The organism is Sphingomonas sp. GW821-FHT12D09, assembly GCF_058807215.1.
This window is the reverse complement of the sequence record NZ_JBXAQL010000002.1, coordinates 547,215-662,557: the sequence shown is the minus strand read 5'-3', so window position 1 is coordinate 662,557 and position 115,343 is coordinate 547,215. Positions and strand designations below refer to the sequence as shown.

At 65.7% G+C, this 115,343-nt stretch carries 99 protein-coding genes (2 of these 99 cut by a window edge); 50 read left to right on the top strand and 49 right to left on the bottom strand.

The features are described 5' to 3' along the window. The 6 genes from yidC to AC1RPL_RS13125 all read left to right on the top strand — a co-directional run. On the top strand, positions 1–1,135 hold the 3' portion of the coding sequence (gene yidC, locus AC1RPL_RS13150) for a membrane protein insertase YidC (RefSeq protein WP_493069741.1). The gene continues 578 nt to the left of window position 1, outside the view; only the last 1,135 of its 1,713 coding nucleotides appear in the window; its start codon lies beyond the left edge, outside the window; the stop codon is at positions 1,133–1,135. Further along, positions 1,132–1,770, top strand: coding sequence for a ribosome biogenesis GTP-binding protein YihA/YsxC (gene yihA, locus AC1RPL_RS13145; RefSeq protein ID WP_493069740.1), 639 nt, complete (start codon positions 1,132–1,134; stop codon positions 1,768–1,770). Before yidC ends, yihA begins: the two co-directional genes overlap by 4 nt. Then, positions 1,767–2,108 (top strand): gamma-glutamylcyclotransferase family protein, encoded by a 342-nt coding sequence (locus tag AC1RPL_RS13140; RefSeq protein ID WP_493069739.1) that lies wholly within the window; start codon positions 1,767–1,769, stop codon positions 2,106–2,108. The genes yihA and AC1RPL_RS13140 overlap by 4 nt, the downstream gene beginning before the upstream one ends. A gap of 106 nt (positions 2,109–2,214) precedes the next feature. Next, on the top strand, positions 2,215–3,345 hold the full coding sequence (locus tag AC1RPL_RS13135; RefSeq protein WP_493069738.1) for an acyltransferase family protein: 1,131 nt from the start codon (positions 2,215–2,217) through the stop codon (positions 3,343–3,345). A gap of 49 nt (positions 3,346–3,394) precedes the next feature. Beyond that, on the top strand, positions 3,395–4,978 hold the full coding sequence (locus AC1RPL_RS13130) for a methyl-accepting chemotaxis protein (protein WP_493069737.1): 1,584 nt from the start codon (positions 3,395–3,397) through the stop codon (positions 4,976–4,978). 67 nt (positions 4,979–5,045) lie between these two features. Beyond that, positions 5,046–6,638: a methyl-accepting chemotaxis protein gene (locus AC1RPL_RS13125; protein ID WP_493069736.1), complete on the top strand. Its 1,593-nt coding sequence runs from the start codon at positions 5,046–5,048 to the stop codon at positions 6,636–6,638. 157 nt (positions 6,639–6,795) lie between these two features. Here AC1RPL_RS13125 and AC1RPL_RS13120 read toward each other — a convergent pair whose 3' ends face one another. Together AC1RPL_RS13120 and AC1RPL_RS13115 are read right to left on the bottom strand one after the other, a co-directional pair. Beyond that, positions 6,796–8,079 carry an MFS transporter gene (locus AC1RPL_RS13120; protein ID WP_493069735.1) on the bottom strand — a complete coding sequence of 428 codons (1,284 nt, stop codon included), beginning with the start codon at positions 8,077–8,079 and terminating at the stop codon, positions 6,796–6,798. Beyond that, positions 8,076–8,510, bottom strand: coding sequence for a MarR family winged helix-turn-helix transcriptional regulator (locus AC1RPL_RS13115; RefSeq protein ID WP_493069734.1), 435 nt, complete (start codon positions 8,508–8,510; stop codon positions 8,076–8,078). Before AC1RPL_RS13115 ends, AC1RPL_RS13120 begins: the two co-directional genes overlap by 4 nt. Before the next feature lie 267 nt (positions 8,511–8,777). Here AC1RPL_RS13115 and AC1RPL_RS13110 point away from each other — a divergent pair, with 267 nt between their 5' ends. After that, positions 8,778–9,440 carry a glutathione S-transferase family protein gene (locus AC1RPL_RS13110; RefSeq protein WP_493069733.1) on the top strand — a complete coding sequence of 221 codons (663 nt, stop codon included), beginning with the start codon at positions 8,778–8,780 and terminating at the stop codon, positions 9,438–9,440. A gap of 84 nt (positions 9,441–9,524) precedes the next feature. Continuing rightward, positions 9,525–10,139 (top strand): glycoside hydrolase family 19 protein, encoded by a 615-nt coding sequence (locus AC1RPL_RS13105; RefSeq protein ID WP_493069732.1) that lies wholly within the window; start codon positions 9,525–9,527, stop codon positions 10,137–10,139. Positions 10,140–10,300: 161 nt separating this feature from the next. On the opposite strand, the gene AC1RPL_RS13100 is transcribed toward AC1RPL_RS13105, so the two are convergent. Further along, entirely contained in the window at positions 10,301–10,756 is a 456-nt protein-coding gene (locus AC1RPL_RS13100; protein ID WP_493069731.1) for a cupin domain-containing protein, read from the bottom strand. A 108-nt stretch (positions 10,757–10,864) separates the two neighbouring features. On the opposite strand from AC1RPL_RS13100, the gene dapE reads away from it, so the two are divergent. Then, positions 10,865–11,977 carry a succinyl-diaminopimelate desuccinylase gene (dapE, locus tag AC1RPL_RS13095; protein ID WP_493069730.1) on the top strand — a complete coding sequence of 371 codons (1,113 nt, stop codon included), beginning with the start codon at positions 10,865–10,867 and terminating at the stop codon, positions 11,975–11,977. On the opposite strand, the gene AC1RPL_RS13090 is transcribed toward dapE, so the two are convergent. The 4 genes from AC1RPL_RS13090 to AC1RPL_RS13075 form a co-directional block, all read right to left on the bottom strand. Next, positions 11,974–13,653 carry a putative bifunctional diguanylate cyclase/phosphodiesterase gene (locus tag AC1RPL_RS13090; protein WP_493069729.1) on the bottom strand — a complete coding sequence of 560 codons (1,680 nt, stop codon included), beginning with the start codon at positions 13,651–13,653 and terminating at the stop codon, positions 11,974–11,976. The two genes, dapE and AC1RPL_RS13090, sit on opposite strands and share 4 nt — an antisense overlap. A 79-nt stretch (positions 13,654–13,732) precedes the next feature. After that, entirely contained in the window at positions 13,733–14,299 is a 567-nt protein-coding gene (locus AC1RPL_RS13085; RefSeq protein WP_493069728.1) for a Smr/MutS family protein, read from the bottom strand. Beyond that, the gene (mltA, locus tag AC1RPL_RS13080) at positions 14,296–15,627 is read right to left on the bottom strand and encodes a murein transglycosylase A (RefSeq protein ID WP_493069727.1); all 1,332 of its coding nucleotides are present in this window, start codon (positions 15,625–15,627) and stop codon (positions 14,296–14,298) included. The genes AC1RPL_RS13085 and mltA overlap by 4 nt, the downstream gene beginning before the upstream one ends. An 11-nt stretch (positions 15,628–15,638) precedes the next feature. After that, positions 15,639–16,283 carry a Tim44/TimA family putative adaptor protein gene (locus AC1RPL_RS13075; protein WP_493069726.1) on the bottom strand — a complete coding sequence of 215 codons (645 nt, stop codon included), beginning with the start codon at positions 16,281–16,283 and terminating at the stop codon, positions 15,639–15,641. Between the two features lie 160 nt (positions 16,284–16,443). On the opposite strand from AC1RPL_RS13075, the gene secB reads away from it, so the two are divergent. From secB to AC1RPL_RS13055, 4 genes are all read left to right on the top strand, one after another. Continuing rightward, positions 16,444–16,956: a protein-export chaperone SecB gene (gene secB, locus AC1RPL_RS13070; protein WP_493069725.1), complete on the top strand. Its 513-nt coding sequence runs from the start codon at positions 16,444–16,446 to the stop codon at positions 16,954–16,956. A 191-nt stretch (positions 16,957–17,147) separates the two neighbouring features. Next, positions 17,148–18,719 (top strand): murein biosynthesis integral membrane protein MurJ, encoded by a 1,572-nt coding sequence (gene murJ / locus AC1RPL_RS13065; RefSeq protein WP_493069724.1) that lies wholly within the window; start codon positions 17,148–17,150, stop codon positions 18,717–18,719. 234 nt (positions 18,720–18,953) lie between these two features. Further along, positions 18,954–19,943 (top strand): tryptophan--tRNA ligase, encoded by a 990-nt coding sequence (gene trpS / locus AC1RPL_RS13060; protein WP_493069723.1) that lies wholly within the window; start codon positions 18,954–18,956, stop codon positions 19,941–19,943. Between the two features lie 81 nt (positions 19,944–20,024). Further along, positions 20,025–21,080 carry a CAP domain-containing protein gene (locus AC1RPL_RS13055; RefSeq protein WP_493069722.1) on the top strand — a complete coding sequence of 352 codons (1,056 nt, stop codon included), beginning with the start codon at positions 20,025–20,027 and terminating at the stop codon, positions 21,078–21,080. A 186-nt stretch (positions 21,081–21,266) separates the two neighbouring features. Here AC1RPL_RS13055 and dnaA read toward each other — a convergent pair whose 3' ends face one another. From dnaA to mutM, 3 genes are all read right to left on the bottom strand, one after another. Beyond that, positions 21,267–22,625, bottom strand: a complete 1,359-nt coding sequence (gene dnaA, locus AC1RPL_RS13050) for a chromosomal replication initiator protein DnaA (RefSeq protein ID WP_493069852.1) — start codon at positions 22,623–22,625, stop codon at positions 21,267–21,269. A 478-nt stretch (positions 22,626–23,103) separates the two neighbouring features. Continuing rightward, entirely contained in the window at positions 23,104–23,367 is a 264-nt protein-coding gene (gene rpsT, locus AC1RPL_RS13045) for a 30S ribosomal protein S20 (protein WP_493069721.1), read from the bottom strand. A 116-nt stretch (positions 23,368–23,483) separates the two neighbouring features. Further along, a complete protein-coding gene (mutM, locus tag AC1RPL_RS13040; protein ID WP_493069720.1) occupies positions 23,484–24,293 on the bottom strand; it encodes a bifunctional DNA-formamidopyrimidine glycosylase/DNA-(apurinic or apyrimidinic site) lyase in 810 nt (269 codons plus the stop codon). A gap of 60 nt (positions 24,294–24,353) precedes the next feature. Here mutM and AC1RPL_RS13035 point away from each other — a divergent pair, with 60 nt between their 5' ends. The 10 genes from AC1RPL_RS13035 (at position 24,354) to AC1RPL_RS12990 (ending at position 33,860) form a co-directional block, all read left to right on the top strand. After that, the gene (locus AC1RPL_RS13035) at positions 24,354–25,085 is read left to right on the top strand and encodes a class I SAM-dependent methyltransferase (RefSeq protein WP_493069719.1); all 732 of its coding nucleotides are present in this window, start codon (positions 24,354–24,356) and stop codon (positions 25,083–25,085) included. A gap of 160 nt (positions 25,086–25,245) precedes the next feature. Next, the gene (gene ubiB, locus AC1RPL_RS13030) at positions 25,246–26,781 is read left to right on the top strand and encodes a 2-polyprenylphenol 6-hydroxylase (protein WP_493069718.1); all 1,536 of its coding nucleotides are present in this window, start codon (positions 25,246–25,248) and stop codon (positions 26,779–26,781) included. After that, on the top strand, positions 26,778–27,893 hold the full coding sequence (locus AC1RPL_RS13025; RefSeq protein ID WP_493069717.1) for a glycosyltransferase family protein: 1,116 nt from the start codon (positions 26,778–26,780) through the stop codon (positions 27,891–27,893). Before ubiB ends, AC1RPL_RS13025 begins: the two co-directional genes overlap by 4 nt. Beyond that, a complete protein-coding gene (gene coaBC, locus AC1RPL_RS13020) occupies positions 27,890–29,062 on the top strand; it encodes a bifunctional phosphopantothenoylcysteine decarboxylase/phosphopantothenate--cysteine ligase CoaBC (RefSeq protein ID WP_493069716.1) in 1,173 nt (390 codons plus the stop codon). The genes AC1RPL_RS13025 and coaBC overlap by 4 nt, the downstream gene beginning before the upstream one ends. Further along, positions 29,052–29,858 (top strand): alpha/beta hydrolase, encoded by an 807-nt coding sequence (locus AC1RPL_RS13015; RefSeq protein ID WP_493069715.1) that lies wholly within the window; start codon positions 29,052–29,054, stop codon positions 29,856–29,858. The genes coaBC and AC1RPL_RS13015 overlap by 11 nt, the downstream gene beginning before the upstream one ends. Beyond that, positions 29,858–30,304 (top strand): dUTP diphosphatase, encoded by a 447-nt coding sequence (gene dut / locus AC1RPL_RS13010; RefSeq protein ID WP_493069714.1) that lies wholly within the window; start codon positions 29,858–29,860, stop codon positions 30,302–30,304. Before AC1RPL_RS13015 ends, dut begins: the two co-directional genes overlap by 1 nt. Continuing rightward, a complete protein-coding gene (locus tag AC1RPL_RS13005; RefSeq protein WP_493069713.1) occupies positions 30,301–30,666 on the top strand; it encodes a hypothetical protein in 366 nt (121 codons plus the stop codon). Before dut ends, AC1RPL_RS13005 begins: the two co-directional genes overlap by 4 nt. Next, entirely contained in the window at positions 30,663–31,421 is a 759-nt protein-coding gene (locus AC1RPL_RS13000) for a HesA/MoeB/ThiF family protein (RefSeq protein ID WP_493069712.1), read from the top strand. Before AC1RPL_RS13005 ends, AC1RPL_RS13000 begins: the two co-directional genes overlap by 4 nt. A gap of 38 nt (positions 31,422–31,459) precedes the next feature. Next, on the top strand, positions 31,460–32,458 hold the full coding sequence (locus tag AC1RPL_RS12995) for an NAD-dependent epimerase/dehydratase family protein (RefSeq protein ID WP_493069711.1): 999 nt from the start codon (positions 31,460–31,462) through the stop codon (positions 32,456–32,458). 55 nt (positions 32,459–32,513) lie between these two features. Continuing rightward, on the top strand, positions 32,514–33,860 hold the full coding sequence (locus AC1RPL_RS12990) for a nucleotide sugar dehydrogenase (RefSeq protein ID WP_493069710.1): 1,347 nt from the start codon (positions 32,514–32,516) through the stop codon (positions 33,858–33,860). A 60-nt stretch (positions 33,861–33,920) separates the two neighbouring features. Here AC1RPL_RS12990 and AC1RPL_RS12985 read toward each other — a convergent pair whose 3' ends face one another. The 3 genes from AC1RPL_RS12985 to galU form a co-directional block, all read right to left on the bottom strand. Further along, positions 33,921–36,653, bottom strand: a complete 2,733-nt coding sequence (locus AC1RPL_RS12985) for a tetratricopeptide repeat protein (RefSeq protein WP_493069709.1) — start codon at positions 36,651–36,653, stop codon at positions 33,921–33,923. 13 nt (positions 36,654–36,666) lie between these two features. Next, positions 36,667–37,212 carry a hypothetical protein gene (locus AC1RPL_RS12980; RefSeq protein WP_493069708.1) on the bottom strand — a complete coding sequence of 182 codons (546 nt, stop codon included), beginning with the start codon at positions 37,210–37,212 and terminating at the stop codon, positions 36,667–36,669. Between the two features lie 200 nt (positions 37,213–37,412). Further along, positions 37,413–38,285 carry a UTP--glucose-1-phosphate uridylyltransferase GalU gene (gene galU / locus AC1RPL_RS12975; protein ID WP_493069707.1) on the bottom strand — a complete coding sequence of 291 codons (873 nt, stop codon included), beginning with the start codon at positions 38,283–38,285 and terminating at the stop codon, positions 37,413–37,415. Positions 38,286–38,425: 140 nt separating this feature from the next. Between galU and AC1RPL_RS12970 the strand changes: the two genes are divergently transcribed. From AC1RPL_RS12970 to wecC, 3 genes are read left to right on the top strand one after another with little or no spacing between them, the layout of a single operon-like run. After that, positions 38,426–38,776, top strand: coding sequence for a hypothetical protein (locus AC1RPL_RS12970; protein WP_493069706.1), 351 nt, complete (start codon positions 38,426–38,428; stop codon positions 38,774–38,776). Between the two features lie 24 nt (positions 38,777–38,800). Beyond that, positions 38,801–39,940: a non-hydrolyzing UDP-N-acetylglucosamine 2-epimerase gene (wecB, locus tag AC1RPL_RS12965; protein WP_493069705.1), complete on the top strand. Its 1,140-nt coding sequence runs from the start codon at positions 38,801–38,803 to the stop codon at positions 39,938–39,940. Then, on the top strand, positions 39,924–41,219 hold the full coding sequence (gene wecC / locus AC1RPL_RS12960) for a UDP-N-acetyl-D-mannosamine dehydrogenase (protein ID WP_493069704.1): 1,296 nt from the start codon (positions 39,924–39,926) through the stop codon (positions 41,217–41,219). The genes wecB and wecC overlap by 17 nt, the downstream gene beginning before the upstream one ends. On the opposite strand, the gene AC1RPL_RS12955 is transcribed toward wecC, so the two are convergent. Continuing rightward, a complete protein-coding gene (locus AC1RPL_RS12955) occupies positions 41,174–41,902 on the bottom strand; it encodes a sugar transferase (RefSeq protein WP_493069703.1) in 729 nt (242 codons plus the stop codon). The genes wecC and AC1RPL_RS12955 overlap by 46 nt on opposite strands. A gap of 41 nt (positions 41,903–41,943) precedes the next feature. Beyond that, the gene (locus AC1RPL_RS12950; protein ID WP_493069702.1) at positions 41,944–43,005 is read right to left on the bottom strand and encodes a M48 family metallopeptidase; all 1,062 of its coding nucleotides are present in this window, start codon (positions 43,003–43,005) and stop codon (positions 41,944–41,946) included. A gap of 431 nt (positions 43,006–43,436) precedes the next feature. Between AC1RPL_RS12950 and AC1RPL_RS12945 the strand changes: the two genes are divergently transcribed. Next, entirely contained in the window at positions 43,437–43,670 is a 234-nt protein-coding gene (locus tag AC1RPL_RS12945) for a hypothetical protein (RefSeq protein WP_180139337.1), read from the top strand. A gap of 111 nt (positions 43,671–43,781) precedes the next feature. Next, entirely contained in the window at positions 43,782–44,555 is a 774-nt protein-coding gene (locus AC1RPL_RS12940) for a metallophosphoesterase family protein (RefSeq protein ID WP_493069701.1), read from the top strand. Positions 44,556–44,584: 29 nt separating this feature from the next. On the opposite strand, the gene AC1RPL_RS12935 is transcribed toward AC1RPL_RS12940, so the two are convergent. The 3 genes from AC1RPL_RS12935 to AC1RPL_RS12925 form a co-directional block, all read right to left on the bottom strand. After that, positions 44,585–45,214, bottom strand: a complete 630-nt coding sequence (locus AC1RPL_RS12935) for an FKBP-type peptidyl-prolyl cis-trans isomerase (RefSeq protein WP_493069700.1) — start codon at positions 45,212–45,214, stop codon at positions 44,585–44,587. Between the two features lie 92 nt (positions 45,215–45,306). Beyond that, complete coding sequence (gene rpsU, locus AC1RPL_RS12930) at positions 45,307–45,513, bottom strand: 30S ribosomal protein S21 (RefSeq protein WP_019368605.1); 207 nt, start codon at positions 45,511–45,513, stop codon at positions 45,307–45,309. A 166-nt stretch (positions 45,514–45,679) separates the two neighbouring features. After that, a complete protein-coding gene (locus tag AC1RPL_RS12925) occupies positions 45,680–46,252 on the bottom strand; it encodes a DUF3617 domain-containing protein (protein ID WP_493069699.1) in 573 nt (190 codons plus the stop codon). A 98-nt stretch (positions 46,253–46,350) separates the two neighbouring features. Between AC1RPL_RS12925 and AC1RPL_RS12920 the strand changes: the two genes are divergently transcribed. From AC1RPL_RS12920 to AC1RPL_RS12905, 4 genes are all read left to right on the top strand, one after another. Next, a complete protein-coding gene (locus AC1RPL_RS12920) occupies positions 46,351–47,631 on the top strand; it encodes an MFS transporter (protein WP_493069698.1) in 1,281 nt (426 codons plus the stop codon). Between the two features lie 177 nt (positions 47,632–47,808). After that, positions 47,809–48,555 carry a response regulator gene (locus AC1RPL_RS12915; protein ID WP_493069697.1) on the top strand — a complete coding sequence of 249 codons (747 nt, stop codon included), beginning with the start codon at positions 47,809–47,811 and terminating at the stop codon, positions 48,553–48,555. A 31-nt stretch (positions 48,556–48,586) separates the two neighbouring features. Then, positions 48,587–49,861 (top strand): HAMP domain-containing sensor histidine kinase, encoded by a 1,275-nt coding sequence (locus tag AC1RPL_RS12910; protein WP_493069696.1) that lies wholly within the window; start codon positions 48,587–48,589, stop codon positions 49,859–49,861. An 87-nt stretch (positions 49,862–49,948) separates the two neighbouring features. Beyond that, positions 49,949–50,845: a dioxygenase family protein gene (locus tag AC1RPL_RS12905; protein WP_493069695.1), complete on the top strand. Its 897-nt coding sequence runs from the start codon at positions 49,949–49,951 to the stop codon at positions 50,843–50,845. Here AC1RPL_RS12905 and AC1RPL_RS12900 read toward each other — a convergent pair. The 4 genes from AC1RPL_RS12900 to AC1RPL_RS12885 form a co-directional block, all read right to left on the bottom strand. Continuing rightward, a complete protein-coding gene (locus AC1RPL_RS12900) occupies positions 50,842–52,203 on the bottom strand; it encodes a sulfatase-like hydrolase/transferase (RefSeq protein ID WP_493069694.1) in 1,362 nt (453 codons plus the stop codon). The genes AC1RPL_RS12905 and AC1RPL_RS12900 overlap by 4 nt on opposite strands. 277 nt (positions 52,204–52,480) lie before the next feature. Continuing rightward, the gene (locus AC1RPL_RS12895; protein ID WP_493069693.1) at positions 52,481–52,870 is read right to left on the bottom strand and encodes a response regulator; all 390 of its coding nucleotides are present in this window, start codon (positions 52,868–52,870) and stop codon (positions 52,481–52,483) included. A 74-nt stretch (positions 52,871–52,944) separates the two neighbouring features. Further along, a complete protein-coding gene (locus AC1RPL_RS12890; protein WP_493069692.1) occupies positions 52,945–55,416 on the bottom strand; it encodes an ATP-binding response regulator in 2,472 nt (823 codons plus the stop codon). After that, on the bottom strand, positions 55,416–56,639 hold the full coding sequence (locus AC1RPL_RS12885) for an EAL domain-containing protein (protein WP_493069851.1): 1,224 nt from the start codon (positions 56,637–56,639) through the stop codon (positions 55,416–55,418). The genes AC1RPL_RS12890 and AC1RPL_RS12885 overlap by 1 nt, the downstream gene beginning before the upstream one ends. A gap of 755 nt (positions 56,640–57,394) precedes the next feature. Here AC1RPL_RS12885 and AC1RPL_RS12880 point away from each other — a divergent pair. The 7 genes from AC1RPL_RS12880 to nagA all read left to right on the top strand — a co-directional run bounded on the left by AC1RPL_RS12880 (position 57,395) and on the right by nagA (position 65,633). Next, positions 57,395–58,798: an exopolysaccharide biosynthesis polyprenyl glycosylphosphotransferase gene (locus AC1RPL_RS12880; RefSeq protein WP_493069691.1), complete on the top strand. Its 1,404-nt coding sequence runs from the start codon at positions 57,395–57,397 to the stop codon at positions 58,796–58,798. 135 nt (positions 58,799–58,933) lie between these two features. Next, a complete protein-coding gene (locus AC1RPL_RS12875) occupies positions 58,934–60,250 on the top strand; it encodes a UDP-glucose dehydrogenase family protein (protein WP_493069690.1) in 1,317 nt (438 codons plus the stop codon). Positions 60,251–60,275: 25 nt separating this feature from the next. Then, on the top strand, positions 60,276–61,100 hold the full coding sequence (locus AC1RPL_RS12870; RefSeq protein WP_493069689.1) for a carbon-nitrogen hydrolase family protein: 825 nt from the start codon (positions 60,276–60,278) through the stop codon (positions 61,098–61,100). Then, positions 61,097–62,470 carry a glutamate--cysteine ligase gene (locus AC1RPL_RS12865; RefSeq protein WP_493069688.1) on the top strand — a complete coding sequence of 458 codons (1,374 nt, stop codon included), beginning with the start codon at positions 61,097–61,099 and terminating at the stop codon, positions 62,468–62,470. Before AC1RPL_RS12870 ends, AC1RPL_RS12865 begins: the two co-directional genes overlap by 4 nt. A 280-nt stretch (positions 62,471–62,750) precedes the next feature. Next, on the top strand, positions 62,751–63,644 hold the full coding sequence (locus AC1RPL_RS12860; protein WP_493069687.1) for a glucosamine kinase nucleotide-binding domain-containing protein: 894 nt from the start codon (positions 62,751–62,753) through the stop codon (positions 63,642–63,644). Beyond that, entirely contained in the window at positions 63,634–64,515 is an 882-nt protein-coding gene (locus AC1RPL_RS12855; RefSeq protein ID WP_493069686.1) for an N-acetylmuramic acid 6-phosphate etherase, read from the top strand. Before AC1RPL_RS12860 ends, AC1RPL_RS12855 begins: the two co-directional genes overlap by 11 nt. Then, a complete protein-coding gene (nagA, locus tag AC1RPL_RS12850; protein ID WP_493069685.1) occupies positions 64,512–65,633 on the top strand; it encodes an N-acetylglucosamine-6-phosphate deacetylase in 1,122 nt (373 codons plus the stop codon). Before AC1RPL_RS12855 ends, nagA begins: the two co-directional genes overlap by 4 nt. Here nagA and rfbB read toward each other — a convergent pair. The 3 genes from rfbB to AC1RPL_RS12835 form a co-directional block, all read right to left on the bottom strand. Further along, on the bottom strand, positions 65,630–66,715 hold the full coding sequence (rfbB, locus tag AC1RPL_RS12845; RefSeq protein WP_493069684.1) for a dTDP-glucose 4,6-dehydratase: 1,086 nt from the start codon (positions 66,713–66,715) through the stop codon (positions 65,630–65,632). The two genes, nagA and rfbB, sit on opposite strands and share 4 nt — an antisense overlap. Next, entirely contained in the window at positions 66,712–67,596 is an 885-nt protein-coding gene (gene rfbA, locus AC1RPL_RS12840) for a glucose-1-phosphate thymidylyltransferase RfbA (protein ID WP_493069850.1), read from the bottom strand. The genes rfbB and rfbA overlap by 4 nt, the downstream gene beginning before the upstream one ends. Before the next feature lie 130 nt (positions 67,597–67,726). Next, positions 67,727–67,921: a hypothetical protein gene (locus tag AC1RPL_RS12835; protein WP_493069683.1), complete on the bottom strand. Its 195-nt coding sequence runs from the start codon at positions 67,919–67,921 to the stop codon at positions 67,727–67,729. A 109-nt stretch (positions 67,922–68,030) separates the two neighbouring features. Here AC1RPL_RS12835 and cysD point away from each other — a divergent pair, with 109 nt between their 5' ends. The 3 genes from cysD (at position 68,031) to AC1RPL_RS12820 (ending at position 71,765) form a co-directional block, all read left to right on the top strand. Further along, complete coding sequence (cysD, locus tag AC1RPL_RS12830) at positions 68,031–68,972, top strand: sulfate adenylyltransferase subunit CysD (RefSeq protein ID WP_493069849.1); 942 nt, start codon at positions 68,031–68,033, stop codon at positions 68,970–68,972. Between the two features lie 145 nt (positions 68,973–69,117). After that, positions 69,118–71,031: a sulfate adenylyltransferase subunit CysN gene (gene cysN / locus AC1RPL_RS12825; protein WP_493069682.1), complete on the top strand. Its 1,914-nt coding sequence runs from the start codon at positions 69,118–69,120 to the stop codon at positions 71,029–71,031. Continuing rightward, positions 71,028–71,765 carry a 3'(2'),5'-bisphosphate nucleotidase CysQ gene (locus tag AC1RPL_RS12820; RefSeq protein WP_493069681.1) on the top strand — a complete coding sequence of 246 codons (738 nt, stop codon included), beginning with the start codon at positions 71,028–71,030 and terminating at the stop codon, positions 71,763–71,765. Before cysN ends, AC1RPL_RS12820 begins: the two co-directional genes overlap by 4 nt. A gap of 34 nt (positions 71,766–71,799) precedes the next feature. Here the strand turns inward: AC1RPL_RS12820 and AC1RPL_RS12815 are convergent, their stop codons facing one another. The 17 genes from AC1RPL_RS12815 to AC1RPL_RS12735 all read right to left on the bottom strand — a co-directional run bounded on the left by AC1RPL_RS12815 (position 71,800) and on the right by AC1RPL_RS12735 (position 90,884). Further along, a complete protein-coding gene (locus AC1RPL_RS12815) occupies positions 71,800–72,087 on the bottom strand; it encodes a hypothetical protein (RefSeq protein WP_493069680.1) in 288 nt (95 codons plus the stop codon). A gap of 61 nt (positions 72,088–72,148) precedes the next feature. Next, complete coding sequence (locus tag AC1RPL_RS12810) at positions 72,149–74,329, bottom strand: GumC family protein (RefSeq protein WP_493069679.1); 2,181 nt, start codon at positions 74,327–74,329, stop codon at positions 72,149–72,151. 71 nt (positions 74,330–74,400) lie between these two features. After that, positions 74,401–75,018, bottom strand: a complete 618-nt coding sequence (locus tag AC1RPL_RS12805; protein ID WP_493069678.1) for a polysaccharide biosynthesis/export family protein — start codon at positions 75,016–75,018, stop codon at positions 74,401–74,403. Between the two features lie 249 nt (positions 75,019–75,267). Further along, the gene (locus AC1RPL_RS12800) at positions 75,268–76,368 is read right to left on the bottom strand and encodes a glycosyltransferase (protein WP_493069677.1); all 1,101 of its coding nucleotides are present in this window, start codon (positions 76,366–76,368) and stop codon (positions 75,268–75,270) included. Beyond that, positions 76,365–77,405 carry a glycosyltransferase family 4 protein gene (locus AC1RPL_RS12795; protein ID WP_493069676.1) on the bottom strand — a complete coding sequence of 347 codons (1,041 nt, stop codon included), beginning with the start codon at positions 77,403–77,405 and terminating at the stop codon, positions 76,365–76,367. Before AC1RPL_RS12795 ends, AC1RPL_RS12800 begins: the two co-directional genes overlap by 4 nt. Before the next feature lie 84 nt (positions 77,406–77,489). Beyond that, positions 77,490–78,284 carry an FkbM family methyltransferase gene (locus AC1RPL_RS12790; protein ID WP_493069675.1) on the bottom strand — a complete coding sequence of 265 codons (795 nt, stop codon included), beginning with the start codon at positions 78,282–78,284 and terminating at the stop codon, positions 77,490–77,492. Positions 78,285–78,293: 9 nt separating this feature from the next. Further along, positions 78,294–79,454 (bottom strand): glycosyltransferase family 4 protein, encoded by a 1,161-nt coding sequence (locus AC1RPL_RS12785; protein ID WP_493069674.1) that lies wholly within the window; start codon positions 79,452–79,454, stop codon positions 78,294–78,296. Continuing rightward, positions 79,451–80,476, bottom strand: coding sequence for a glycosyltransferase family A protein (locus tag AC1RPL_RS12780; RefSeq protein WP_493069673.1), 1,026 nt, complete (start codon positions 80,474–80,476; stop codon positions 79,451–79,453). The genes AC1RPL_RS12785 and AC1RPL_RS12780 overlap by 4 nt, the downstream gene beginning before the upstream one ends. A gap of 55 nt (positions 80,477–80,531) precedes the next feature. Next, positions 80,532–81,884, bottom strand: coding sequence for a lipopolysaccharide biosynthesis protein (locus tag AC1RPL_RS12775; protein WP_493069672.1), 1,353 nt, complete (start codon positions 81,882–81,884; stop codon positions 80,532–80,534). Beyond that, positions 81,868–82,977, bottom strand: coding sequence for a glycosyltransferase family protein (locus AC1RPL_RS12770; protein ID WP_493069671.1), 1,110 nt, complete (start codon positions 82,975–82,977; stop codon positions 81,868–81,870). The genes AC1RPL_RS12775 and AC1RPL_RS12770 overlap by 17 nt, the downstream gene beginning before the upstream one ends. 182 nt (positions 82,978–83,159) lie before the next feature. Beyond that, positions 83,160–84,326, bottom strand: coding sequence for a DegT/DnrJ/EryC1/StrS family aminotransferase (locus AC1RPL_RS12765; RefSeq protein WP_493069670.1), 1,167 nt, complete (start codon positions 84,324–84,326; stop codon positions 83,160–83,162). Then, on the bottom strand, positions 84,323–85,246 hold the full coding sequence (locus AC1RPL_RS12760; protein WP_493069669.1) for a GDP-L-fucose synthase family protein: 924 nt from the start codon (positions 85,244–85,246) through the stop codon (positions 84,323–84,325). Before AC1RPL_RS12760 ends, AC1RPL_RS12765 begins: the two co-directional genes overlap by 4 nt. Positions 85,247–85,267: 21 nt before the next feature. Further along, positions 85,268–86,347, bottom strand: coding sequence for a GDP-mannose 4,6-dehydratase (gene gmd / locus AC1RPL_RS12755; RefSeq protein ID WP_493069668.1), 1,080 nt, complete (start codon positions 86,345–86,347; stop codon positions 85,268–85,270). 224 nt (positions 86,348–86,571) lie between these two features. Further along, positions 86,572–87,783, bottom strand: coding sequence for a hypothetical protein (locus tag AC1RPL_RS12750; protein ID WP_493069667.1), 1,212 nt, complete (start codon positions 87,781–87,783; stop codon positions 86,572–86,574). Then, on the bottom strand, positions 87,780–87,965 hold the full coding sequence (locus AC1RPL_RS12745; RefSeq protein ID WP_493069666.1) for a hypothetical protein: 186 nt from the start codon (positions 87,963–87,965) through the stop codon (positions 87,780–87,782). The genes AC1RPL_RS12750 and AC1RPL_RS12745 overlap by 4 nt, the downstream gene beginning before the upstream one ends. A 40-nt stretch (positions 87,966–88,005) precedes the next feature. After that, the gene (locus AC1RPL_RS12740; RefSeq protein WP_493069665.1) at positions 88,006–89,523 is read right to left on the bottom strand and encodes a NosD domain-containing protein; all 1,518 of its coding nucleotides are present in this window, start codon (positions 89,521–89,523) and stop codon (positions 88,006–88,008) included. A 32-nt stretch (positions 89,524–89,555) separates the two neighbouring features. Further along, on the bottom strand, positions 89,556–90,884 hold the full coding sequence (locus AC1RPL_RS12735) for an O-antigen ligase family protein (protein WP_493069664.1): 1,329 nt from the start codon (positions 90,882–90,884) through the stop codon (positions 89,556–89,558). A 275-nt stretch (positions 90,885–91,159) separates the two neighbouring features. On the opposite strand from AC1RPL_RS12735, the gene AC1RPL_RS12730 reads away from it, so the two are divergent. From AC1RPL_RS12730 to AC1RPL_RS12720, 3 genes are all read left to right on the top strand, one after another. Continuing rightward, a complete protein-coding gene (locus AC1RPL_RS12730) occupies positions 91,160–92,422 on the top strand; it encodes a tetratricopeptide repeat protein (protein ID WP_493069663.1) in 1,263 nt (420 codons plus the stop codon). 132 nt (positions 92,423–92,554) lie between these two features. Then, positions 92,555–93,706 carry an SET domain-containing protein gene (locus AC1RPL_RS12725; RefSeq protein ID WP_493069662.1) on the top strand — a complete coding sequence of 384 codons (1,152 nt, stop codon included), beginning with the start codon at positions 92,555–92,557 and terminating at the stop codon, positions 93,704–93,706. Between the two features lie 46 nt (positions 93,707–93,752). After that, positions 93,753–94,196 carry an endonuclease domain-containing protein gene (locus tag AC1RPL_RS12720; protein ID WP_493069661.1) on the top strand — a complete coding sequence of 148 codons (444 nt, stop codon included), beginning with the start codon at positions 93,753–93,755 and terminating at the stop codon, positions 94,194–94,196. Here AC1RPL_RS12720 and AC1RPL_RS12715 read toward each other — a convergent pair. Further along, the gene (locus AC1RPL_RS12715) at positions 94,193–96,043 is read right to left on the bottom strand and encodes a CHASE4 domain-containing protein (RefSeq protein ID WP_493069660.1); all 1,851 of its coding nucleotides are present in this window, start codon (positions 96,041–96,043) and stop codon (positions 94,193–94,195) included. The genes AC1RPL_RS12720 and AC1RPL_RS12715 overlap by 4 nt on opposite strands. Then, positions 96,043–97,890 (bottom strand): GGDEF/EAL domain-containing response regulator, encoded by a 1,848-nt coding sequence (locus AC1RPL_RS12710; protein ID WP_493069848.1) that lies wholly within the window; start codon positions 97,888–97,890, stop codon positions 96,043–96,045. The genes AC1RPL_RS12715 and AC1RPL_RS12710 overlap by 1 nt, the downstream gene beginning before the upstream one ends. A gap of 203 nt (positions 97,891–98,093) precedes the next feature. Here AC1RPL_RS12710 and AC1RPL_RS12705 point away from each other — a divergent pair, with 203 nt between their 5' ends. From AC1RPL_RS12705 to AC1RPL_RS12695, 3 genes are all read left to right on the top strand, one after another. Continuing rightward, positions 98,094–98,963 (top strand): HpcH/HpaI aldolase/citrate lyase family protein, encoded by an 870-nt coding sequence (locus tag AC1RPL_RS12705; protein ID WP_493069659.1) that lies wholly within the window; start codon positions 98,094–98,096, stop codon positions 98,961–98,963. A 61-nt stretch (positions 98,964–99,024) separates the two neighbouring features. Then, complete coding sequence (locus AC1RPL_RS12700; RefSeq protein WP_493069658.1) at positions 99,025–101,166, top strand: PAS domain-containing sensor histidine kinase; 2,142 nt, start codon at positions 99,025–99,027, stop codon at positions 101,164–101,166. Beyond that, positions 101,163–101,522 carry a response regulator gene (locus AC1RPL_RS12695; RefSeq protein ID WP_493069657.1) on the top strand — a complete coding sequence of 120 codons (360 nt, stop codon included), beginning with the start codon at positions 101,163–101,165 and terminating at the stop codon, positions 101,520–101,522. Before AC1RPL_RS12700 ends, AC1RPL_RS12695 begins: the two co-directional genes overlap by 4 nt. Positions 101,523–101,768: 246 nt before the next feature. On the opposite strand, the gene AC1RPL_RS12690 is transcribed toward AC1RPL_RS12695, so the two are convergent. Then, a complete protein-coding gene (locus tag AC1RPL_RS12690) occupies positions 101,769–110,687 on the bottom strand; it encodes an IPT/TIG domain-containing protein (protein ID WP_493069656.1) in 8,919 nt (2,972 codons plus the stop codon). Positions 110,688–111,145: 458 nt separating this feature from the next. Between AC1RPL_RS12690 and AC1RPL_RS12685 the strand changes: the two genes are divergently transcribed. After that, on the top strand, positions 111,146–111,724 hold the full coding sequence (locus tag AC1RPL_RS12685; protein WP_493069655.1) for a phage tail protein: 579 nt from the start codon (positions 111,146–111,148) through the stop codon (positions 111,722–111,724). Between the two features lie 74 nt (positions 111,725–111,798). On the opposite strand, the gene AC1RPL_RS12680 is transcribed toward AC1RPL_RS12685, so the two are convergent. Then, complete coding sequence (locus AC1RPL_RS12680; RefSeq protein WP_493069654.1) at positions 111,799–112,101, bottom strand: DUF6916 family protein; 303 nt, start codon at positions 112,099–112,101, stop codon at positions 111,799–111,801. Positions 112,102–112,224: 123 nt separating this feature from the next. On the opposite strand from AC1RPL_RS12680, the gene AC1RPL_RS12675 reads away from it, so the two are divergent. After that, positions 112,225–112,752: a GNAT family N-acetyltransferase gene (locus AC1RPL_RS12675; RefSeq protein ID WP_493069653.1), complete on the top strand. Its 528-nt coding sequence runs from the start codon at positions 112,225–112,227 to the stop codon at positions 112,750–112,752. A 7-nt stretch (positions 112,753–112,759) separates the two neighbouring features. Here the strand turns inward: AC1RPL_RS12675 and glmS are convergent, their stop codons facing one another. The 3 genes in view from glmS to glmU are tightly spaced (at most 30 nt apart) and all read right to left on the bottom strand, a layout consistent with a single transcriptional unit that may run on beyond the window. Next, entirely contained in the window at positions 112,760–114,583 is a 1,824-nt protein-coding gene (glmS, locus tag AC1RPL_RS12670) for a glutamine--fructose-6-phosphate transaminase (isomerizing) (protein ID WP_493069652.1), read from the bottom strand. 30 nt (positions 114,584–114,613) lie between these two features. Further along, positions 114,614–115,012, bottom strand: coding sequence for a hypothetical protein (locus tag AC1RPL_RS12665; RefSeq protein WP_493069651.1), 399 nt, complete (start codon positions 115,010–115,012; stop codon positions 114,614–114,616). Positions 115,013–115,020: 8 nt separating this feature from the next. Further along, positions 115,021–115,343, bottom strand: partial view of a bifunctional UDP-N-acetylglucosamine diphosphorylase/glucosamine-1-phosphate N-acetyltransferase GlmU gene (glmU, locus tag AC1RPL_RS12660; RefSeq protein ID WP_493069650.1) — the final stretch only. It continues 1,033 nt past the right edge of the window; only the last 323 of its 1,356 coding nucleotides appear in the window; the start codon falls outside the window, past its right edge; its stop codon occupies positions 115,021–115,023.

Here is a 115,343-nt window from a genome sequence, read left to right as displayed (position 1 = left end):
GGTGCAGGTCACCCCCTATGGCCTGGTCTCGCGCTCGGAGCGCTCGAAGGACGTCGACCAGTGGGCCGCGCATGTCGGCCCGGTCGCAGTCGCCGACGGCGCCGCCAAGTACATCAACTGGGGCGATATCGAAGCCACCCCCACCCAGCTGGCCAGCACCGGCGGCTGGGTCGGCTATACCGATCATTACTGGCTGACCGCGCTCGTCCCCGATCAGCGCGTCCCCGTCTCGCTCCAGCAGCGCGGCACCGCCAAGCAGACCTACCAGGCCGATTACAGCCTGGCCCAGCCGCTCAGCATCGCGCCGGGCAAGCAGACCAGCTATTCCAGCCATTTCTTCGCCGGCGCGAAGGAAGTGAAGCTGCTCCAGGGCTATCAGGACAAGCTCGGCGTCGTGCAGTTCAGCCGCGCGATCGACTGGGGCTGGTTCGAGATCGTCGAGAAGCCGATCTTCTATTATCTCGACTGGCTGTTCCACCTCGTCGGCAATTTCGGCGTGGCGATCATCCTGCTGACGATCACCATCCGCGGCCTGCTCTTCCCGATCGCGCACAAGCAGTTCGAATCGATGGCTCGCATGCGCGTCGTGCAGCCGAAGATGAAGGCACTGCAGGAGCGTCACAAGGACGACAAGCAGCGCCAGCAGCAGGAGATCATGAAGCTCTACAAGGAAGAGAAGGTGAACCCGCTCGCGGGCTGCCTGCCGATCCTGCTTCAGATCCCGATCATGTTCGCGCTCTACAAGGTGCTGCTGCTCACGATCGAAATGCGCCACCAGCCCTTCGCGCTGTGGATCCACGATCTGTCGGCGCCCGATCCCGCGACGATCATCAACCTGTTCGGCTATCTCCACTTCACCCCGCCGGGCTTCCTGGCGATCGGCGTGGTGCCGGTGCTGCTCGGCGTCTCGATGTTCTTCCAGATGAAGTTCAACCCGGCGCCGATGGACGAGGTCCAGAAGCAGGTCTTCGCGATCATGCCGTGGATGCTGATGTTCATGATGGCGCCGTTCGCCGTCGGCCTGCAGCTCTACTGGATCACCTCGAACTGCATCACCATCCTGCAGCAGCAGTGGCTCTATTCGCGCCACCCGGTGCTAAAGCAGGCGATCAAGAAGGACGCCCCGGCAAAGTGAGCAGTTTCGACGACGATCAGATCGAGGCCGCGCGGAAGATCTTCGCCGGCCCGATCACGTTCCTGAAATCGGCGCCCAAGCTCGAGCACCTTCCCAATCCGGTGGTGCCCGAGGTTGCGTTCGCCGGCCGCTCGAACGTCGGCAAGTCGTCGCTGATCAACGCGCTGACCAACCGCAACGCGCTGGCGCGCACCTCGAACACACCGGGGCGCACGCAGGAGCTCAACTTCTTCGACGTCGGCGAGCCACTCAAGTTCCGCCTCGTCGACATGCCGGGCTATGGCTTCGCCAAGGCGCCGCGCGACATGCTGCGCCAGTGGCGCTACCTGGTGAACGACTTCCTGCGCGGGCGCGACGTGCTCAAGCGCGCGCTGGTGCTGATCGACAGCCGCCACGGCATCAAGGACGTCGACAACGATATCCTCGACATGCTCGACGCCGCGGCGGTGAGCTACCGCGTCGTCCTGACCAAGACCGACAAGATCAAGGCGACCGAGCTCGCCGACATCTATGCCCAGACCGAGGCCGCGGTCCGCAAGCGCCCCGCTGCGCACCCGGACATCATCGCGACTTCGTCCGAAAAGGGCATGGGCCTCCCCGAACTGCGCGCCGCCGTGCTCGAGGCGATCGGTTGAGCGCAGGCGGGGAACTGCTCTTCTCCTACGGCACGCTCCAGCTGGCGAGCGTGCAACTGAGCCAGTTCGGCCGGCTGCTCGAAGGCCAGGACGACGTCCTCCACGGCTACCAGCAGATCGAGATCACGATCCGCGACCCGGACGTGCTCGAAGCCAGCGGCATCGAGACGCACCTCGCACTGGTCCCCGACGCCGACGCCCCGCCCATACCCGGCAAGGTCTTCCGCCTGACAGACGCGGAACTGGCCGCGGCGGATGTCTACGAGAGCGAGAACTACGCGCGGGTGGCGGCGACGCTGGAGAGCGGCACCACCGCCTGGGTATACGTGAAGGGCTAAGCCTTAAATTCCTCCTCCAGCAAGCTGGGGGTGGAATTAAGAGCCACCTTTGACCTCTCCCCCCAACCGCGCCACACTCCCCCGCAATCGGAGGGGACCGCACGACATGACCGACGCGCCAAGCGCACCCGCCCGCCTCGCGGGCCTCGACCTGTTCCGCGGGCTCACCGTCGCCTGCATGGTCATCGTCAACACGCCGGGCAGCTGGGACCATGTCTGGTGGCCGCTCGATCATGCCGAGTGGCATGGCTTCACCCCCACCGACCTCGTCTTCCCCGCGTTCCTCTGCGCGATGGGCGTGGCGCTCGGCCTGTCCTTCCCGCGTGCGGTGGACGGCAAGGTCTGGAGCCGTATCGTCCGGCGCACGCTGCTGCTGGTCGCGATCGGCTGGGCCTGGCAGTTCCTCGCGCGCGGGCCCGTCGACTTCCGCGTCTTCGGCGTCCTCCCCCGCCTGGGCCTTTGCTACGGCCTCGCCGCCACGCTGGCGATCCTCACCGCCCGGCGCGCCGAGGACGGCAAGGCGCATCTCAGCGCCCCCGCGCTCGGCATAGCGTCCGCCGTCCTGCTGATCGGCTATTGGGCGCTGATGACCTTCGTCGCCGCCCCCGGCTACACGGCGGGCGACCTCAGCCCCGAGGGTAATCTCGCCGGCTGGATCGACCGGATCACCGTCACCACGCACCATATGTACCGCTACGGTACCGACGCCGCCGGCAACATCGTCTACGACCCCGAAGGGCTGCTCTCCACCCTGCCCTCGCTCGTCAACGTCCTGCTCGGCATGCTCGCAGCGATACTGTGGAAGCGCGCGCCCGCCCGCGCGACGATGCGCATCCTGCTCGCCGGCATCGCGCTTGCCGTGATCGGCTATGCCTTCTCCTTCGCCTTCCCGCTCAACAAGAAGCTGTGGACCAGCAGTTTCGCGCTATGGACCTCGGGCCTCTCGGGACTCGTCTTCACCGGCTGCATCGTCGCCTCGCGATCCGAAGCCGTACGCAAGGCGCTGTGGCCGCTCGACGTGCTGGGGATGAATGCGATCCTCGGCTACCTGCTCTCGCTGCTGCTCTCGCTCGCCGCGATGCGCAGCGGCTTCCAGGCCTGGGCGTGGCACGGCCTCGAAGCGCTGATGCCCGGCAACCTCCTGCTCGCCTCGTTCCTGTTCGCGCTCGGCGTGCTGGCGGTCGTCCTCACCCTGCTCATCCCGCTCCACCGCCGCGGCATCCACCTGCGGCTATGATAAACGCGCTGGTAACCATCCCCGCTTAAACACCTTCCAAATGGGGAAGGTGAACCGACAAGCCCTCAAAAGGGCGCTCTGGGGCAAATGGGCGGCGCTGCAGCCGCGCCTGATGCGCGCGCACAGCGTGGCGATCCAGCGCGGCTATCCGGTGTCCTTCGTCGCCAGCGTCTTCGTCAGCATCGTGCTGACGCTGATGATCCATTCGAACGGCTATTTCGCCTGGCACATCGCCGTGCTCGCGCTCCACCTCGCGATCAATACCGCGGTGCTGGTCCGCTGGCGCGACGGCAAGGCGCGCGACTGGTGGGTGGACGACAGCGCCGCCACGCTGCGTGCCACGGTGATCGAGGCCGCCGCGGTCTCGCTCGGCTGGTTCCTGCTCCTCACCACGCTGGGCCTGGGCGCCGCCGACAAGGAGCTGATCGTCACCACCACGGCGATCGCCGGTGTCGTCGCGATCGGCGCGCTGCGCTATGCACCCCTGCCCCCCGCCAGCCTGGCATGGCTCGGGGTCGGCGTGGTGATCTGCGCGCTCTATTCGATCTTCGCCAATATCCCCGCCGGCGTCTTCGTCTTCCTCGCCGTCTTCGTCGCCCTGCTCGCGCGCACCGTGATCGGCCAGGCCGAACTGGTCAGCGGCCAGTTCGCCCAAGGCGAGGCGCTTGCCCGCGCCGCCAGCGACCGCGAGCTGCTGCGCGCCACCAAGCAGCAGGAAGCGCTGCAACAGGCCGCCAGCACGGCCGAGGCCCGCCACCGCGCCCAGGTCGAGCATGACCGCGATCGCCGCGCCGAGATCACCCGCATCGCGGACCGGTTCGAACACCAGTTCGTCACGGCGATCAGTGAGCTCGCCGCCGCCGCCGAACAGACCCGCGTCTCGGCCGAAGGGCTGGTCGGCACCACCATCGCCACCCGCGACGAGATCCGCGGCGTCGCCGGCCGCGCCGTCCGCGCCGATACCGGCGCCGCCACCCTGTTCGAGGAATCGGCCAATCTCAGCCGCACGCTCACCATCGTCGAGGCGAGCATCGCCGCGCAGAGCGAGACCACCGCGCACCTCCACGACCTCTCCTTGTCCGCCGATGCCCGCTTCGCGACGCTCGCCCAGCACAGCGCCAGCGTCGGCAGCATCGCCGACATGATCGCCGAGATCGCCGCGCGCACCAATCTCCTCGCCTTGAACGCCAGTATCGAGGCTGCCCGCGCCGGCGATGCCGGCCGCGGCTTCGCCATCGTCGCGCAGGAAGTGAAGAGCCTCGCCAGCCAGACCGCGCTCGCCACCGGCGACATTCGTGCGCAATTGGACCGTATGGCCGGCGCGGTCGATGCCACCACCTCGATCGTCGGCGAGATGCGCGACAGCTTCGATCGGATCGGCGAAGTCGGCGGCGCGGTCGGCCACGCCATCGCCAACCAGGGCGACGTCATCCGCTCGATCCAGAGCTATGCCGGCACCGCCGCCGCGCTCACCGCCGATCTCCAGTCCGGCGCCGCCAGTGCCGAAGCCGCCACCGAGAGCGCCGCGCGCACCACCGCGGAGATGGACGCCGCGACCGACACTTTGGTCGACCAGGCCCGCCGCCTGATGCGCGAGATGCAGGAATTCCTGGGGTCGCTGCGCGCTGCCTGAGATTAGTATCCTGCGTTAAACCGCATTGTTTCCGGTATGTTGCAGCGGCGCCCGCCTATAATGCGCTATGCCTGCGCGTCGTCTCTCGACCTTGCGTCACCTGTTATACGGCAAGTGGGTCACCCTGCCCGCCGAGTTGACGCGCACCCAGATGATGGTCGTCGCCCAGGCCTTTCCCGTCACCTATGCGATGTCGATGATCGTCGGCGTGCTGGTCATGCTGATCATCCCGCACGACCGCAACGAGCTGTTCCACTGGTCGGCCTATGCGCTGCACGTCGGCATCTTCACTGCGATGCTGATCGGCTGGAAGCGCCACCGCGACAATGGCTGGGTGATCGCCAGCTCGCGCGCCGGGGTGCATGCCGCGATGCGCCGCGCCGCGTTCGCCGCCTTTGCCTGGACCAACTTCCTCGGCGCCGCCGGGCTCGGCGTCCATGGCGAGGGGCTTGCGGTCAACGCCGCGGTGATCACCGGCGTGATCGCGCTCGGCGCGCTGCGCTATGCCGCCTCGCCGCCCGCCAGCCTTTCGTTCCTGCTCACGGCGATCGGTACCGCGGCGGTCTATGCCGCGCTCTGGTCGATCCCGCTGACCACCTTGATGTTCCTCGGCGTGTTCGTGCTGATGCTCGGCCGGATCGTGCTCGAGCAGGGCACACTGGTCCATGACCAGTTCGAGTCCGGCCAGGCGCTCGCCCGCACCGCCGCCGAGCGCGACCTGCTCGCCGCCAAGGCTCAGCGCGAGGAGTGGCAGCGCCAGGCCGCCGAGGCCGAGACCCGCCGCGTGCGCATCGAGGAGAGCGAGCGCAACCGCCGCGTCCAGCTCGAGGAGATCGCCCGCGAGTTCGAGCGCGGCTTCGTCAAGGACATCACCGATCTCGCCATCGCCGCCGAGCAGACCCGCCATTCGGCCGCGGCGCTGATGCGCGGCACGCGGGAATCGCAGGACCAGGTCAGCGGCGTGGTCGGCCATGTCGAGCAGGCCGACATCGGCGCCGCCGCCTTGCTCGGCGAATCGGAGAATCTCGGCCGGTCGCGCGCGATGGTCGAGATGCGCATCGCCGATCAGGGCGCCACCACCGCCCGGCTCCACGCCCTGTCGCAGGCGACCGAGGAGCGTTTCGCCCGGCTGGTCGATTATGCCGGCACCGCGGGCTCGATCACCGACCTGATCTCCGAAGTCGCCGAGCGCACCAACTTGCTCGCGCTCAACGCCAGCATCGAGGCGGCGCGCGCCGGCGAGGCGGGGCGCGGCTTCGCGGTCGTCGCGCAGGAAGTGAAGAGCCTCGCCGCCCAGTCGCAGCATGCCGCGCGCGACGTGCGCCGCCGGCTCGAGGAGATCGCCGCCGCGATCAACGGCACCACCACGATCGTCGGCGACATGCGCGAAGGGTTCGACCGGATCGACGAGGTCGCCGCCGCGGTCGAGCAGGCGATGCGCCATCAGGGCAACGTCATCCGCTCGATCCAGGACTATGCCGGCACCGCGGCGACGCTCACCGCGACGCTCCAGGGCAATGCCGCGATCGCCGAGAATACGACCAGCGCCGCCGCCCTGGCGACCGGCGAGCTCGACACGGTCACCGCCGACCTGGTCGAGCGCGCCCAGGACCTGATGCAGGCGATGCGCAGCTTCATGACCAACCTCAAGGCGGCGTAAGGTCTCTTCCTGTCCCCTTGTGGGAGAGGGAGGGAGCAGCCGAAGGCTGCGGAAGGGTGAGGGGGAGTGAGTCTCAGTCCCCCTCATCCTTCCCACTCGCTATGCGAGCGGGCCCCTTCCTCCCCCACAAGGGGAGAAGGAGTTTAGCGCCGCCAGGCTAAGCCACCGCCACCCGCCCCTCGCCCTTCTCCGTCCGCGCCGCCAGGATCGCCACCGCCGCGACCAGCCCGAACGCCCCCGCCAGCAGGAATGCCGGCGTGTACGTCCCCGTCCAGGCCCGTACCGCGCCCGCGCCGAACGCCGCGGTCGCGGCACCCAGTTGGTGCCCCACCATCACCCAGCCGAACACGATCGGCGCATCGCGCTCGCCGAAATGGACATTGGCCAGCTTCACCGTTGGCGGCACCGTCGCGATCCAGTCGAGCCCATAGAAGATCGCGAACAGGAGCAGGCTCGACGCGCTGAAATCGAGGAACGGCAGCGCCAGCAGCGAAAGCCCGCGCAGGCCGTAATAGACGAACAGCAATTTGCGCGGATCATAGCGGTCGGTCATCCAGCCCGAAGCCGTCGTCCCGATCAGGTCGAACAGCCCCATCAGCGAAAGCAGCCCCGCCGCCTGCACCGGCCCGATGCCATGATCGCCGCAGAACGCGATCAGATGCGTGCCGACCAGCCCATTGGTGGTCAGCCCGCAGACGAAGAAGGTGCCGAACAGCAGCCAGAAGGTCATGCTCTTCGACGCGCGGAACAGCGCGGTGAACGCCAGCGCCGGGGTCGAGGCCTGCTTCATCGGCGGCGGCGGCGTGCTCGCCTCGGTCTCGCCGAAGCGCCGCACGCCGACATCGCGCGGATGCTCGGGTATGAACAGGAACACCAGCGGGATCACCGCAAGCGTCGCGATCGACACGGCCAGCGCCACCGGCCGCCACGCCCCGCCCTCCGAAAGCCAGGCGAGCAAGGGCAGGAACACCAGCGCGCCGGTCGCCGTGCTCGCGGTCAGCATCCCCATCACCAGGCCCTGCCGCGTCGCGAACCAGCGATTGACCACCGCCGCGCCCAGCACCGAGGCGACCGCGCCGCTGCCGACGCCCGAGAACACGCCCCAGCTCAGCACATAGTGCCACGGCTCGGACATCCACAGGCTGGCAAAGGTCGCCGCCGACATCAGCGCCAGCCCGGCGAGCATCGTCCGCTTGATCCCGAACGACAGCATCAGCGCCGCCGCGAACGGCCCGACCAGCCCGTAGAGCATGATTCCGATGGCGGCCGCTGCCGAGATCGTCGCGCGGTCCCAGCCGAAATGCTGCTCGAGCGGCAGCATCATCACGCCCGGCGCCGAGCGCAGCCCGGCCGAGACCAGCAGCGCGACAAAGGTGATCGCCGCGACGATCCCGGCATAGCCGCGCACGCCCACCGGCAGGCGAGACAGCACCGCGATCATGCCTGGCCCCCGGCGCTGCTCACCAGCTTGTGAAGCGCAAGGTCGAGCCCGCGCAGCAACTCCATGCCCATTCCCGTCTCCACCCGTGCCTGCACCGCTTCCCATTCGGGCACCGCCGCCGCCATCGCCGCGCGCCCCGCCGGGGTCAGCGCGGCCAGCTTGGTCCGCCCGCCGCCCGGCGCCACGGCCACCCAGCCCCGCGCCTCGAGCGGCGCCAGCGCGCGGTAGAGCGAGCTTCGGTCCATCTCCTGCGTCTCGGCCAGCCGGCTCAGCGCCAGCGGTTGCGCCCGCGAAATGCTGCGCAGAATCGAGAATTGCGCAGTGGTCATGCCATGCGGGGCAAGCGCCTCGTCATAGATTCGCGCCATCGCCCGGGTCGCCTTGCGCAGCATCGTGCAGCTGCAACCGGAGGAAAGTTGATAATCATGCATATGCATCATGTATATGCATGACATTGCCTCGGCAAGCCCGCTTACCGCCATGCCGGCACCGACATGCACGCTGTGGCCCACCTCAGGCTACACGGCTGACTCAAAAGGATATTTGCCGCTTTCCTACAGGCCGCATATCAGCATATGTTCTATTTATGTTCCTATATTTCCCTCTGTCATGCGTTGAAAGAATCCGTATGCGAGTCAACGGATTCAAGATTTCGCAGCGGTTGCCAGCCCCCCTGCCCCGCCGCTATCCCGGCTGGCATGAAGCTCTATATCGGCAACAAGGCCTATTCCTCCTGGTCGCTGCGCGGCTGGCTCGCCTGCAAGCAGGCCGGACTCCCCTTCGAGGAAGTCGTGGTGCCGCTCTACGACCAGGACTGGGAGAAGCGCCGCGAGGGCGACGAGTTCGCGCCATCCTCGGGCAAGGTGCCGATCCTGTGGGACGGCGATGCCGTGGTCTGGGACAGCCTGGCGATCGTCGAGTATCTCAACGACAAGACCGGCAACACCTTGTTCTGGCCAACCGATCCCGCCGCCCGCGCCATGGCGCGCTCGATGGCGGCCGAGATGCATTCCGGCTTCGCCAGTCTGCGCCGCAAGCACGGCATGAACATCCGCCAGGTCTATCCGCCCAAGGCGCCCGATGCCGATGTGATGCAGGAGATCGCCCGGATCATGGAGCTCTGGGCCCAGGCGCGTGCCCGCTATGGCGGCGAGGGCCAGTTCCTGTTCGGCGAGTTCGGCGCGGTGGACATCATGTTCGCCCCCGTGGTGACGCGCTTCGTCACCTATTCGCTGCCCGTGGCGCGCTTCGCTCCGGCCTATATGAACGCCGTGCTCCAGCACCCCTTCCTGCAGGACTGGATCGCCGGCGCGCAGGAAGAGGATTGGGTGATCCAGCAGTTCGAGATGGATCCCGCCTGAACTCTTGCGAAGCCGCGCAAATCTGCGCAGGTTTTGAAAAACATCACTTTCGCCGGTCGCACCCACCAACCCGGGAGTAAGTGTATGCTTGACGTAAAGAAGCTTCAGCAGCGGCTCGGCGTGACGGCTGATGGCGGCTTGGGACGCGACACCCTGGCCGCGCTGTTCGCCAAGGCAGGGGCGTCGGCTGCGATCGCCCCCGAGCTCGGGCTCGCGGCCAATGTCCATTTCCGCACCTATGGCCTGGTCGAGAACGGCCTGCGCCTCGCCCATTTCATGGCGCAGTGCGCGCATGAGAGCGGCGGCTTCCGCTATAACCGCGAGATCTGGGGGCCCACCGCGGCGCAGGCGAAGTACGAGATGAACACCAATCTCGGCAACGACCAGCCCGGCGACGGCCTGCGCTATCTCGGCCGCGGCCCCGGCCAGCTTACCGGCCGCGCCAATTACCGCCTTTATGGCCGCAAGCTCGGCATCGACTTCGAGAACAATCCCGAGCTGCTCGAGGCCTGGTCGCTCGGCCTGCTCGCCTTCTGCGCCTATTGGGACAATTGCGCGCTCAACGCATGGGCGGACCAGGACAAGCTGATGGCCGTCTCCAACGGCATCAACCGCGGCAGCCCCACCTCGAACAAGGAGCCCAATGGCTGGGCGGACCGCCAGGCGCGGTTCGCCAAGATGAAGGCGCTGATTCTTTAGGAGGGACCAACATTTGAAAGTGCGCGCGCCATTCAAAAATCCACCGTCACCCTGAACTTGTTTCAGGGTCCAACGCGCCCCAAGGGATCTCGCGCGTGGAAAGTTGGATGCTGAAACAAGTTCAGCATGACGAAGGAGTAGAGCGGGGCGCGTCTGGCGGTTTATTCCTGCTGGAACCCGCTCCCATCCTTCCTCCGGAACCCCTGCCCCGCCGGCAGGAACATGTCGATGTCGGGATAATGGCAGTCGCTCGACGAAGGCTTGCCCACCGCGATGTAGACGCACGGGGCGTCGCTGCGGTTCTGCAGGACATGCCCGTTACCGTCCCCCTTGGGAAAGGCGGCGACGTCGCCGGGCCGCATCATCGTCTCCCCATGATCGTCGACCAGCACCGCTTCGCCGGCGAGCATCACGACGAACTCGTCCTCGCCTTCATGCCAGTGCCGCTGAGCGGACCAGGCGCCGGGCTCCAGCGTGACATGGCTGAACCCGGTGTCGGTGATTCCGCTGGCGGGCGCCAGCCGGCGATACCAGCGGCCCTGCACCGGCCCGGCATATTCGGCCGGATAGCCGGTGGCGTTGGTCTGCGGGATGGTATCGAGATCGAGCTTGGGCATTCAATATGTTCCCGTCATGCCGGCGAAAGCCGGAATCTCTTTGCAACTGCTACTCGGTCGGGGAAAGAGGCCAGAGATCCCGGCTTTCGCCGGGATGACGGAGCGAAAATGGACGCCATCGAACTCACCAAGGCCCTGATCGCCGCCGAGAGCGTCACTCCGGCGCGCGGCAGCGTGTTCGACGTGCTGGAGGCGGCGCTCCTGCCGCTCGGCTTCAAGGTCGAGCGCTTCGTCGAGGGCGAGGCGCCCGACGGGCCGGTCGAGAATTTGCTCGCCGTGCGGGGAACGAGCGGGCGCCACTTCGCCTTTGCCGGTCATCTCGACGTCGTGCCGCCGGGCAGCGGCTGGACCAGCGGCGCGTTCGAGCCCCAGGTCCGCGGCGACCTGCTCTATGGCCGCGGCGCCGTCGACATGAAGGGTGCCATCGCCGCATTCGTCGAAGCCGCTTCCCGGGTTCAGGGCGGCGTGACGACGCTCATCATCACCGGCGACGAGGAAGGCCCCGCCACCTTCGGCACGCCCCGCCTCATCGAGCGGATGGCCGAGCGCGGCCTGCTGCCCGACCTGTGCCTGGTCGGCGAGCCGACGTCGCAGCATCGGCTCGGCGACATGATCAAGATCGGCCGCCGCGGCTCGACGGTGATCGACATCGTGGTGCCGGGCAAGCAGGGCCATGTCGCCTATCCGCATCTGGCGGACAACCCGGTCCCCCGCCTCGTCCGGGCCCTGGCCGAGATCGACGCCATCGTGCTGGATGAGGGCAATGCCTGGTTCCAGCCCTCGAACATCGAGATCATCGACCTGACGGTGGGCAATCCGGCGACCAACGTCATTCCCGGCGAGGCCAGGGCGCGGATCAGCATCCGCTTCAACGACCAGCAATATGGCCCCGACCTGATCGCCCGGATCGAGGAGATCGTGCAGCGCCACGCCCCGCTGGGGATCGTCAAGGGGCGCGTCTATGGCGAGGCCTTCCTTACCGAGCCCGGCGCGCTGTCTGCGCTGATCTCCGGCGCCATCGCGGACAAGCTCGGGGTGGTGACCGAGCTTTCCACCACCGGCGGCACCTCCGATGCGCGCTTCCTCTCCAAGCTCTGCCCGGTGGTCGAGTTCGGGTTGCTCAACGCAACGATGCACAAGCTCGACGAGGCCGTGTCCCTCGCCGATCTGGTTTCGCTGACGGATGTCTATGAGGAGATCTTGAGGCGGGTTTACGCTTAACCCGCGATCCGCTGCTGTGGCGCCACGCCGCGGGCCCATTCGAGGAAGGCTTCCTCTTCCATGGGCGTCGCCACGGCATAGCCCTGCAGGATGTCGCAGCCGATGACGCGCAGCACGGTGGCCTGGTCCTCGGCCTCGATCCCCTCGGCCACGGCTTCGCAGCCGAGACCATGGATCAGACCGATCACCGCCTGGGCGATGGCCCGGGTCTCGGCGCTGGTCGCGACATGCTCGATCAGGGCACGGTCGAGCTTGATGCGGTCGATGGGCAAGGTGCGCAGGCGGCCGATGTTGGAATAGCCGGTGCCGAAATCGTCGATGGCGATGGTGGCGCCGTCGGCACGCAGCAGGGCGATCGCCTCGAGCACTTCGCTCGAACAGTGCATCGCCAGCGTCTCGGTGATCTCGAGCTCGAGCAGATGCGCCGGGGCGTTGGCCGCCAGCATCGCCTCGCGAAGCATGCGGAAGAAGCTGACATGGTCGAGTTGGCGCGGACTGATGTTGACGGCGAGGCGCTGCTGGATGCCCAGCCGGCCCCAGCGCGAGATGGTCTCGGCGACGTTCTCGACGACCCATTCGCCGATCTCGACGATCAGGCCGGTCTCCTCGGCGCGCTGGATGAAGGTGCCGGGCATCTTGAGCCCGTCGGGGTGGCGCCAGCGCAGCAGCGCCTCGGCGGCGACGATGCGGCCGTCGGCGGCCGAGACCTGGGGCTGGTAGACGAGAGTGAACTGGTCCTTGTCCACCGCTTCCCTGAGGTCGCTTTCGAGGCGGGCCCGGTCGGCGATCTCGGCGGCGAGGATCTCGGTGAAATGCTCGGCGCGGCCCCGGCCCATCGCCTTGGCGTGGTACATGGCGGCGTCGGCGGCCCGCATCAGGTCGTGCAGCGTGGTGCCATGCTCGGGGCGCAGCGCAATGCCGATGGAGGCGCCGATCGACACTTCCTGGTCGGACAGGTCGAACGGCTCGGACAGGGCATAGAGGATGCCGCGGCCGATCCGCTCGGCGTCCCGCACGTTGCGCAGCGTCGGGAAGAACATGGTGAACTCGTCGCCGGCCAGCCGTCCGATCAGCGGCGGGCGCGCATCGGCTTCGGCGGCGAAGCGGTCCGCCACGGCGCGGAGACGGTTGGCGACCATGCCGAGCAGCGCGTCGCCGGTGGCGTGGCCCATCGTGTCGTTGACGTGCTTGAAGCGGTCGAGATCGATGAAAAAGAGCACCGCGATGTTGCCGGGCGGCAGCTCGGAGAGCATGCGCTCGGCGGCGCGGCGGAAATTGGTGCGGTTGGGCAGCGACGTGACCGGATCGAACATCGCCAGCCGCTGGACGCTCTCCAGATTGGCGTGGAGCTGGCTGAACAGCCCGTCCATGGCGCGTGCGAGCTGAGGCACCGATTCGCCGACCTGGGGCGGGATGCCGCTCTGCAGGTCGCCATTGGCGGCGCCCTGGAGGCGTTCGATGGCAGCGTCGAGCGATTCGGCGGTGGAGGCGATGGTGCGCTCGGCCGACGCCCAGCACATCGCACCGCAGACGATTGCGGCGATGAGCGCGCGTCCGGCGCTCTCGACGGTGATCATCTCAGGAGTCGATGCCGCAGCCAGCGCCAGGATGAACGCCACGGCTCCGGCGCACATCGCAAAGGCGATCGCGCGGCTCTTGAGCGAAAATCCTTCCACTGCGCTCGTTCTTCCCCCCGGAATCACTCGCGCGCCGGCAGGGCACCGGCGGCGATCCCGAATAGATCGCAGAGAGAAGTTAAGATTTTTCTCGGGGGCGCCGCAGCACGATGTAGAGCGCGCCCGCGCCGCCGTGGCGCGAATGCGCGCTCCTTACGGCAGCGATACGATCGGAATGGCGCGACGAGGCGAGCCAGTCACCCACAGCCGCGCGGATCGCGCCGCGGGCATGCGGGCGCTCCGATTCCGGCCGCGGCGGCTTGCCCGTGACGAGCAGCAGCACCCGGTCCCCCCGCGCCACGGCAGCCTCCAGCCCGAAATCGAGCCGGTCATAGGCGGCGGAAAGGCCGTACCCGTGCAGGTCGACGGTCGATTCCGGGGCGACGAGACCGCGCGACAGGCGGCGGTCCCAGGAAGCATCGAGCGTGTTGGCGGCGGGCTTGCGGGCCGGGGGCGGTACCGGCGCGACCGTCCGCGGCGGCGGCACGCGTCCTTTCACCTTGGCCGGCAGCGGGGCCGGCACGGGTGCCGGCGTCTCCGACTTTGCGAGCGCCTCGACGGACTTCACCGGTCGCGCCTTGATCGGCGTGACGCTGGAGATCACGCGTTTCCACAGCGCCGCTTCCTCTGGCGCGAGGCGCCTCACCGCTGGCGCGGCGGCGCCGCGTCGGCGATCGGCGCGCCGCCGAGCCGGCTCAGCGTACCGACCGGCAGCAGCAGCCAGGCGACGCCGCGTGCGTTCATCCCGCCCGCGATCGCGCGGGCATCGTCACCCGCTCCCCAGAAGGTATCGACTCGGTTCGGCCCCTTGATCGCCCCTCCGGTATCCTGCGCGATCCACAGGCCATTGGCCTCGGCGCGGTCCATCGAGAGGAACACCGGCGCGCCCAGCGGGATGAACTTGGGATCGACCGCAGCGCTGGCCTGGCCGGTCACCGGCAGGCCGAGCGAGCCGTTCGGCCCGGCGCCCTTCAGCTCCTGGAAGAACACATAGCTCTTGTTCTCCCACATGATCGCCCGCCTCTCTTCGGGATGGGTGCGCAGATATTCCATAATGCCCTGCATCGATGCCTTGCCGGGCTGGAGCAGGCCACGATCCCGCATCAGCGCGCCGATGCCGACATATTCGCGGCCATTCTGCCCCGCGAAACCGATCCGCATCAGCTCGCCATTGGGCCCCCGCAGCCGCCCCGAACCCTGGATCTGGAGGAAGAACAGCTCCACCTCGTCGGCTGCCCAGGCGATCTCCAGCCCGCGCCCGTTCAGCGCGCCCTGGTCGATGTCCTTGCGGTCGAAATAGGGGAGGAAGTTCTTGCCGGCGACGCGGCCGCGGATCTTCTTGCCCTTCAGCTCGGCCGAGAACTGGCCGAGATCGACTTCGATGATGTCGTCGGGCTTGGCGTAGACGGGCACTTCGTACCCCGGGCGCTTGTGGCGCGATCCGGCGATCTCCGGCTCGTAATAGCCAGTCGCCTGCGCCTTGCCGTCGGCGACTTGGACGGTCTCGAACCAGCGCGCGAAGAAAGCCCGCGCATCGCGCTCCGCCCAGCCGCGCGCAGCGTCGCAGGCAGGTTGCCAGTCGCTGCCCCTGGTGAGCCCGCTCGCATCGGTGCGACGCACCAGCGACGCACAGCTCAGCCGAAACGCAACCAGCGCGCGCGCCGCCCCCGCGTCGCTCAACGGCAGCGAATCGAACGCGGGACCGGGAAGCAGCCCCGCAGCAGATGCCGTGAGCGTGCCCGCAGGTGCGGCGGCCGCCGGCATGGCGGCGAGCGGTGTCGCCGGAATGGGCTGGCGTGCGGCGGGATTGGAATGCGGCTCGGCGACACTCGCAGGTTCGCGTGGCCCCGTCCTCGGTACTTCCCTCGGCGCTTCGCGCGGCGGCGCATAGCCCGGCTCCACGCCACGCGGCACCACACCGCCCGAACACGCGCCCAACAGCGCCGCGAGCGCGACTCCCCCCCAGATTCGCATGTTTGGCCCCTTTAGGCTTCGTCGGTCTCGACGAGCTTCCAATTGGGATCGTCGCTGCGGAGCTTCCGCGCGAAGGTCCAGATATCGTGCGTCTCGACAGCGTCGCTCATCGTGCCGCTGATGAGATTGCCGTCGCCATCGCGCGTCACTGCCGCGATATCCGCATCGAAGCGGACGGTGATGCGGGCGACCTTCCCTTCCACCACGGCCTCGGAAATCATCGCGTGCTCGATCGCGACCAGCCGGTTCTCCAGCACATGGCCGGCAGCCTTGCGGTCGGCGATCGCCTGGGCGAAGCCGGCGCGGACATCGTCCTCCACCAGCCAGCCGAGCGTTTCCTCATCGCCCTTCCAGAAGGCTTCGAGGATCATCTTGTACGCGCTCTTCGCGCCGTCGATGAACTGGGCGACGTCGAAGCTCGAATCCGCGGCAATCACGGCCTTGAGGCCCGTCTCGGCACCATTCTCGATCGCACGGGTCCCGGGGTCGCGCGCTTCGGCGACTTGGTCGATCGTGCGCGGCAGCGGCGGCACCGCCACGCGCTCCTCGCTGGGCTTGGGCAGCGCCTGTTCGTGGCCAGTGCGCTTGCCGAGCACGGCATAAAGTCGGAGAGCCAGGAAACCGGCCACCATGGCGAACAGGATTATCGTGTACACTACGCCTCCAAACGCTTCGCCGGTTAACATAGGCCTAAGCGGCCCGCGTTTCAAATCGCCACATTCTGGGGTAATTGAAACACAGCCGCCCGCCTGCTAGGCGCGCAGCCGACCCAACGCTTCAACAGCGCGAAACTTTCCGAAAAAGAGGTAGTTTGAAATGGCCGAGAACGACACGATCGCCGAATTCGGCGAGCCCGCAGCGAATGGCGAAGACACCGCGCCCGCCGTTGGCCTTCTGTCGCAATATGTGAAGGACTTCTCGTTCGAGAACCCCAACGCACCGGCAATCTACCAGAACCCGACCGCCCCGGCGATCGATGTCCAGTTCAACATCGGCTCGGGCAAGGTCGCCGACGATGTGTTCGAAGTCGTGCTCAAGATCGAAGTGCGCGCGCAGTCGGACAGCCAGACCGCGTTCATCGTCGACCTGTCCTATGCCGGCCTGTTCGGCATCCGCAACGTGCCCGAAGGCGAAGGCCTTGACGGCTTCCTGCTCGGCGAGGCCCCGCGCCTGCTCTTCCCGTTCGCCCGCCGCGTGCTGGCCGACGCGGTGCGCGACGGGGGCTTCCCGCCGCTGATGCTCGAGCCGATCGATTTCGGCGGCATCTATCTCCAGCAGCGTGCCGCGAACGAGTCGGGCCTGACCGGCGACATGGCGGGCGAAGCCTGATCCACTTCTAGGGGGGAACCAGGCGTGACCGCTCCCAATTCCTCCCCGAGCCTGTCTCGGGGAGGGGGACCATCGCAAAACGATGGTGCAGGGGCCTCCGCGGCACGCGGCGGTAAACCGCCGCGCCCTTCCACCATGATACTACGCATCGCGGTCCCCCTTTCCGAGCAAGCTGGGGGAGGAATTTCCTTATGAAGCTCGCCCGCAGCCTGGGGTCGGTCGGCGGGCTCACGCTCGCCAGCCGCATCCTCGCGCTGGTGCGCGATTCGCTGCAGGCGCGCTATGTCGGCGCGAACTTCGCGTCGGACGCCTTCCTCGTCGCCTTCCGCCTGCCCAACATGTTCCGCGCCTTCTTCGCGGAGGGCGCCTTCTCCTCGGCATTCATCCCGATGTTCAACCGCAAGCTCGCCGAGAGCGACGGCGAGCGCGGGCCCGCCTTCGATTTCGCCGAGCGCACCTTGTCGGTGCTCTTCGCCTTCCTCGCGGTGATGACGGTAGTAATGCTCGCCGCCGCCTGGCCGCTCACGGCGGCGCTCTCCGGCGGCTTCCACAAACAGGCGCCGACGCACGACCAGTTCGCCTTCGCGGTCGAGCTCAGCCGGATCACCATTCCCTATCTGATGCTGATCTGCCTCGCCTCGCTGCTGGGCGGCATCCTCAACTCGCTCGACAAATTCTGGGTCAACGCCGCCGCCCCGATCCTGCTCAACATCGCAATGGTGACGGCTTTGTTCGTCTTGCACGGTACGCCCGAGGAGACGGCACGCGCCCAGGCGATCTCGATCCCGATCGGCGGCGTGGTGCAATTGCTCTGGCTATGGTTCGCCTGCCGCGCCGCCGGCGTGTCGCTGCGGCCCCGCCTGCCCCGCCTCGATCCCGAAGTACGCCGGCTGATGAAGCTGATCCTGCCCGCCGCGCTCGGTGCCGGCGCGGTGCAGCTCAATCTCGTCATCTCCACTGCGCTCTCGGGCTATCTGCTCGGCGAAGGCTCGATCTCGTTCATCTATTATGCCGACCGGCTCAACCAGTTGCCGCTCGGCATGATCGGCATCGGCCTCGGCACCATCCTGCTTCCTACCATCTCGCGCCTTCTCACCGCCGGCCAGGACGAGGAGGCGATGGAGACGCAGAATCGCGGCATGGAGCTGGCGCTGTTCCTGACGATCCCGGCAATGGTGGCGCTGATCGTCGCCGCCGAACCCATCGTGCGCGGCCTGTTCCAGTACGGCCACTTCACCGCCGACGATACCGTCAAGTGCGCCTGGGCGCTGGCCGGCTTCTCGATCGGCCTGCCTTCCTATGTGCTGGTCAAGGTGCTCACCCCCGGCTTCTACGCCCGCCAGGACACCAGGACCCCGGTGCGCTTCGCCACCATTTCGGTCGCGGTGAACATCGCCGCCAATCTCGCGCTGATCCCGCTGATCGGCCATATCGGCCCGCCGCTCGCCACGGCGCTGTCGTCCACCGTGAATGTGTGGATGCTCTATGCCGAGCTTCGCAAGCGCGGGCATTTCGTCGCAGATGCGCAGCTCAAGCGCCGTATCCCCCGCCTGGCGCTGGCCGCGGTGCTGATGGGCGTTGCGATCTTCGGCTTCGACCGGCTGCTCGATCCCTGGCTCGATGGCCTGCTCTGGCAGCGCTACGCAGCGCTGGTCGTGCTCGTCGGCGCGGGCGTGGCGATCTACGCCGTCGCCTGCTTCCTCACCCGCGCGTTCCGTCTTTCGGACCTCAAGGCGCTGGTGCGGCGGCGCGCGGCCCGCTGACCCTTTTTGTCGTCACCCCGGCGAAAGCCGGGCCCCCAGGGTTTCTTCGCTGCTCGGCATCCTGCCCTGGGTCCCGGCTTTCGCCGGGATGACGAGGTTTTGTCTTTGTCGCTCCGCTACCATCGACTAGGAGCCTCCCGTCCCTGACATCGATGTGCGGCTGCGTCCCCGCCGTCTCGGACCCGCGGCCCGTCCAAAGGCCGAACGGTCAGCCCGGGCGTGGAGTAGTGAATCATGCGCGTCGTTTCCGGCATTCAGACCACCGGCAATCTGCACCTCGGCAACTATCTGGGGGCGATCAAGAACTGGGTGGCGATGCAGGATCAGGGGCAGTGCCTCTTCTTCCTCGCCGATCTCCACGCGCTGACGGGCAATATCAGCCCCCAGGAACTCGCCAATTCCACGATCGAGATGGCGGCGACGCTGCTCGCCTCGGGCATCGACGACCGCGCGATCCTGTTCAACCAGGCGCGCGTTCCCGCGCATGCCGAGCTGTGCTGGATCCTCAACGGCACCGCGCGCATGGGCTGGCTGAACCGCATGACCCAGTGGAAGGACAAGGCAGGCAAGAACCGCGAAGGCGCCAGTGTCGGCCTGTTCACCTATCCGGTGCTCCAGGCGGCCGACGTGCTCGTCTACAAGGCCACGCACGTGCCGGTGGGCGAGGACCAGAAGCAGCATCTCGAGCTCGCCCGCGACATCGCGGCCAAGTTCAACACCGACTACGAAGTCGAGCTGTTCCCTTTGCCCGAACCCTTCATCTCCAAGGCCGCACCGCGGATCATGTCGCTGCGCGACGGCAGCGCCAAGATGTCGAAGTCGGATCCGTCGGACCTGTCGCGCATCAACCTGTCGGATGATGACGACACGATCGCGCAGAAGTTCAAGAAGGCGAAGACCGATCCTGAGCCCCTGCCCGATTCGTTCGATGCGCTGGCGGAGCGCCCCGAGGCGAAGAACCTCGTGACGATCTTCGCCGCGCTGGCGGACCGCGATCCCCAGTCGGTGGTCGCGGAGTTCGCCGGCCAGGGCTTCGGCGCGTTCAAGCCAGCGCTGGCGGATCTCGCCATCTCGGTGCTGTCCCCGGTCCGCGAACGGCTGAACCAATTGCTGGGCGACCGCGCAGCGGTCGGCGCCCAGCTCGCCAAGGGCGCGGAGCGTGCCACGGAGCTTGCCGCACCGACGCTGCTCGCGGCGCAGAAAGCCGTCGGCCTGCAGGTCTGATTCCCGCCCCGGCGGAGGCGCAGGCCTTCGCCGGGGGAACCCTTACGCGGACCTCCGGGTTTCTGTGTCCGGAGAGTGCCTATGCGTAGCTTGATTCCCGCGTTGCTCCTCGGGAGCGCAGTTGCAGCTTGTAGTGGGGGCGGAGGAGGCTCTGGCGGCGGCGGTGGTGGCACCGTCGTCACGCCCACCCCGACGCCGGCGCCGGGATCGACGCCCACGCCCACCCCAACCACGACGCCCACACCGACTCCGGTCAGCAGCGAGCCCGCGAGCGGCACCGATTTCCTGACCGGCGCCGCGCTTCTCTACAGCGCCCAGCCCAACATCGCCGCTTGCCAGGCCGGCACGCTCAAGCCCGAAGTCGGTGCGCGGGTGCTGGCGACGCTCAACGATATCCGCGCGCACCACAATCTGCCCGCCGTCACCTATGCCGCGGCGGATGAGCCTGCCGTCCAGCAATCCGCGCTGATGATGGCTGCCAACGGCCAGCTCAGCCACACCCCGCCGACAAGCTGGCTCTGCTACACGTCCGCCGGCGCCACCGCGGCCGGGCAGAGCAACATCTATCTGGGCACGGGCGGCCTGCGCTATTCGCGGGATGCCGACATCATGGTCGGCTGGCTCACCGACACCAACAATCTGGTGGCGAACAATATCGGCCATCGTCGCTGGCTGCTCTATCCGTTCCTCTCGACCATCGCCTATGGCCGCGTCGCTGGCGTCTGGCAGACGAGCAACCGCGCCGACGGCGCCTCGATCAAGGTGATCAACAGCACCTCGAACACCGCCGGTCCGCTTCCCGATTATGTCGCCTATCCGTTCGAGGAGTATCCGGCCCGCTATTACGAGAATGGCGCACTGCTCTCGTTCGGCGTGATCGCCAACAAGACCTCGAACTTCGGCGCGAACAGCTCGGTGAACTTCTCGGCCGCGACGATCAGCGTGCGGGTGCGCGGCGGCGCGGCGCTCACCGTGTCGAACGTGTCGTACGACAATGACGGCTATGGCCTGCCCAACAATTTGCAATGGAGCGTGGCGGGGCTCACCACCAACACCCTCTACGACGTCACGATCAGCAACGTGAACGTCGGCGGCACCGTGCGGAACTACAGCTATTATTTCCGGATCGTGCCCTGAGCGACTGATTATGTCTAGACATATGGAAAAGGCCGGGATGCGCGCCCCGGCCTTTCCTTTGCCCCTTGCGGGACCAATCAGGGTGGAGGCGTGACCGATCTGCGTTGCCCCGCTCTCAGCTCCTCCACCCTGCCCTCCCGGGGGACGGGAGGGAATAGAGCCCTGAAGCTCCCCCTTAGCCTGACCCTAACCCTCGAGCGTGCGCATCAGCGTGCGCACCGCAGTGTCGATCTCGACGTCCTTGCCGCGCAGCTCCTCGATCCGCTTGACCGCGTGGATCACGGTCGAATGGTCGCGGTTGCCGAACTTGCGGCCGATCTCGGGCAGTGAACGCGTAGTCAGGCGCTTGGCCAGGTACATCGCGATCTGGCGCGGCCGGGCGATCGCCACGGCGCGGCGCTCGGAGATCAGGTCGATCTGCTTCACTTCGAAATGCGCCGAGACTGCGCGCTGGATCTCATCGATCGTGATCCGGCGCTGGGCCGAACGCAGCACTTCGCCGAGCACGTTGGTAGCGAAGTCGATCGTGATCGTCTCGCCGTTCAGCTGGGCATAGGCGACGAGGCGGTTAAGCGCGCCTTCGAGCTCGCGGACGTTCGTGGTGATCCGTGCGGCGAGCAGGTCCATCACTTCGTGCGGCATCGTCACCGCCGGCATGTCGAGCAGCTTGCGGCCCACGATCGCGCGGCGCAGCTCGAGCTCGGCCGGCTTTATGTCCGCCACCAGGCCCGATGCCAGGCGCCCGGCAAGGCGCGGTTCAAAGCCTTCCAGGGCCTGCGGAGCGCGATCGGCGGCGATTACCAGCTTCTTGCCCGACGACATGAACTCGTTGACGGTGTGGAAGAACTCCTGCTGCGTCGCGTCCTTGCCGCCGATGAACTGCAGATCGTCGATCATCAGCAGATCGACCGAGCGCAGCCGCGCCTTGAACGCGTGCGTGTCCTTGTTGCGCAGTGCCTGGACGAATTCGAACATGAAGCGCTCGGCGGTCACATAGATCGCAGTCGCTTCCGGATTGGCTTCCAGGAACGCATGGCCGATCGCGTGCATCAGGTGCGTCTTGCCCTGCCCCGTGCCGGCATGAAGGTAGAGCGGGCTGAAGCGCGGCGCACCGGGCTCAGCCATCGCCTTGGCGGCGTTGCAGGCGACGCGGTTGGTCGCGTCGATCACGAAACGCTCGAAGCTGAAGCGCACGTCGAACTGCGGGCGCTCGGCCGGCGTGCCCGTCGCTGCCGCCACCGGCGCGGTGTCGGCAACCGCAGCAGCTGCGCTCAGCACGCGCTTGGGTTCATCCGCCACCGTTTCGAGCAGGACGCTGCGCACCGCAGGGATCTGCCCGCGGAACTCGAGCAGCAGCCGCTCGGCATAGTGATTCTTCACCCACTGGGTCATGAACGCCGACGGCAGCCCAAGGCGCACGATCTCGGCATTGCTGCCCTCGATCAGGACCACTGGCTTCAGCCACTGGTCGAACAGGCGCTGGCCCGCAGAGCGGCGCAGATTTGCGCGCACGTGCGTCCAAGCCTTTGCAACCGCAGCTTCCATCCCATCCCGCTCCAAGGCCTGCACCTGAGTCACCGTGACGCACCCCTCCTTCGCGGGAAGCTTCTGCATCCCGCGCGACAATTTAATCCGACATGAAGCCCGCCCGCACCGGACATCCCCGGTCGTGGTGCAGTGGGCCGTACACCCGAGTGAATGAACCCCCCGGACACCCCGGCGAATCTCGCCTGGGAGCGTTGTTTTAGGGACGCGCTTTCGAGTCGAGCAAGGGGGCGGCATGTAAAGATTCTGAAATAGTTTTGTTGACTCGCCCTAACCCACGCAAATGCGTGCCCCGAGCCATTCAAGCCATTGGAACGGCTCGATTTTAACCCATGTTACTAAGCAAAGACATCGCGACTCGCGCGTTTCTCACGGTTCCAGAATGGTAACCACGATTCGTTCCACGGGCCCCTGCAGGACACGACAAAAACCCCGCGGAACTTGCGTCCCGCGGGGCTTTGTTACGGAAAAGTTACGGTTATGCCAGCGCTTCGACGCGCTTGTTCAGACGCGCGAACTTGCGCGAGGCGGTGTTCTTGTGGAGCACGCCCTTGGCAACACCACGCGCCATTTCCGGCTGCGCAGCGGCGAGCGCGGCAGCAGCCGCAGCCTTGTCGCCAGCCTCAAGGGCCGACTCGACCTTCTTCACGAAGGTGCGGAGACGGCTCACGCGGGTGCCGTTGATCTCCGCGCGGCGCGCATTGCGCCGGATACGCTTCTTCGCTTGCGGCGTATTCGCCATGCCGTGTCGTTCCTGCTCGTAAAATGTTTTGGGCGCGAGACCAGCGGTCCACGCCCGGAAAGACGGGCCCCTTAACCCTCGCAGCGATTCGGGTCAACCGCCTAAGGACATAAGGGTCACTTCTGGCATTTCGGGCACCAGAAGGTCGACCGCCCCGAATCGACGCGTCGCTCGACCAGCCCGCCACAGCCACAGGGCTCGCCCTCGCGCCCATATACCCGCCATTCCTTGGCGAAATAGCCAAGCTCGCCGTCCGGCTGGGCATAATCGCGAATCGTCGAACCCCCAGCGCGGATCGCGCTCTCCAGCACGTCGCGAATCGCCGTGACCAGTTTCTCCAGCCGCGCCTTCGAGATCGAGCCGCCTTCGCGGGCAGGCGCGATGCGGGCGATGTAGAGCGCCTCGCACACATAGATATTGCCCAGTCCCGCCACGACGCGCTGGTCGAGCAGCAGCGCCTTCACGGGCGCGACGCGGTCCTTGAACACGCGGGCGAGGTGCGCGGCATTGAAATCGGGACCCAGCGGCTCGGGCCCGAGCGCCGCGAACGCCGGCCACACGGCCAGGTCCGCGGTCGGCACCAGGTCGACCGACCCGAATCGCCGCGGATCGTTGAGCGCCAGCCGATGATGCTGCGTCTCCAGCACCATATGATCATGCTTGCCGATCTCCGCCGGATCGATCCGCCAGCGCCCGGACATGCCGAGATGGAAGACTAGCGTATCGCCCCGATTCGTCTCGATCAGCCCATATTTGGCCCGCCGCCCCATCCCCGTGACCACGGCCCCGGTAAGCCTCTGGCCCAGCCCATCGGGGAAGGGCCGGCGCAGGTCGGCGCGGTGGAGCGTGACGCGGGTGATCGTCTCGCCCTTGAGCACCGGCTCGAGGCCGCGAACGGTCGTCTCTACTTCGGGTAATTCAGGCATACACGCTCCCTAGCCCGCCAGCCCTTCCTTCGTCGAGAAACGCTCGCTACAGCCCCTCCCATGACCGACACCGTCTCCTTCGGCTACGAGGATGTGGCCCCCGAGGAAAAGACCCGCCGCGTCGGCGAGGTCTTCTCCAATGTCGCGGCCAAATACGACCTGATGAACGATGCCATGTCGGGCGGCCTCCACCGCCTGTGGAAGGACAAGTTCGTCCGCCGCGTGAAGCCGCGCGCCGGCGAACATATCCTCGACATGGCCGGCGGCACCGGCGACATCGCCTTTCGCATGGCGCCTTCGGGCGCGGCGATCACGGTTGCCGACATCAACCCCGAGATGCTAGCCGTCGGTGTCGAGCGCGCCGCCGAGCGCGGCATCGACGGGCTGGTGTGGAGCGAGGCCAATGCCGAGACGCTGCAATGGCCCGACAAGTTCTTCGACGCCTACACGATCGCCTTCGGTATCCGGAACGTCACCGACATCCCCAAGGCACTCCGCGAGGCGCACCGCGTATTGAAGCGCGGCGGCCGCTTCTTCGTGCTGGAGTTCTCGACTACCCAGTGGCCGGGCTTCGCCGAAGTCTATGACGCCTATTCGCACAAGCTCGTCCCCAAGCTCGGCCAGTTGCTGGCGGGCGACGCGGAGAGCTATCGCTACCTGATCGAATCGATCCGCCGCTTTCCGCCCATGCCCGAATTCGAGCGCATGATCCGCGAGGCCGGCTTCGTGCAGACCAAGGTCGAGCCGCTGCTCGGCGGGCTGGTCGCGATCCACAGCGGCTGGAAGATTTGAACCCAGTGACCTCGGCCCAACCCCAATTCCGTCATCCCCGCGAAGGCGGGGATCCAGAGTCGCAAGGGGTGCGCTCTGTTACCCTGGATCCCCGCCTTCGCGGGGATGACGGGGCTTGCCTGATGCGAGGTCCCGGCAAAGCAACGCTTTGCGGGGTGCTATGACCGCCCCCGCCGTCCATCTCTGGCGCCTGCTCAAATGGGGCCGCATCCTTGCGCGCCACGGTGCACTGCGCGGCATCGAGCAGGATCCCCACACGCCCAAGCCCGTCCGCCGCGTGGCGCGCATCGCCCGTTTCGGCGCGCGCGTGCCCAAGGTGCCGCGCTATGCCGATGCCTTCCAAGCGATCGGCCCCGCTGCGATCAAGCTCGGCCAGACGCTCGCCACCCGCCCCGACCTGGTCGGCGACGAAGCTGCGCACGACCTGCTCCGCCTGCAGGACGCGCTGCCGCCGCTTCCCTTTTCGGTGATCCGTCAGCGCATCGAGACGAGCTATGGCCGCCCGCTCGAGAGCTTCTTCGCCGAAGTCGACGAGCATCCCGTCGGCGCAGCTTCGATCGCCCAGGTCCACCGCGCGATCACCACCGACGGCCGCCAGGTCGCGGTGAAGGTGCTGCGCCCCGGTATCGAAGCCGAGTTCGCGCGCGCGATCGACACCTATGAATGGGCCGCCGCCCAGGTCGAGCGCATGGGGGGCGAAGCCTCTCGCCTGCGCCCCCGCCTGGTCATCGAGACCTTCAAGCGCTGGACCGCGCGCGAACTCGACCTGCGCCGCGAAGCCGCCTCCGCCTCGGAACTGGCCGAAGGCATGCAGGCCGAGCCCGACTTCATGGTCCCGCAGATCGACTGGCAGCGGACCACCGGCAAGGTGCTGGTCCTCGAATGGATCGACGGCATCAAGCTCTCGCATGTCGAGCGGCTGGTCGAGGCCGGCCACGACACCACGATCCTCGCCAGCCGGCTGATCAAGGCGTTCCTCCGCCAGGCGATCGCCGAGGGCTTCTTCCACGCCGACATGCACCAGGGGAACCTCTTCGCGCTTCCCGATGGCCGCATCGCCGCGATCGACTTCGGCATCATGGGCCGTATCGATCGCCGCGCCCGCGTCTGGCTCGCCGAGATCCTGTACGGGCTGATCACCGGCAACTACAAGCGCGTGGCGGAGATCCATTTCGAGGCAGGCTATGTCCCGCCGCACCACAATGTCGCCGAGTTCGCCACCGCCCTGCGCGCGGTCGGCGAGCCGATGCGCGGACTGCCCGTCAAGGACATGTCGATGGGCGCGATGCTCGACGGCCTGTTCTCGATCACCCGCGATTTCGACATGCAGACCCAGCCGCATCTCCTTCTCCTCCAGAAGACGATGGTGATGGTCGAGGGCGTGGCGCGCACGCTCGATCCCGACATCAACCTGTGGGACGTCTCGGCGCCCTTCGTCCGCGAATGGATCCGCACCGAGCTGGGCCCCGAGGCCAAGATCGCCGATCGGATCGTCGAGGATATCCGCACCCTCGCCCGCCTGCCCGACCTGATCCGCAACATCGAGCTGCGCTTCCCCGCGCCCGGCGGCGCCCCGCCCTCGCCTCCGCTCAAGGAGATCGAGCGGATCCGCGTCGTCGGCGGCTGGCGCTATGCGGCGGTGGCGGTGCTCTCCGGCGCAGTCGGCGCCGCGATCATGATGTACTTCCTTTCGTGAGGCTGGGTGCGATCCAGTGGCTGGCCGAACCGACGCGCTTCGCCGCGCTCGGTCGCGGCCGTGCCCGGATCGCGCTGGGCATGCTCGCCCTGTTCCTGCTGCTCTCGCTGACCGCGCTGATCGCCGCCGGCCCGCCGCCGGTGAGCGGCGATCCGGGCAAGCGCGCCGACGACCAGAGCGACGTGGTGCTGTACGAGAACATCGTCGCGGGCGTCGCGCATGGCGGCGGCTATTATGAAGTCGCGGCCGATGCCCTGCGCGCCGGCAACTACCCGCTGCGTCCCTTCATCTGCTTCCGCCTACCCGGCTTGGCGATGGTCGAGGCGCATCTGCCCAAGCCGGTCGTGCTTGGCCTCCTCTACGCGCTCGTCGCCTCGGTCTTCGCCGTCTGGGCGATGAAATTGCGTGCGGGCATGACCCGCTGGCCACCGGTGGCGATCGGCCTCACGCTGCTCGCCGGCGGGCTGATGGCCTTTGTCCAGCCCGATCTCTGGGCCTTCCACGAGATCTGGGCGGGGCTGCTCGTCGCGCTGTCGCTCGGCATCCGCAAGCCAGGCCGCTGGGTCGAGGCGGTCGCCATCGCCCTTCTCGCCATGCTGATCCGCGAGACCGCCGCGCTGTTCGCCATCGTCATGTTCGCCGCCGCCTGGTTCGAAGGACAGAAGCGCGAGGCGATCGGCTGGGGCGTCGCACTCGCCTGCCTCGCCGTCGCACTCGGCTTCCACGCCTATGCCGTCGGCCAGGTCACCAGCGCCGCCGATCCTGCCTCGCCCGGCTGGAATGGCCTGGGCGGCTATGGCTTCTTCGCCAAGACGATGGTGCTGTCGACCGCGCTCCAGCTCTTCCCGATGGCCCTTGGCGTGCTGCTCTTCACCCTCGCGCTGTTCGGCTGGATCGGCTGGAAGGACCAGGCCGCGCTGCGCGTCGCCGGCACGATTGCTGCCTTCGGCCTGGTGATCGCGCTCTTCGCCCGCCCGGATACCTTCTACTGGGCATTGATGGTCGCCCCGCTCTCGCTGATCGGCCTGGCCTTCGTGCCCGACGCCCTGCGCGACCTGTTCCGCCAGGCGCTCGACAGGCGTAGGATCACCGTGACAAAGGTCACACGATGAGCAAGATCCTCCTGATCGTCGGCGGCGGCATCGCGGCCTACAAGGCGTGCGAGCTGATCCGCCTGTGCCGCAAGGCCGGGATCGAGGTGAAGTGCGTACTCACCGCCGGCGGCCAGCATTTCGTCACGCCGATGACGCTCGCGGCGCTCAGCGAGAACCAGGTCTACACCAACCTGTTCGACCTCAAGGACGAGGCCGAGATGGGCCATATCCAGCTCAGCCGCGAGGCGGACCTGGTGGTCGTCGCCCCCGCCACCGCCGATCTGATGGCGAAGATGGCCGCCGGCATCGCCGATGATCTCGCCACCACGCTGCTGCTGGCCACCGACAAGCCCGTGCTCGCCGCCCCCGCGATGAACGTGCGCATGTGGCAGCACGCCGCCACCCGCCGCAACGTCGCTACGCTCCGCGGCGACGGCGTCACGGTGATCGAGCCCGATGAGGGCCCGATGGCCTGCGGCGAATACGGCCCCGGCCGCCTGCCCGAGCCCGAGGCGATCCTCGCGGCGATCCAGCAGCATTTCGGCACCAGCCAGCGCCTCGCCGGCAAGCATATCCTCATCACCGCCGGCCCCACCCACGAGCCGATCGATCCGGTCCGCTACATCGCCAACCGCTCCTCGGGGAAGCAAGGCTATGCCATTGCTGGCGCGCTCGCCGCGCTGGGGGCGAAGGTCACCCTCGTGTCCGGGCCCGTCACCCTCGCCACGCCGCCGGGCGTCACCCGCGTGGATGTCGAGACTGCGCAGGACATGGCCAATGCCGTCGCCCAGGCGCTGCCCGCCGACGCCGCGGCGATGGTCGCCGCTGTCGGCGACTGGCATGCCGAGCGCGCCGAGCAGAAGCTCAAGAAGCAGGCCGGCACGCCGCCCTCGCTCACCTTGTCCGAGAACCCCGACATCCTCGCCATGCTCGCCGCCAGCCCGCGCCGGCCGGGCCTCGTCATCGGCTTCGCGGCCGAGACCGAGCAGGTGATCGAACACGCCACCGCGAAAAGGACTCGCAAGGGCGCAGACTGGATTGTCGCCAATGACGTTTCCGGCGATGTGATGGGCGGTGAAGCCAATGCCGTTCATATCGTCACCGCCGATGGTGTCGAAAGCTGGGAACGCCTGCCCAAGGACGAAGTTGCCCGCCGGCTGGCAACGCGTATCGCCGATGCGCTCTAGTCTCGCGCTATTGCTGGGCGCAGGGCTTGCCGCCTGCATGCCGGCCACGCACCCGTCCGCTTCGGCGCCGGGCGCCGGCCTTTATACCCAGAGCTTCGGCGATACCCCGGCCCGCCAGGTCCGCACGCTGGTCGTCGTGCTGCACGGCGACGCGCCCTTCACCAAGCCCGACTATCATTATGCCTTCGCCCGCAGCGCCGCCGAGGCAGTGCCGCAAAGCGTCGCAGTCGCGCTGCTTCGCCCCGGCTATGAGGATCCGGAGGGCCATCGCTCCCCCGGCGAGCGCGGCCAGACTACGGGCGACAACTACACTGCCGACCGGATCGCCAGCATCGCCGAGACGATCCGCCACCTCCAGCGCCGCTATGGCCAGGCGCGCACCGTGCTGGTCGGCCATTCGGGCGGTGCCGCGATCGCCGCGGACCTGGCGGCGACGTATCCCGGTCTGGTCGACGGCGTGGTCCTCGTCTCCTGCCCCTGCGCCCTGCCCGAGTGGCGCAAGTACATGAAGAGCGTGTCGCCCACGCCGCTGTGGGACGCGCCGGTGACCAGCCTCGACCCGGTCAAGCTCGTCGGCGGCATGACACCAAGCCTGCGTGCCGCGGTGCTGGTCGGCGGCGACGACAAGACCACGCCGCTGCGCTTCTCGCGCCTCTATGCAGAGGCGCTGTCGCTGCGCGGCATCGCCACCGATTACCGTATCATCCCCGGCAAGGACCATGAGCTGCTCGGCGATCCCGAAGTGATCTCCGCGCTCCAGCGCCTCGCCGCCGCCCTGCCAGGAAAGCCTTCTTGATGCCCGCACCGATCCGCATTGCCCTTCAGCGCCTGCCGCATGGCGAGGGCCTGCCGCTGCCCGCCTATGCCACCGCAGGCGCCGCCGGCATGGACGTGGTCGCGGCCGAGGACCTGACGCTTGCCCCCGGCGCCCGCCATGCGGTGGCGACGGGCTTCGCCATGGCGATCCCGCTCGGCTTCGAAGTCCAGGTCCGCCCGCGCTCGGGCCTCGCGCTCAAGCACGGAATCACCTGCCTCAACACGCCCGGCACGATCGACAGCGACTATCGCGGCGAAGTGAAGGTGATCCTCGCCAATCTCGGCGACGCGCCCTTCCCGATCGCCCGTGGCGACCGGATCGCCCAGCTCGTGCCCGCCCCGGTCCAGCATGCCGACCTCGAGGAAGTCGCCTCGCTCGACGAGACCGTGCGCGGCAGCGGAGGCTTTGGCTCGACCGGCAGATGAGCAACCTTCTCCTCCTTGCCGCGGCGCTGCAGACCGCGCCGATCGACTGGGACGCGCTGCCCCCTCTGCCCTGGCGCGCGCCGCCGATCGTCACGTCCGAGATGCAGAACTTCGTCCAGCGCGAAGTGCGCTTGCGCAAATGCGTGACGCCCAGGCCCGGCGAGATCGCCGTCGCGGTCGCGATATTGATCGACGAGAGCGGCAATGTCCGCACTTCGGTCCCCCGCGCGATCAACTGCCCCTCGGTCGAGCAATATGCAGCGGCGCTCGCCCCCGGCCTGACGCGCGGCAATCTGCTGCCCCGCCCCGGCGCGAACGAGCAATGGTACCGCACCACGCTCACCTTCACCTGGGCTCCATGACCCTCTCCGACGCGGAGCTCGAGCGCTACGCCCGCCATATCGTGCTGCGCGAGATCGGCGGCGGCGGGCAGATGCGGCTGAAGGCGGCGCGCGTGCTGGTGATCGGCGCCGGCGGGATAGGATCGCCGGCGATCGAATATCTCGCGGCGGCCGGCATTGGCGCGCTCGGCGTGGTCGATGACGACGCCGTCTCGCTCTCCAACCTCCAGCGCCAGACGCTTTACGCCACCGCCGATGTCGGCCGGCCCAAGATCGAGGCCGCCCGCGCCCGCGTCGCCGCGCTCAACCCGGAAGTGGCCTTCACCGGCTTCGAGCACCGGATCGACGCCGGCAACGCCGACGCACTGATCGAACAGTTTCGCCCGGATGCGATCCTCGACGGTTGCGACAACTTCGCCACCCGCCTCGCCGTCGCCGATGCGGCCCTGCGCCACCGCATCCCGCTCGTCTCCGCCGCCGTCTCCGAGTTCGAAGGCCAGCTCGGGCTCTTCCGTGGCTGGGAAGCGGACAAGCCCTGTTACCGCTGCTTCGTCGGCCACGATCCCGAGCGCCCCGGCATCAGTTGCGCCGAACAGGGCGTGCTCGGCGCGCTCACCGGCGTGATGGGCAGCCTCGCCGCGCTGGAGGCGATCCGCGCCATCGCGCCCTTCGGCGAGGATCCCGCCGGCAAGCTCCTCCTCGTCGATGCCCTTGCCTTCCGCTTCCGCACGCTGACGCTGCCCAAGGACCCCGGCTGTCCCAGCTGCGGCGCGTGACTGGACATCCCCGCGCCCTTGAGGCACCTGCCCTTCCCATGACGCGCGTCCTGGTTACCGGCTCGGCCGGCTTCATCGGCTTCCACACCGCCAGCAAATTGCTCCAGCGCGGCGCCACCGTGCTCGGCGTGGACAATTTCAGCGCCTATTACGACGTGGCGCTCAAGGAAGCGCGCAACGACATCCTGTCGAACCACCCCAACTTCAAGGTCGCCCGCGTCTCGATCGACGACATGGACGCGTTCGGCAGGACCTGGGCCGAATTCCAACCCGATGTGGTGATCCATCTCGCCGCGCAAGCCGGCGTCCGCCACTCGATCGACAGCCCCGAATCCTATGTCTCGGCCAACCTGATCGGCACGTTCAACGTGCTTGAACTGGCCCGACGCCACGCGACGAAGCACCTGCTCGCCGCCTCGACCAGCTCGGTCTACGGCGCCAACACCGACATGCCGTTCACCGAGATCCAGCGCACCGCCACCCCCTTGAGCTTCTACGCCGCCACCAAGGGCGCGACCGAGCTGATGGGCCACAGCTACGCGCATCTGTTCAAGACGCCGATGACCTTCTTCCGCTTCTTTACGGTCTATGGTCCCTGGGGCCGGCCGGACATGGCGCTGTTCAAGTTCACTAAGGGCATTCTCGCCGGCGAGCCGATCGACGTCTACAACAACGGCAACATGGTCCGCGACTTCACCTATGTGGAGGATCTCGCCGAATCGATCGTACGCCTCACCGAAGCGGTGCCCGGCGACACGCCGGTGGAAGGCGACAGCCTATCGCCCGTCGCGCCCTTCCGCACCGTCAACATCGGCGCCGGCCAGCAGACCCAGCTGATGGACTATATCGGCGAGATCGAGCGCGCGCTCGGCAAGGAAGCGATCAAGAACTTCCTGCCGATGCAGCAGGGCGACGTCCCCGCCACCGAAGCTTCGTCGGCGCTGCTCAAGGCCCTGACCGGCTATGCGCCCAGCACGCCGCCCAGCGCCGGCGTGCCCGCCTTCATCGATTGGTATCTGGCGCATTATCGAAACTGAAACCCCTGCCGGGCCATGAAACGCGCCAGAGCGAGTTTCACCGGGATAGGTTTCTATGAGCATCGAATGGCCCGCGCATGGGCTCAAGCTTCAGGCGCGGATCGAAGGCGGCACGGCGATCATCGGCGTGATCGGCATGGGCTATGTAGGCCTGCCCCTCGCAGTCGCATTCGGCGAAGCCGGCTGCCCCGTCCTCGCCTTCGACGTCGACCAAGCCAAGATCGACGCGCTCGACGCCGGTGAGAGCTATATCAAGCATATCGACGGCGCCCGTATCGCGCCGCTGGTGGAAAACGAAAAGCTCCGCGCCACCGCCCATCTGGAGCGCCTGGGCGAAGCGGATGCGGTGCTGATCTGCGTCCCCACGCCGCTCACCCGCCATCTCGAGCCCGACCTCAAATATGTCGAGACCACCACCCGCGCGATCGCCAAGACACTGCGCCGCGGACAACTCGTCATCCTCGAATCGACCACCTATCCCGGCACCACCAAGGAAGTGATGCAGCCGATCCTCGAGGCCGAAGGGCTCATCGCCGGCAAGGACTTCTTCCTCGCCTATTCGCCCGAGCGCGAGGATCCGGGCAACCCGACCTTCTCCACCACCAAGATCCCCAAGGTCGTCGGCGCCGACGACACCGTCTCGGCCAGCCTCGCGCTCGCGCTCTACCGCCACATCGTGCCCCAGGCGATCCAGGTCTCGTCGGCGGCGACGGCGGAAGCCGTGAAGATCACCGAGAACGTGTTCCGCGCGGTCAACATCGCGCTGGTCAACGAGCTAAAGCTGATCTTCACCGCGATGGACATCGATGTGTGGGAAGTGATCGACGCGGCCAAGTCCAAGCCGTTCGGCTTCATGCCCTTCTATCCGGGCCCGGGCCTGGGCGGGCACTGCATCCCGATCGACCCCTTCTACCTCACCTGGAAGGCGCGCGAGTACAACCAGCACACCAAGTTCATCGAGCTGGCCGGCCAGATCAACGCGGACATGCCGCAGCATGTCGTCCGCGTCATGGCCGACACGCTCGACGCCCGTTTCGGCCGGGGTCTGCGCGGTGCGCGCATCCTGGTGCTGGGCGTCGCCTACAAGAAGAATGTCGAGGATATCCGCGAGAGCCCGTCGCTGCGTCTGATGGAGATGATCGAGGCGCGCGGCGCCACCGCCGACTTCCACGACCCGCATGTCGCCCAGATCGACAATACCCGCGAGCACCCGACACTCAATTTCCGCAATGGCGTGGCGTGGGACGAGGCCGAGATCGCCAAGTATGACGCAGTGCTGATCGCCACCGACCATGACTCGGTCGATTACGCGGCACTCGCCGCTTCGGCGAAGCTGATCATCGACACGCGCAATGCCTGTGGTCGTGCCGGCGTAGTTTCGGACAAGGTTGTGCGGGCCTGAGATTCGCCTGCTCAGCTATGGACGCCGACTTGGAGCGAATTCCTGCACGCGGCTAAGTCCCTAGGGGTTGGCAATGAGCATGTCGCGGTTCGCTTGAGCCACCGCACGTACTTCCGCGTGCGAGAAGTCCATCGTCAACAGCTTGTCGTAATTCGCGATCGCGAGATCACGCTCGCCGTTGATGTGGTACATGCTGGCGAGGGTGTTGACCCCGATAGGGTCGTCCGGATTGAGCTCGACGGCGCGCTTGGCGCTTTCCAGCGCTTCGCGCGGCTTGCCCACTTCCCACAGGTCCGCAGCAAGGTTGGCATAGCATTCGGCGAACTCTTCTCCCATCGTGATGTTCAGCTGAAGGAATTGGATAGCTTGCCCCCAGTCCTTAACCTGCTCGCGCTTGGTGGCCAGGCTGTAGAACTTTCGTGATGACTTGAAGCCGGCGGCTACTGCCTTCTCGAAAACGCGCAGGGCGTCGGCCGTGCGGCCAAGCCCGTAGAGCGCATCTCCCAGGCAACCTAGCGCATCTGGACTATCCGGAAACTCACGGGCAGCGCGTTGTGCGTGGCGCAGCGCCGCCGTGCGCTCTCCTTCCTGCATAAGGATATCGACGACGCGCAGCAGATAGTCGGGGCTCCCTGCCCCTTTGGAATGGGCTTCCAGATACCGTTTGACCGATTCGGTCGGATTGCCCTTGGCCAGATGCGCTGCACCCAATGTCTCCAGAAACAGCGCGCCGCCGAGCTTTCGGTGCGCCGGTGAATCGTAAGACGCTAGTATTCGGTCATGCTCACCCGCCATCAACAGGCTGAAAGCACTGAGGTTCAGCCAGTCATCCTGTAAGGAGATTGTGGGGCAGGATTGCTGCGCTTCATTCACGGTCTGCCCGGCGGCGGCATAGTCGTTCGCGGTGAGCTGCGCGGCGATGAGATCGAGCCAATTCGCTGCGTTCGACTTGTCGCGGTCGGCAAGTCTCCGGAACGCGCCGATCGCTTCTGCAACCTGGCCGTCACGCAACAGGGCTTTGCCGAGACCGGTCAGGCCAGGCTCGGTAAGCACATCTTCAATGCCGGACGCCCGGCGCAGGCATTCTATTGCCTCGCTCGTCCTATCGATCGCAAGGAGATTGCCGAGATTCAGCCACGCCGCCTGGAATTCGGGATCGGCGGACAGCGCCCGGCGGAATAGAAATTCTGAGTTCTTGTCGTCGTGTTGGGCAAGGAATGCCCCGAACTCGTTCAGCACCCATGCGCTGTTCGGCGCGGTCTTTCGGGCACGTTCAAGATATTCGAGCGCCTGCGCCTTTTGGCCCACCTGCCCAAAGAGGCGACCAAGGCCAGCATTGGCTTTGCCAAGGACCTCTTTCCATTCCGCGGTGAGGCGCTTCGGTGCGTCTTCGATCACGGTGCTCAGCACGGCTGCGGCTCTTTGTAGACCGCCAGTCTCCGCTGCAATCAGGCCGATATTGAGCATCACCTCGGCGCGGCCGAGCCTAGAACCTGTCGATGATATCCTGCTTCTATACTCCTCAATCAGCGAATCGATATTGAACGATTCGAGATGGTCGTTGCGCACCTTGGTGGGTCTGCTGACCCGCAGGGTCGCAGTCTTGGCTTTCGCCAATTTTTCCCAGCGCGCATCCTGCGTCTCGGCAATCCGGTGCAATTCGCTGGTCGCCTCATCATTCCACTCGCCCCCGAATACCGACCGCAGGCGCGAATTGACCGAGCGAAGCCGGCCAAGGCGGCTCCGTACCGACGGCAAAGGACGAATCCGTTGCCGAGCGACGAGCGAAGTGACTCCTTCGAGACCAATCCGCACGAGCGTGCTGATCTTCAGCTCCAGCTGGCTCGTGGGACCGTCCTTCGTCCATTTCTCGCTGCCTGTTCCCAAGTCCCAGGGACTTGTGCCGCGCGCCTGCTCCCAAGGGTCGGCAATCTGGAATTTTCGGAGAAACTTCTCGATATCCCTCGTCAGCTTCACATATTCCTTCTCCCACATCGCCAGCGGCATCTCGGAGCCGCTGAGCAGGGTCAGGTCGGTGTAGCGCTTCCGAAGCGGCTTGAGACGTCGCCGCCAGGCATCGAGTTCCTCCGGCAGTTCTTCCGGAACCGAAATCGTATCTAGGATCATCGACAGAAGCGGGGGAAGTCTCGGTTGCGACACGCCCGCAAGCGCGGCGCGCAGATCGCCCTTGTGTCGAAACGACTTGTCCAGCCGGTTCCAGGTCGCCAGCAAGAGATTATGCGCGGCAAGCTCAATCTCGCGCGGATCCGTCGCTAGATAGGCAGCGGTGGCATCGATACTGGGAACATAGCTGATCTGCGGCAGGAGTTCCTCGACCATCGCGCCAAGCATGGCCTGATCACAGCCGTGGGCCAGCACTTCGCGCGCCTGCGCGTCGTCGGGCGGCGCCGAACGGGCAATGCCATACCACCTCGCGAATATCCTCGATCGCTGTTCTGGATCGATCGTCAAGAAACTCAATCCGACGAGAGGCGCGGCGAGCCCCTTCAGCGAGGTCAGCTCCCCGAGATTGAATGGCTTCTCCGGAAGAACATGGTGAAACTTCGAGGGTGGCGCTTTGCCGACGAAGTAGCAGATCTTGTCCCTCAGGCAGTAGAGATCGCAGAAGAGCGACAGCTCGACCAAAGCCCTCTGGAAATAGTTTGGATCGAGCGCATTCTTCTCCTTCCAATGTCCGCTCAGCAGCGAGTCGACATGCAGGAAGGTCGCTGGATCAACATAAGCTGACTCCCGTTCCCAAGGAATCTCGTAAGCAGCTATGGTGATGCTCACGGCTACCCCCGATTTATCGCCGCCAGGTACAGATGCGCGGTCTGCTTGGTCTGCCCGCATGTGAAAATCTCGCCGCGCCGGGTGCTTGTCCGCGCCCACCTTGCCGGCGAACTCGATAATGGATCATCGACGCTATTGCCGCCGATTCCCCAGGCCTTGAACGCGGCCTGGTGGCGTCCGAATAGGGTAGCGCGCTGCGCGGCCCGTCGAGCATCAGCGCGCGGAGGTTGGTTCTTCGCGTCGACGTCGCCAGCATCAGCCGCGCGGGATGACCTCGATTCCGCCAGTCCATTACCGCATGGTAAGCGTGCTTGGCGAAATTGAAGTTTGTGTCGATCGCCCGCGAGACGCCCAGCCGGGGCACGTCCACGTTGGGTGCTGCGTCGTCCTTCAAGGCAGGGTCGCCGGCCAGCGCTGCCAGCCGGTCTGCAGGATTCACGCTCGGCACCAGGCAGACCTTGGCAAAGCTGGCTACCGCGCTCGGATATTCGACGTGCTGCGTCTGCGCCGCACCAGTCGCCAGCAGTGTAGACGGCGCCAGCCCCAAGATGGTCCGCATGATCCCCTCCCCTTTTCGTCCGCGAAGCTATCGCGGATCGGGGAGCCGGTCACTCGGCATTGCCGCCATTTCGGGCGGGCGCTTGCAAAATAGGATTTCGTCTGCTGCCATCGCGCCGCGGCCTCGTGCCGCCGCTCTTTGACAGGTCTAACTTTGCGCTATCTTCTGTCGTTTATGCGCAAGCTTCGAGAAGTTCGGGCTCAGCCGCCGCAGCGCCGCGCGATGAAATCGCGAATCGCCGGGGCGATATCGTCGCGTTCCAACGCCACGGCGATGTTCGCCTGGATGAAGCCGGCCTTGTCGCCGCAATCGTAGCGGGTGCCTTCGAAGGTCACGCCGTGGAAGCGCTGCTCGCCGATCATCCGCGCCATCGCATCGGTCAGCTGGATCTCGCCGCCGGCGCCCTTTCCCTGCTTCTCCAGGATGCGCATCACTTCGGGCTGCAGGATGTAGCGCCCGATCACCGAAAGGTTAGATGGCGCCGTGCCCGGGGCCGGCTTCTCGACCAGGCCCTTCACTTCGGTCAACGCACCGTCGTGCGTGCCCGGCGTGATGATGCCATAGCGGTAGGTCTGGTCGTCGGGGACGATCTCCGCGCAGATCAAATTGCCGCCGACCTTGTTATAGGCATCGACCATCTGCTTCAGGCACCCGGGCTTGCCGAGCATGAAATCGTCGGCGAGCAGCACCGCGAAGGGCTCGTCGCCCACGATATCGCGGGCGCACCACACGGCATGGCCCAGGCCCATCGGCTCCTGTTGGCGGACATAGGCGACCGCGCCGGGCTTGAGCCGCGTCGCATCGAGCACCTCGAGCGACTTGCCGCGTGCGGACATCGTCGTCTCGAGCTCATAGGCGATGTCGAAATGGTCCTCGATCGCGCTCTTGCCGCGACCGGTGACGAAGATCATCTGCTCGATGCCGGCTTCCAGCGCCTCGTCGACCGCATATTGGATCAGCGGGCGATCGACGACGGGAAGCATTTCCTTGGGCATCGCCTTGGTGGCGGGCAGGAAACGCGTACCCAAGCCGCCAACGGGAAACACGGCCTTGCGCAGGGGCTTGATCGTCATAGCCTGAACTAATCTCCTAAATGCTGGCCGCTGCTACTCGCCAAACGAGCATGGCGCAATCGACGTGATGTGCCCAGCAAGCGGCATACGCCCTCGTATTGCGCCGCAGCATATGCGAAGAGATGCGCATGCAGCATAGAATGCTTCGTCTGTTCTTCGTGGTGATGGCCGCCCTGGTGACGTTTCTGGCACTGACGCCGGGCCCGCTTGGACAAGTCGTCGAATCCGGTCCCATTCGGCATTTGTTGGCTTTTGCCGCACTACCGGTGCTCAGCAGCCTCGCCTGGCCGCGGATCGGGGCAATATGGCAATTCCTCGCCTTCGCCCTGTTTGGCGCCGCGATCGAGATCGCCCAGTTGGTGATGAATGTCGGTCGTTTTGCGGAGTGGGACGATTGGGCGAACGACCTAATCGCCACGGCGATCGCACTGGTGCTAGTCGCCGTATGCCGGGTCTGGTTCGAGCGACAGGCGCGGTTAGAGGCGCGTTAAGCCGGATCCGCTAAGGCCTGCGACATGCCCGACCTGCCGCTCCGTCGCGTTCTTCTGATCTTCGGCACCCGACCCGAAGCAATCAAGCTCTTCCCCGTCGTTCGCGCGCTCGCCGCCGTTCCCGGCCTCGACGTGCGCACCTGCGTCACCGCGCAGCATCGCGGGCTGCTCGATCAGGTCCTCTCGATCGCCAGGCTGACGCCGGACATCGACCTCGACCTGATGGAACCGGGCCAGACGCTCGACCAGCTCACTGCGCGCCTGCTCACCGGCCTGGGCAAGGTGATGGACGACGAGAAACCCGACCGAGTGATCGTCCAGGGCGACACCGCCACCGCCATGGTCGGCGCGCTCGCCGCTTATTACCGCAAGGTCCCGGTCAGCCATGTCGAGGCCGGCCTGCGCTCGGGCGACATCTACCAGCCTTGGCCGGAAGAGGTGAACCGCCGAATCGTTGCGCCGATCGCCGACCAGCATTTCGCCCCGACGGATACCGCCGCGGAAGCGCTGCGCCGCGAGAACATCGCGCCTGAGACCATCCATGTCACCGGCAACACGGTGATCGACGCGCTGCTGGCCACGCGCGCCCGCATCGCCGCCGAGCCCGCGCTTGCCGCCGGGCTGGACCCGATCGCCAGGCGCTTTGCCGGCAGGCGCATCGTCCTGGTCACCACGCATCGCCGCGAGAATTTCGGCGGTGGCATGGAAGACATTGCCCGCGCGCTGGGCCGCATCGCCGACCGCGACGACACTGCGATCCTCTTCCCGATGCACCCCAACCCCAATGTTGTCGCGGCCATGGACCGGGTGCTGGGCGACCGGCCCAATGTCGCGCGCATCGAGCCGCTCGATTACCCCCATTTCATCCGCGCGCTCGAACTGTGCGATATCGTTCTAAGCGATTCGGGCGGCGTGCAGGAGGAAGCGCCTGCGCTCGGCAAGCCGGTGCTGGTGATGCGCGAAACCACCGAGCGCCCCGAAGGCGTCCTGGCGGGCACCGCGAAGCTCGTCGGCACCGATCCTGACCGTATCGTTTCCGAAATCTCAACCCTCCTGGATGTACCGTCCGCCTACTCGGCCATGGCCCGCGCCCACAACCCGTTCGGCGACGGCCATGCATCCGAGCGGATTGCGGGGATCGTCGCACATGGTTTCGGATTCTGAGCTCAAGGTCTGTGTTCTCGGCCTGGGCTATATCGGGCTTCCCACGGCAGCAGTGATCGCGCGCACCGGCGCGAAGGTCCTCGGCGTCGATGTTCATCAGTCGGTGGTCGACACGGTCAACTCGGGCAAGGTCCATATCGAGGAGATCGACCTGGACGGCTTGGTCTCGGGCGTCGTCGCCCGCGGCAACCTGCGTGCCTCGCTGAACGTCGAGGAAGCCGATGTCTTCGTCATCGCCGTTCCCACACCGTTCGGCGAGAACCACGCACCCGACATCGGCTATGTCCTCAAGGCCGCGACCAATGTCGCGATCACGCTCAAGGCCGGCGACGTGGTGATCCTCGAATCGACCTCGCCCGTCGGCACCACCGAGAAGGTCGCCGAACTTCTCGCCCAGCTCCGTCCCGATCTCAAGATCCCCGGCCATTGTGCCGGCAGCGCCGATGTCGCCATCGCCTATTGCCCGGAGCGCGTGCTGCCCGGCCGCATCCTGGTCGAACTGATCGATAATGACCGGGTCATCGGCGGCATCACCCCGCGCTGCGCCCGCAAGGCGCTGCAATTCTATCGCCGCTTCGTCCGCGGCGCCTGCGTCACCACCACGGCCAAGGCCGCGGAGATGACCAAGCTCACCGAGAACGCGTTCCGCGACGTCAACATCGCCTTCGCCAACGAGCTGAGTCTCATCGCCGAGAAGATGGGCGTCGACGTGTGGGAAGTGATTCGCCTCGCCAACCGCCATCCGCGCGTCAACATCCTGTCGCCGGGCCCGGGCGTCGGCGGCCACTGTATCGCCGTGGACCCCTGGTTCCTGGTCAGCGCCGCGCCCGACCAGACTCCGCTGATTCGCACCGCCCGAGAGGTGAATGACGGCAAGACCGATTACGTGATCGAGCATGCCGCCGCGATGATCGAGGCGAGCCCGCAGGCCCGCGTCGCCTGCCTGGGCCTCGCCTTCAAGGCGAACATCGACGATTTCCGCGAAAGTCCGGCGCTAAAGGTCTCTGCCGCTCTGGCGGAACGGTTCGGCGAACGCATCCAGGTCGTCGAGCCCTATGCCAGCGCCCTGCCCGCGCCGTTCGACGGCACCGGTGCCGAGCTGATCGACATCGACAGCGCCATCGAGAGCTGCGGCATCTTCGTGGTGCTGGTCGATCACGACGTGTTCAAGTCGGTCCCGCTCGACGAGCGCGCCGACAAACAGGTCTATGACACGCGCGGCATCTGGCCCGATCAGCCGCGGAGCCGCGCCGGTGAGCCGCTTCGGCTGGCGAGCTGATTATCCAGCCCGCACAGGGCCAGCAGTTCGGCATCCGCGCGCCGCACCCGCAGCATCGCCGCCACGCCGCGAAGGGCCAGTGGTCGCGCGAAGAATGCCAGCACGGTCAGGGCAAAAATCGCCGCATCGCCCCGTAGCGAGCGGTGCTCCAGCCAGGCGATCCCCAGGCGCAGCTTCAACGGGCGGATAGCGTCGTGATAATGCGCGAGCGGATCGCTAACCCGCGCCAACACCCGGCCTTCGTCGAAAAACAGGATCGAGGCGAAGCAGGTGATCCCCGGGCGCACCGCGAGCAGCCTGATATCATCGGTGACATAGGCCTCGGTCGCGCACAGCGTGTCGGGCCGCGGGCCGATCAGCGCCATCTCGCCGCGCAACACATTGGCGAATTGCGGCAGCTCGTCGACCTTCCAGCGGCGCAGGATCCCGCCCACGCGCGTCACCCGCGAATCGCCTTCCGGCGCCAGCCGCCCGCCGCGCACATCGGCGTCCACCACCATGGTGCGCAGCTTGAGCATCGCGAAAGGGCGACCCTCGCGGCCCAGCCGCCGTGCACGGTAAATGGGGGCGCCGCGATCCTCCAGCCAGATGGCCAGCATCGCGGCAAGCAGCACCGGCGTGACGGCGAGCAGCAACAGCGCGGCGATCACCCTTTCGAAGCTGCGTCCCACCCGCTGTCTCATGCGCCTGGGTTAGCCATGACCGATCGCCTCCGGCAAGCGCCTCAGCGATTGCGGACCAGGATCGCTTGCCAGTCGCCGTCCAGCGGCTTGCCGCGCTCGGCGATCATCGCGGGAATGACGGGCGGGGTGGAGAGCGCCTGGACCTTGGTGATTTCCGCCTCGAGCGTGGCGACGCGGTCGCGCCACGCCGGATGCGATCGGCTGCGCAGGATCCCGCCCGCCTTGCTCGGCCCGAAATGCTTCCAGAAGGCCACCGATGCCCCCATCGGATAGCCGGCATTGGCGAGAAGATACACCGAGAGAAGATCTGCTTGGAGCTCAGTCTGGCGAAAATATTTCACGTTGGCGCCGAAGCCTGCGAGCAAGCCGTAGTCCACACCCCGCGCCTCCAGCCGATCGCGATGATGGAGGATATTGTGCGCGAACTCGTGCCCTATTACCGCGGCAAGCTGCTCGTCGGGGTATGCATCGAGGAAGCCGGAGCCGATCTGCACCATGGTGCCGTCCGCTGAGGCACCGAAGCCGCCATCCAGTTCCAACTCGAACCGCGACTTGCAGGCTGGTATCGGCTGAAGCGTGACCTGTACCGGCGCCCCCGCGCGAATCGCCTCGATCGGGATCGGCGCATCGCTAGGCAATGCCGCGATAGCGAGCTGGGCTGCTACCAGGCGACCAGTACTGCCCGGCTTTCCAGGCAACGCTGAAATATCGACGGTGCCAACGCGTACCAGCGAGTCGTCCGGCCGCAACCCTGCCCGATCGGCCGGGCTGTCCGGGATCACGCCTTCGATCGCCACGGGCGCGGCGAAGCGGAAATGCGCTCGCGCCGATTCGCGCACGCCTGGATCAAACTGATCGAGCGTATGGAGCTGCAGGCCGGTGCCGGCCTCAATACGATCACAGAGCAGCGCGTTCGCTGCGGCAAGCCGCCAACCGATTGCTGCAACTCGCATATCCGCCGCGCGCACCGCTTCGAACAGGGCGGCGTCGTCGGCGCGCGCAGATGGCAGGGGGGGCATGAAAAGCGCGAATATGCTTGTCAGGAGACCGGCGTAGCGACGGCTGAGAATTCGACTGAGCAACATGCGGGACAGAGACTTCATAAGGCTCTCCTACGCCCGCATGGCGTCTTATCCAAACCCGCGCAGCTTGGGCGCAGCCAATGTAGCTTCGTTTCGTATGCGAATCGGCCTTACCATGCTTTTTGCGGCGCAACTCGAACGAAAACAGTGCCCAGCAACAAAATCGTCACAAAAAAAACCGTCTAACCATCACGAAACAGGCCCATTTCGGCTGAGAGAGTTCATTAACCCCCTTGGCGATATTGGTGCGGCGCGTTAAGGACGGCTGCGTAACCACTCGGTTCGGGTCGGACGAGTGCTAAGGAGTTCGGACCAACCGAACCGAGTGTTGCTAATCGGTCACGTCGAGAACTTTCTCGCTGTGGCCAAGGTTTGAGTGTTGCGGCGGGTTTTGTCCTGTGTCATAGGACTGCCTGACGAGAGCACCAGAGCTCGAAAGAGGGAGAAAAAGAGTGTTCACTAAGCTTCTTACGGCAGCCGCTATCGCCTCGATGGCAACTGCTCCTGTTCTGGCCGCTCCGACGAGCGCTTCGAAGCTGTCGCTGTCGGGTGTTCGCACCGCGACCGCTAGCAAGAAGAAGAGCGACCTGGCCCCGGCCGTTCTGATCGGCGTTCTCGCTACCGTCGCCATCATCGGCGGCGCTGTGGTTCTCGCCGACAGCGACGACACGCCCGACAGCCCGTAGTTTCTGGCTGCCAAGGCAGATTTTCGAAGTGGCAGCCTAGCGGCTGCCACTTTTTTATTGCCTGATGGCCAATGCATGAATTGGCCTGAAATTTCGGATTCTCAAGCAGCCATGTTCGCCAAGCTTTTCCGGTCGCGCCGGTTGCGCCCCGTCGGCCCCGATGGCAGCTTACCCGAAGGCCAGCGCCTCTACGCCATAGGCGACGTCCATGGCCGACTCGATCTGCTCCGCAGCCTGCTCGACCACATCGATACAGATGATGGCGGCCGCTCCCCGATGGAAGCAACACTGATTTTCCTCGGCGACCTGATCGATCGCGGCCCCGAATCCGCCCAGGTAGTGGAATATCTGCGGCAACTCGCCGCTGAGCGTCCGCCGGGCAGCACGCGCTTTCTCGCCGGTAATCACGAGGAAGTCTTCCTCACCTGCCTTGAGGGAGACGAGAAGGCGCTTCGCTTCTTCACCAAGATCGGCGGACGCGAGACCATCCTCAGCTACGGCTTTTCCGATACCGAATATGCCGCGCTTGATTATCCTGATCTGCTGGCCGCCCTGCAGGCTCGCGTACCAGCGGAGCATCGGGAGTTTCTGAGGAGCTTCGAGGACATGATTATCCTCGGCGACTATGCTTTCGTTCACGCCGGCGTGCGCCCGAGCGAGCCGCTCGCGCGCCAGCGATCCGAGGATCTGCGCTGGATCCGTAATGAATTCCTTGAACACGGCGGACCGCTAGAGAAAATCGTTGTCCACGGCCACACCATTGCGCCTGAGGTGGAGACCACTGCGCATCGCATCGGACTGGATACCGGCGCCTATGCGTCTGGCAAGCTGACCGCGATGGGATTCGAGGGCGATCAGCGCTGGGTGATCGACACCGCCTCGTAAACTCTAGTAGCCGCAAACAAAACGTCTGACTACTGCGCTTCGGGCCCGCCCGGCGGCGGACCACTCCGAGCGCCACCCGGGCCACCAGGAGCGCCACGGCCCTGGCCCTGCATCTGCTGCATCATCTGCTGCTGCATCATCATCTGGCGCAGCTGCTCGGCGGGGATGAGATCCTTGATCTCGAGATCGAACTGAAGGAGCTTGCCGTAAAGCGGATGCTGCGGCCCGGCCTTGTCATAGGCGAGGCTCGACGGGATCCAGACGCGCAGCTTCGAACCCTTGCTCATCATCTTGAGCGCTTCGTCGAAGCCCGGGATCGCGCCGCCGACCTGGAGCGGGATCTCGCCAGCGGGCTGGAAGACCGTGCCGTCGCGCAGCGTACCGGTGGTGTACACCTTCACGCCGTCGCCATCCGTTGCCTTGGGCCCCGAACCTTCCTTGAGCACCTGATACTCAAGGCCGGACGCCGTGGTCTTCACGCCGACCTGACCCTTGTTCCAGGCAAGGAACTGCACGTCGCTGCCCTTGGCGGCAACCGAGGCGCGCGTACCCGACCAGGCCAGCGCCGCGGCAATGGCAATGGCGAGGACGAGGCCGGCCCAGAGCCAGACCTTGTAGCTGCGCTTGATCGGCTGGAGCGGAACGGCGGTCACGGACATGCGATGAGCTCCAGGCGCGGGTATTCTGCTACCCGAAAGTCACAAAAGTCACGACAGCTACGCGCGAGGACCGCGCGTAGCCGATCGCGAAATCAACGGGCGCTGTCGCGCTCCACGCGCTTGCGCTCGAGCTTGCGGGCGCGGCGAACCGCGGCAGCACGCTCGCGAGCACGCTTCTCGCTGGGCTTCTCGTAGTGGCGGCGGAGCTTCATCTCGCGATAAACGCCCTCACGCTGCAGCTTCTTCTTGAGTGCGCGCAGTGCCTGGTCGACGTTGTTGTCGCGAACGATGATCTGCATAAACCCGTCAGTGCTCCGGTCAAATCAATAGAAAAGGGTTCGCCGGAACGCAGGGTTGCGGCGTAAGGGCGGCCACCTAACAGCATGAAACCTATTTTACAAGGGCGCCGCGCGGTGAATTGCGCCGGGAACCCGCTGAATGCGGCCATCCGGCAACACCGTCACTTCAACTCGCAGCCTTGCCCTGGCAAAGCCCGAGGCGCTTGCCATAGACGCGCATCCGGACCTCGGCATAGCCGGGCTGGCCCTTCACGCCGCTATTCTGCTCCACCGCCACGTCATAGGCGTCCTTGCCCGTCGTGCCCTTGTAGAGAAGCGTGGTCTTCGCGCCGCCCGCCTGGGTGCACTCGATCTGGACGTCGATCTCCCCGCCCTTCTGGACGAAGCGCGGGAAGGTACAGGTACCACCAACCTTTTCGAGCATCGTGATGTCCACCGGTGCAAGATCCGACGCGGTCTGGCACTTCACGGCATGCCGCGGAATCTTGGCGGCCGCCGCCATTTGCGCGTCACGCTCGGGGCCCGGCCCGAAATCCGCCGAAACCAATTCCGTGCCCGAATCCCAGATGCCCGGCTGCATGGCCTGCTTGGCGCGGGCCGCCTTGGTGAGGCCGGAGACCTCCTGCATCGAGGCGTTGCTCGCCTCGATCTCGCCTGTGGCGGCCGCCTGGCGCTCCGCGGCGGTCTGGCAGCCGGCAAGCGCAAAGGCGCTGACGAGCAGGATTGCGCGCATCTTCATGAAGTCCCTCTTCGAAATTCCTGGGCTTTCCACAGCCGATCCCGCCGCCAAAGACAAGGCGATATTCGCGGGGCCGATCTTCACGCTATAGTGGCGCGATGACGAGCACAGACGCCGCCGCCCCGCCCCATCGCCTGCGTTCGATCCTGGGGGGATCGGCGGGCAATCTGGTCGAATGGTACGACTGGTATGCCTATGCGGTGCTCGCGAGCTATCTCGCGCCGCATTATTTCCCCAAGGGCGCATCGCAGGACATCAGCGCCTGGATCGTGTTCGCGATCGGGTTCTTCATGCGGCCGATCGGCGGCTGGATGATGGGCATCTATGGCGACCGGCGCGGACGCAAGGCGGGGCTGACCCTGTCGGTGACACTGATGTGTGCCGGCTCGCTCCTCATCGCGCTCACCCCGAGCTATTCCGAGATCGGCGTGGCGGCGACAGTCGCGCTGGTGGCGGCGCGGCTGCTCCAGGGGCTGAGCCTGGGCGGCGAATATGGCGCGAGCGCCACCTATCTCTCCGAGATGGCGGGGAAGAAGCATCGCGGCTTCTTCTCCAGCTTCCAGTACGTCACCCTGATCTCGGGCCAGTTGGTCGCACTGGTCGTGCTGCTCGTGCTTCAATCGATAATGAGCGAGGCCGACCTCAAGGCGTGGGGCTGGCGCATCCCCTTCGCCGTGGGCGGCGTGCTGGCGCTTGGCGTGTTCTGGCTGCGCCGGCGCTTGGCCGAGACCGAGAGCTTCGCCAAGCGCGACGCCGCCAAGCAATCGAGCGCGCTGGCGCTGCTGCGCGAGCATCCGCGCGAAGCGGCGATAGTGATGCTGCTCACCGCAGGCGGCACCCTCGCCTTCTATGCCTACACGATCTACCCGATCGCCTTCCTCAAGAAGACCGCGGGCTTTTCCGACACGGCGGCGACGCAGGTGAATGCGGCCGCCCTGTTCGTGTTCATGGCGATCCAGCCGCTGGCCGGCGCGCTTTCGGATCGGATCGGACGCAAGCCGCTGATGATCGCCTTCGGTATTCTCGGCACGCTGCTCAGCTACCCTATCTTCGTCGCGATGGAAGGGGCGCGCGACGGGCTCACGGCCTTCCTGCTGATGACTGGCGCGCTGGTGATCGTCACCGGCTACACCTCGATCAACGCGGTGGTGAAGGCCGAGCTCTTCCCCGCCCATATCCGCACGCTGGGCGTCGCCCTGCCCTATGCGCTGGCCAATGCGATCTTCGGCGGCACCGCGCCCACCGTTGCCCTGTGGTTCAAGCAGGAAGGATGGGAGCGCGGCTTCTATTGGTACGTCACCGCGATGATTGCGGTGTCGCTCGTCACCTATCTGCGGATGCGGGACACTGCGAGACACTCGCAGATCCTGGAGGATTGAAGAGGTATTGCTAATCATTAGCAGCTGTCCGCTGATTCTTCCGTGAGGAGACGTTCGGGGCGCCGGGCGTGGACCGGAAAAGAGGAATTACGGGTCTCCTTCCCCCGCTCCGTCTAATGTTTCCGTGCGTTGCAGCCGTGCAATAGGGGCGTTAGGTTCGCGCTCTATCTCCATGGGATGCCACAAGCAGCTTTAGCACCAGCCTTGGACTTCGAGACCCGCCTGCTTATCGTCGATGACGATCCCGGAATCCGCGAGCTCACCGCCGCGTTCCTCTCGCAGCACGGCTATGTCGTCGATACCGCATCGGGCGCGACCGAGATGCGCACGCTCGCAGCGCGGCACGATTATGCCCTGATCATCCTCGACGTGATGATGCCGGGCGAGGATGGGCTTTCCATCCTGCGCTCGATGGACCGCGAGGCGGGGCCGGCGGTGATCCTGCATTCGGTGATCGGCGAGGATATCGACCGGATCGTCGGGCTGGAGATGGGGGCGGACGATTATGTGCCCAAGCCTGCCAATCCCCGCGAGCTGCTGGCGCGCATCCGCTCGGTGCTGCGCCGCAGCCAGAATGATCGTGCGGCGCCCACCGCGGTGCCTACGCGCGCCTTCCTGCGCTTCGCCGGCTGGCGGCTCGATCCGGTCGCGCGCCAGCTCTGGGATCCGGACGATGTGATCATCAACCTGTCCGACGGCGAATTCCGGCTGCTGCTCGCACTGGTCGAGCGACCGCGCCGCGTGCTGACCCGCGACATGCTGCTCGATTTCTCGCGCGGCCCCAATACCGAGCATTTCGACCGGGCGATCGACGTGCAGATGAGCCGGTTGCGCAAGAAGCTCATCCGGCCGGGTTCGGAAGACCTGATCCGCACGATCCGCAACGAAGGCTATATGTTCGTCACCGAAGTGACGACCAAGTGAACCGGCAAGTGAACCGGCAAGCGACGCGCCCGTGATTCGGCGGTCGATCACGGTTCCGATCGTATTGCTCGTCATCGCCGCAGCGCTGATCGCGACGACGACGCAGTTCACGATCATGTTCAACGGCCCGCCGCCGGGCCCGGGGCCGCTGCCGCTCATCCGCGTCGCCGAGGCGCTGCGCAGCGGTACGGTGGCACCTACCGCACAGTCCCGGATGACGGTGACCCGCACCACCGAGGACAAGTTCGGCGAGGACAAGTTCGGCCGCGAGGACGAGCGCCCCTCCCCCGAGCGCGACGCCGCCATCGCCCGGCTGATGGGCGTACCGGCCCAACGCGTGCACGGCCTCTACCAGTTCCCGGCGCGCGATCCCGACCAGGACATGCACGGAAGCTTCACCGTGGCGCTGGAAGACGGGGGGAGCTGGATCGTCGCATCGAGCGCTTTCCGCCCCGCCTTCACGCCTTGGCACCTCGCGCGGCTGATCGGGATGCTCGTCACCCTGCTGGTGCTGTCGCTGCTCGCCTGGGGCGTGGCGCGGCGCATCTCGCGGCCTATCCGCGACCTCGCCGGTGCCGCGACCCGGATGCGATTGGGCGCGCGCCAGCCGATCTCCCACAAGGGGCCGCGCGAAGTCCACGACCTCGCCCGCGCGCTCGATTCGATGCAGGAGCGCATCCTTCTCGAAGCCGAGAATCGCGGCGCGATGCTGGGAGCGATCGCGCACGATCTGGGCACGCCTTTGTCGCGTATCGCTTTCTGGGTGGAGCAGCTGCCCGACGAGGCCCGGCTGCGCGCGGAGGCGGATATCGAGGAGATGCGCGCGATGCTGAAGGCGGCATTGCGCTTCACCCGCGACGAGCGCAGCGCGGCGCCGCATGAGAAGCTGGACCTCGGCAGCCTGGTCGAGAGCCTGGTCGACGACCTCGCCGCGGCCGGCACGCCCGTGGATGTCGAGCCGGGACCGCGCGCGGTGGTACGCGGCGATCCAGCCAAGCTGCGGCGGCTGTTCGCCAATCTGATCGAGAATGCGGTGCGCTATGGCGAGCGCGCGCGGCTGCGCTGGAGCCTGGCCGAGGGCAAAGTGGACGTGGTGGTGGAGGATGACGGGCCCGGCTTCGACCTGACTCGCGCCGACGCGCTGTTCGCACCCTTCGTGCGTGGCGAGACGTCGCGCAACCGCGAGACCGGCGGCACCGGGCTCGGGCTGGCGATCGTCCGCTCGATCACCGAGGCGCATGGCGGCGAAGTGACTTTGGAGAATCGCCAGGGCGGCGGGCGCGTGCGGGTGCAGCTGCCGGTCTGAGTTGCAACATGTTGCAACATTCGGCGACCGCGCGAAATCGCCTCGTGTGTCCGGCATGTGACCGGAGCCTTCGACCAAGGAGGCGGGATGGAAGACCATGACCTGGGCCTGGCCCATGACTTGAAGGCGATGGGCTTGCTGGCAAGCCGCCGGCGGGCGCTGCGCTGGTTCGCGGGCGCGGGCGGTGCGGCGATCCTCGCCAGCTGCGACGGCGGATCGGGCAGCGATACGGCTAGCGGCAGCACCGGCTCGACCGGCGCGACGCCTACCCCTACCCCATCGGCCACCGCCACGCCGACACCGACCGCGACTGCCACCAGCGGCGCGTGCGTGATCGATCCGACCGAGACCAACGGCCCCTATCCGGCCGACGGCACCAACACGTCCAGCGGCGTCACCTCCAACGTGCTCACTGCCGCCAATGTCGTGCGCAGCGACATCCGTTCGTCTTTTCTGGGCAGCTCGACCGCAACCGCGGCGGGCGTGCAGGTGGTGCTGACGCTTACCCTGGTCGATGTGAACGCCGCCTGCGCGCCGCTCGCAGGCTATGCCATCTATATCTGGCACTGCGACCGCGACGGGAAATACTCGCTCTACGACCTGCCGGCGGAGAGCTATCTGCGCGGCGTCGGGGTGACCGACAGCAATGGGCAGGTGACCTTCACCACCATCTTCCCCGGCTGCTACGCCGGGCGCTGGCCGCACATCCATTTCGAGGTGTTCTCGAGCCTGGCGAACGCGACGGGCGGGCGCTACGCCTCGCTGGTCTCGCAGCTCGCGATGCCGAGCGCGGCGTGCAGCACGGTCTATAACGGCGCGAGCGGCTACACCACGAGCATCCGCAACTTCGCGGGCGTCAGCCTGAACAGCGACAATGTGTTCGGCGACAATACGAACGCGCAGATCGCGCAGCAGACTCCGGTGATGAGCGGCAGCGTCGCGGCGGGCTACACCGCCACGGCAGTGATCGGCATCGCGCGCTAGGGCTGGCGCCGCCTGAACACCAGAAAGGGAACGCGGTCGGCCAGGAAGCGCTGCCGCCTTTCCTTGCTGTGGAAAGGCGGCGGGTGGTCCCCATAGACGATGACCAGGTCGGGCGGGAAAGCGGCGCTCCGGATCGACGTCGCCAGGTCGCCCAATGTCTGCGACATCCGCACATCATATCGACACAACAGGATGTCATCCTGGAAGGCGGCCGCGCAGGCCTCTCCCACGCCGCGCTGAACCGGCAGGTGCGTGTCCAGCGTCATCACGTGAACGAAGCGAGGCTGGTCGTCGAAAAGCTGGAGCGCGGCTGCAAACAGCTTTTCATCGCAGACGCCGTTGAAAGGCGTGTTGGGGCAGACGTCACCCGGCCTGTGGAGGTCGTTGTAGAAATAGGACCGGTTGAATCCCAGGGCCGGATACAGCCGCACCCGCTGGTAGAATTTTCCGCCATTCCCATGAAGCGCACGCGTGTCATAGCCGGCCCGGCGCAGGCGGTTGGGCAGGCAGGGCGACAAACGGCCATAGTCCTGCTCCGGTGGCGTACGCGTGACGCGCAGGCCGCACAGCTCCCGCATCTCCCCGGCCAACGTCGTCCCGAGCGAGAGATGCATCGAGCGCTGGACCACATAGTCGGACGCGAGGGGCCTCGTCAGTTGGCGCAGCAACGCGTCGAACTCTGCCTGACGGCGCGGCGCGCCAAGCGACTCTACTGCCACCGAGAGAATTCGGGGGGGCAAGGCCGCGACGTTCTTCACCGAGCAATCGAGCGTGCACTGCGGAAAGTCGCGAATGGGCGGCGGCGGCTCCAGCATGTCGTATACGGTGGGTTTCAACAGGCTGAAGATCGAACTGCCCGCATAGTTGACCGCCCCTGCCTCGTCCAAGGTGCCGACGTGGTCGGAGAAGAGGTCGAGCACGAAGATCATCGCCAGCACGGCGATCAGCGCGCGGACATCGATTATCCAGAAGCGACACCGGAAAAACAGCGATCCCGCCGCGATGCTGGTCGCGAAAAAAATGCCGAGGCTGGAGGTGATCAACGCCCAGGGAAGATCGCCGATCGCCGCGAGATAGTTGCCGATTCCTTCCTGCACCCAGCGATACTGCATGGCGAAGCCCCAAAGCGCATCGGCACCCAGCGCGATGCCAGTGCAAAGGACAGTCAGTGCATAGAATAGCAGCTTCGAGAAACGTAGCCGGGCGAACAGCGCCATCAGCAGTGGGATAGCGGCATAGTCGAAATCGAACGACGTTCCACCGACATCCGTCGGACGCAGGAACAACATCCTGAGCAGGCTAACGACAAAGAAGTATATTACGGGAACCAGGATCAGCAGGCTATTGCGGCTCGGCATCCCGCGCAGGCGTACCCCGCAAAGCCTTAAACCTCTTTGGTGAAAAGAAATATTCTCTCGGGACGGCGACGACATCCCTGCTGGTTACTATGGGGGCTAATCCGCATCAAGATATTCGCCGCGCGATTTCGTGACCTGTCGGAAGGCACCGCGGCTACCCGAGTAAAGTGGCTCCAGCGGCGAACCCGGTCGCCTGCGTAAGCACTGCCGAAGCACCGCAATTATCTGCGCACGTGCCGGCCTCTATAGATTGCCCACCTTCGCGTGGGCCAGCGCGCTAGAGGATCATGCCCCCGCCGCCGCGGATCGCCAGGACGCGACCGATCGAATCGAACAGCGCGTCCATCGCCACCGGCTTGAACAGCACGTCGTCGGCGCCGACCGCGAGGCAGCGTTCGCGCAGATCCACCGCGGTATCGGCGGTCACCACGATGATCGGTAGCTCGCCCTTGGCATCGCCGCGCGCGCGGATCCGCTCGATCGTCTCGAAGCCATCCATGCCTGGCATGCGCAGGTCGACCAGCACCACGTCGAACGAGTCCGCTTCGAGCATGGCCAGGCCTTCCTCGGCCCAGCTGGCCTCGGCCATCGTCGCCCCCGCAACGTCGAGCATGTCCTTCACGACCCGACGGTTCATCGGATCGTCCTCGATGAAGAGGATGTTCATGCCCACCCGCCCGTGGCGACCGGTTTCCTGGAAGTGCGCGCGCCCGTTTTTTTCATGTCCGGTGTGCTATCGCCCTAAGCCGCCCGAGATACAAGCGGGTCGCGACCACCCGCTTTTGAATTTTCTTCCGCAGCCGGAATAATAGCATTGATCAGGTCGGCGCCGGTAACGGGTTTTTCGATTATCCGTCCGCCACTTGCCGCGATCAGCTCATCAATCGTCTCCGCATCGGGCTTGAGCCACAGAACGAAGTGCGCGGTGTCCCGGCTGGCCGCGCGCAGGGTCTGGAGCGCCGATACGGGGCCTTCGGCTTCGGCCTTGAGCGTTCCTTCGTCGGCCAGGAGATGGCTGACGCCGCCGGACTCGAGCATCGGCAGCGCCTCGGCGGCGTTCGTGGCGAAGCGGAGCCGGGCAACGCGCGGCTCGAAAAGCGTACGCAGCATCGAGCGGGCGATCGGGTTCTTGTCGAGCACGATCAGATCGAGCCCGCCGGTGCTTTTGCTGATCGTCGCCGCTTCGGGCGCCTCTGCCGGGACCAATGGCAGATCGAGGATGAAGCGCGAGCCCTGGCCGTCCTCGCTCTCCACCCGGATGTCGCCACCCAGCGCGCGGGCGAGATTGCGGCAGATGGCGAGACCCAGGCCGGTACCGCCGAAGCGGCGCGTGGTGCTGGTATCGACCTGGCGGAAGCTCTCGAAGATCTCCTCGAACTTCGCCGGCGGGATGCCGATGCCGGTATCCTCGATGCTGAGCTTCAGGCGGCGGGCATCGCCTGCCCCCTCGCCGACCGCGCGCAGCGTGACTCCGCCCTTCTCGGTGAACTTGATCGCGTTGGAGAGCAGGTTGAACACCACCTGGCGCAGGCGGGCCGCGTCGCTGACGATCCAGTGCGGCGCATGGCTGAGCTCGAGCTTGAACGACAGGCCCTTGGCGCGCGCCTGCTCTTCCCAGAGACGCGTGACTTCGCGCAGCATCGCGGTGAGGTCCATCGGCGCCGCCTCGACGCTGAGATTGCCGGTCTCCATCTTGGCGACGTCAAGGATATCGTCGACCAGGGTCCGCATCGTGACCCCGGCGCCGTGCACGATGCCGATCCGCTCGCGAATCTGCGGCTCGAGCTTGGCGTCGGAGAGCATGACCTGGGTCATGCCGAGGATGCCGTTCAGCGGCGTGCGGATCTCGTGGCTGGTGGTCGCCAGGAACTCGGTCTTGGCCTTGAGTGCCTTTTCGAGCGCGGTGTTGGTCTCGTTGAGGACGATATTGGCGGCGCGCACCGTATTGCGGCTGCGGCGGATCGTGAGAAGGCCCCAGCCGAGCGCACCCATGACGATCACCGTCGCGGCGCCGATCAGCAGGAATACGATCAGCAGGTATTGAGCCTTGGCTTCGGCTTGCCGCGTCTGGAGCAGCAGGATGTCGTTCTGCTGCTTCTGCCAGTTGAATTGGGCAGCCATCAGCGCCGCACCGGTGGTGGTGGCGACCTTGCCTGCTTCGTCCTCGAGCCGTTTCAGCGCCTCGAGATGCGCGAGCGCCGCACGGGTATCCCCGACGCGCGTGAAGATCTGATAGGCATAGAAATGATCGTTGCGGAACTCGACGCGGCTATGTGCGAGGTCGATCCCGGCAAAGGCCTGGCGGATAAGCCGCAATGCCTGATCGGACTCGCCCCGCTGCGAGGCGAGCTCGGCCGCGGTCGCCAGCATGTGCCGGCGCAGCACATCGGCATCCGTTCCACGGATCAGCTCGAAGCCGCGGGCGACCGTGCGCTGGGCCGCTTCGAGCTGCTTGAGTTCGATCTGGGCACGGGCGAGGTTGCTGAGCATCCACGCCTCCAGCGCGGGCTTGCCCAATTGCCGGGCGAAGCCGATCGCGATCTCATATTCCTTGACCGCTTCACCATAGCGCTTGAGCGTCTGCAGCACGTTGCCGCGGCTGTTATGCAGCGACAGCGAGAGCACCGGATCGCCGTCATAGAGCTCGGCCGCCTGGCGGTAATATTGCTCGGCGCGGGCATCGTCATTGGCGACGCTGTAGAGCGAACCGATGCCCTGGAGCGCAATCGCCTGGCTGCGCAGCTCCTTCACGTCGCCGAAGACTCGATAGGCGTTCTGATAGCTGTCCAGCGCCTGCACGGCCTGATCCCGCGACATGAAAAGCGCGCCCTGCGACATCAGCAGGTCACCGCGCAGCTTGATCGGCCCCTGCACCGAAGCGACCAGGCGCAGCCCATCCTCCAGCAGCGGAGCCGCCTTGGCGGGTTGATCGTTGCGCAGATTCGCTTCGGCGGCCAGCCAGCGTGCCGTCGCTTGCGCAAGAAGGCGCTGGCGGGAATCGCCGAGGCGCTGCGCCAGCGTATCGATCGTGGCCGCGTGGCGCAGCGCCTCGGCCTGATCGGACATCATGCTTTCCTTGGCCGCCTTGATCTCGGCCTCTATCGCCGCCGGGAAGCCGGGCCTGGCCTGGGGCTGAGGCTGGGATTGGGCAAGCGCCGGAACTGCGGCGAGCAATGCAACGAGCGCAAGGAAATGGCGTAGGACGGCGCGCATCAGGCGCGCTTCCAGAAACTCTCGGGGCGGACGAACGACGTCGGGGAGCCACCTGCATTTTCGAGATGGGCGTCGTCGATCAGGAACTTGCGGAAGGCATCCAGCCCGAGCGGGCGCGAGATCAGGAAGCCCTGGACCATATCGCAGCCCATCACGCTGAGCAGCGCCAGCGCGGACGGCGTCTCGACGCCTTCGGCAGTGACTTCCATCTCCAGCGCATGGGCAAGGTCGATCGTCGAGCGCACGATCAGCGGATCGCGATTGCTGCTGGTGAGCTGCATCACGAACATCTTGTCGATCTTCAGCTCCTTGGCCGGCAGCTTCTTGAGATAGGCGAGCGAGGAGAGCCCGGCACCATAATCGTCGATCGCCAGCGTCACGCCGCGATCGGCAAACCATTGCAGGTGGCGGATCGCGCTTTCCGGATCGCGGATCACGGCGGTCTCGGTGATCTCGAAGCCCAGCTTGGCATCGGTATTCGCCAGCATCTCGCAGACTTCGTTGACGAAGGCGGCATCGGCCAGCAGCTGACCGGAGATGTTGACGAAGAGCAGCATGTCGAAGCCGTCTTCGCGCAGCTTGCGCTGGTCCTCGATCACCTGGCGCAGCGTCCAGATGGTGAGCCTGGAAATCTCGCCCGCCTGCTCGGCGACGGCGATGAAGTCGCCCGGAAGGATCAGCCCGCGGGTCGGATGCTGCCAGCGGACAAGCGCTTCGGCACTGGCGATCTCCTGGCGGCGGACATGCACCTTGGGCTGATATTGCAGGAACATCTCGCCATTGGCGATCGCGCGCGGCAGTTCACGCATCAAGGTGAGCTTGTCGAAAGCGAGATCGGCCCGGGTGAGGTCGAGCATCACCACCCGGCCATCGATGCGCGCCTGATCGAGCGCGGATTCGGCCGCTTCGGCGAGCAGGACCTCGTCATCCTCCACCGAAGGCGCCGCGGCGACGCCGAAATGCATCTGGAGCTGGTGTGGCTCGCCATCAAGGTCCAGCGTGCGCAGGAAACCCTTGCGGATCTGATCGATCTCATCGGCGGCGGCTTCGGGCGATTCCCGCTCGAACGCGATCTCGATGACATTGCGGCCAGCGGCGGCGATGCGGACATCGGGTACCAGCGCAGTGATTCGCCGAGCGACGTCCAGAACCAGCGAATCGGCACGGGCGCGGCCGAGATAACGGCGCAAGGACGCGAAATTCGCGATCTCGCACAGTCCCATAACGTGCCAATATCGTCCCTCGACATGGCGATCGTTGCTCGCTCGGTGGAGTTCGCTGCGGCGCGGCGCGGCGCGGCTTCCGCCCCGCACCCCATCATCGACCCGACCTTCGCGGATTCCCTGGGACAGCACAAATTCCCTCGCGATTTCCGCGTGTTCCGCGGATTTCGCGACCGCGCTGAAAGCAGCGCTGGCCGGGGGCGCCAAAGGATCTTTGCGTGCCGACATGCCCCCTAGCCCTAGGGGCTGACCCTTGAAGGAACCGTTAAATCACGCCCCCGAAACGCTTTTGATCGCGCCGATTCCGCAGAAATCCTGATTGATTCATTGTTAAGTGATCTTTAACCATCCGAATCGCGCATTCGTGCGCACCGATGGGAGAATAGAAATGTCTGCGTTTTTCACCCTTCTGTTCCGTGACGGCGGCGGCGGTAGCGAAATCCGTCCGTTCTAACGAACGTTCATCCGGGCCGGCGGTGGAGCGACCTCAGCTGAGGTCGTGCTGACCGGCCCGGACGACAAAACAGAAAGGCGGCCGACTGGCCGCCTTTTTTATTGCCCGGCTCCATCATGCTTTTATTCAGCCATCTCCGGGTTCGGCGTGCCCGCGACGCGCGCGAGCGCAGCAAGGCATCGGTACGCGAGATCGGTTGACTTGCCGGGCCGCATATCTTGTACGTGGAAAAACTGGTTTATTTGGGCTATGTTAGCGGGTCTGCACGATCCGCTACATGGCATTAGGGGGAGCGGTCTTTGTGAACCTCGAATTCGGAACCATCCGTACCGGAGAACCGGACGGCACTCAGCCGATGGGGTATGGCCTCCAGCCTGGCCGCGTGAAACTGCGGCTGCGGCTTCATCTGTCGCTGCTGGCGCTGGATATAGCAGCGATCCTCCTCGGCTTTTTCCTGGCCGGCGTGATCTACCCCCCCGGCTCCGCGCCCGAGCAATGGCTGTTCATCTCGGCGGCGATAACCCCGGTCTATGTCGCCGCGGCACTCAATGCCCGTGCCTATTCCGCGGAAGTGATCCTGGCGCCGTCGCGCGGAGTGTTCCGCTCGGCTCGCGCCTTTCTCCTTGCCGCCGGAATCGTGATCCTCGCCGCGTTCTTCCTCAAGGCCAGCGAAAGCTATTCGCGCGTCACGCTCGCCCTGGGTTCGCTCATCAGTCCCGTCCTTCTGGCGATCGTCCGCGACATCTTCCTGCGCAAGGCGCGCAAGATCGTCGGCGGCAATCCCTATAATGTCGCGCTCATTTCCGACGGCTCCTATCCGATGCCGACCGAGGGCTTCTCGCTGATCATCGGCTCCAGCGACATGCTGGACCCCGCCGACGATTCTCCCACCATGTTCGACCGGCTGGCCATGGTATTGAACGACGTCGACCGCGTGGTAGTGGTCTGCGCAGCCGACAGCCGGCAGCGCTGGGTTCGCGTACTGAAGGGCGCCGGTATTCAGAGCGAGATCGTCGCACCCGAGCTCATGGCGTTGGCCCCGCTCGGCGTTCGCCAATGGGGTGATTCTCCGACACTGGTGGTAGCCGATGGTCCGCTCTCGAAATTCGACGCAGCTTTGAAGCGGGGCTTCGACCTTGTCGTTTCCAGCCTGGCACTGATCGCGCTCTCGCCCCTGTTTCTCGGCCTCGCGGTCCTGATCAAGCTGGAGAGCCCGGGCCCGGTATTCTTCGTGCAGCGGCGGATCGGCCAGTCGAACCGGCAGTTCAAGATGTTCAAGTTCCGCAGCATGCGCAACGACCTGCTGGATCACAGCGCCGCTACGCTCACGACGCGCGATGACGCGCGCGTGACCCGGATCGGAAAATTCATCCGCAAGACCAGCATCGACGAGCTGCCCCAGCTGTTCAACGTATTGTTCGGCCATATGAGCATCGTCGGCCCCCGCCCGCACGCGCTGGGCGCGCGCGCGGCGAACAAGCTCTATTGGGAAGTGGACGATCGCTACTGGCATCGTCACGCCGCCAAGCCCGGCCTGACCGGGCTGGCCCAGGTCCGCGGATTCCGGGGCACCACCGATCATGAGTCGGATCTTACCAACCGGCTTCAGGCGGACCTCGAATATCTCAACCACTGGTCGATCTGGAAGGATCTGAAGATCATCGTGAGGACGTTTGGCGTGCTGGTGCACGAGAACGCCTATTGAGGGCGCCTTGCAGCGGGCGGGAGCCCGCCGCAGGGCCGAAGCCCGCGTGGCAAGGGGAAGTTACAGCACCGCCCCTTGCCCCGGGCGCTGACGTCGCTATCTGCGCGTCAGAGTTTCTTCCCAAGGGGATCCACGTTGCGCATCGCGATGATCGGCACGGGCTATGTCGGCCTGGTTTCTGGCGCTTGTTTCTCGGACTTCGGCCATGAGGTCGTCTGCGTCGACAAGGACGCGCGCAAGATCGAGCTGCTTCACCAGGGCGTGATGCCGATCTACGAGCCGGGCCTCGACGCGCTGGTCGCGTCCAATGTGAAGGCAGGCCGCCTCTCCTTCACCACCGATCTGGCCGAAGGCGTGAAGGATGCCGACGCGGTGTTCATCGCCGTGGGCACGCCGAGCCGCCGCGGCGACGGCCATGCCGATCTCTCCTACGTCTTCGCAGCCGCGCGCGAGATTGCCGATAACCTGACCGGGCCGGCGGTGATCGTCACCAAGTCGACCGTGCCGGTAGGCACCGGCGACGAAGTCGAGCGGATCATGCGCGAAGTGGCGTCGGGTGCCGGCGCCAAGGTCGTCTCCAACCCCGAATTCCTGCGCGAAGGCGCGGCGATCGAGGACTTCAAGCGCCCGGACCGCGTCGTCGTCGGCACCGATGACGAGGAAGCGCGCGAGGTGATGCGCGCGATCTATCGCCCGCTCTCGCTCAACCAGTCGGCGCCGATCCTGTTCACCGGCCGCCGCACCAGCGAGCTGATCAAGTACGCCGCGAACGCGTTCCTGGCGGTGAAGATCACCTTCATCAACGAGATCGCCGACCTCTGCGAGGAAGTGGGCGCCGACGTGCAGGAAGTCGCGCGCGGAATCGGCATGGACAATCGTATTGGGGGCAAGTTCCTCCACGCCGGCCCCGGCTATGGCGGCTCGTGCTTCCCCAAGGACACGCTGGCGCTGCTCAAGACCGCCGGCGACAACGAGACGCCGCTGCGTATCGTCGAGGCCACCGTGCAGGTGAACGACGCTCGCAAGCGCGCGATGGGCCGCAAGGTCATCAAGGCGATGGGCGGCGACGTGCGCGGCAAGACCGTCGGTCTGCTCGGCCTGACCTTCAAGCCGAACACCGACGACATGCGCGACGCCCCGAGCCTCTCGATCGTCGCGGCGCTGGAAGATGCCGGGGCGACGGTGAAGGCCTATGATCCGGAAGGGTTCGAACAGGCCCGGCCGCTGCTGCCGAACGTGGAGTTCAGCGACAGCGCCTATGCCGCGGCGGACGGTGCCGATGCGCTGGTGATCGTGACCGAGTGGGACGCGTTCCGCGCGCTCGACCTGGGCCGCGTCAAGTCGTTGCTCAAGACGCCGCTGCTCGTCGACCTGCGCAACATCTATCCGCCCGCCGATGCGGCGCGCGCGGGCCTGACGCTGGTCGGCGTCGGCAAGCCGAAGCGCGGCTGAGCCAGTCCTTCCGGGGGAAGAAAAGATGAAGGCCAGCCTGCTGCAGATGACGAGCGGGATCGATCCGGCAGCCAATGCGCGGACGGTCGCGGATGGCGTCGCGCAGGCGGCGGCGGAAGGCAGCGCGATGCTGTTCACCCCCGAAATGTCCGGCCTGCTCGACGGCAATCGCGAGCGGGCGCGCGGCAATGTGGTGGAGGAGGACCAGGATCGCGTCCTCGCCGCGGCCCGCGAGGCGGCGGCGAAGCACGGCGTGTGGGTGCATCTCGGCTCGCTTGCCGTGAAGAGTGCGGGCGACAAGTTCCTCAATCGCGGCTTCGTGATCGACGGCAGCGGCGAAATCCGGGCGAGCTACGACAAGCTGCACCTGTTCGACGTCGACCTGCCCACCGGCGAGAGCTGGCGCGAATCCAACACCTATTGCCCTGGCGAGCGCGCGATCGTGGTGGATACGCCGATCGGCAAGCTCGGCCTCGCCATCTGCTACGACATGCGCTTCCCGGACCTGTTCCGCGCGCTGAGCGATGCCGGCGCCACCGCCCTCGCCGTCCCTGCCGCCTTCACCCGGCCGACCGGCAAGGCGCATTGGCACCTGTTGCTGCGCGCGCGGGCGGTGGAAGCCGCAGCCTTCGTGATCGCGGCGGCGCAGACCGGCGTGCATGAGGACGGCCGCGCCACCTATGGCCATTCGCTGGTGATCGATCCCTGGGGCGACGTGCTGCTCGACATGGGCGAGGAAGCGGGGCTCGGCTCGGCCGAGATCGACCCTGCCCGCGTCGAAGACGTCCGTTCGCGCGTTCCCGTCCTGCGCCACCGCCGGCCGATCCCTCCCGTCGAGATTTTCGCATGAGCACCAAGACTGAAAACACCAAGGTGTCGGCGCCGATCGAGGATCGCCAGCAGCTGATCGACTATTTCGCCGGGGGCGAGAAGGCGAAGGAGCGCTGGCGGATCGGCACCGAGCACGAGAAGTTCGTGTTCTCGACCTCGGATCATCATGCGCCCAGCTATGACGAGCAGGCGGGCATCCGCGCGCTGCTCGACGGGCTGACCGTCTATGGCTGGAAGCCGGTGCTCGAGGGCGACAATGTCATCGCGCTTTCGGGTCCGGACGGCACGGTGAGCCTGGAGCCCGCCGGCCAGCTCGAGCTTTCGGGCGCGCCGCTCGAGAGCCTCCACGACACCTGCAACGAGACCGGGCGCCACCTGGAGCAGGTCAAGCAGGTCGGCGACAGGCTGGGGATCAACTTCCTCGGTCTCGGCATGTGGCCCGACAAGACCCGCGCCGAGCTGCCGATCATGCCCAAGGGCCGCTACGGCATCATGCTGAAGCACATGCCGCGCGTGGGTTCGCTCGGCCTCGACATGATGCTGCGCACCTGCACGATCCAGGTGAACCTGGATTACGCCACCGAGGCGGACATGGTGCAGAAGTTCCGCGTCGGGCTGGCGCTGCAGCCGCTGGCGACGGCGCTGTTCGCCAATTCGCCCTTCACCGAAGGCAAGCCCAACGGCTTCCTCAGCTACCGCTCGCATATCTGGTCGGACACCGACCCTGCGCGGACCGGCATGCTGCCCTTCGTGTTCGAAGAAGGCTTCGGCTATGAGCGCTATGCCGAGTACGCGCTCGATGTGCCGATGTACTTCGTCTACCGCGACGGCAAATATATCGATGCCGCCGGCCAGAGCTTCCGCGACTTCCTGAAGGGCGAGCTGCCCGCCTATCCCGGCCACAAGCCGACGATGGACGACTGGGCGGACCACCTCTCGACGGCGTTCCCCGAAGTGCGGCTGAAGACCTTCCTCGAGATGCGCGGTGCCGATGGCGGGCGCTGGGGCCGGATCTGCGCCTTGCCCGCCTTCTGGGTGGGGCTGCTCTACGACCAGGGCGCGCTCGATGCGGCCTGGGATCTGGTCAAGGGCTGGTCGATGGAAGGCCGCGAGACGCTGCGCAGCTCGGTGCCCAAGCTGGCGCTCGACGCGCCGCTGCCGGGCGGCGGCACGCTCAAGGACATTGCCGGCCAGGTGCTCGACATCGCCGGGGCGGGGCTCAATGCGCGGGCACGGCTCAACCCGTCGGGCGACAATGAATCCGGCTTCCTCGATCCGCTGCGCGAAGTGGTGCGCACCGGCAAGGTGCCCGCGCAGGTGCTGCTCGACCGCTATAATGGCGACTGGAACGGCGATATCGGCCGCGTCTACGAGGAAGCGCGCTTCTGAGCGAGGCCGAGCATATGAAATCCTTGCAATGTAGGATTTCGCCTGCTCCACACTGGCAGATGCAAGCCGCCTTTCCCTCCTTCGTCGATTGCGTCTGCCATCGGCACCTCCATGGGAAGGGGAAAGCGGGCCCCCGTAGCGTAAACTTCGTAAACTTCCGCGCGGTGCGACCGGCTTGGCTCAACTGTCGATCCGCTGTGGAACCGCCCATGCCCGCGGACTATGGGCTGGCCGCCGCTGGGCATGGCGCAGGCCACCCCGCCTGCTGTAGGGAATGAACATGGCTTATTTCCTCGGCATAGACGCGGGCGGCAGCCATTGCCGCAGCCGGCTGACAGACGAGCGCGGGACGATCCTGGGCACGGGCGAGAGCGGACCGGCGAATACCCGGATCGGAATCGAGCGGCTTCACGCCGTGCTGAGCGAGGTTATCGCGCAGGCGATCTCCGTAGCCGCGCTCGAGCCAGACCAAGTCGCGACGATCCAGGCGGGCATGGGCATTGCCGGCATCACTCGCACCGGCATGCGCGAGCAGCTGGCCGCCCTACCCTTTCCGTTCACCGACATCACCTTCGCCACTGACGCGGCGATCGCCAATCTCGGCGCGCATGGCGGCGCGGAGGGCGCGACGCTGATTATCGGCACGGGCAGCGTCGCCGAAGTGCGCGTGGGCACGACCAGCTTCACGATCGGCGGCTATGGCTTCCCGATCTCGGACGAAGGCAGCGGCGCCGCGCTGGGCCTCAGCGCGATGCGCCACGCGCTCCGCGCTCTGGACCAGCGCAGCGAAGTGACGCCCCTCAGCCACGCCGTCACCGCCGGCTTCGGCCATGATACCGCGCGCGCCGTCGCCTGGATGGATGCAGCGACGCCGAAGGACTATGCCGCCTTCGCCCCGCTGGTGATGGACTATGCCGAGAACAACGACGCGATCGCCCGGTCGATCGTCGAGGACGCGGCCCAGCATATCGAGCGCTTCATCGAGACGATCTTCGCGCGCGGCGCGGTGCGCTGCGCGCTCGCCGGGGGCCTCGCCATGCGGATCAAGCCCTGGCTGCGCGCGCGCACCGTCGCGCGGCTGACCGACGCGGTCTCCGATCCTCTCGACGGCGCGCTGCTGCTCGCCGGCCTGCCCACCAAAGCCTTGCCGACCCGGAAACCCGATGCCGACTGAAACCACCGACCCCCGCTATCGTGAGATCGACCGCTGGCCGACCGAGACTGCGGTGGAAGCGATGCTGGAATCCCAGCTCGCGGCGATCGCGGCGCTGAAGAGCCAGACGGCCGCCATGGCCGCGGCGATCGAGGCGGCGGCAGAACGGCTGCGGCGCGGTGGGCGCATCGCCTATGCCGGTGCCGGCACCTCTGGGCGGATCGGCGTGCAGGACGGTGTGGAGCTCACCCCCACCTTCAACTGGCCCTTCGAGCGCCTCGTCTTCGTGATCGCCGGCGGCCCGGCGGCGCTGACCCGCACCCAGGAAGGCGCCGAGGATAGCCGCGAGGCGGCGACCGCATCCGTCGCCGAGGAAGAGATCGGCCCCGACGACGTGCTGATCGGCGTCGCGGCAAGCGGGCGCACGCCCTATGTGATCGCCGCGCTCGAGGCTGCACGCGCAGCGGGCGCGCTGACCATCGGCGTCGCCAACAATCCCGACACGCCGGTGCTGCGTGCCGGCGAGCATGCGATCCTGGCCGATACCGGTAGCGAAGTCGTGGCCGGCTCCACCCGGATGAAGGCAGGCACTGCGCAGAAGGTAACGCTCAATCTCATCTCCACCGGGATCATGTTGCGCCTCGGGCTCGTTCACAACGGGCTGATGGTCAACATGCAGGTCTCGAACGCAAAGCTGCGCCAGCGCGCGATCCGCATGGTCGGCACGCTGGCGGGTGTCGAGGCTGGGCCAGCCGAGGCCGCGCTCGACGCGGGCGAACGCGACATCAAGACCGCCGTGCTGGTCGCCCGAGGGCTCGGTGCGGACGACGCCAGGGCACGGCTGGCGGCAGCACAGGGCAGCTTGGGCGGCGCGCTGGACACGCTGGCGTGAAGGCATTCGTCAACGCCCGCATGCTGCTGAGCGAAGGCTGGCGTGACGATGCCTGCGTTGTGGTGGAAGGCGACCGGATCGCGGCGATCCTGGGGGAAACGCCCACGGGCGCGGAAGTGATCGACCTGGGCGGCGGCACCCTGCTTCCCGGTTTCATCGACGTGCAGGTCAATGGCGGCGGCGGCCGGCTGTTCAACGACGATCCGAGCGTGGAGACGATCCGGGTTATCGCCGAGACGCACCGGCGGTACGGAACCACGGGACTGCTGCCGACGCTGATCAGCGACGACCTCTCGGTGGTCGAGGCCGGCATCCGCGCCGTCGATGCGGCTATCGAGGCAGGCGTGCCCGGCGTGCTTGGCATCCATATCGAAGGGCCGTTCCTCAATCCCGTACGGCGCGGCATCCATAGCGAGAGCAAGATCCAGCCGCTGCAGGACCATTTCCTCGCGCTGCTGGAATCGTCCACGCGCGGCAAGACGCTGGTGACGCTGGCGCCCGAGGCGGCGACACCCGAGCAGGTCGCCCGGCTGGTCGCGGCCGGCGTGATCGTCTCGGCCGGTCATTCCGATGCGCCCTATGAAACGGTGCGCGACGCGATCGACAATGGGCTGAGCGGCTTCACCCATATCTTCAACGCCATGTCTCCCCTGCTCAACCGCGCGCCCGGCATGGTCGGCGCGGCGCTGGAAGACCCCGATGTCTTCGCCGGGATCATCGCGGACGGCTATCATCTCCACCCGGCGACGCTGCGCGTGGCGCTGCGTGCCAAGGGACCGGAGCGGCTGATGCTGGTGACGGATGCGATGCCGAGCGTCGGCAGCGACGAGACCATCTTCCTGATCCACGGACGCGAGATCCACCGCGACGGCGACCGGCTGCTCGGTGCCGACAATACGCTGGCGGGCTCGACGCTGACCATGGCGGGCGCGGTGAAGGGCATGATGGAACAGGGCCGCGTAGGGCTCGACGTGGCGGCGCACATGGCCTCGGCCACGCCCGCGGCGTTCCTCGGGTTGGGCGGCCGGCTGGGCCGGATCGCGCCGGGCTACCGCGCCGATATGGTGCTGGTGAACGATGCGCTGGAAGTGACGCGCAGCTGGATCGGCGGGGTCTAGAGAACCCCGAGCCGCTCGCCCTGATAGGCGCCCGTGCGGATCGGTTCCCACCAATCCTTGTTCTCGAGATACCAGTCGATCGTCTTCGCAAGCCCGGTCTCGAAGGTCTCGCGCGGCTGCCAGCCCAGCTCTGCCTCGATCTTCGAAGGGTCGATCGCGTAGCGGCGGTCATGACCGGGACGATCGGCGACGAAGCGGATCAGGTCGCGGTGGCGCCGCCCGCCGACACGGGCATCGAGCAGGTCGCAGATCGCCTCGACTACCTGGAGGTTGGTCCGCTCCTGCCGTCCCCCGATCAGATAGGTCTCGCCGCTGCGTCCCCGGGTCAGCACCCGCTCCAGCGCCTCGGCATGATCGTCGACATGGAGCCAGTCGCGGATGTTCGCGCCCTGGCCGTAGATCGGCAGCTCGCGGCCCTCCATCGCATTGAGGATGACGAGCGGGATCAGCTTTTCGGGAAAGTGGCAGGGGCCGTAATTGTTCGAGCAGTTCGACAGCACCACCGGCAGGCCATAGGTCTCGTGCCAGGCGCGGACGAAATGGTCCGATGCGGCCTTGCTCGCCGAATAGGGCGAAGACGGCGCATAGGGCGTGGTCTCGCTGAACACGCCACTGTCGAACGGCAGGTCGCCGAACACCTCGTCGGTGGAAATGTGGTGGAAGCGGAAGGAGGCGCGCTTCGCCTCGGGCATGCCGCGCCAATGCTCCAGCGCGGCATCGAGCAGGCGGACGGTGCCGAGCACATTGGTCTCGACGAACGCAGCCGGGCTGTCGATCGAGCGATCCACGTGCGTTTCGGCAGCGAGGTGCATCACGCCCTCGATCCGCTCCTCGCGCATCAGCCGGCGAAGCTGGGCCGCATCGGCGATATCGGCGCCGACGAAGCGGAAATTGGGCTTGTCCATGACGCTGCGGAGCGACGCCATATTGCCGGCATAGGTGAGCTTGTCGACGCAGACGACGCGGTAGCGCTTCGCCACCAGCAGCCGGCACACCGCCGAGCCGATGAAGCCGGCGCCGCCGGTGACCAGGATGCGGCGGATCTTCGGCGCAGGCGTGCCGACCGGCTCGAGGAAGCTCATGCGGCCGCAGCCTCCACGCAGCGGCGCAGGTACCGGGCATAATCGGTCTTGCCCATCGTATCGGCCCGGGCGAGCAGCGTCTCCGCGTCGAGATAGCCGAGATCGAAGGCGATCTCCTCCGGACAGGCGATCTTGATGCCCTGCCGATTCTCGATCGTACGGACGAAGCTGGCCGCGTCGTGCAGGCTGTCATGCGTGCCGGTGTCGAGCCAGGCATAGCCGCGACCCAGCCGGTTCACGTTGAGCGTGTCCTGGTCGAGATAGACCGAGACCACGTCGGTGATTTCCAGCTCGCCGCGCGGGGAAGGCTTGAGTGTGCGGGCGATGTCGACGACCTGATCGTCGAAGAAATACAGGCCAGTCACTGCCCAATTGGACTTGGGATCGGCGGGTTTCTCGACCACGCTGGTCGCCTTGCCGGTCTCGGCGTCGAAGGTCGCGACGCCGTAGCGCTCGGGATCATCGACCTGATAGGCGAAGACGGTCGATTGCCCCTGCGCGGCCAGCTCGGCGGCGGCGCGGCCCTTGGCGGCCAGGCCGTCGCCATGGAAGATATTGTCCCCCAGGATCAGCGCGGCGGGACCACCGTCGAGGAATTCCTCGCCGATCAGGAATGCCTGGGCGAGCCCCTCTGGCTCCGGCTGCTCGGCATAGGTGAAGTTGATCCCGAAGGGCGATCCGTCCCCCAGCAACAGGCGGAACATCGGCAGGTCGCGCGGGCTCGAGATGATCAGGATGTCGCGGATGCCGGCAAGCATCAGCACCGACAGCGGATAATAGATCATCGGCTTGTCGAATACCGGCAGCAGCTGCTTCGAGATCGACAAGGTTGCGGGGTACAGGCGCGTGCCGGCACCGCCCGCGAGGATGATCCCCTTCACGGGCCGGCCGGTAGCCGGTGCGGATGCGGACGAAGCGGACAAATTCCCTCCCCGGCGCCAGAGCGCGAAAAGGCGCGGCGCACAGGGCCTTGTGCGCCGGAATTGGTTCAAGAACTGCTAACCGAGAGCGTCAGGCCGGGATCGGCGCAGGATCCGCCACAGGGGTGTCCGCGGTGGGCGGCACAATGCGCGGCGCGTCGAGCGGCACCATCGACCAGCCATCAAAAGCGAAAGCCTGCGGCGCGGCTTCGATTCCCTCTTCTCGCACCGGTCTCTCCGACTCATTTCTGCGTTGGCGGCCAGCAATAGCCGATTTATCAAGCATTTGGAAATCGGGCCGCCCCGTTCGGGCCGGTATCCACCGCTAAACATAAACTAGATCGCGTGGGGCCCGCCGGCTTCCTAAATCGCCCACCATGCTGCATTCCGGGAACATGACGGAGAAACAGGCGACCGGCGCGACCACGGGCCTTACCCATGCGCGCCTGACGCATCTCCAGCGGCTAGAGGCCGAAAGTATCCACATCCTGCGCGAAGTCGTCGCCGAGGCCGAGAGCCCGGTGATGCTCTATTCGATCGGCAAGGACAGCGCGGTGATGCTGCACCTGGCGCGCAAGGCCTTCTACCCGGCGCCCCCGCCCTTCCCGCTCCTCCATGTCGACACGACCTGGAAGTTCCGCGCGATGTACGACCTGCGCGACAAGGCGGCACGCGATGCCGGGATGGCGCTGCTCGTCCACAAGAACCCCGAGGCCGAGGCGCTGGGGATCAACCCGTTCGACCATGGCGGCCGCCACACCGACATGTGGAAGACCGAGGGGCTCAAGCAGGCGCTCGACAAATATGGCTTCGACGCGGCGTTCGGCGGCGCGCGGCGCGACGAGGAGAAGAGCCGGGCCAAGGAACGTGTTTTCAGCTTCCGCACCGCCTCTCACCGCTGGGACCCCAAGAACCAGCGGCCCGAGCTGTGGCACCTCTACAATGCCCGCAAGGAGAAGGGCGAGAGCATCCGCGTCTTCCCGCTCTCCAACTGGACCGAGCTCGACATCTGGCAGTACATCCTCGCCGAGGGGATCGAGATCGTGCCGCTCTATTTCGCCGCGTCCCGGCCGACGGTGGAGCGCGACGGGCTGCTGCTGATGGTCGATGACGAGCGCTTCCGGCTGCGCGAGGGCGAAGTGCCCGTGGAGCGCTCGGTGCGCTTCCGCACGCTCGGCTGCTACCCGCTGACCGGCGCGGTGGAGAGCGAGGCGGATACGCTGGAGGCCGTGATCCAGGAGATGCTGCTGACCACCACCAGCGAGCGCCAGGGCCGCGCGATCGATCATGACCAGGCGGCGAGCATGGAGAAGAAGAAGCAGGAGGGGTATTTCTGATGTCAGCCACTTCGACTTCTTCTCCCTCTCCCCTCCGGGGAGAGGGTCGGGGAGAGGGGCAGTGGACAAACGCCACCGTCTCGCAATTCCCCTCTCCCAACCCTCTCCCCGAAGGGGAGTGGGCTTTTGATGCTCGGATGCCCGCATGACCTCCTATCGCCCCGACGCCCTCATCGCGTCCGACATCTCCGCCTATCTCCAGCTGCATCAGAACAAGTCGCTGCTGCGCTTCATCACTTGCGGCAGCGTGGACGACGGCAAGTCCACGCTGATCGGGCGGCTGCTCTACGATTCGAAGATGATCTTCGAGGACCAGCTCGCGTCGCTCGAAGCTGACTCGAAGCGCGTGGGCACCCAGGGCGGCGAGATCGACTTCGCGCTGTTGGTCGACGGGCTCGCCGCCGAACGCGAACAGGGCATCACGATCGACGTCGCCTACCGGTTCTTCGCAACCGAGAAGCGCAAGTTCATCGTCGCCGACACCCCTGGCCACGAACAATATACCCGCAATATGGTGACCGGCGCCTCGACTGCCGACCTCGCAGTAATCCTAATCGATGCACGCAAGGGCGTGCTGACCCAGACGCGGCGGCACTCCTACCTCTGCCACCTGCTCGGCATCCGCCACATCGTGCTGGCGGTGAACAAGATGGACCTGATCGGCTACGACCAAGCCGCATACGACGCGATCGTCGAAGACTATCGCACCTTCGCCGCGAGCATCGGCATCACCGAATTCACCCCGATCCCGATCTCCGGCTTCAAGGGCGACAACATCACCGGCATGAGCGAGAACACGCTCTGGTACACCGGCCTCTCGCTGCTCGAGCATCTGGAGCGGGTCGAGATCGATGCGGACGCCGATGCCGCGCGTGCTTTCCGTATGCCGGTGCAATGGGTGAATCGTCCCAACCTCGATTTCCGCGGATTCGCGGGGATGGTCGCGGCGGGCAGCGTGAAGCCTGGCGACAGGGTGCGCATCCTCCCTTCCGGCCAGACGACGACGATATCGCGGATCGTCGCGTTCGGCGGCGACAAGGATCAGGCTGTGGCCGGCGAGAGCGTGACGCTTACCCTGGCCGACGAAGTCGATTGCTCGCGCGGCGACGTGATCGCCTCTGCCGACGCGCCCTCCCAAGTCGCCGACCAGTTCCAGGCGACGATCGTCTGGATGGACCAGGCCGAGATGCTGCCGGGGCGCGCCTATTGGCTCAAGCTCGGCACCCAGACGGTGAGCGCTACCGTCCAGCCGCCGCGCCACGCCGTGTGCATCAACACCATGGCCGAACTCAGCGTGAAAACCCTGGGGCTGAACGATATCGGCGTGGCGGAGGTCTATACCGATCGCGGCGTGGTGTTCGAGCCCTACGCCGAGAGCAAGGACCTCGGCGGGTTCATCCTGATCGACAAGGCGACCAACGCCACCGTCGCCGCCGGCATGCTCAATTTCGCGTTGCGCCGCGCGCAGAACGTGCATTGGCAGGCGGTGGAGATCAACCGCGAGGCGCATGCCCGGCAGAAGCACCAGGCCCCGCGCCTATTGTGGTTCACCGGCCTTTCCGGCTCGGGCAAGTCGACCATCGCCAATCTGGTCGAGAAGAAGCTCCACGCGATGGGCAAGCACAGCTTCCTGCTCGACGGAGACAATGTCCGCCACGGGCTCAACAAGGATCTGGGCTTCACCGACGCCGACCGGATCGAGAATATCCGCCGCGTCGGCGAAGTCGCCAAGCTGATGACCGATGCCGGGCTGATCGTGCTTACCGCCTTCATCTCGCCTTTCCGGGCGGAGCGCGAGCTGGTGCGCCGGATGCTGCCCGAGGGCGAGTTCTTCGAGATCTTCATCGACACGCCCCTGGAAATGGCGGAATCGCGCGACGTGAAAGGGCTCTACAAGAAAGCCCGCGCAGGCGAGATCGCCCATTTCACCGGCATCTCCAGCCCCTATGAAGCGCCGGAGACCCCGGAGATCCGCGTCGATACCCGCAGGGAATCCCCCGAAGAAGCCGCCGAGCGGATCGTCGAGACGATCATGGGCACCTGGAGTCCGGTGATTTGACCCCAAGCCTCCTCGAAGATGCGGAGCTGGCACGGGCGATCGCCGAGGAAGCCGGAGCATTGCTGCTGCGTATCCAGGGCGAGTGCGCGGGCGGCGACCGTGGCGACCAGGAGGCCAATGCGCTGATCCTCGAACGGCTCCGGGCGGCGCGGCCAGGCGACGCGGTCCTGTCGGAGGAGTCCGCGGACGACCCGGGGCGGCTGGCAGCGCAGCGGGTGTGGATCGTCGATCCGCTCGACGGCACTCGCGAATTCGGCGAGCGGCGCGAGGATTGGGCCGTGCATGTCGCGCTCGCCATCGACGGCGCCGCAGCGGTCGGCGCAGTCGCCCTGCCCCGACTCGGCTGCACGCTTTCCAGTGATCGCCCGCCGGCACTCCCCGAAGCCGAATTGCCACCGCGCATGCTGGTCAGTCGCACCCGCCCCAGCAAGCTGTGCGAAGGCGTGGGCGAACGGATCGGCGCGGTGCATATCGGCATGGGATCGGCCGGCGCCAAGGCAATGGCGGTGGTGCGCGGCCAGGCCGAGATCTACCTCCATTCGGGCGGCCAGCACCAATGGGACAATTGCGCGCCGGTCGCGGTGGCGCTCGCGGCAGGGCTGCACGCGTCGCGGATAGACGGATCGCCGATCGTCTATAACCAGGCGAGCACCGCCATCCCCGACCTGCTGATCTGCCGCAAGGAATGGGCGCCGATCGTGCTCGAAGCGGTGAAGGATTGCGGACTGGGATGAACCCCGGCCTAAGGCGGCTGGGCCGCTGACAGCGCTAAGGCTGGGGTGCGAGCTGCGGATTTTCCGCCTTCTTGGCCGCGCCCTTGATCGCCTTGGTCAGATCGATGTTCGGAGTGCCATTACGGTCGAGGCGATTATCGATCCGATTGTCGATCCGGTTCGAAATCCGGGTGTCGATCCGCGCAGCCGGCAGCGCGTTGGCTGCCAATTCCGCGCGCTCTCCCGCCTTGCCTACGGCCGAGCTGGCGATCTGGCCCGCCCCACTCTGCCGCGTATCCTGAGCATGGGCAGGCAGCGCCAGCAGCAGAGCACCAGTCCGCAAAATCGCTACCGATCGCAGCAAATTGGAGGACAGGTGCGATAAGACTACTGGCGCCGGCAACCTACGAATCCTGACCCATTTGCTGGCTCCGCTTGGCTTCGGCGCGTGCATCTTGGCCATAGCCATAGCCATATTCATAGCCGTAGCCATAGTGGGCGCGCTTCGCATCGAACTTGGTCAGCACCGCGCCGAAAATGCGTGCATTGGCGTTCCGCAGGCGGCCAAGCGCCGTCCGTACGATCGTCGCGCGAATGCCGTGGGACTCCACCGCATAGACGACACCCTCGACACGGCTGGCGATCAGCGGCGCATCGGCGAGGCCCATTACCGGCGGTGAATCGATGACGACATGGTCGAAGCGTTCGAGCAGTCGTTCGATCAGAAGCGACAACCGGTTGCCGGTCAGGAGCTCTGCAGCGTTGGGCGGGAGCGGGCCCGCCGTCATCGCGCTGAAGCCGAAGTTTCGCATCGTGAAGATCAGGCCATCGACCTCATCATTGCCGGCGAGAAAGTTGCTCAGGCCCACGTCGTGGCTAACGCCGCCGAGGAGGTGCACCGACGGCGAGCGCATATCGCCATCGACTAGGATGACCTTGCGCTGCGCCCGTGCGAGCACCGTCGCAAGCGCCAGCGACGTAGTCGACTTTCCTTCTGCCGGCCGGGTCGATGTGACGGCGAGAGACCGCGGCATGCCGTGATCGGTGACGAAGGCGAGGTTAGTCTGCACCGCGATATAGGCTTCGACCAGCTCGGACTTGCGATCCGTGAGCGCAACTTCGGGGCCGACGTCCTGAACCTTGGGAACGGCACCGAGCAGAGAGAGGCCCAGCTGGCGCTGGACATCTTCCGGATCGTCGATCGCTTCGTCGATCTGCTCGAGCAGGAATGCGAGGGCCACGCCGAGCGCGATGCCGGCCAGCAACGCCGCGACGAGATTGACGAGCGTCCTCGGGCTCGACGGCCGTTGGGGCACATCCGCCGGATCGACGACCGAGATGTTGTTGATGCCGACGCCGCCGGCAACGCCGATTTCCTTGAACCGCTGCAGCAGCGCGTCATAAAGAGCGCGATTGGTATCCACTTCCTGCTGGAAGATATTATACTGGATGCTGCGGTTGCGCAGATCCAGATAATCGGACTTCAGCTGTTCGACGCGCTGCTCCAGCTGCGTCTCGCGCGAGACCGCCTGGCGATAATCGGCCTCGGCCGAGCCGGTCACGCGCCGCTCTTCGCGGGCGATGCTGCCGTCGATCGTGTCGATCTGCGACTTGAGCGCACGTGCCGCCGGATATTCCGGCTCGAACTGGATCAGCATCTGCTGATACTGCGCGGAAAGTTCCGCACGGCGCTGGCGGAGCGAATTGATCGCCAGGTTGTTGAGCGCCTGCGTCGAGGAGCCATCGTGGCCGAACTGGCGATAGCGGGCTTCCGCCTCGATCCGGTCGGCAGTGGCCTTGGCCATCGCATTGTTCAGCGTGGCAAGGTTGTCCGCAACGACCGAATGCTCAGAAGAGGAACCCTCTCCGCTCGATTGCGCAGGCAGATTGATGATCCGCTCGCTGGACGCGTAGGTGACTAGCTGGCGCTGCGATTGATCGAGGCGCGCCTTGGCCTGGCCGAGTTGCTGCTGCAGCAGGTTGCGGCCATAGGAGGTCGCCTGAACCTTGCGCTCGAGGTTCGTCTGAATGAAGCTTTCCGCCCAGGCATTGGCGACGCGCGCCGAGAAAGCCGGGTCCGGGCTGGTGAAGCTGATGTCGACAAGGCGCGATAGGCGCGCAGGGTCGAGGCCCAGATTGTCGCGCAGCAGCTTTCCGGCGACACGCAGGCGAACGCCGCGGCCGCTGGCGTTGTAGCGGCCATTCACGCGCTCGAACCCGGGAACATCCTCCCGAACGCGGAACATCGCGAAGAACTTGGCATCCTCGACTAGATTGAGCTGGGTAGCGACCCGCTCGGAAAGCGATCGCGACTGCAGCAGGCCGTACTGGGTCTGGTAGAACTCCTGATCCGCGATGCTGGTTTCGCGCTCCACGCCTTGGAAGTTGGTGACGCGATCCGATTCACGCGAAATCTCGATGACCGACGTCGCTGTGTATTTGGGCGTCATCAGCAACGTGACCACCACGCCGAGCGCAAGACAACCAATTACAATTGCAGCGATAATCCAGCGCCGACGAAAAATGATCCGAATATAGTCGCGAATGCGCGAACTCGAATCACCTTCACCCTGGGCCCGGTCCATTTCCGTGGGGCCTTTGGGCACAACATCCATGTGCAGGTTCGAAGAAACCAGATTCATGCTTTTACGAAGCCTTACTGCAAGATCGCGATCAGAGGTGCCGCAACGAGAGGCGAGAGCGACACGAAGTCGCGGAAGAGGCGGCGTTGCGGCGAGTCACCGACGACCACGACATCGTTCGCATAGACGGCCGGATCGGCGTACGCGCCCCGACGGATCGCGGAGATGTTGTAGAGGCCGGCCAAATGGCGGCCATCGACGGTCCGCAGGATGACCACGTCGTCCTCACGCGCATATTCGGTCAGGCCCTTGGCCGACGCGATCACCCGCATCAGCGTCATCTGGTTGGTGACGGGATAGAGGCCCGGCTCGACGACCTGGCCGTCGATCGTGACCACCTGGCTGACCGAACTCTTGATATTCACCAGCACCTGCGGATCGCGCACATAGTTCGCCCGCAACGACTTCTCGATCGCGCTCGACAATTCCTCGGCGGTCCTGCCCCGCGCATCCATCGTGCCGACGAGCGGCATCGCAATGCGACCGCTCGCATCCACCTGGATTTCGCGGTTGAGCGTCGGCACGTTGAAGACTTCCACCTCGATCGTGTCGAGCGGGCCGATCAGCGCCGGTCGGTCGCTGGCGATCAGATCGGTACGATTTGGCGCCGGCAGAGCGCTGGCATCGGGCACAACGGTAAGATTTGCAGTAGATTGAATCGGCACATGTCGCGCACACCCGGCGACCACGACCGCAAGGCAAAGGGCGACTAATATCTTCCGCATGTGTAAGGAAACTCGCCGTGGGTGGATTGAGCGGTGTCTATAGACGCTGGTATCGCGTTGGTAAAGCTGGCCGCAGGCTTGTCGCTCCGTATTCGCAACAATGTGCGATTGCGCCACAACCCACCGTCAAGCCATTGGTTTAAATTCCTTATCGCATTACACCTCAGCCAATTTTTGATCGATAAGCGACCGCATCTCGCGCTTGAAGCGAGCAAGGTCGAATTGCTCCGCATGCCGGCGCATCGCAGCTTTGTCGAACACCATCTGCGGGTCTTCGGCGGCCTGCACCGACGCGATCAGAGCATCCTCGTCCTGCTGGTCGAACAGAATGCCGGTGACCCCGTCGATTACCGTATCGAGAATGCCCCCGCGGCCATAGGCGATCACCGGCGCGCCGCACGCCATTGCCTCTACAGGCACGATTCCGAAATCTTCGACGCCCGGGAATATCAGCCCTTTGCAGCGCTCGAGATGGTCCTTTACGATGTCGAACGGTTGCCGCCCGAGCAGCGTGATGTTCGGGCCGGCAATCCGCTCCAGCTTGGGCAGCAGCTCGCCCTCGCCGATCACGACCAGCGGCAAGCCGAGCCGGTTAAACGCCTGCACCGCCAGATCGGCACGCTTGTACCGAACCAGCTGGCCCAGACACAGATAGAAGTCACCGCGCGCGCGACCATTGTTGAAGGCATCGACATTAACCGGCGGCCAGACGACCTCCGCCTCGCGGCGGTAGAACTTCCGTATCCGGCCGGCGATGAACCGCGAATTGGCCACGAAATGGTCCACCCGATTGGCGGCACTCTGGTCCCAGACGCGGAGCCAATGCGCGATCGGCGGGAATAGCTTCCGGACCAAGAGGCCGGATTCCCGCAGGTACGGCTGATACAGGTCCCAGATGTAGCGCATCGGCGAGTGGCAGTAGCAGATGTGCAGCGCATCCGAGCGCGTGAGCACGCCCTTCGCCGGGCCCGCCTCGCTGCTCAGCACTAGGTCGTAATCGGTGAAGTCCCACTGCTCCAGCGCCAATGGCATGAGGGGGAGATAGTTCTTGTAGTATTTCCTGGCGCCGGGAAGCCTGGAAATGAACGAGGTGAATATCCGCCCCTTGAACTTGGGGCCTAGGGTCTCGCGGATCAGCTTCTCGTCGCCAACATGCAGAAACAGATCGGCGTCCGGATAGAGATCCACCAACGCCGAGACGACGGCTTCGCCGCCCCGATTGCTCAACCACCAATAGTGGACGATCGCGATTTTCACCGTGCCGACGCCTTCATGATGACTTCCAAGGTAGCCTCGGCGCAACGCTGCCAGCTGTAGCGTTCGGCCTGATCATAGCCCAGTGCGCGCAACGCAGCGCAGCGATCAGGATCATCGATCAGTTGCTCGATCGCCGCGACGATGCTCTCCACATCCTCGGCGTCGCAATATTGCGCAGCGTCCCCGCAACGCTCCTCGAGGGACGGGATGCGACTGGAGATGACCGGGCATCCGCAAGCCATTGCTTCGATCGGCGGCAGCGGCGAGGCTTCGTAGAAGGAGGGGAAAAGAAAGCACCAGGCTGAGCGATATGCAGCGAGGAGCCGATCCCAATCATTCACCTGGCCGAGGAATTCGATGCGCTCGCGCGCCGCATCCGGAATTTCGGTCAGGGTCGCATTGAGGCCGGCGGGCACCCCACCAGCGAACACGAAACGCACCTCGCGACGGCTGGCGATCGCGATCGCCGCTGCTAATATGCCGGGGAAATTCTTACGTTTGCTCAGCGAACCTACGTACAGAACGGTGGGAAGCGCCGCGGGCGCTGGCTGCTGCGCTTCGATCCCCACCGGCAAGCCACCATTCTGGATCGCCACCAGCCGCGGCTCGGCAAAGGGATAGTGCGCCAGGATCGAGCGGCGCTCGGACTGGGATACGGTGATCACCCGGGCGGCACGGCGGAGGATCGCCGGGATCAGGACATTGTAGAGCAGCCGGAACGCCCGGCTATATGCCGTCGGGAAGTAAAGATAGGACAGGTCATGTACCGTCACCACGACCTTGGCGCCACCGAGCAGCGAGGCGAGCGGAGCGGTGTTTCCCGGGCAGAACAGCACGGCGCCCTTCACGTGCCGAGGCAGTATGAATTGCTCCCAATAATGCCCTCCCCGCCTCCCGACGGTCTCATGGCGGATATGCTGCAGCGCCAGCACTTCGTCGGCGGGAAGCGGCGGCGTGAGCAGGCGCACCCGCAGCTCGGGCCGGCTTGCCAATGCGGCGTCGAACGCGACGAGCAACTCACGCCCATAGCGCTGCACGCCCGTGACGGGCTGCGACAGGAAGCGGCCGTTGATGATGAGTTCGGTAGTGATCTCTGCCTCCCGAAAAGCGTCCTGTTACGATCAGGATCCGTTGCGGATCGAAAAGACGCTCTCGCCATCGAACAGGAAATCGCGATCCCGACCGGCAATCGCGGTGAGAAAGTTCGCGCTGCTCGCCTCTCCGGGCAACATCCAGTCGTGAAGCTCGACGACGAGCATGTCGCAGGCATCGATCCAGTCGATATCGGACTGGAAAAGATCGCGCTCAAACCCTTCGATGTCGACCTTGACGATGAACAGCACGTCCTCGGGATATTTCTTCCGGATCGTATTGATGGTCTCGATCGGGATGCCGCTGGTCGCATCGGTGCGCGTCACGCGAAAGGCATTCGCATCCGCGCCCTCGTCATCGATGACGATGAAACCGGGCTTCGAGCCGATCGCCGCGCGAATGACTTCGATATTGGCATAGCCCGCGCAATTGGCGCGAGCCTGATCGACATTCGCCTTGTCAGGCTCGATGGCGACGATCCGAGCCGCCGGATATTCCCGCGCGAAATACTGCGGCGACATCCCGATGTTCGCACCGCAATCGATGATCAGCGGGGTCTTTCCCGCGGCAATGGCACGCGCGTACACGCCGCCCAACTGCTCGCGCCTGCCGATCTTCGCGAAATTATACTCGTTGTTCGTGAAGATCTGATTCACGGTAACCGAGTCGATGAAGCCACGCGACTTGACCGTGAACCACGCCTTCCGCCGGCGGTCGAACAGGCGGATATTGCCCTTGTAGTTCGGCGAGAAGCGCAAATAGTCATAGTTTCGGAACAGCAGGTTCCGAGACATGTGGTAGAACAGCCTGGCGATTTGTTTCATTTCTATCCCCTAAGAGACCGGCCAGGCACGCTTGCCGATGACTTCCTCCACAACGGCGCGCAGGCTGCGGGCCGATTGCAGGGTTGTCCAAAGCTCGATGATGGCACGGGACGCAACGCCCATGGCGCCAAAATCCATTTCTAAAAGACGCGAGAGGCGATCGGCAAGCGCAGTCGCGTCTCCGCTTGGAAAAGCGAAGCCGTTGCGCCCTTCGTCAATCAGGTCGAGCGCTGCGCCACAGGCGTCGCTGACCACGACGGGCAGGCTGGCGGCCATCGCTTCGTTGACCACGAGACCCCAGGGGTCGTCGGAAGATGCGAGCACCATCGCATCCGATGCAAAATAATAGCGGGCCAGCATCTCGCGCTGCTGGAAGCCCGCGAAATGGGCTGGCACCCCGGCCCGCGCCGCACGTTCCCGCAACGCATCTTCCAGCGGCCCAGTGCCGACGATCAGCAGCAGCGGACGCCGTGCCTCGGGCAGCATCGCGATGGCGTCGATCGTCAGGTCGATGCGCTTTCGCTCGATCAGATAGCCACAGCTCATCACCACCGGCCTGCCGGTCGGTATTCCCAATGCCCGGCGACGTCCGTCCTTGGGCAGCGAACCAACCGCTTCCCGCGCCCGCTGGATCGGCGCATCGAGATGGCTGAGGAACTGGTTGTGCACTGGCACCGTCGCCGGGATCCCGATCCGCTCGCGCAGGAAGCGCTCGCCCACCTTGCCATTGGCGTAAAACCCGTTGGCGAGCAGCGCCGTAAGTCGCTTGAGCATCAGCACCGGCCAGGGATCAGTCTTGAACCGTGCCGGGCTGAACCCGTCGAACAACAGGATCACCGGCTTGCCCGCCGTCCGGGCGAACAAGGCCGCGATGAGATAGCTCAGCTGTTCGAAACCGCCGATCATGATCACATCGTGCGACCGCATCATGCGCCAGAGGCCGCGATTGAGCTTCCCGTATTTGGGTATGCTCGTCACGATCGGCAGCCGCTCCTCGCGTACGCCCTCGCCGATGGGCTCGGTGGCCCAACCGCGCCCCTGGTCATCGGCGTCCGTATAGAAGATCGAGAGCGCCAAGTCCGGATTATGCGCCGCCCAGCTCCGAACCATCTCTGCGCGATAGGGAGACGGGATGTTGGTCAGATAGGCGAGCCGGACGCGCTGGGTCACGCGAGTGAGACCGGTGCCGTCGCCTGCCCCTGGCGCAAATGCTCTGCCCGGTTCGCCGCTTCGACCAGAGCGGCGACACGCCCACTGTCGATCGCGTCGCAATGCTTCTGATACACCTTTTCCCAATTGAGTCGCACTTGGCGCTCCATACGCTTGCTGTTGAACGCACGCATGCCGCCCAGCCCGATGTCGCGCTGGAAGTCCACCGCATACACGCCGACTTGATATCCGCTCTCCCAGGCCCGGATACCATTGTCGATATCATCGCACAGGAACGGCGCGAAGCCGAGGTCGAAGCCCCCCATGGCCAGGAACGCCTCGCGGCGAATGAACACCGGGGCTCGCACCACCGACATCGTGAAATAGAAATCGGGCACGCCTGAGGGAGTCGAATCCGCCGGCAGCATCGCGCTTCGATGGGCGAACAGGCCCTTTACGCTCTCGACGCCGTCCTCGATCTCCAGCACCATCTTCTCGGCGACCGGCTCGTCGGAACGCGGCAGCACCTCGACGGTACGGAAGCCGCCCAGTATCGCGAGCCGAGGATGCTGCTCGAACAGCTCCAGCGCGCGCTCGACCCAGCGGCCATCGGCGGGAAGCTTGTCGTCGTCCTGCAGCAGGCAGACGAACTCCGCGTGTGTGTAGCGCAGCGCCCGATCATAGGTGATCACTTCGAACAGGTCGTTCGAGCGCAACAGGAAATGGTTGGGATCGGTCAGCCGCCGAGCCCAGTCGCCGCTCGAACCGTCGACGGAGCCATCATCCATGACAATCAGCTCGTCGAACCCGGCAGCGCGCATTCCGCGCCACAACATCGCGATGTTGCCACGCTTGTTGAAGAACTGGAGGACGCCGGCAACGCGCGGCGCCAGATTATACGCTTGCCCCGCGCGGCGCTTCTTCTGGCGCGTCAGTCGACCGGAAATGATGATGCGGCCGGGTGCCGCTGCGATATGCGAGAGCAGGCGATACCAGCTACGCGGTTTCAGGGCGTGCCCAGCATATTTCGCGATTTTGCTCAACCGATAGCCCCCACTGGTCCTGATATTGCGGCGCGCCATAAAGATGCCGTGCGTTCTATGCTAGTGCGCGGCGCGCAACACGTGGCAAAATCCAGGCGGTGGTCGAAAGCCCGGCCGCGCACAGCGCGATCGCCGTGCCGGTGGCCCCGAACCGCGGCACGAGCAGCCAGCCGAACAGAAGCACCAGGCCTCCCTCGGCAAGCGTGACCCAGGCGACGATCCAGAGCCGCCCCAATCCGAACAGCAAGATGCTGTTGCAGTGATTCCACATCCAGATGATGAAATAAAGGCCCAGAACCGCGTTCATCAGCGATCCCGGCTGCACTTCCTTGCCCGCCCAAAGCGGGATCACCACCGAGCCGAGCAGTGCAATGCCGACCGCGACAGCCACGGAGAAGATCAGCGCCGCACGCAAAAGCCGGCCAAAGGCGCGACGGATCCATTGGTGGTCGCCCCGCACCACGGCGTCGGTGATCGCCGGCCAGAGCGGCGCTGTCACCATCAGCACCGCGGTCGAAAGCAATTGCAACAGTCGAAAGACCACCGCGAACGGCGTCAGGTTTGCGGCCCCGATCATGTGCCCGAGCTGCACGAGCGAGATGTTGTGCATCAGCAACGTCGCGATCTGGATAAGCCAGAATGCCAGGCTGGAGCCCATCAGCAACCGCAGCTCGGCGCGGTTGACCAGCTTCCATTTGGGAAAGAGATAGGGCCTCGAGCGCGTCAGCAGCAGGAGGAGGTTCAACCCCTTCCCCAGCGCGATCGCGCCGAACACCGCCAGCGCGAATGCGGGCACGGTCGGCCAGAAGAAGGCGACGCAGAAGATCAGGATGAGCGATACGAAATTCGCAACCGTATTCATCAAGTTGTTGATGAAATCGTCCTGATAGGCGGATCGCGCCGCCTCGCCGACGCTGAAGATGATCTGCGCCACCAGAAATGCGCCGACCACGATCATGCCCGAGCGGATGTCCGATCCATACCGGGCAGCGGAATCGCCGAACACAAAATCGAGGTGCGGCTCGGCGACAAGATACAGGCCAGCGAGCAGGCAGGCGAGCAAGGCGGCGATGCCCAGCAGCAGGAATATCGCGGTCGAGAACAGGACATGTTCCCGGAGCCGCTCGCCCTTGTTCCACGCCACTGCGAGCTCGCGCGTCAGGCCCGGGCCGATGCCCACACGCCCGAGGTCGATCCAGACGAGCGCCGAGACGAGCATCGTGTAGATGCCGAACTGCTCCCCGCCCATCGAGCGCACCGCCAGCGGCACGGCAAGGAACTGCACCGCCATGCCGAGCGCCTTCGATCCGGCGCTGGTGAGGAACGCGAGGCGCACGCGCCCCGCGCGGAAAGCCCGGCGCTCGGCATGCTGCGCATGATCCTCAAGCGCTTCAACGTCCTCCGGCATCATGCATCGTCTCGATCAATCGTTCCACGATCAGACTTCCGAAAGAAAAGCCCGTAGCGTCCTTGAAATTGCGGAGGCCCGCACGCCCCATGCGCTCCCGCAGGCCGGCATCGTTGCACAAGCGCGCCAGCGCCTCCACAAGCGCAGCGTCGTCCGCCTCCGGCGCGGTAGTGCCGCTGCCATGCTGCGTGGTCAGCTGCCCGACCAGTCCTTCGCGCGTGCCCAGCAATGGCCGCGCCATCTGGCCCGCCCGCACCATCGCACCGCTCGAGCAATAGCTGCCGGGATAATAGCCCCAGATGATATCGGCGCGCAGGAAGGCGGAGGCCTCTTCGGCCTCGCTGACGCGCCGTGCTACCTCGATCAGCCGCCCGCGCGCGCGCAAAGCTCGAGCCGCCTCGCCGCCTAGCACCTGCGCCATGCCCGGCTCCTGCGTACCGACGAGCGCGACAACCAGCTGCTCGGATATCTTGGGGTCCAACGCGGCAGCCAGCATTCGGTCGATCGCCTTGCGATGATCGATATAGCCATATGCCAACAGCACGATGGCCTGGTCCGGCACCTCCAGCCAATCGCGGTCGGCGGGCACCGTCGCGATGTCGGCGGGATCGCAAATCGTCTCGACACCGGCCGCCTGGAGATAGGGCGCCAAATAGGGGTCGATGCTGAATATCAGCCCGCGCGACGGGTTCTTGACGATCCGGCGATAGGCCAGCGCTTCGATCCGGTCCTGCCAGCGCGAGGGCGCGATCGCGCCGACATGCCGCAGATGGAAACGGGGCCGGATGGCGATCCCGCCCCATGGGATCCCGCCAAACGGGCGGGCCGTCACGGCGAAGGGGAAGAGGCAATAATCATCGAGGAACGGCACGAACACATAGTCCAGTCGATCCTTGCCGGCGATGGAAGCGGCCGCATCCCGGAACCGCCGGCTGTTCTCGAATTGCCGCGCGAACTTCGCGGGCAGAAGCGAATGGCCTGCCAACCCCTCGGGAAGCAGATGGAGGTCCAGACAATCCCCAAACTCGTCGAGCATGGCACGGGTCCAGGGGAGCGCGGCCGCCTGCGCCGTGGTCACCAGCGTCGCGCGCACCGCGCCGCACCGCGCGATCGCCTCGGCAATATAGCGAACGAAAACCATGCGATGGCCCGACGCATCGGGCTCGCAGAGGAGAATATGGGGTTTAGCCATCGGCCGCTAAGCACGTGCCAGGCGGGCACTACCTATTTCCGCCGAGCCCCCCCACCCCTTGCACATCGGAAGCCTCTTTCGCGTCAAAGCGTCGCCAACGCATCGATTGCCTCGGCAATCGGGTAATGGTGGTTGCCGACGAAGATTCCGCGCTGGTCGATGTGATCGGCGTTCTTGAGATCGCCATGAACCACACTGTCGAAGTAGCGCACGACTTCGTTCTTCGCGAAATTGCCGGCGACGATCGGACGGCATTCGAAACCGATCCCGTTGAGCCGCTCGACGAGCTGCTTGCGCGTCATCTCGACACCCGGGCGGAGCACCAGGCTGAAGCCGAACCAGCTGCTCTGTCCGATCTCCTGCTGGATCATCACCAGCGGGTGGTTGCCAAGACCCTCCTGGAACAGCGCGCCATTTGCCTGGCGGGCACTGATCAGCCCAGGCAGGCGGCGAAGCTGCTCGACGCCAAGCGCACCCTCGATCTCGAGCGGGCGCACATTGTATCCCGGCAGCACGAAGCGGAAGGACTCCTCGAAGGGATCATCGCTCTTCTCGCTGCAAACCAGATTGTGCTTGGGTAGATTCCGCGTCCAGCCATGCGCGCGAAGCGACAGGAGGATCTGATAGAGCTCCTCGTCGTCGGTGACGATCAGCCCACCTTCCATGGTGGAGATGTGGTGGCTGAAAAACGAACTGAAGCTGCCCATCACCCCGAAGGTGCCCGCGAAGCGCCCCTCGAAGGTCGCGCCCATGGATTCGCAATTGTCCTCGATGATGACGATGTCGCGATCGCCGATCATCGCCTTGATCGCGGCGAAATCATTGGGATTGCCCAGAAGGTTCACCGCCATGATCGCCCGCGTATCGTCCGAGATCGCCGAGCGGAGCTGGTCGAGGTCGTAGTTGAGCGTCGCGAGGTCGATATCGACGAACTTGATCTTCAAGCCATATTGATGGAGCGGATAATAGGTCGTGCTCCACGACACGGCCGGCACGATGATTTCGTCGCCCGCCTTGAGCCGCAATGCATCGTTCTTGGTGTAGAACAGCGCCGCGGTCATCAGCAGGTTCGCTGACGAGCCCGAATTGACCATCACGCAATACCGGCTACCGACATAGTCCGCGAAGCCGCGCTCGAAGGCCTCCACTTCCTTCCCCATGGTGAACATGCCGGAGGCGATCACCCGCTGCATCGCGTCCTGCTCCTCCTGCCCCCAGGAAGACGTCGCGAGCGGAAATTCAATCGTCATGCTTCATATTCCTTCAGGTAGAAGCGGTAGGTTTCGGCGATGCCCTCCCGCAGACCATGCGCGGGAGACCAGCCCCATTCTTCCTGCAAGCTGACATCGACGAGCTTGCGCGCCATGCCGACCGGCTTGCTGAGATCATGCACGAAGCTGCCCGTGAAGCCGATCACTTCCGCGACTGCCGCATAATACTCGTTGATCGTGTAATCACGGCCGAGCCCGATGTTCATCACCGGGGGCAGCGTATCGAATGCATCTATGCCGCGCATCACGCCATCCGCCAGGTCCCCGGCGTACATGAACTCGCGGCGCGCTTCACCGCTTCCCCAGATCTCCACCGTATCGACGCCGTCGCGGACCGCCATGTGGGTCTTGTGGATGATCGCCGGGATCAGGTGAGAACGCTGCGGATCGAACTTGTCGTATCGACCATAGAGGTTACACGGGATCAACGTCTTGAACTGAACCGACGAGTCCTCGCGCATGATAAATTCGCACAGGCGCGCGGTGGCGATCTTGGCGATCGCATACCCCTCGTTGGTAGGCTCGAGCTGGCCAGAAAGGACCATGCTCTCCTGGAGCGGTTCCTGGACGTTGCGCGGATACATGCACGAACTGCCCAGGTTCAGCAGGCGTTTCACGCCCCCTTCATGGGCCGCCATCACGATATTGCGGCCCATGTCGAGATTATCGACCAGGAACGAGACGGGCTCTCGCATGTTGGCCTGGATGCCGCCGACTTTCCCGGCCGCATGGATCACCAGATCGGGGCGCTCCGCGTTCAGATAGGCGCGCACAGCCGCATAGTCGCGCAGGTCGAGATCCGCGCTCCCGGGCGCAAGCATCTCATGCGCAACGGCAGACGGATGTTCGAGGATGTTGCGCCCGACCATCCCGCGCGCGCCGGTAAGCAAGACCTTCATCGTACGATCTCTATGATGCCATCAGGTCCGATCGTGCACGTGATATCCGTGCTTCTTGACCAACTGGTCACGCTCGGCCTCCGCGAGATCGGCAGCAACCATTTCCTTCACCAGCTCCGCGAAGCTGGTCTTCGGGGACCACCCCAGCTTGGTCTTGGCCTTAGTCGGGTCACCCAGCAGGGTTTCGACCTCGGCGGGACGGAAATAGCGCGGATCGATTGAGACGACGCACTTTCCGTCGTCCAGATAGCCCTTTTCGTCAACGCCGGCGCCTTCCCACCGGATCGTCATGCCAAGCTCGCTCGCCGCCGCATCCACGAACTCGCGTACACTGTACTGCACGCCGGTGGCGATCACGAAGTCCTCGGGCTTCTCCTGCTGCAGCATCAGCCACTGCATTTCGACGTAATCGCGGGCATGGCCCCAATCGCGCTTCGCATCGAGATTGCCGAGATAGAGGTGATCCTGCATGCCCAGCTTGATACGGGCCAGCGCTCGCGTGATCTTGCGCGTGACGAAGGTCTCGCCGCGCAACGGGCTCTCGTGGTTGAACAGGATGCCGTTGCAGGCATAGATGCCATAGGCCTCACGATAGTTCACCGTGATCCAATAGGCGTAGAGCTTGGCCACGCCGTAAGGGCTACGCGGATAGAAAGGCGTTGTCTCTTTCTGCGGCGTTTCCTGCACTAGGCCGTAGAGCTCCGAGGTGCTGGCCTGATAGAAACGGGTCTTTTCCGACAACCCCAGGATGCGGATCGCCTCCAGAATACGCAGCGCACCGAGCGCGTCCGAGTTGGCGGTGTATTCCGGCTCCTCGAACGAAACGGCCACATGGCTCTGCGCCGCGAGGTTGTACACCTCGTCCGGCTGCACCTTCTGGATGATGTGCGAGAGGCTCGACGAGTCCGTCAGGTCGCCATGATGCAGGACGAAACGAACCGATTGCTCGTGCGGATCCTGGAACAGATGATCGATACGGTCCGTATTGAACAACGAGGTCCTGCGCTTAATTCCGTGAACCTCATATCCTTTGCCGAGAAGAAACTCAGCAAGATACGCCCCGTCCTGACCGGTGACACCCGTAATTAGTGCGCGCTTCATAATATCAATACCAATCCCAGCAAAATTACCATGCCCCTTATTCGGTTTTTTCTAACACCAGCCAACGCGCACAGCGCTCCGGCATAGAAATTCACAAATCCGCATAGTAATTTCTATAAACAGATAGAGACTTTGAGCGTGCCTACAAACCCGCTCCGCATCTGTCCAGCGGCTTGTAGAACAGCGCGCCCACAGGCTTGCAGCCAGCCGTGGTGGCCCGCCAGCTAGCCGCGCGAGCGGGATGAAGCCTTCCACTCGAAATAAAGATGATATGCAAACGCAAGACCAATTCCCAGAATAAATCTATTGTATGGAATCGGTGGCGAATAAACCAAATGCCACGCAGAAAACATCAGAAGCGGCATCATATATGAGACTTGCAAGGGCGGCATTTTGGAAAGCAGAGGAATTGCAAACAAAGTTCGATAGAGCAGCGCCACCCAAAATAGCGCCGACACAATTCCAGATTCAAAACCAGTCGCAAATATCGCCGAGTGATAGAGGATATTGTCCTCATTCAGTATCTCGTTTGCCCCATAAACGGCAAGCTGAATAGTTTCATATATGTAGAGAGAAGGGTAATTACCGATACCCACGCCGACCAGCGGAGAATCCATGATCCCGCGAAGGTTGACCACGATCTCCGGTCGACCACCGATCAGAATAGAGCCAAAGGAGTCCTGGAAAATCGCAATGCTCGCCGCGCGATTTCCGAAGAAACCGCGTATGGCAAGCTCTGCATACAGCTCGCTGAAACCATAGGCAGCCAAGCCGAACAGCACCATGAGTATTGGAGCAATTTTCCTATAGTCCCGCGGCACTTTGTATCGCGGGAGAATATAAAGGCCCAGTGCCGATACGAAGTAAACGCCGCCGATCGATCGTGCACCGATGAAGAAACATAGCAGCGCATAGGCGAGCAGTGCTCCTACAACGGGAAGTGTCGTCGCTTGCCGTTCCCGCGCGACCAGAGCGGCTGCAGCGGCAATTCCCACGCCCAACGGAGTGCCGACGAGAAACTTGATGGGATTATCATAGACGCGAAGATCGGTAGGATAGAAATAGTGGCAGCACATTCCGATCATTGCGCCCAGCACGAGCATTCCACGCCCGCGCACGTCCGTCCGCATTATCGCAAAGAAATATCCGACGATCTCAACAACGAGCGTGATCGGCTGATAGGCGCGGCTCAAGAAGGCGTAGGCACCGGAACCGTGGATTTGCGCGGAAATCGCCATCATCGATATGCTCAGCACCAGTACGCCGATCAGCACATGGAATACCCGGCCATATCGCAGCCATGTCGTCGCGATGAGATACATCGCGACAAGATCGAACGCAGTGAGCCGAGACTCCGGCGCGATCGGAACCGCCACCGCAAGCCCCATCAGCATGCAGACAAGCGGCGAAAATTTGAAATCGCTTTCCTTCGTCAAAAAATCGGTTCCTCTAGATTTTGCAGCTCTACCGAAGGAGCCCCGCCTGGCTCCAAGATGTCCGCGATCAATCGGCGTAGCGGCGAAATCACCCTCATTCCCCTAAAACCGCTATTGACGATACGCCCGCCGGGCAAGCCCCGCTCGAAACCTTCCTCCGCGGCCATCAGGCGGATGGTCATGCCAGGCGGAACAGATCTGGGGCCCACGCCAGCGATTCGGTTATTCTGCGACGATATACTGGCCAGAAAAATGGATATGCATTGTCCCCGCCATTTCGAGCCGACGATTCGCTTCCGAACCGGCGGAAAGCGAAATGGACTTACCTCCGGAGCAGAGCGTCCCATGCCCGGCCTCCGATTCCCCGCCGAACTGCGTGATCACCAGAAACGAAGATGCACCCGCGCTGGGATAAGGCAGTCCCGAAACCTGGAGCGCGCCATTGCCCCGGTGCTGGCGCCAGGCAACGACGACCTCGACATGGACCAGATTTCCGATGCGCGTGAAGCGTCCGTCGCGCTGGACATAGTCGATCGGGCCGCCTCGCTGGCCGCGCAGTTCGGGCTCGAAACGCCCCTCCTCATACCAATCCAGCGTAGTGGGATCAGGAATGGGGCGGTTCTCGAAATTCAGCCCCAGGCTTCTGTTCCGGATGCGGATGTTGCCGCTCGTCCGAATATCGCCTTCGGTAAAGCTGTTCAGGCCAATGGCGACATCATTTGTCACGTGAACACCGCTGTCGGTCACCAGTAGGGACGCCGCATTGTCTGCGGTGACATTGCCTTCCACGACACATTCGCCGCTGTTCGCGCCCAGCACGATGCCCGGTCCGCTGGAGTCCGAGATCGTGTTCCCGCAGACGCTGCTGCGATACCCGCCGTAGAGCTTGATGCCCATGTTAATGGCGGAGCGCCCCATGCCGGATCGCACCACCGTATTGCCCACGCAGCTCGTATAGGGCGCGAGCTCGATGTTGATCCCCGCCTCCCAGCTGTCCGCCACCGTGTTGGCGGTGAGGGTGGTGTTGCGCACTTCGCCCCGACCACGGCCGCCAAAGCCCCCCTCCAGATGCAGGCCGTTATATTCGCCCGTCTCGCTGATGTGATTGCCGACGGCGATATTCCCCGAAACGGAGATGTCGCTGGCGGTGAAGCTGATGCCTTGGGCGGTCCGTTGCACCCGGCAATGCCGCACGCCGTTGCGGCTGCCATTCAGGAAGGCGACGCCGCCGTCGGAAAAGCCAATGACGTCGACGTTCGAGACTTCACAGTCGTCTGCATAGGTGAATTGGAGTCCCGCACCGTTGATGATGCTCGGCCGCCCCTCCGCGAACCGCGCATCCCCCAATATCCTGAGGTCGCAAACGCGGATATTGGTCAGGGGACGCGACTGCGACCCGATCGCCTGCACGGCGTCGGCCCGGCGATTGTTCACCGCATGCAGGACCGATGCGCTCCCAAGGCCATAGAGCATGACGTTGGAACGAAGCTGTAGCGGACGGGTGAACCGATAGATGCTCGCCGGGACACATATCGCCCCGCCCCCTGCGGCCGCCACGGCGTTAATTGCCTTCTGGATGGCGTCGCTATTGTCCGCGGCATCACCGGGTATGGCGCCGAAATCGCCAATCGACAGCCATGCGGAAGCCCCGCCAGTATCGGCCACGCGCCCCTGGACCTCGGCTGACCGCGCCCCTGCCCCCAAGGCAGAAGCGCCGGTCAACGCGACGGTACCGTTCAAAATCCCGCGCCGTGAAACCATGGCAGTGCTCGTTAACCTTCCGCGCCGAATTCGCGTTTCCTGGGCAGGGTGCAGCCGACGGCCCATATTGCCGCGAGCACGGCGATCGAGGCGAGAAGCGGCGTGCGCAAGGGATAATCAACTAGGCTGGCGCAGCCGAACAGGATCAACATCGTCGCCCCCAGGCGCGCGAGCAGTACGTCGGACTGGCTGCCCTTCCTGCTGCGCCAAAGCGCGACACCGACGAGCGCCGCAACCGTCAGCAGCAGAAGCAAACCGGGAACGCCGGCGGTAAGGGCGACTTCCAGATATTCATTGTGCGCGTGATTCGAATAGGTGGCACGCAGCATCGCTTCAGGTTCGCTGACCTGGTACACTTGGACATAGGTGCCGACGCCGGATCCCAGCGGCATATATTGCGGCACGATCGGCAGGATGCTCCGCCAGAGCTGCGGCCTGAGATCCTCCCCCAGGCTGCTCATGCGATTCAGCGCCAGGTCGCGCTGCGCGAAGATCGTGACGCCGAGCGCAACCGCGATCAGCAAAACCACGATCACCACCTTGGTCGCGCCACGCCAGAAGCCGCTGAGGTGCCCGAAGCAGCGATCGGCGGCAAAGCCCAGGCCGAAGGTCAACAAGATCGAAAGCAACCCAACTGCAAGGCCGCCACGCGATCCGGTCACGATCAACAGCGGCACCAGCGCCACGGCCACGGCAATTGCGCCGATCTCAAGCGCAGCCAGGTTCCAGCCGAACCGCGCTCCCAGGCGCGCCGCCACCATCAGCATTGGAAACAACACCGCAAGCAGCGCCGCCTGATGGTTCTTGTTGGCGAAGAGCCCGGCTGCCTCGATGCTCTCGGGCGTGCCCAGACTATGGTATAGGCTCAGCGGAACGCCGGCTGCCTGTGCGATCCCGAAAAGTGCGCTGACCACGGCCAGAGCAAGCACGACGAAGAGGATCCGGACCCGATCATCCGCGCTCAACTGCACCGCCAGCACGAGCACGGCCAACGGCACGCTCAATCCGACGAGCGCGTCGAGCGTCTCGGAGGGAACCAGGGAAAGGGGGCGCCATGTCTGCGCGACCCCGAAAATCACGTCGCTTTCCTTGACCAGTGCCCGCCCGGGCAGCGCCTGCCATATCGCGGGCGGAAGCGGCAGCAAGTGCAGCAGGGTAAGCACGATGATCGCACCCGCGACCATCAACGGAATCCAATATTGGCGCCATCGCTCCGGGGAGGTGGTAACCAACCCCAAAATCAACAGGGCCACCGCGATCCCGCGCAAAATATACAGGAATGCCACGCCGGTCTGCGAGCTTCCACCAAGGCAGAACAGCAGCACGAAAAAGGCCGACAATAGCCAGAAGGGCAGTTTTGGTGCCTCCGCTTCTTCCCGCTTGCCGGATCCAGAGCGGCTACGCGATCGGATGGGATACGCCCTCTGCCGCATTGCTTTTCGCCGCTCCCATGCTCGACCGATGTCGTAGTTACACCGCCGCAGCAAGTGACCGGTCCAATCCCCGCCGTCAACCCGGCATGCCGCGCCCGGCGTCGGTGCGCTATCCCGGCCCGGAGCTCGCTTTACCTGGCATCTCCGCTGGCCTAATGGAAGCCAGCTGAACGGAAGGGCGTATGATGGTTGAGAGCTGGGGACGGCAGATTCCGGTGCGGGCCATTTGGGCCCTGCGCGCGCTGCTCGTCGTGATCGGCCTGATCGCGATATATTTCGTGGTTCAGGAAACCCGCGCCAATTCGCTGGAATTCAGGTCCGTGCAGCAGGCCCACAATCTGGCACCCTGGAACGGAGAGATCACGGCGCGCTATGCCCTTGGCGAATTGGCCGTGGATGCCGGCGCGGCGCAGATTGCCGAAACCGATGCCCTCGCACGTGAGGCGCTCCGGCACGATCCCCTTGCAGTCAAGGCGATGCTCACCCTCGCCGCAAACGCTCAGCTACGCAACGAGAGCGCAGCCGCCCGCGGCATGTTCGTGCAGAGCCAGAAGATATCGCGTCGCGAACTGCGCGTGCAACTCTGGGCGATCGAGGATGCAGTAAACCGCGAAGACATCCCGGAGGCGCTTCGGCACTACGACATCGCCTTACGCACCTCGCCTGGCGCCAAGGATGTTCTGTTTCCGATCCTGGCGGACAGCCTTTCGGCATCGGACATTCGCAGCGCGCTGATCAAGTTGTTCCGCTCCACGCCGCAATGGGGTCCGGATTTCATATACTTCGCCGCCAAAAACGGCTCGGAGCCCAAAGCCGTCAGCGATTTCGTCCGGGAACTGCGGCAAGCCCACATGCCTGTGTCGGACGCCCCCGTCGCCGTGCTTGTCGATTCACTTGTCAGCAAGGGGGCCGTCGACGAGGCTTGGGCATTGTATGCCGCCGACCATCCGGGTTTGCGGCGGGACCGTTCCCGGGATCCGCGCTTCGCCTCGTCGGCGGCCAGCCGCTCCACCTTCGATTGGCAGTTGTTCAACGGCGAAGGCATCACCACGTCGATCCAATATGACGGCGGGGCGAATGTATTCACCTACAATGTTTGGCCCAGCAGCAGCGGCCTGCTCCTGCGGCAGATGCAGCTATTGCCGGCGGGCCGCTATGTGCTTCGCGGCGACGCCGAAACCGGGCAGTCCGCGCCGCGCTGGGAATTGAACTGCGTCGGCGGCAATTCCCTTGGCCAAACATCCCTCGCTCCGGCGACCCGGAAGGCCTTCTCGGGCACCTTCACTGTGCCCGCCGGTTGCCCTGTCCAGTATCTGTCGCTCCTTGCCTCCGGGAGCACGGATTTCGCCAACTACACCGGCTCGATATCCAGTGTGGAATTGCTGCCCGAAGGACAGGCGTCTGCTCGGGACACCAGCACGACCAGTATGTTTGCTTCCAGATAGCGCGATCCGGGCGAGCGCCTGAAAATCCCTTCGCCGACGCCTCCGAAATAGCGCGACTCGCGGATTCAACGCGAGTCGCGCGTAGACGACGAATCCCGAATATGGTAAACGCCGCGTTTGGGAGGGGCGTTTTTGACTGCCGAAATCTGGTTCTGGCTGGCGATCGGATTCAGCTTTGCGGGCTATGCGACGTACCTAATCGGGCTGCGTCGCGAGCTGGTGGAGCCGAACCGTGCGTCGTGGCTGATCTGGAGCGCGGCGACCACGCTCGAGGCGCTGACCTATGCCGCGGTGAACCCCGGCGCGCCGCAGGGCTGGGTGTTCGCGGTCTCCTCGGTCGCCTGCATCGTCGTCACGCTCGGCATCTGGCGGCGCTCGTCCTGGGCCCCGCCCTCCCCGACTGAAACCTTCTGCATCGCGGCCAGCCTGAGCGCGTTGATGCTGTGGCTCGTCTTCCGCGAGGCCTTCTGGGCGCACATGCTGGTGGTCATCGCCGTGCCGGTGAGCTTCTGGCCTACCTGGGCGAGTGTGTGGACCGATCGCAGCCGCGAGCGTTCGCCGGCCTGGGGCCTGTGGACCTTTGGCGACCTGGCCACGCTACTGGTCGCGGTTCGCGGCGCCGAGCTGGGCGTGGCCGAACTCGGTTATGTCGTGGTCGAGTTCCTCTGCCATGCCAGCGTGTGGTTCCTGATCGGCCTGGCGACGATCAACCCACTGCGCTCGTTCGGCACGCGCCGCGGCGGGCTGGTCTGGTTCGACCGCTACCGGCCTTCGGACAATCTCTTCAAGGTGGGCGACAACCATCTGGGCAAGGCCGTTTTCGCTGCGAGCAGCTTTGCCGAAGGCGATGTGCTGATCGAGTTCACCGGCCGCCGCTTTCGCGCCGATCAGATCCCCAGCCTGATGCGCGGCCGCGGCGACCGCTTCGTGCAAGTGACGCCGGACCATTATATGGGCCCGTCCGGCCGGATCGACGACCTGGTCAACCATAGCTGCGACCCCAATGCCGGGCTGCGCTTCACCGATGCCGGCGTGTTCCTGGTCGCCGTGAGCGCAATCGAACCGGGCGCGGAGATCGCCTGGGACTATTCGACGACGCTGCGGGAATCGAACTGGCACATGATCTGCCAGTGCCGCTCGGAGCAATGTCGCCGGGTGATCGGCAATTTCGACAGCCTCGATCCCGATCGGCAGGAGTGGTTCCGGGCGCGGAACCTGGTGGCGCCGTACCTCCGTCGGAAGGACGACGTAGCCAAGACGCGGAAGGTGGCCGGTAGGCGATAAGCTTGTCCGAACGGACAAGGTTCGATCCAAACGGGCCGAGAGGCATATGCTTCCTTTCTCCCTCTCCCCTTCAGGGGAGAGGGGCATGCGGGATCGCCGACTACTCGGATATGCCAGACAGATGCGCCGCGAAATGACGCCGGCAGAACAGCGACTTTGGTACGCGTTACGGGCAAGGCGCTTCGAGGGCGTCAAGTTCAGGCGCCAGACTGTGCTGGGCTCGTGCATCGTCGACTTCGCCAGCCGCTCACAATTACTGGTGATTGAAGTCGATGGCGACACGCATGCGGGCCGAGAGGGCTATGACGCCGCGCGGGATCTCAAGCTGCGAGGAATGGGTTTTCGCGTGCTTCGGTTCTCGAATGCCGACGTGATGGGGAATTTCGAGGCCGTACTCGGGGCGATTGGCGAAGCTATGCGACAGCCCCGCTCCCGGCCCTCTTCCCTGAAGGGGAGAGGGAGAAGAAGGTCAGCCTCCTCCCGAACCTAAGCCGCGATCTCCTGCGGTTGCGCCAGCCGCGCCGTTCCCATCGTCAGGATCGCCTTGGCGCCGGTGCCCTTGCCGTCGCTGACCAGATCGAGCCGGCCTTCCATCGCCAACATCGAGTTCGCGCACCAGTGCAGCCCCAGCCCGCCCGACTTGTGCGCGCGCGTGGAGAAGCCGCGCTGGAAAAGCGTGGGCGCGCTCGACGGGTCAAAGCCTTCACCGTCATCGCGGATATGGATCTCGGTGCTGTCGCCCTTGGCGTGGATCGTCACCGCGATAGAACCGCTGTTGCGCCCGGTTGCAGCAATAGCCTCGGCGGCATTGGCGAAGAGATTGCCGACCACCTGGCTCAGGATCACCCGGTTCGCCATCACCCAGTTCGTGGCCGAGGGGAAGCTGAAGGCAATCGAGTTCTCGCCCGAATAGCGCGCGATCGTGGCGTTCTGGGCGACGATATCGGTGATGTCGCAGGCATCGAGCGGCGGGCGCTCATGCGCGGCTTCCTGCTGCTGGCCAATGATCTCCAGCACCTGGTGCATGGCTTGGCGGCCGACCGCGATCTGCTCACGGCGATCGGCGCGCTCCTGCTCCACGCTTTCGATCGCGGCGGCGAGGAATGCGGCGAGCTTCTGGCGGCGGACCGCTGGCGCTTCCTCGGCGGCGAGCTCGGAGAGCGCGCGGTCGAGCAGCGCACGATCCATCGGCGCGCCGGTGCCCAGGCCCTGGCTTAGGATCGTACTGATCGGGTTCAGCGCATTGCGGACATTGTGCATCACCGCGACCGCGCTTTCGCTGCGGCCCAAGGTGAAGCTCTGCACCTCGAGTTGCTCGCGCAGGTCCTTGAGCTGCTTGAGCATCGAATTGAAGCTGGTGACAAGGCTGCCAATCTCGTCGTCGCGCTGCTTGTCGGTGAGCAGGCCGAGCGTGCCCGAGGCGCGGACCACGCCCATATGGCTCTCGACGCGCTTCAGCGGGCGCAGGACGAGGCGGGTGATCATCCGTCGCAGTGCCAGCAGCACGATCGCCAACAATACCGAAGATCCGACTACGGCGAGGATCAGCATGCGCGTGCCCAGCGTCGAGAGATCGCGTGGGACGGAATAGGTGGCGGTGGCGACCGAACGGCCATCGGGGCCGGGGATCGGCACGGCGATCTGGGTGCGGCTCGTGCCGGGCGTCCGGGTGACTTGGGCCACCGGGTTGTCGAGCGCGAGGCTGGCCTTGAGCTGGAGCAGCGTGCTGAGCTGTGCTGCGGTGACAGCGCGGGCCATCAGCACATAGCCCCTTGGCGCGCCGCTGCCGTCGCTCTTGCGAACCTGCGCGATGCCGACCGAAGCCAGCGTATCGCCCAGGCGAATGAAGAACCCGGCCGAACTCTGGCCGTGGAGTGCCTTGGCGAAGTCGAGGCGGGCAATCGCATTGGTCAGGCGCGCGCGCATCGCCGGCACGTCGGCCTGCTTTTCCAGGTCGAGCCAGCGCGCAATGACAATCGAGCGGTCGGGCCGGATATAGGCCATGCCGTTGACGTCGAGATTGACCATGGCAAGCGCGGAGAAGCTTTCTTCCTCGAACGCCTTGGTCGGCTTGGCCATGTACTCGTAGGACGAATTCCAGTCGCCATAGTCGCGCACCGCGTTCTCGACCTTGGCGGCGACGTCATGGACAACGGCCTGGGTGCGCGCGACGTGCGCACCCACTGCATCGTCCTCCAGCTTGTTGAAGCTCGGGGTGATCACGGTGGCGAGCAGCAAGGCAAGCGCAGCGGCGCCGAGCACGCCGACGCCGGTAAGTATCAGAACCAGTTTCGCGCCGAGCGACGCCGGCGCCTTGAGGCGCCCCGCGATCGGCATCAGCCGTGCGTCCCGTTGCTCAGCTCAACTTCGGGCTCGGGATCGTCGGCGCCCATGAAGCGGTTGTTCGCCAGGACCAGCGCATCCTCGGCGTCCATCGGGCGCGCGAGATGATAGCCCTGCATATGGCTGCAGCCGGCCAGGCGGAGCGCCTGGAGTTGCGCCTGGGTCTCCACGCCCTCGGCGACCACTTCCATGCCCAGCGCGCGGCCAAGATGGATGACCGAATGGACGATCGCGGCGCTCTCGCGCTCGCGGCCCATGCCGTCGACGAAGCTGCGGTCGATCTTCAGGCAATCGAGCGCGAAGCGGCGGATATTGTAGAGACTCGAATAGCCGGTGCCGAAGTCGTCCAGCGCGATGCGAAAACCCATCTGGCGCAGGCGGAACAGCGTGTCGGCGGCGCGCTCGACATCGTCGAAGATCGCCGTCTCGGTGATCTCGATCTGGAAGCGGCCCGGCTCGACGCCGGCGCTGGCGACGCGCTCCATGATGTGCGCGACGAAATTGTGGCGGCGGAACTGCCGCGGCGAGAAATTGACCGAGACATATTGGCCCGGCCAAGTCTTTACCGTCTCCACTGCGCGATCGATCACCCAGTCGCCCAGTTCGTGGATCAGGTTCGATTCCTCGGCGATCGGAATGAACATGCCCGGCGAGACCATGCCATATTCCGGGCTGCACCAGCGGATCAGCGCCTCGAAGCCGGTGATCTCCAGCTGGTCGCGACCGACGATCGGCTGGAAGACCAGCTTGAGCTCGCCCTTGGCGATGGCTTCGGAAAGTCCGCCTTCGATCTGGCGGCGGAAGCGGATCGACTCGTCCATCACTTCGTCGAACAGCCGGACGATGCCGCGGCCGGCATGCTTGGCGTCGTTGAGCGCGAGGTCGGCGCGGCGCATCACGTCGATCGGATCGTTGATCGTGCCGGGCGCGACGACCATCAGGCCGACCGAGGCACCGCCCTGGACCGAATGGCCGAACACCTTGAAGCTGATCGACACCGCCTTGAGCAGCCGTTCGGCGATCATCTCCGCCTCGTCCTCGCCGGTGACCGGGTAAAGCATGGCGAATTCATCGCCACCCAAGCGGGCGACAAAACCTTCTGCGGGTACATTGGTCTGGAGTATCTCGCAGACCATGCGGATCAGCTCGTCGCCGGCGAGATGGCCGAGCGTGTCGTTGACGATCTTGAACCGGTCGAGGTCCATCATCGCCATGGCGAAGCACTGGTCCCCTTTCACTGCCTTGCCGAGCATGTGAAGGAACGACAGGCGGTTCGGCGCGTCAGTCAGCGAGTCATGATTCGCGATGTGGACCGCGCGGGATTCGTTGGCGGCGAGCTCGAGCTTCTGTTCCTCGAGCAACGCGATCGCGCTGCGCAGCTTGCCGTCTGCTTCCCAGCGGTGCGCGAGCGCGGTGGCGGTCTGCATCACCTCTTCGGCCTGGAAGGGCTTGGCGATGTAGAAGATCTTGTCGGCCGGGCCGGCGGCGCGGCTGATGTCGAGCGGCGAGAAATCGGAATAGCCGGTGACGATCACCAGGTTGATGTCGGGGTCGAGCGCGCGGATGCGGCGGGCGGTTTCCTTGCCGTCGATCCCCGGCGGCATGCGCACGTCGATGAATGCGACGGAGAATCGATTGCCGGCCTCGATCGAGTCCTTGATCGCCTCGACCGCGTCGAGACCCTGGTTGAAATGGGCGCAGTCGAATTCGAGCACATCGTTGGCGGGCTCGGGCTCAGGCGCTGCATCGTCGTCGCCGAAGAGTTCGGCAGCCATGGCGTTCAGTGCCGTCGCGTTCCCGGTGGAACGTGCCCCGAATACCTGACGATACGACTCGTGCATCGCCCTTTCGTCGTCCACGATCAAAATGCGCACGTAAGATATCCCCTCGCTCAAACCTGCAAACGGGGTAAGCGGACAGCGTTAAGGAGGCGTAAAATCGTTACGCACTGGCTGAGGAAATCGCGCCTGAGAGGGTTAAGGCCAGCGGCTCGGTTTACCCGCCTGCCCCGGCACGATAGCAAGGCCACATAACAGGAGGATGCATGACTGAAGTGCTGGCCGCACGATCGCTGCTGTTCGCGCCGGGCGATTCCGAACGGAAGATCGCCAAGGCCGGTGCGAGCGGAGCCGATCTGGTGCTGCTCGACCTCGAAGACGCGGTGGCCGAGGCGAACAAGCCGGTGGCCCGCGCGCTGGTCGCCGGGCATCTGAAGACCGCCGAGCGCGCCCAGCCGCAATGGGTGCGGATCAATCCGCTCGATACCGGGCACGCGCTGGCCGACCTCGCTGCGATCGTGCCCGCCCGGCCCGACGGGATCATGCTGCCCAAGGCGACGCGCACCGAAGCCGAACTGCTTCACCATTACCTCACCGCGCTGGAGGCGGCGCACGGCCTTCCCCAGGGCGGGATCCGCACGATCGTGGTGGCGACCGAGACGGCACCGGCGATCTTCGGCCTGGGCGATTATGGGGGCTGCCCGCGCCTCGCCGCGCTCACCTGGGGCGCCGAGGACAGCGCCACCGCACTCGGCGCGACGCACAATCGCGACGAGACCGGCGAGTATGACTTCCCCTATCAGGTGTTCCGCGCGCTCGCGCTCGCCGGCGCCGCAGCCGCTGCGGTGACGCCGATCGAGACGATCCATGGCGACTTCCGTGACCTGGACGGATTGGAGACGGTCGCGACCAAGGCGCGCCGCGCGGGCTTTCGCGGCATGCTCGCCATCCATCCGGACCAGGTGCCGGTGATCAATCACGCCTTTTCGCCCTCCCTCGTAGAAATCGAACGGGCAAACCGTATCGTGGATGCCTTCAATTCCAACCCCGGCGCCGGCACGATCGGCATGGACGGCGAGATGCTCGACATGCCGCATCTGAAACGCGCCCAGGCAGTGCTGGCGATGCGCCGGTAATAGCCGTTGCTTTGCCGGGGCTTACGTCTAGGAAATTGATGATGCAGCTGAACCGGGCCCGATGACCGACGCGCCGGCCGAACCGCTCCCGGTTGGCGAGGACGAGTTCCGCCTGATCGCGGACAGCGCCCCTGTCGCGGTATGGGTGACGCGGCTCGACCGGCGGCGCAGCTTCGTCAACCGTGCTTATGTCGAATTCCTCGGGGTGCCCTATGACGAAGCCCTCGATTTCGACTGGCGGCAGATCATCCACCCCGATGACGCCGCGCGGATGCTCACTGAATCGATTGCCGGCGAAGCAAGCCTGGAGACGTTCGCGCTGGAGGGCCGCTATCGCAACGCCCGGGGCGAATGGCGCTGGCTCCACTCCACGTCGCAGCCGCGCCGCGACGCGCAGGGCCGCCATATCGGCTTCATCGGCGTCGCCCATGACGTAACCGAGGCCAAGATCGCCGAACTCGCCCTGCGAGAGCGCGAGGCGCAGCTTTCCGCCTTCATCAACCAGACCACCGCGGGCTTCGGCCAAGTCGATCTGAGCGGCCATTTCACCCTGGTCAACGACCGCTTCTGCGCGATCGTCGGCTGGAGCCGCGACGCGCTGATGGGCATGACCATGCAGCAGATCACGCATCCGGACGACCTGGACCGCAACGTGCCACTGTTCGACAAGGCAGTACGCGACGGCACGCCCTACACGCATGAGAAGCGCTATATCCGCGAGGATGGCGGCGTGGTCTGGGTGAACAACTCCGTGGCGGTGATCCGCCGGCCGACGGGCGAGCCCTTTGGCGTGCTTTCGGTGACGCTGGACGTCACCCAGCGCCGCGAGGACGAGGAGGCCCTGCGCCGGAACGAGGAGACGTTGCGTCTCGCCACCGAGACGGCGGGCATGGCCACCTGGGAAGTCGATCTTGAGACGCTGGAGGGCGTATGGTCGCCCAACCGCTTCGATCTGCTCGGCCTGGCGCGCCGGCCGGACAGCCGCGGCACGTTTCAGGAATGGCTCGACCGCGTGCATCCGGAAGACCGCGCCCTGGCGGAGACTGCGGCGCGCCGCTGCTTCACGCAAGGCGTGCCCTACACGATCGAATATCGCATCTGCCGCGCCGATGACCGCGCCGAACGCTGGCTGCAGAGCCATGGCAGCCGCATCGACTATGCCGACAGCCGGCCGAGCCGCTTCGTCGGGGTCTCGTTCGACATCACCGACCGCAAGCGCGCCGAGGAGAAGCTGCGCGAGAGCGAGGCGCGCTTCCGCACCATCTTCGAGCAGGCCAACGACTTCCTGATCACCACCACGCTCGACAACAAGATCACGTCGGTGAACCCCGCGGTGCTCGAGGCGATCGGATATCCCGAGAGCGAGATCCTCGGCCGCTCGATCCAGGATTTCATGGACGCGGACCAGTTCGCGCTCAGCATGGATGCGTTCAACCGCAAGCTCGAACATGGCGGCTCGACCCGGCTGACCGTGAAGCTGCGCGCCAAGGACGGGCGCGAGCTGATCTGGGAAGTCAATTCGCGGCTCAACCTGGACGAGCAGGGCCGCCCGGTGGGGCTCCACGCGATCGCCCGCGACATGACCGAGGCCAAGCGCGCCGAGATGCACCTGCGCCTGCTGGTCGACGAGCTCAACCACCGGGTGAAGAACACGTTGGCGATCGTCCAGGGCATCGCCCAGCAGAGCTTCAAGGACGATGTGCCCCCGCCCCAGGCGCGCGCGGCGTTCGAAGGGCGGCTGGCGGCACTGTCGGAGGCGCACAACCTGCTCACCCGCGAGCATTGGAGCCTCGTGTCGATGCGCCAGATCATCGACGACGCGTTGCGCCCGCATGGCGGCGAGAACGGCCGGTTCACGCTCGACGGCCCCGACCTGACGATCCTGCCCAAGACCGCGATCAGCCTGGCGCTGGCGATCCACGAATTGGCGACCAATGCCGTGAAGCACGGCGCGCTTTCGCGGCCCGAAGGGCATGTGGCGATCGCGTGGCGGCGCATGCGGGAGGATGGCCCTGCCCGCCTGTCGCTCACCTGGGAGGAGCGCGGCGGGCCGCTGGTGACGACGCCAACCCGGCGCGGCTTCGGCACACGGATGATCGAGCGCGGCCTGGCCGCCGAGCTGGGCGGCACGGTGACGATCGACTTCCGTCCGCAAGGGCTGGTCTGCACGGTCGATGCGCCCTTGCCGGAAGGTGCCGAATGAACCGCTTCGGGGGCCTGCGCGTGCTCATCGTCGAGGACGAGCCGGTGGTCGCGATGTACCTCGAGGATTTGCTCGAGGCACTCGGCTGCGAGCCGATCGGCCCGGCTGGCCGGCTGGCCGAGGGGCTCGCGATGGTCGAGGCCGGCAGCTTCGACGCAGCGATCCTCGACATCAACCTGGGCGGCGAGCGCAGCACGCCGATCGCCGAGGCGCTGCGCCTGCGCGGCGTGCCCTTCGCCTTTGCCAGCGGCTATGGCGCGCCGCCCGAAGGCTTTGGCGACGGCGTGCCGATGATCGAGAAGCCCTATCGCGAGGCGCAGGTCGCCGGGGCGCTTAGTCGGCTTCTCCCAGGCTAGGCCGAGCGAGACGCGGCCGATTCGCGCCCGGCGCGGCGCGCGGAAGTTTACGAAACATACGCTACGGGGACCCCGTTTCCCCTTCCCGCGCAGGTGCCCGTGACGGGCGCGATCGATGGTGGAAGGAAGGCCAGCCTGCATCCACCAGTATGGAGCAGGCCAAATCCTACATTGCAAGCGTTCGGGATGCGCGGTGGTTCGGGGCGAGGCTCGATCCGGCAACGAGCCGGACCGAGCCCCCTGTCCTTAGAACTGCTTCGAAACCCGCAGCTGGAGCGTGCCGGCCTTCTCGCCCTGACCAGTGCGCAGGCCGGTCTCGAAGTCGAACGACCAGCCGCTGCTCAGGATGTCGAAGCGCGTGCCCAGGCTGAGCTGGAGCTGCTCGCGCTTCCAGCCATTGCCGGTCAGCGCATAGGCCGCCGCACCCGGGATGTCGGCATAATCGAGCCACTGCTGATCGACATCGGCGAACTCATGGTTCCACTCGGCGCGGATGCGCGGGGTGATCGAACCGAAGTCCACCTTCTGGCGATACTGGAAGCGGGCGCCGATCGTGCCGGTCACCGAGCGGACTTCCCGCGCGTCGAAGCGCAGATTGTACCGGCCGGCCCCACTCTCGGTGTAGGCATCGAGATCGGCGTTCATATATTCGCCGCGGCCATAGAGCGACCATTGGATCCCCCCGCCACCGCTGCGATCGATGCCGAGCGAGATCGCCGCGATCGTATAGCTGCCGTCTCGGCTGCCGCGCGCCGTCGCATTCACCGCTGCGGCGATGCGCCGGGTGGTGAAGTCGAGCTGGCCTCGGCCGATCACGCCATCGATGAAGGCACCCTGAGCCGGCTGGATGCTGGCATAGGCGGCATAGAGCGTGCTGGTGCCGCGCACCTGCGCCGCCGTGCCGATCCGGCTGAGGTCATTGCCATAGCCGCCGCCCAGGCCGACGACGATCCCATCGCCAAGCTTGACGTCGGCACCGGCGCTGAGGCCCGCGGTGGTCGCCGTCACCTTAGAGCGGTCGGTGGTCTTGTCGCGCGTGCCGATGTCGATCGCACCGCCCGCCCAGCTTGCCACCGAACCCGTCCGGCGGGTGCCGTCCTCGTTCGTATCCACGGCGGCCTTGGCTGCACCGGCGCTCGAAGCCGCACCACCCGTCGGGGCGACGCTGCGGCCATAGCCGAGCTGGCCGGGACGCGAGAGCGGCGACTGCGGGTTGTTGGCGAACCGGCCGATAGCGGGATCCTCACCCGAAACGCGCATCCGCTCGGTGATCGCGAGACCCCAGTTCTGGTCGGTGGGCCGCTCCATTTGCGCGACGTCGCGCGAAGTGAGCGTCATGCCCATCGCCAGGCCGGCCTGGCCGCCGCCATTATGGAGCTGCTCGGCGCGCCGCATGAAGTTCGACACCTGGGCCCGGGCGAAGCGGCGTGCCGTTTCGGCCTGGGCATCGCTGATCGCGCCGACATTCGGATCGTTACGCGGATCGGGGCGTGCCTGAACCGTGAGCGTGACGGTGGAGGGCAGCGAGGCGCCATAGGCGTTGCTCAGCGTGTAGGTGACCACGATCGTGCCGCCGAAGCGGTTGTTCGGGGTCACGTCGAGGCGATAGGCGCCACTGCCCGTCGCGACGATCGCCGTGGTGGCCGAATTGGCCGGCGAGACGCTGACCACGGTCGCGCCGGTGAACGGACCGCGGATGGCGCCGTCGGTGAGCATCACCGAGACCATCTGCCCGTCGCCGGTGGTCGCCACCTTGGCGACCGGGACCGGCACCTGGCCGATGACGTTGATCGTCACGGTGCCCGGCGCCGACGTGCCGCCCGGGCCGACCGCCACGTAAGTGAAGCTGTCGGTGCCGGAATAATTGGGTGCCGGCGTGTAGTGCGCGATGATCGGCGTGGCCGGAGCCGCGTCGCCCTTCCCGCCCGGACCGGCCGGCGTGCCGCCACTCAGCGTGACGGTGCCATGCGCCGGCGGCGTGGCGATCTGGATCGTGTCATAAGCGCCGGTGACCAATGCCGAGAGGTCGATATCGACGCTGGTGCCGGCCGTGGTGGTGCTGCCTGCTACCGAGCTGTTGCCCGGCGCCGCGACCGGCGGCGGCGGCATTGCCACGCTGAGGCTCACCGTCGCCGGCGCGGACGTGCCGCCCGGACCGGTGACGGTGTAGGCGAAGCTGTCCGCACCATAATAGCCGGTGGTCGGCTTGTAGGTGACGACATCGCCGCTGACCGTGGTGGTGCCATGCGTCGGAGCGGTGCTGACCGTCAGCGTGGAGTGCACACCGGTGATCGAGGGCGCCAGGTCGATGGCCGTGCCCGCGCTGTTATAGGCGACGGAGATCCCGCTCTTGTTGGCTGCGGTCGGTGCCGCCGGCGTCGCCACCGTCAGGCTCACCGTCGAGACGTTCGACGTGCCGCCTGCACCGGTTGCGGTGAAGGTGAAGCTGTCCGCGCCGTAATAGGCCGCGGCCGGGGTGTAGGTCACCACGTCGCCCGCGATCGTCACGGTGCCGTGCGTCGGCGCCGTGCCGATCGCGATGCTCGAATGGACGCCCGTGATCGAACCCGAAAGATCGATCGGCGTTCCCGCGCTGCCATAAGGCACCGCGACGCCGCTCTTGTCGGCAGTCACCGGCGCCGGCGGGACCGCCACCGTCAGCGAGACGGTCGCGGGAGCCGAGGTGCCGCCCGGGCCAGTCGCGGTATAGGTGAAGCTGTCCGCGCCATAATAGGTGGCGGCCGCCGTGTAGGTGACCACGTCACCGGAGATCGTCACCGTGCCATGCGCCGGCGCGGTGCCGATCGCGATGCTCGAATGGACGCCGGTGATCGAAGGCGCCAGGTCGATCGCCGTCGCGGTGCCGCCATAGGGCACTGCCACGCCGCTCTTGTTGGCCGCCACCGGTGCCGCCGGCGTCGCCACCGTCAGGCTCACCGTCGCCACGTTCGACGTGCCGCCAGGGCCGGTTGCCGTGAAGGTGAAGCTGTCCGCGCCATAATAGGTCGCGGCCGGGGTGTAGGTGACCACGTCACCCGCGATGCTCACCGTGCCGTGCGCCGGGTTCGTGCCGATCGCGATGCTGCTGTGAACGCCGGTGATCGAGCTCGACAGGTCGATCGCCGTGCCGGTGCTCGCATAAGGCACCGCCACGCCGGGCTTGTCCGCCGCGACCGGCGCTGCCGGCGTCGCCACCGTCAGGCTGACCGTCGAGACGTTGGACGTGCCGCCCGGGCCTGTCGCGGTGAAGGTGAAGCTGTCCGCGCCATAATAGGTCGCCGCGGGGGTGTAGGTGACCACGTCACCCGCGATCGTCACCGTGCCATGTGCCGGCGCGGTGCCGATCGTCAGGCTCGAATGCACGCCGGTAACCGAAGTCGACAGGTCGATCGCCGTGCCGGTGCTCGCATAGGGCACCGCCACGCCGGGCTTGTCCGCCGTGGTCGGAGCCGGCGGGGTCGCCACCGTCAGGCTCACCGTTGCCGGGGCCGAAGTGCCGCCGGGGCCGGTCGCGGTGTAGGTGAAGCTGTCCGCGCCGTAATAGGTGTCGGCCGGGGTGTAGGTGACCACGTCCCCTGCGATGCTGGTCGAGCCGTGCGCCGGCGCCGTGCCGATCGCGATGCTCGAATGCACGCCGGTGATCGAAGCCGACAGGTCGATCGCAGTGCCGGCGCTCGCATAAGGCACCGCCACGCCGCTCTTGTTGGCGACGACCGGTGCCGCCGGCGGTGCGACCGTCAGGCTCACCATGGCCGGGGCCGAGGTGCCGCCAGGGCCGGTCGCGGTGTAGGTGAAGCTGTCCGCACCGTAATAGTTGGTGGCGGGGGTGTAGGTCACCACGTCACCGGCAATGCTGGTCGTGCCATGCGCCGGCGCCGTGCCGATCGCGATGCTCGAATGCACGCCGGTGATCGAGGATGCGAGATCGACCGCAGTGCCCGCGCTGTTGTACGGGATCGCGGCGCTGGTGCCGGCTGCGGTCGGCGCCGCCGGGGTCGCCACCGTGATGCTCACCGTCGCGACGTTCGAAGTGCCGCCGGCGCCCGTCGCGGTATAGGTGAAGCTGTCCGCGCCATAATAGCCGGTTGCCGGGGTGTAGGTCACCACGTCGCCCGCGATGCTGGTGGTGCCGTGCGCCGGCGCCGTGCCGATTGCGATACTGGAGTGCGGGCCGCCCGTGATCGAGGTCGACAGGTCGATCGCCGTGCCGGTGCTGTCATAGGGCACCGCCACGCCCGGCTTGTTCGCCGCGATTGGCGGAGCGATGAAGGTGAAGGTGGCAGACGTCGTGCTGGTCTGGCTGTTGACCGTGACCGTGACGTTCTGCGCGCCCGTGCCGGTGGCCGGCGCGGTAACCGTGAGCGACGTCGCGCTCGCGCCCGTCACCGTGCCCGCACCCGCCGATCCGAAGGTCACCGTGTTGTTGCCCGGAGTCGTGCTGAAGCCGGTGCCGCTGACCGTGACCACCTGGCTGACCGGGCCGGTGTTCGGCGAGACGCCGGTCACCGTCGGGACGATGGCGAAGCTGCTGCTGGCGGCCACCGTCGTCGGGTAGCCGGCCGGCGTGAACGCGCCGAGCGTGAGGGCGGAGACCGAGCCCGGGGTGGTGCCGGTGAAGCTGATCGTGACGGTGCAGCTGCCCGCGGGGATGCTGAAGCCGTTGAACTGGAAGTTCGCGCCGCTATCCGATCCGCTGGCGCCACAGCTGCCGCCCAGCGCGCCGCGGCTTACCAGCGCCGAGCCGTTCAGCAGCGGGGCGATGTTCGGCGAGGCCGATGCGTTGGGGTTGGTCAGGGTGATCGTCGCCGTCCCGGCCTGGCCGACGCCGAGCGAGGCGGTCGAGAAGCTGACCGAGCTGGTGATCGCTCCGGCCGCATTGACGGTGAAGCTCTGCTGCGCCTGGGCCGCCGCGTTCCAGTTGCTGTCGCCCGCCTGGTTGGCGTTGATGATGCAGGTGCCGGTGCTGGTGAAGGTCACCGTGCTGCCCGAGAGCGCGCAGCCCGAGCTGCCGCCGTCGAGAGTGATCGCCACCGTCAGGCCCGAGGAGGCCGTGGCGCTCACCGTATAGGCTGGCCCGCCCACGCCCACGCCGGTCGGCGCGGTCGAGGTGAAGCTGATCGTCTGATTGCCCTTGGCGATGGTGCCCGAGACGGTGCTGCCCGTGCTGGTGACCGGCGTGCCCTGGCTGTCGGTCGCCTGGATCGAATAGCTGAACCCGCCCGCGGTGGTCGGCGAGCCCGAGACCGTGCCCGTCGAGGCACCCAGGGTCGTACCTGCCGGGAGCGCGCCCGTTGCGAGCGCATAGGTGTAGGGCGAGATGCCGCCCGAAGCCGGATTGGTCTGGTTGTAGCTGGCGCCGACCGCAGTGCCGGTGGCCGGGTTGGCGGTGACCACCAGGTTGGCCGGAGTCACGGTGAAGCTGCGCTGCACCGTCGCCGCGGCGGAATAGGTGCCGTTGCCGGCCTGGTCCGCATCGATTGTGCAGGTGCCGGTGGTGAGCAGGGTCAGCGAGGTGCCCGAGACCGTGCACACACCGGTTGTCAGCGAGGTAAAGGTGACCGTCAGCCCCGACGAGGCGCTTGCCGACAGCGTCAGCGGCGAGGCCGAGAGCGAGGCGTTGGACAGGGCGTTGAAGGTGATCGTCTGTGTCGCGGCGGTGACCGTGATCGAATAGTTCTCGGTCACGGTAAAGGCGCTGCCGGCCAGGGCGGCGGAGCTGTCCGTCGCGGTGATCGAGAAGTTGAAGGTGCCCGCCGCCGTCGGCGTGCCGGAGAGCGTGTTGCCGGTCAGGGTGAGGCCCGTCGGCGGCGTGCCGGTGAGGCCATAGGTGTAGGGCGCGGTGCCGCCACTCGCGGTGAAGGTCTGCGAATAGGCAGTGGCCCCCGTGGCGCCCGGCAGCGCGCCGGATGCGGGCGAGAGCGCCAGCGGTGCGATATAGGTGTACTGGTTCGCCGCCGCCGTCGCGCTGGTACCGCCAACGGTGGTGACGCGGACGTTCACCGTGCCGGTGCCGGCAGGCGAAGTCGCGGTGATCTGCGTGGCGCTATTGACCGTGAAGCCCGTGGCCGGAGCCGCGCCGAAGGTGACCGCCGTCGCGCCCGAGAAGTTGGTGCCGGTGAGCGTCACGGAAGTGCCGCCGGCAGTCGTGCCGCCGCCGGGCGAGAGCGCCGTGACGGTGGGCGCCCCGACGAAGGTGAACTGATCCGCCGCGCTGGTCGCGCTGGTGCCGCCGACCGTGGTGATGCGGATGTCCACCGTTCCGGTGCCCGCAGGCGAAGTCGCGGTGATCTGCGTGGCGCTGTTGACCGTGAAGCCCGTCGCCGGCGTCGCGCCGAAGGTGACCGCCGTCGCGCCCGAGAAGTTGGTGCCGGTGATCGTCACCGTCGTGCCGCCCGTGGCCGGGCCGGCAGTCGGCGAGATCGAGGTGACGACTGGTGCCGCGACATAGGTGTACTGGTTGGCCGCCGCGGTCGCACTGGTGCCGCCGACGGTGGTGACGCGGACGTTGACCGTGCCGGTGCCAGCCGGTGCGGTCGCGGTGATCGAGGTCGCGCTGTTGACCGTGATGCCGGTCGCCGAGGTCGCACCGAAGGTAACGGCGGTCGCGCCCGAGAAGTTGGTGCCGGTGATCGTCACCGTGGTGCCGCCGCTCGTCGGGCCGGCCGTCGGCGCGACCGAGGTGACCGTCGGCGCGGCGACAAAGGTGAATTGGTCCGCCGCCGAAGTGGCGCTGGTGCCGCCGCCGGTGGTGACACGGATGTCCACCGTGCCGGTGCCGGCAGGCGAAGTCGCCGTGATCGAGGTCGCGCTGTTGAAGGTGAAGCCCGAAGCCGGAGTTCCGCCGAAGGTGACCGCCGTCACGCCGGTGAAGTTGGTGCCCGTGATCGTCACGGTGGTGCCGCCGCCCGTCGGGCCGGCGGTCGGCGATATCGAGGTGACCGTCGGCGCCGGGATATAGGTGAACTGGTCCGCCGCGCTGGTCGCGCTGGTGCCGCCGACCGTGGTGACGCGCACGTCAACCGTGCCGGTGCCGGCGGGCGAGGTCGCGGTGATCGACGTCGCGCTATTGACTGTGATGCCCGTCGCCGAAGTCGCCCCGAAGGTGACGGCGGTCGCGCCGGAGAAGCCGGTGCCGGTGATCGTCACCGTCGTACCGCCCGTCGCCGGGCCCGATGTCGGGCTGACCGAGGTGATCACCGGCGCCGCAACATAGGTGTACTGGTCGGCCGCGCTCGTCGCGCTGGTGCCGCCGACCGTGGTGACGGTGACATCATAGGTGCCCGGGCTGTTGGCAGGCGAGGTCGCGGTGATCTGGGTGTTGCTGTTGATCGTGTAGGTCGCGTTGGCCGCGCCGAACTTGACCGCACCCGTCCCCGGCGCTGCCGCGAAGCCCGTGCCGGTGATCGTCACGGTGGTACCGCCGCCGGTCGGGCCGGCAGTCGGCGAGATCGACGTCACCGTCGGCGCGGTGACGAAGGTGAACTGGTCCGCCGCCGAAGTGGCACTGGTGCCGCCGCCGGTGGTGACGCGGATGTCCACCGTGCCCGCGCTACCCGCGGGCGAGGTCGCCGTGATCGAGGTCGCGCTGTTGAACGTGAAACCCGAAGCCGGGGTCGCGCCGAAGGTGACCGCCGTCACGCCGGTGAAGTTGGTGCCGGTGATCGTTACCGTGGTGCCGCCCGTCGTCGGGCCGGCAGTCGGCGAGATCGAGGTTACGGTCGGCGCCGGGATATAGGTGAACTGGTCCGCCGCGCTGGTCGCGCTGGTGCCGCCCGGCGTGGTGACGGTGACATCGACCGTGCCGGTGCCCGCAGGCGAAGTCGCGGTGATCTGGGTGTTGCTGTTGATCGTATAGGTCGCGTTGGTCGCGCCGAACTTGACCGCACCCGTGCCAGGCGCCGCCGCGAAGCCGCTGCCGGTGATCGTCACCGTCGTGCCGCCGCCCGTCGGGCCGGACGTCGGGCTGATCGACGTGACCGTCGGCGCCGCGACATAGGTGTACTGGTCGGCCGCGCTGATCGCGGTGGTGCCGGCGGAGGTAGTAGCCCGCACATCGACCGTGCCGGTGCCGGCGGGTGCCGTCGCCGTGATCTGGGTCGCGCTATTGACCGTGAAGCTGGTAGCCGCGGTCGCGCCGAAGGCCACCGCCGTCGCGCCCGTCAGGTTGGTGCCGGTGATGACGACCGAATTGGCGCCCCCGGTCGGGCCAGCGGTCGGCGCGATCGAGGAGATCGTCGGGACCTGCGCGACGCTGATCACTTCAGCGCCACTTGGCGTATTCGGCGCGCCGCCGCCGCTCGCCTGGATCGTCACGGTTCGCGATGCGGCAGTATTGCTCGCGACGTTGGTCGTGATGCTGAGCGCATTGTTCGACGCGCCTGCGCCGAGCGTGCCCGTGAAAGCGCAGCTGAGGGTCGTGCCGCTCGAGGCGGAGCAGTCCCAGTTGGCGCCGGTATAGCCGCCATAGGTGAAGCCGGTCGGCAGCGTCGAGGTGAGCGTGACGGTGCTCACGGTCGGTGCGGTGCCGTTGTTGCTCAGCGTCGGGGTGAGCTGGAAGCTGCTGCCCTGTGCCGGCGTGCCGGTGTGCGCCACGCTGATGCCGAGCGACGGCTCAGGGGCGACACAGGCGAAGGAAACGGCGACGTCCAGGCTCCGGCCACCGGCATCGGGCACGTCGAGCGCCGCGCCGAACGCGGTTTCGGTGCCAGTGAGGGTGTACGTGGCGGACGTGACGGTACCGTTGGCGGTAAGGTTGCCGGCAGTCTGGAATGCTGCGGCGCTGTTGCTGGTGCCGATGCGAACGCGCGTGCGGATCTGTCCCGCGCCGAACGCCACATGATTGGTCACGGTATAGCTGACGGTGACCTGATCTCCACTGCTGAACGAGTAGAAGGTCGAAGCATTGGGAGCATAGGGCTGCGTGCCCGAATCATAGTTCGGATCAACGAAGCCGCTGGAGCGAATCTCGGAGAGGGCGAAGCCGCTCGCATTCCACCGCTTGGCGGTGGACGATGCCAGCGAGGTCTGACCGCCGGAATAGGTGTAATTGGCCGTATAGTTCGCGACGCCGCTGTTGAGCGCCGTACAGCCGGTGGACGCCTGGGCCGCGACAGGTGCGAGCGCAACGGCGAGGAATCCGATTCCTCCAAGCACGTTGCGACGCATGCCGAGTCGCCGCGCAGTCTCTCGCAAATTGTGAATCGAAGTCTCGATCCAGCCCGAGTTTTCCGCACGCTCGCCCCTATGACGAGTGATTGATCCGAAGATGCCCACGCCCATATCCCCTCGGGCGAATCCCCACGCCCCGGCGCGTTTATCTGGCAGTTTGTCGCTATCGGCAAGGTGCCATGAGAATTGCGACACGCGCGGCTGTCTCATTCCGGCAATAATAACTGCGCTTTTCCAAGACAATCACCGCAACGGGGCCGTTATGATATTGCCATCGCCGGGTAACCGGTTCTATCCAACCGGCAGTCCGAAAATGTTCGTCGGGCGGGCGTTCCCATAGCCGGACTCTTGATTCGCTCGATTTGTTCGGTCCTGATTCGCAACGCGTTCTGAACTTCGGTCATCAATACATCCATTTCGGATGTTTTCTGGGGAGGGTTCTCATGGATCTCTACATGGGTCAAATCTTGTTCTGCGGCTTCAATTTCGCGCCGAAGAACTACATGTTTTGTCGCGGCCAGATCATCGCGATCAGCCAGAACAGCGCGCTTTTCTCGCTGCTCGGCACCACTTTCGGCGGCGATGGCCAGACGACCTTCCGGTTGCCCGATTCGCAGGGCCGCGTTCTCGTCGGCACCGGCCAGGGCCCTGGCCTGCCGCCGACCAACCTCGGCGACATTGCAGGCTCGCCGACCATCACCCTGACCACCAACGAATTGCCCGCGCACGTGCATCCGCTGCTGCCCAATTCGATGATGATGAACGGCATGTCGGGCATCAGCCAGGACTCCCAGGTCGCCAACCCGCGCGCCGGCGCGTTCCTTGGCACGGTTGCCACGGACTCATCGACTGTCGGTGTGACGATGTACGTTCCGGCGGGCACGACGGGCGGCACCACCGTTCCACTGGGTGGCTGCTCGGTGAGCGGCACGACGGGCCCGATGGGCAACAACCTGCCCTTCTCGCTCATGCAGCCCTATCTGGGCATGAACGCGATCATCGTCGTGCAGGGCATCTACCCCTCGCGCAACTGAGGCGACCGCCAGAAGCAGATCGGCCGCGCTGCCCCAGGGGCAGCGCGGCCGATTTCGTTCGGCATTCCGCAGGTTCAGGCGAAGGCGGCCTGGTAGTGGCGTCGGCCCTCCGCAGGCTGCAGCTGGACGATCGAGATCACGAACGGGCCGCCGCGGCCGCAATCGAACTCGTAATTCGCATCCGCCAGATAGATTTCGGTCGCCGAGCTGAAGAACAGCGAGAACGGCTCGCGATGGTCGATCGGATCGGGCAGGCGCGGCCTGCGCTCGACGCGCTCCAGCACGACCTCGACCGGCATCGGCTCGGTGTTCACCCGTACCTGCTTGCCGACCCAGGGCTCGAAATCTTCCGGCGTAAGCAGGCGCAACGTGACCATGGTCTCTTCCCCCAACAACCGGTGCGTGCGCGCCCGGCTTGTGAAGCTATCTGCCCGGTTGCAGGATCGAAGGGAAGCGCCTCGCCGGCGCTTCCCACCATTGCGGTTTGAATTCGAGGTTGCATGACCGACACCTTGCTCCCCTTCCCCACTCACCCGGCGCCGCCGGCCGCGCCGCATGGACTGACGCTGCGCGCCGCGACTGTAGACGACCTGCCCTTCCTCGCCGAGATCCACGCAGCTTCCCGCGCGGCCGAGCTGGCCTTCATGCCTTGGCCGGACGCGCAGAAGCGCGCCTTTCTCGACCAGCAATTCGACCTGCAGCACCGCTATCTGATGCAGACCAGGCCGCGGGCGGATTACTGGGTGATCGAGCGCGATGGCACGGCGATCGGCCGGTTCTATGTCGACCGGGATGCACGGCTGTGGCAGCTCGTCGATATCGCGCTGGCGCCCGACGCGCAGGGCGGCGGCACGGGCACCGCGCTTGTCGGTTGGCTGCAGGACCTGGCCCGCGCGGCGGGTGCCGGCGGGATCGTGCTGCACGTCGCGATGGCCAATCCGCGCGCCCAAGCGCTCTACCGGCGTCTGGGCTTCACCGAGATGGAGGAAGGCGACGGCATCCAGGTCCCGATGATCTGGACGCCCTGACGCGCGCTTATTCGACCGTCACCGACTTGGCGAGATTGCGCGGCTGATCGACATCGGTGCCCTTGGCCACCGCGACATGATAGGCGAGCAGCTGCACCGGAACCGCATAGACGAGCGGCGCGATCAGCGGGTGGACCTTGGGCATGGTGATCGTCGCCACGCAGCCCTCGCCCGCCGCTTCGATCCCGTCATAGTCCGAGATCAGGATCACCTTGCCGCCGCGCGCCTGCACTTCCTGCATGTTCGACACGGTCTTCTCGAACAGCGGACCCGAGGGGGCGATCACGATCACCGGCACGGCATCGTCGATCAACGCGATGGGGCCATGCTTCATCTCGCCCGCCGCATAGCCTTCGGCATGGATGTAGCTGATTTCCTTGAGCTTGAGCGCGCCTTCGAGCGCCAGCGGATAATCCGTCCCGCGGCCCAGATAAAGCACGTCGCGCGCCGCAGCGACCACGCCCGACATCGCCTGGATCGCCTCGTCATAGGCGAGCGCGGCGTTCAATGCGGCAGGCGCCTCGGCGAGATGCTTGACCAGCGCCTTCTCCTCGGCCTCGGAAAGCTTGCCCTTCGCCTTGGCGAGATTGGCGGCGAGCGCGGCGAGCACCGCGAGCTGGCAAGTGAACGCCTTGGTCGAGGCGACGCCGATCTCGGGGCCGGCATGGGTGGGGAGCAGCAGGTCCGCTTCGCGCGCCATCGAGCTGGTCGGCACATTGACCACCGCGGCGATCGTCTGCCCCTCGGCGCGGGCGTGGCGGAGGGCGGCGAGCGTATCCGCCGTCTCGCCGGACTGGCTGATCACGATCATCAGCCCGCCCTCTTCCATCACCGGCGCGCGGTAACGGAACTCGCTGGCAACATCGAGATCGACGGCGACGCGCGCGAATTGCTCGAACCAGTATTTGGCGACCATGCCGGCATAGAAGCTGGTGCCGCAGGCGACGATGGTGACGCGCTTGATCGTCGAAAGATCGAAGTCCGGGATCGGCAGCGTGACCTGCTCTTCCATGCGCTGGAGGTAGGAACGCAGCGTCTGGGCGACGACGATCGGCTGCTCGTAGATCTCCTTGAGCATGTAATGCCGGTGATTGCCCTTGGAGACGAGCTCGCCGGTGACGCCCGAGATGGTGATCGGACGCTGGACGGGATTGTTGTCCTTGTCGAAGATCTCCGCGCCGTCCTTGGTGATGACGACCCAGTCGCCTTCCTCGAGATAGGCGATGCGCTGGGTGAGCGGCGCCAGCGCCAGCGCGTCCGAGCCGAGATAGGTCTCGCCCTCGCCATAGCCGACGACCAGCGGCGAGCCGAGGCGGGCGCCGACGAGCAGGTCCGGATGCTGGCGGAACAGGATGGCTAGCGCGAAGGCGCCGTGGAGGCGCGGGAGAACTTCGGCGACGGCGTCGGCCGGAGCCATGCCAGCCTCGACCTTCTCGCTGACCAGATGCGCGACGACTTCGGTGTCGGTCTCGCTCTCGAACTTGCGGCCGCGGGCGATCAGCTCGTCGCGCAGCGCCTTGAAGTTCTCGATGATGCCGTTGTGGACCAGCGCGACTTCGCCGGTGGCGTGCGGATGTGCATTGTTGGTGGTCGGGCCGCCATGCGTCGCCCAGCGGGTATGGGCGATGCCGGTGGTGCCGGGCAGCGGATTGGCCGCCAGCTCCTTGCCGAGATTGACCAGCTTGCCCGAGGCGCGGCGGCGCTCGATCCGGCCATCGACATCGGTGGCGATGCCGGCCGAATCATAACCGCGATATTCTAGGCGCTTGAGTCCGTCGTACAGCCGCTCCGCGACGTCTTCCTTGCCGACGATCCCGACGATTCCGCACATGCTTTGGGTGTTCCTGCTTGAGCCCGGCGATCAGCCGAGGATTTCGATCTGGTCGATGGAATCGACCGCAATACGCGTCTGGAAATGCGAGCCGATGGGCACGCGGCGGGCAATGCCCTTCACGCGCACCCGCTTGCCCTTGAGCACATCCTCGGGATAGCCGCCGAATTTCGCCTTCAGCGCGTTGATCGCGGCCGAGTGCAGCTCGATGGTGAGGTTGCCGGGGTCACGATAATTGGCCGCCGAGTTGAGATAGGCGTTGAACCCGCTCGCGCCGCCTGAGGCGATAACGAACTCGAACACGCCTTCGACTTCGCCCGTCTTCGAGGCTGCGACCGCCTCGATCGTCTGGACGGGGTTCATCGGCACCGCCGTCTGCGCGAGCGCCGGCGTGGCGAAAGCCAAGGCAAAAGCGGAAATCATGGTCATGGCACCCATCACTTCTTCCCTTCCTTGATCGCCTTCATCTTCTCGCGGAATGCCCGCGCCCAGCCCGGCTTCACCTGCTGCGCGGCCCGGGTGATCCCCAGCGCATTGGCCTCGACATCGCGGGTGACCACCGAACCGGCGCCCACGATCGCGCCGTCGCCGATGGTGACGGGTGCGACCAGGGCGCTGTTACTCCCTACAAAAGCGCCGTTACCGATCACCGTCCGGTACTTTAAAAATCCGTCATAATTGCAGGTGATCGTGCCCGCGCCGATATTGGCCCCCGCCCCCACCGTGGCGTCGCCGATATAGCTGAGGTGGTTTACCTTGG

Excerpts from the sequence above, each read along its gene's own strand:
- AC1RPL_RS13135 (WP_493069738.1), top strand. The coding sequence starts at position 2,215 with ATGACCGACGCGCCAAGCGCACCCGCCCGCCTCGCGGGCCTCGACCTG.
- AC1RPL_RS13125 (WP_493069736.1), top strand. The coding sequence starts at position 5,046 with ATGCCTGCGCGTCGTCTCTCGACCTTGCGTCACCTGTTATACGGCAAG.
- AC1RPL_RS13120 (WP_493069735.1), bottom strand. The coding sequence starts at position 8,079 with ATGATCGCGGTGCTGTCTCGCCTGCCGGTGGGCGTGCGCGGCTATGCC.
- AC1RPL_RS13115 (WP_493069734.1), bottom strand. The coding sequence starts at position 8,510 with ATGCATGATTATCAACTTTCCTCCGGTTGCAGCTGCACGATGCTGCGC.
- AC1RPL_RS13110 (WP_493069733.1), top strand. The coding sequence starts at position 8,778 with ATGAAGCTCTATATCGGCAACAAGGCCTATTCCTCCTGGTCGCTGCGC.
- AC1RPL_RS13105 (WP_493069732.1), top strand. The coding sequence starts at position 9,525 with ATGCTTGACGTAAAGAAGCTTCAGCAGCGGCTCGGCGTGACGGCTGAT.
- AC1RPL_RS13100 (WP_493069731.1), bottom strand. The coding sequence starts at position 10,756 with ATGCCCAAGCTCGATCTCGATACCATCCCGCAGACCAACGCCACCGGC.
- dapE (WP_493069730.1), top strand. The coding sequence starts at position 10,865 with ATGGACGCCATCGAACTCACCAAGGCCCTGATCGCCGCCGAGAGCGTC.
- mltA (WP_493069727.1), bottom strand. The coding sequence starts at position 15,627 with ATGCGAATCTGGGGGGGAGTCGCGCTCGCGGCGCTGTTGGGCGCGTGT.
- secB (WP_493069725.1), top strand. The coding sequence starts at position 16,444 with ATGGCCGAGAACGACACGATCGCCGAATTCGGCGAGCCCGCAGCGAAT.
- murJ (WP_493069724.1), top strand. The coding sequence starts at position 17,148 with ATGAAGCTCGCCCGCAGCCTGGGGTCGGTCGGCGGGCTCACGCTCGCC.
- trpS (WP_493069723.1), top strand. The coding sequence starts at position 18,954 with ATGCGCGTCGTTTCCGGCATTCAGACCACCGGCAATCTGCACCTCGGC.
- AC1RPL_RS13055 (WP_493069722.1), top strand. The coding sequence starts at position 20,025 with ATGCGTAGCTTGATTCCCGCGTTGCTCCTCGGGAGCGCAGTTGCAGCT.
- dnaA (WP_493069852.1), bottom strand. The coding sequence starts at position 22,625 with ATGGAAGCTGCGGTTGCAAAGGCTTGGACGCACGTGCGCGCAAATCTG.
- rpsT (WP_493069721.1), bottom strand. The coding sequence starts at position 23,367 with ATGGCGAATACGCCGCAAGCGAAGAAGCGTATCCGGCGCAATGCGCGC.
- mutM (WP_493069720.1), bottom strand. The coding sequence starts at position 24,293 with ATGCCTGAATTACCCGAAGTAGAGACGACCGTTCGCGGCCTCGAGCCG.
- AC1RPL_RS13035 (WP_493069719.1), top strand. The coding sequence starts at position 24,354 with ATGACCGACACCGTCTCCTTCGGCTACGAGGATGTGGCCCCCGAGGAA.
- ubiB (WP_493069718.1), top strand. The coding sequence starts at position 25,246 with ATGACCGCCCCCGCCGTCCATCTCTGGCGCCTGCTCAAATGGGGCCGC.
- coaBC (WP_493069716.1), top strand. The coding sequence starts at position 27,890 with ATGAGCAAGATCCTCCTGATCGTCGGCGGCGGCATCGCGGCCTACAAG.
- AC1RPL_RS13015 (WP_493069715.1), top strand. The coding sequence starts at position 29,052 with ATGCGCTCTAGTCTCGCGCTATTGCTGGGCGCAGGGCTTGCCGCCTGC.
- dut (WP_493069714.1), top strand. The coding sequence starts at position 29,858 with ATGCCCGCACCGATCCGCATTGCCCTTCAGCGCCTGCCGCATGGCGAG.
- AC1RPL_RS13005 (WP_493069713.1), top strand. The coding sequence starts at position 30,301 with ATGAGCAACCTTCTCCTCCTTGCCGCGGCGCTGCAGACCGCGCCGATC.
- AC1RPL_RS13000 (WP_493069712.1), top strand. The coding sequence starts at position 30,663 with ATGACCCTCTCCGACGCGGAGCTCGAGCGCTACGCCCGCCATATCGTG.
- AC1RPL_RS12995 (WP_493069711.1), top strand. The coding sequence starts at position 31,460 with ATGACGCGCGTCCTGGTTACCGGCTCGGCCGGCTTCATCGGCTTCCAC.
- AC1RPL_RS12990 (WP_493069710.1), top strand. The coding sequence starts at position 32,514 with ATGAGCATCGAATGGCCCGCGCATGGGCTCAAGCTTCAGGCGCGGATC.
- AC1RPL_RS12980 (WP_493069708.1), bottom strand. The coding sequence starts at position 37,212 with ATGCGGACCATCTTGGGGCTGGCGCCGTCTACACTGCTGGCGACTGGT.
- galU (WP_493069707.1), bottom strand. The coding sequence starts at position 38,285 with ATGACGATCAAGCCCCTGCGCAAGGCCGTGTTTCCCGTTGGCGGCTTG.
- AC1RPL_RS12970 (WP_493069706.1), top strand. The coding sequence starts at position 38,426 with ATGCTTCGTCTGTTCTTCGTGGTGATGGCCGCCCTGGTGACGTTTCTG.
- wecB (WP_493069705.1), top strand. The coding sequence starts at position 38,801 with ATGCCCGACCTGCCGCTCCGTCGCGTTCTTCTGATCTTCGGCACCCGA.
- wecC (WP_493069704.1), top strand. The coding sequence starts at position 39,924 with ATGGTTTCGGATTCTGAGCTCAAGGTCTGTGTTCTCGGCCTGGGCTAT.
- AC1RPL_RS12955 (WP_493069703.1), bottom strand. The coding sequence starts at position 41,902 with ATGAGACAGCGGGTGGGACGCAGCTTCGAAAGGGTGATCGCCGCGCTG.
- AC1RPL_RS12950 (WP_493069702.1), bottom strand. The coding sequence starts at position 43,005 with ATGAAGTCTCTGTCCCGCATGTTGCTCAGTCGAATTCTCAGCCGTCGC.
- AC1RPL_RS12940 (WP_493069701.1), top strand. The coding sequence starts at position 43,782 with ATGTTCGCCAAGCTTTTCCGGTCGCGCCGGTTGCGCCCCGTCGGCCCC.
- AC1RPL_RS12935 (WP_493069700.1), bottom strand. The coding sequence starts at position 45,214 with ATGTCCGTGACCGCCGTTCCGCTCCAGCCGATCAAGCGCAGCTACAAG.
- rpsU (WP_019368605.1), bottom strand. The coding sequence starts at position 45,513 with ATGCAGATCATCGTTCGCGACAACAACGTCGACCAGGCACTGCGCGCA.
- AC1RPL_RS12925 (WP_493069699.1), bottom strand. The coding sequence starts at position 46,252 with ATGAAGATGCGCGCAATCCTGCTCGTCAGCGCCTTTGCGCTTGCCGGC.
- AC1RPL_RS12920 (WP_493069698.1), top strand. The coding sequence starts at position 46,351 with ATGACGAGCACAGACGCCGCCGCCCCGCCCCATCGCCTGCGTTCGATC.
- AC1RPL_RS12915 (WP_493069697.1), top strand. The coding sequence starts at position 47,809 with ATGCCACAAGCAGCTTTAGCACCAGCCTTGGACTTCGAGACCCGCCTG.
- AC1RPL_RS12905 (WP_493069695.1), top strand. The coding sequence starts at position 49,949 with ATGGAAGACCATGACCTGGGCCTGGCCCATGACTTGAAGGCGATGGGC.
- AC1RPL_RS12900 (WP_493069694.1), bottom strand. The coding sequence starts at position 52,203 with ATGCCGAGCCGCAATAGCCTGCTGATCCTGGTTCCCGTAATATACTTC.
- AC1RPL_RS12895 (WP_493069693.1), bottom strand. The coding sequence starts at position 52,870 with ATGAACATCCTCTTCATCGAGGACGATCCGATGAACCGTCGGGTCGTG.
- AC1RPL_RS12890 (WP_493069692.1), bottom strand. The coding sequence starts at position 55,416 with ATGCGCGCCGTCCTACGCCATTTCCTTGCGCTCGTTGCATTGCTCGCC.
- AC1RPL_RS12885 (WP_493069851.1), bottom strand. The coding sequence starts at position 56,639 with ATGGGACTGTGCGAGATCGCGAATTTCGCGTCCTTGCGCCGTTATCTC.
- AC1RPL_RS12870 (WP_493069689.1), top strand. The coding sequence starts at position 60,276 with ATGAAGGCCAGCCTGCTGCAGATGACGAGCGGGATCGATCCGGCAGCC.
- AC1RPL_RS12865 (WP_493069688.1), top strand. The coding sequence starts at position 61,097 with ATGAGCACCAAGACTGAAAACACCAAGGTGTCGGCGCCGATCGAGGAT.
- AC1RPL_RS12860 (WP_493069687.1), top strand. The coding sequence starts at position 62,751 with ATGGCTTATTTCCTCGGCATAGACGCGGGCGGCAGCCATTGCCGCAGC.
- AC1RPL_RS12855 (WP_493069686.1), top strand. The coding sequence starts at position 63,634 with ATGCCGACTGAAACCACCGACCCCCGCTATCGTGAGATCGACCGCTGG.
- rfbB (WP_493069684.1), bottom strand. The coding sequence starts at position 66,715 with ATGAGCTTCCTCGAGCCGGTCGGCACGCCTGCGCCGAAGATCCGCCGC.
- AC1RPL_RS12835 (WP_493069683.1), bottom strand. The coding sequence starts at position 67,921 with ATGCTTGATAAATCGGCTATTGCTGGCCGCCAACGCAGAAATGAGTCG.
- cysD (WP_493069849.1), top strand. The coding sequence starts at position 68,031 with ATGACGGAGAAACAGGCGACCGGCGCGACCACGGGCCTTACCCATGCG.
- cysN (WP_493069682.1), top strand. The coding sequence starts at position 69,118 with ATGACCTCCTATCGCCCCGACGCCCTCATCGCGTCCGACATCTCCGCC.
- AC1RPL_RS12810 (WP_493069679.1), bottom strand. The coding sequence starts at position 74,329 with ATGGACCGGGCCCAGGGTGAAGGTGATTCGAGTTCGCGCATTCGCGAC.
- AC1RPL_RS12790 (WP_493069675.1), bottom strand. The coding sequence starts at position 78,284 with ATGAAACAAATCGCCAGGCTGTTCTACCACATGTCTCGGAACCTGCTG.
- AC1RPL_RS12775 (WP_493069672.1), bottom strand. The coding sequence starts at position 81,884 with ATGCCGGAGGACGTTGAAGCGCTTGAGGATCATGCGCAGCATGCCGAG.
- AC1RPL_RS12765 (WP_493069670.1), bottom strand. The coding sequence starts at position 84,326 with ATGACGATTGAATTTCCGCTCGCGACGTCTTCCTGGGGGCAGGAGGAG.
- AC1RPL_RS12760 (WP_493069669.1), bottom strand. The coding sequence starts at position 85,246 with ATGAAGGTCTTGCTTACCGGCGCGCGCGGGATGGTCGGGCGCAACATC.
- gmd (WP_493069668.1), bottom strand. The coding sequence starts at position 86,347 with ATGAAGCGCGCACTAATTACGGGTGTCACCGGTCAGGACGGGGCGTAT.
- AC1RPL_RS12745 (WP_493069666.1), bottom strand. The coding sequence starts at position 87,965 with ATGACCATCCGCCTGATGGCCGCGGAGGAAGGTTTCGAGCGGGGCTTG.
- AC1RPL_RS12730 (WP_493069663.1), top strand. The coding sequence starts at position 91,160 with ATGATGGTTGAGAGCTGGGGACGGCAGATTCCGGTGCGGGCCATTTGG.
- AC1RPL_RS12720 (WP_493069661.1), top strand. The coding sequence starts at position 93,753 with ATGCTTCCTTTCTCCCTCTCCCCTTCAGGGGAGAGGGGCATGCGGGAT.
- AC1RPL_RS12715 (WP_493069660.1), bottom strand. The coding sequence starts at position 96,043 with ATGCCGATCGCGGGGCGCCTCAAGGCGCCGGCGTCGCTCGGCGCGAAA.
- AC1RPL_RS12710 (WP_493069848.1), bottom strand. The coding sequence starts at position 97,890 with ATGCACGAGTCGTATCGTCAGGTATTCGGGGCACGTTCCACCGGGAAC.
- AC1RPL_RS12705 (WP_493069659.1), top strand. The coding sequence starts at position 98,094 with ATGACTGAAGTGCTGGCCGCACGATCGCTGCTGTTCGCGCCGGGCGAT.
- AC1RPL_RS12700 (WP_493069658.1), top strand. The coding sequence starts at position 99,025 with ATGACCGACGCGCCGGCCGAACCGCTCCCGGTTGGCGAGGACGAGTTC.
- AC1RPL_RS12695 (WP_493069657.1), top strand. The coding sequence starts at position 101,163 with ATGAACCGCTTCGGGGGCCTGCGCGTGCTCATCGTCGAGGACGAGCCG.
- AC1RPL_RS12690 (WP_493069656.1), bottom strand. The coding sequence starts at position 110,687 with ATGCGTCGCAACGTGCTTGGAGGAATCGGATTCCTCGCCGTTGCGCTC.
- AC1RPL_RS12685 (WP_493069655.1), top strand. The coding sequence starts at position 111,146 with ATGGGTCAAATCTTGTTCTGCGGCTTCAATTTCGCGCCGAAGAACTAC.
- AC1RPL_RS12680 (WP_493069654.1), bottom strand. The coding sequence starts at position 112,101 with ATGGTCACGTTGCGCCTGCTTACGCCGGAAGATTTCGAGCCCTGGGTC.
- AC1RPL_RS12675 (WP_493069653.1), top strand. The coding sequence starts at position 112,225 with ATGACCGACACCTTGCTCCCCTTCCCCACTCACCCGGCGCCGCCGGCC.
- glmS (WP_493069652.1), bottom strand. The coding sequence starts at position 114,583 with ATGTGCGGAATCGTCGGGATCGTCGGCAAGGAAGACGTCGCGGAGCGG.
- AC1RPL_RS12665 (WP_493069651.1), bottom strand. The coding sequence starts at position 115,012 with ATGACCATGATTTCCGCTTTTGCCTTGGCTTTCGCCACGCCGGCGCTC.